Raw genomic sequence first — 115343 nt, 5'->3', positions numbered from 1 at the left:
CCTTGTCTCTTGTTGTCCGGTCCCGGTCGCGCCTATTCGGCTGCGACGCGCGGACTGTCCTTGGCCAGAATCGCTTCAAAGGCATCTTCGATGATGTCGAGCCCCTTATCGAACAGGTCCATGTCGATGGTCAGTGGGCACAGCACCTTGACCACTTCGTCATGCCCGCCCGAGGTTTCGATGATCAGGCCCTTCTCAAAGCACTTGGCGCAGATATCGCCTGCGGTGTCGCCGTCCTGGGTATCGATGCCCTGCATCATGCCGCGGCCGCGCAACGAAAAGCCGTAACGCTCGGCAATCGCGCCAAGCCGCGTTTCAAGATGCGCACTCTTTTTTGCGATCGATTTGGAAAAGCTGTCATCGGACCAGAACTTTTCCAGCGCGACGCGGGCGGTAACAAAGGCATGATTATTGCCCCTGAACGTGCCGTTATGCTCGGCCGGCTTCCAGATATCGTGTTCGGGTTTGATGAGTGTCAGCGCGAAGGGCAGTCCCATGCCGGAAAGCGACTTGGCCTGGGTGATGATGTCGGGATCAAGGCCGAACTCCTCAAATGAGAAGAACGTGCCCGTACGGCCACAGCCGGCCTGAATGTCATCGAGGATGAAGAGGGCGCCGTGCTTTTTCGCAATCTTTTCGATCTTTTTCAGCCATGCGCCTGAAGCTGCGTTCAGTCCGCCTTCGCCCTGAACGGGCTCGACAAGAATGGCTGCCGGAGCGTCGACGCCACCCGAAGGATCGTCAAGCATCTGCTCAAGCATGTCGGCAGTATCGACTTCCGGGCCAAAATAGCCCTCGAATGGCGCCCGGTGGACACCATTCAGTGGTGTGCCGCCGCCCTCACGTTTGCCGGCATTGCCGGTTGCGGCCAGCGCGCCAAGGGTCATGCCGTGAAAGCCGTTGGTAAAGGCGATTACATTGGTTCGCCCGGTCACTTTACGCGCCAGTTTCAGCGCCGCTTCTACAGCGTTGGCGCCGGTTGGGCCGGTGAACATGAGCTTGTAGTCCATGTTGCGCGGCCTCAAAATCAGGCGCTCATAGGCTAGAAGAAAGCCTTCCTTGGCCTCGGTGAACATATCCAGCCCGTGGGCAATGCCGTCACTGGTGACATAATCGATCAGCGCGGCTTGCATGTCCGGGTCGTTGTGGCCGTAATTGAGTGACGAGCAACCTGCGAGAAAGTCGATATACTCGCGTCCGTCGTGGCCATAGATCGTTGCACCCTTGGCTTTGCCAAAGAGCTTGGGGAAACTGCGTGAATAAGAGCGCACCTGGCTTTCAATGCGGTCGAAAATGCCAGTTTTGCCCTGTTTGATTTGCGTGGTTGTCGTGGTCATAAGCGTCGTCTCCTTTTAGGGACGGCTGAAATAAAAGGTTCGGTTCAGGGATTGATCGTGCCGATCAGGCAGCGGAGCGCACAGGCAGCGCTTCACGCTCGAATGGCCCGATGGTGACGAGAAACTCGGTGTCGTGCTTGCCCGCAAAATGAACTTCGCGCTTGAAATGCGGCTGGCGGGTCAGGTCGGTTTCAAGCGTTTCCGCAATCGAGCCGAACAGTGCCCAGCTTGGCTTGTTGTCGCTGGTAATGGTGCTCTGCACGCGCTCTACATGCGCACAGACCTTGCGCGCAAGAACGGCAGCGATCAAGCGCTTTGCCAGCCCGCGTCCACGCGCCTTGCGGCTCACACAGACCTGCCAGACAAAATAAGTATCGGGATGCTCGGGCGGGATATAACCAGAAACCCAGCCCACGACCTCACCATCAAGTTCAGCAAGCGCGCATGTCGCGGCAAAATGGCTGCATTGCAGCAAATTGCAATACATCGAATTGTCGTCTAGCGATTCCGTATCCTTGATCAGTTGCCAGACAGCGGCGCCATCTTCGCGCCTTGGGCTGCGAATCGCGATGGCTTGAGCCGCCTTGTTCTCTGTCGCAGCGGAAATAGCTTTGAGCTGCATTGCATACCTCCAGTCGGTTCGCCGTAATTAGTTAGCTTATACAAACTAAATGTCAACCAGCGGAAAAGTTGCAGGGCGCGGGAAAAATCAATTATCTTAGTCATTTCATGGCGTTTCGCGGCAGTAATATATTTTTGTGAATAAGATGGGTGTTGCGAAATGCCTTAATATTCTATTATTTTAATTTGTATTAGGGAACTAATTTCTGCGCATCGAAACGCTTCTGGCTTGGGTTCTTCACGCGCTGACGTTAAGATCGAGGTGATGATGTTGAGCCGGAACAAGGCCTTGGAAAACCGTACGAAATCCGCGCTGTCCGCAATGCGGAAAATCCTTCGCAAGACCGAACTGAATTCCAAAGCGCTTATGCGCGAAACGGGGCTGACGCCCTCGCAACTGGTTTTCATGCAGATGCTGGACGATGGCGACGAGCAGACGGCCGGCCATGTGGCCCAGCGTATGGGCATCACCCAGGCCACGACCACCGCCTTGATCCAGAAGCTGGAAAATCAGGGTATGATCGTCCGGCGCAAGGGCGAGTCAGACCGTCGCCAGGTCTGGTTGTCACTGACCCTGCGAGGCCGGCAGATTCTCGAAATCGCTCCCGATGGCGTTCATGCTAGGTTCCACGAGCAGTTCATGGAACTGGAAGAATGGGAGCAGTTGATGCTCATTGCTGCGCTCGAACGCGTCGCAACCATGCTGGGCGAGGATGATAAGGACGCGGCAGCTGTCTTTGATTCCCGCGCTGTTCTCGAGCCCAAGCCGGTGCCGGATGAATTTTAGCTACGCCACCTTATTGAGGCTTTCGGACCGGCCATAGGTCTGCCCGAACCGATTGGCGAGAAACGCATCGAGATCGATATCTTCCTGCTCGATAAACCCCTTTTGCGGCAATTGCTCATTGGCGAGCATATCGAGCACCGTTGAAATGCCGGCCGCAGTCGTGATCTGGATGGCGCTGCGCCGGGCATGGCCGACATAGCCAGCATAAATCTGCCGCGAGAACTGTTCGGTAACGGTCTTGCCATTCTTTTCGCCACTCACCTCTACAAGCACAACCACAACATCCTGTTCGGTCGGCAATATTGCATGCTTGAGGACGGCGAGCGCCAGATCGCGTCTTTTGCAAAGCTGAAGGTCGTTAAGCAGCAGCTTCATTATGGCGGCGTGGCCGGGATAGCGGATGGACTTGTAGTTGAGGTTCTTCACCTTGCCCAAAAGCTTGTGGCAGGTCGCGCCCAGTCCGCCCGACGTATTGAAAGCCTCATAAGCGATGCCATCGAGTGTGAATTGTTCGCAGTCTTCCAGGGGCGCTATCTCGGTCAATGCGCCATCCACAATGGCTTCACACGGCTCGCAATATTCATTGATCACCCCTTCAGGGGACCAGGTTAGTGCGTAATTGAGCACATTGTCGGGAAATTGGGGCAGGGCGCCGACGCGCATCTTCACCTCTTCGAGCCGGTCGAAGGTCCGTGCGACGCTGTTGGCAGCAATTGCGATAAAGCCCGGCGCAAGCCCGCATTGCGGAATGAAGGCAGTATCGGCCTTGCCCGCAATCGCCTTGACCATGCGCGTGCTCTTAACGTCTTCGGTAAGATCGAGATAATGCACTTTTGCGCTGGCAGCCGCTTCCGCAATCCGGGTGGTCAGGTGATAAGGGGCAGCACTCAGAACCGCAAATTTGCCAGCCAGAACCTTTTCCAGTTCCCCCGGCGCCGTCACATCTACCTTCGCCGTCGCTATTGATGTGCTGACATCGAGCATGGCGAGCTGGTCAGCGCTATGGTCCACCACTGTCACAGCATAGTCGCCCGAAAGCGTCAGCATGTCTGCCAGGGTCGCACCGATCCGGCCTGCTCCCACTATCACAACGTCGCGCATCGCCCTGTCCTCCCTGTGTGCCAAATCACATAGACAGGATGCCACCGAGTATCGTTGATTTGTATTCAACGTTCAGGCTAAAAAGGGAGAGAGTTTATGCAGTTTCGCGATAATTAACCGCAGAATGACGAAAATTAACGCCGATAAAATGATTTTGGCACTGCTGCGGGAGAATGCCCGCATGCCTGTGGCAGAGCTTGCCCGCAGGCTGGGTGTCTCGCGCTCCACCGCACAAAGCCGGATTGAGCGGCTGGAGCGGAGCGGCACCATCGCAGGATATGCGGTAAAGCTTTCAGGCGATTATCTCTCGTCGCAGATCCGTGCTCATCTCTCGGTTACCGTGTCGCCCAAGCTTTCGGGCCAGGTTGTCAAGGCGCTCGAAGCGATGATGGCCGTCCGAACGGTCCATTCGGTGTCAGGCAGCTTTGATATGATCGTTGTAGTCGAGGCACCTTCGGTTGCCGAACTGGATGCGGTCATCGACCAGATTGGTGCGCTCGAAGGGGTCGAGCGCACGATGAGTTCGATCATTCTTTCAACCCGGATCGATCGCTGAAGCGCCTATCGCCGCATTTCATAAAAGCGGAAGCGTTCGCCTTTGGGAGCAAAGACCATCAGATAATGGGCATCGCCGATCTTATAAAGAGCAGCGATCTCGTCATATGCGCGATCGGGATCTGTGCCTGGCTCCATATGCGCACTATAGAGCCGTGGCTCCTGATAAGCGTAATAAAGGGCTCCCGCAAATAGCATGACATCGCTGCCCGCTCGCGCCATAAATCCGCGATGGCGTTGGGAGCCGCTATTCTTGTCAAAGACCAACGCCTGCGCTTCCTGATAGATGCGCGCCGGGAAAAACTGGTAAGCATAGGCGCCCAACCCGTCCGCCTGCAGGCTGCGCACGCGCCAATCGCCAATCACTTCCCGATCTTCTGCAAAATCGATCCTTGGCATATCGATCAAGGTTTCGATCTCGGCAATAGCGTCGAGCGATGCGGGATCGTCCGTCTCCTCGGAAAGCTGATCGAGATGCTTTCGCAACCGCGCCTCCCAGCCCATCAGAGCAACCCGGTCCTCTGGATAAACCGCTTCAATCAGGATTTCATAATAGGGGCTGTGCGCGGACGCGGCCTCGTCCTGCGCGGGCAGGGGAGAGATAAGTAAAAGTCCTGCCAGAAGGGCCGATACAAGCCGCATTCCCGTTTCCTCCAACATCCCGCTGCATGTTGTCCCAATAAGGCCGGAGGCGCGATTTTGTTCCGTCTGCAACGCCCCGGAGCCAGCCAGCGGCTCCGGAGTGCTCCAGTGATCGTCAGGCAGCGTTGGCCGTCGCTACGCGCTTGCGGCCTGTGTCGCGGTCAAAACAATGCAGCGCAGCCTTGGGTATCGAGAAGGTGATCCTGTTGCCCGGTTCTCCTAGATGAATGCCGGGGGCGCGAACGATCAGTTCCTTGTTGAGCCCATCCGCGCGTCCATAGACAAGACTTTCAGAACCCACAAGTTCAATCGCGTCCAGTGTCCCCGGCAGGCTGATATGCTCCGGACCTGCATCGCCCAGAACAATATCCTCGGGCCGGATGCCGATGGTGCCGGTATTGGCCGGAACCATATCGGGCAGGCTGGCGCCCAGCGCCTGCAATTGCTCGATTTCTATCAGGTTCATGCCCGGAGAGCCCATAAAGGCGGCCACAAAAAGCGACTGCGGGTCAGAATAGATCTCAAGCGGTTTGCCCACCTGCTCGATAAGCCCGCCATTCATGACGACGAGCTTGTCGGCAAGCGTCATGGCCTCGAGCTGGTCGTGGGTTACATAAACCGAAGTCGTGCCAAGCGTTCTTTGCAGGCGTCGGATTTCGACCCGCATATGCGACCGCAGTTTGGCATCGAGATTGGAAAGCGGTTCATCGAAGAGAAACGCTTTAGGTTTGCGCACGATTGCCCGGCCCATGGCCACACGCTGGCGCTGCCCGCCTGAAAGCTGGCGCGGTTTGCGCTCAAGGAACGGCTCGATCTCGAGAATGCGTGCCGCCTCGTTCACCCGTTCGGCGATTTCGGCTTTTGGCGTGCCGCGGTTCTTGAGGCCGTATTCGAGATTGCCCCGCACGCTCATATGCGGATAAAGCGCATAGTTCTGAAACACCATCGCAATATCGCGATCAGCAGGTTCGAGCTTGTTAACGACCGTATCGCCGATTTCGATCGTGCCATCGGTAATGGTTTCAAGCCCGGCGATCATGCGCAGCAGAGTGGACTTGCCGCAGCCCGATGGTCCGACAAGGACGACGAGTTCGCCGTCCGCTATTGAAAGGTTGAGGTTTTTGATCGCCTCGACATTGCCGGGATAGACCTTGGTGACGCCGGTGAGTTCGATTCTGGCCATTGTTATTATTTCTCCGTTTCCACGAGGCCTTTGACGAAAAGGCGCTGCATGAAGATCACGACGAGGACGGGGGGCAGCATGGCCAGCATAACCGCGGCCATCACAAGGTTCCATTGCGGTTCCTGGTCGGCATAGGCCGCCAGCCGCTTGATCCCCATAACGATCGTATAATAGCGCGTGTCGGTGGTGATCAGCAGAGGCCAGAGATACTGGACCCAGCCATAGATGAACAGGATCACCGAAAGCGCTGCAATATTGGTACGCGAGAGCGGAAGCAGGATGTCCTTGAAGAACTTTATCGGTCCGGCACCATCCACTCGCGCGGCTTCCATCAACTCGTCCGGAACCGTCAGGAAGAACTGCCGAAACAGGAACGTTGCGGTCGCCGATGCAATCAGAGGTAATGTCAGCCCGACATAGGAATTGAGAAGTCCCAGATTGGCGACCACGGCGAATGTCGGAATGATTCTGACCTCGACCGGCAGCATCAGGGTCACAAAAATGATCCAGAAGCACAGCGTACGGAAGGGGAACTTGAAATAAACGATCGCATAGGCCGAAATGATCGAGATCGAAATCTTGCCAACCGTGATGATGATGGCCATCCAGGTCGAGTTGATCAGCATGAGCCACAGCGGCGGAGCGCCCGATGTCGAATGTCCCGCTGCCAGCATGCGGCTGTAATTTTCGACCATGTGCTCGCCGGGAAGCATCGGCGCCACGCCGCGCAGGAACGTGCCGGGGCCATGGGTTGACGCGATGAAGGCGATATAGACCGGAAAGATGACAATCGCGACGCCAAGTATCAGTACCGCGTGGGTCAGGAAGGTGAGTACGGGTCTGTTTTCAACCATTTGTCATGCCCCCTTTAATACTGCACGCGCCGCTCGACAAAGCGGAACTGGACGAAAACGAGGCCGATCACGATGAGCATGAGGATCACTGACTGCGCGGCAGACGACCCGATATTGAGGCCGAGAAAGCCGTCGGCATAAACCTTATAGACAAGGATGTTGGTGGCCTGGGCTGGCCCGCCTGACGTCGTACCGTCGACAATGCCGAATGTATCGAACATCGTGTAATTGATGTTGATGATCAAAAGAAAGAATGTCGTAGGCGATAGCAATGGAAACACGATTGTCCAGAACCGCTTGAAAGGTCCTGCACCATCGATCGCAGCAGCTTCATTGAGCGAAGCGGGAACCGACTGCATACCAGCGAGGAAAAACAGGAAATTGTAGGAAATCTGCTTCCAGGCGGCGGCGATGGTAATCAGGATCATGGCATCGAGGCCGGATACTCTGTGGTTCCAGGTGACCCCCAATTGACTGAGCACGTAAGTAATGATCCCAATCGAGGGGTTGAACATGAACCACCACAATATCCCTGCGACCACCGGGGCCACCGCATAGGGCCAGACCAATAGGGTCGTATAAAGCTTGCCCGAACGCATCAGCCTATTGACCGCTGCCGCCAGCAAAAGCGCTATAGCCATAGATAACAGCGTCACTGCAACGGCAAAAATCATCGTGCGGCCGAATGAATTGAGATAGGCGGGATCGGTAAACAGCCGCGTATAATTCTGGAACCAGATGAACGTCGTCCGAAACCCGAAAGGATCCTCACGCTCGAAGCTTGATTTTACCGCCTGACCTGCCGGCCATATGAAAAAGATGATGGTGATCGCCAATTGCGGCGCGAGCAATAAATAAGGCAGGGCCTTATTGGGAAAAATCGTGCGCTTGGTCTGCATGGCACCCCTGCTCCAGCATGATGGTTTTTCTTGTTGTTATTAGCCCGTTGGAATAGGCAGGGACCCACGCCGTTGATAGAGGCGCGGGTCCCAGGTTCAAAAAAGCTGACTTAGCTATTGGCAGCTTCAAACTCACGCAGCAACCGGTTACCGCGCTCAACCAGTGAATCGAGAGCTTGCTGACCGGTCTTGTCGCCCGAAAGCAGTGCTTCGAATTCTTCGTCGATCAGATCACGGACCTGAGTATAAGAACCAAAACGCAGGCCCTTTGAATTTTCGCTGGGCTCGACGCGGGTCATCTGCAGGATCGAGGTATCGGTGCCTGGATTTGCTTCGTAATATCCCTGCTCGATGCCCAACTCATAAGCGGCATTGGTAATCGGCAGATAGCCGGTGTCCTGATGCCAGGCTGCTTGAACATCGGGCTGGCTGAGATATTCAAAGAACGCTGCAACAGCCTCGTATTCTGCTTCCGGGCGTCCCTGGAGAACCCAAAGGGTCGCGCCACCGATGATCGAGTTCATCGGGGGGTCAATCACGTCGTCGTAGTAAGGTAGGGGGGCAAAGCCGACTTCAAAATCGGTATTGGCCACAACAGCGGCCAGGGCGGCCGACGAGTTCATGTAGATGGCGCATTCTTCCGAATAGAACATGGGAGGCGCGTCATTGCCGCCAACCGGGCCGCCATAGCGGAACAGACCTTCGTCATACCATGCCTTGAGGTTGTCCCAGTGACGGGCCACGACCTCGTTATTCATGGTGAATTCGGCTTCCAGCCCGCCAAATCCATTTTCCAGCGTGCCATAGGGGACATCGTGAATGGCCGAGAAGTTTTCGGTTTGAACCCAGGAGATCCACGCGGAAGTCAGTCCGCAATTCGCGGCGCCTGAATCGACGATCTGACGAATGGCGTCCTCAATTCCGGCCCATGTGGCCGGCGGGTTTTCCGGGTCGAGCCCGGCTGCTTCGAAAATGCCCTTGTTGTAATACATGATGGGCGTCGAGGAATTGAACGGCAGCGACAGGATGTTGCCCTGAGTGTCCGAATAATAACCCACGACTGCGGAAAGATAGTCGTCGGGATCAAAGGGCTTATCGTGGTCGGCCATGAGCTGATAGACCGGATAAACAGCGCCTTCGGCGGCCATCATGGTGCCGGTGCCGACTTCAAAAACCTGAACGATTGCAGGCTGCTCGTTGGCGCGGAAAGCGGCAATGGCGGCAGTCAGGGTTTCAGGATAGGTGCCGCGATAGACCGGAACGATGCGATAATCGTCCTGAGTCTGGTTAAAGGCTTCGGCGACAGCTTCGAGCTTCTCACCGAGTTCGCCACCCATCGCGTGCCACCACTGGGCTTCAGTCTGGGCGAAGGCAGAGCCTGCGCCTGCAAAAAGGGCCGCGGCAGCTACGCCAGAGGCCAGAATTGACTTATGCATGATCTTCTCCCGATCGTTGTTCACATCGACCCCCATGCGGGATCGGTCGGCATATGCCGAGCGCGATGCCTAGACTTTGGAGATTAAGGTCAGACGACATTTAGGTGACACTTGTGTGACACTGCAAAGGTGCGTGTCATCCTGCGCACACATAAACACACAAGTTGTTGCCCAACCTTGCTAAAAGCTCCTCCTGATCATATCGGCGTAAACGCCCGCGAGGCGCATTTTTGCGTTCCTCACGATTGTCATATTTGCAACGAAGGTCTTGTTTGGCAACCGAATTTACGATTTGCTTGGCTTACCTGTGAATAATTTTGACCTAACGGTCAAAACAGGCCAAGGCTTCCACATGCGCTGAATGAGCAAATTGGTCGACTGGCGTGACCTGCCCCATTGTGAAACCGCCCGAAATTAGAATCGCCGCATCACGGGCAAAACTTTGCGGATCGCATGACACCGATATAACGCGGCTGACTTTCGATTGCGCCAGCGCCTCGGCCTGCGCTTTTGCTCCGGCACGCGGCGGGTCGATCACCACGCAATCGAACCGGTCGAGTTCGTATTGGGTCAGCGGATCGCGAAACAGATCGCGGCGCTCGGCAGTGATTGCTTTTATGCCGGATGTGGTGCGTGTCGCGCTTTGCAGGGCAGTGATCGCATCCCTGTCGCTATCGGCGGCATAGACCTTGTGATGTTGCGCAAGGCGCAAGGCAAACGGTCCCATGCCGCAGAAAAGATCGGCGACAGCTTTTGCCTTGCCAACCGCTTCAAGCACAAGGGCCGCCAGAACCTCCTCGGCTTCCCATGTCGCCTGAAGGAAACTGCCAACCGGTAATGGCACTTGCGCCGGGCCCATCGGAACATACGGTGTGCGGAAGTTGAGCAGGACCTCGCCATTGATGGCCAGCCTTGCCAACCCGTATCGGTTCGCGATTTCCGCCAATCCGGTTTCCGATTGTACCCGCTTTGCCTTGACCGATACGTCCAGCCCCATCGGCGTATCGGTAAAACCAACATCGCAAGGTCCGGCACGTTTTGCCAATTGCCTAGCGATCTCGGGGGCATCTTTCAGGCCCGGCACCAGTATGGGACAATGATCGAGATCGGCAATCGCATGGGAGCGCAATTGCGTGAAACCCGCGGCCTTGCCTGTGGCATGAAGCGTTGCCCGGCGCCTTCCCTTGCCATGCGCGAGTAAGGTTTCGCCGACCTCGGCGTCAACGCCCGCGCGCGCCAGTGCGTGAACCAGCCGCTCGCGCTTGAAGGCCTTGTAGGCATTGGTGTCCATGTGCTGAAGCTGACATCCGCCGCATGTTCCGAAATGCGGGCAGAAAGGATCAATCCGGTCCGGGCTTGACTTTTCGATCGCAACCAGCGTTCCGCGCTGGCCTTCTATTGTTGCCGTAATGGTCTCGTTTGCAAGCGTGAAAGGCACATAGATCACTTGATCCTTGTGCCGGGCAATGCCTTCACCGCGCTGGCCAAGCGCGGTAATTTCCAGCCTTGCGGTCTCAACCATTCAGGCGCTGCTCGACGGCATCGCGATAGGGGATGGACGGTTGGGCGCCAGGTGCAAGACAAGCGAGGCCAGCGCCGGTTGAAGCGAGCGCCAGGGCCTGCTTGAGCGATTTACCTTCGCTCAAGGCAACAGCGAGATACCCAACAAAGGTATCACCGGCGCCGACAGTATCGACAGGCTTGATCTTGAGCGCAGGCACTGCAACGCTTTGTCCGTTTTCGATCGCAATGGCCCCGCGCCCGCCAAGGGTCGCAACGACCGTCAGGTCATATTCATCGGCCAGCCATTTCAGCCCGTCCTCTTCGGAAAGGCCGGCTTGACCGACCTGCGCCAACAGCCCGGCGAGCTCGGTTTCGTTGACGACAAGCACGTCGATGCTTTCCAAAAGTTCAGCAGGAAAAACCATGAAGGGAGCAAGGTTCAGTACCGTTTTCGTCCCGCGTTCGCGCGCCAGCTTGATTGCGGCTTCTATGCCGGGCAAGGGCACTTCGAGCTGCAACAGAAGATAGTCTTCAGGACCAAGCTCCGACTGCTCGAGGATTGTGCAATTGAGGCGCGCGTTGGCCCCTGGCAGGACCGTAATCATGTTCTCGCCGGTGTCGTCGACAATAATGAGCGCAGTTCCGGTATGCCGATCCATGCGCCGCACATAGGAAAGGTCGATCTCCTCTTCGCTCAATAGCGCCAGCGCCTGATTGCCGAAATGGTCATTGCCGACGCAACCGACCATGCGCACTTCGCCCCCTGCGCGGCTGGCAGCAAGCGCTTGATTGGCGCCCTTGCCACCGGGCGCAAATTCCAGAGTTGTTCCAAGCACGGTTTCACCGGGTCGCATCAGGGTCGGTGCGTGGCCGATAACATCGATATTGATGGATCCGTAAACAACGATCATGGAGTTCCCCCGAAAGCTTTTCGCCTCTTGTGCCAGAGACCGGGAGATCAATTCAAACAAATTATGCGCTTCAAAGGGCCGCGCGCAAGATCATGGCTATGCGCGTCTCATCGAAGCTGGGCATCAGGCCTTTGGTGCGGCTTTGCTCAATCGTTGCGCGCAGGGCCAACGCCTCGGCCGTCTGTAGCTCGATGCTCGCCTCCGCGCCCCAGCGATCTTCCAGCCCAAGGTCGAACCCAATGCTCCGTTTGTGGCTGGCAAACAATCGGCCTGACAATCGGGTTGATCGGGTAAGCGCATAGCTGGCACCGACTTCACCCGCAAAGGCCCATTCGGCAAATCCATCGCTCGGGTCGGAAAGGTCGGTGTCTGTTTCAAAGCCGGCGCGCATGCCAAATCGATCGGTGAGGTTCAATATCAATTCTGCGCGCGCGTAAGGCATTATATAGAGCGAGGCGCTCCCATTGCCCGCGAAAACAATGTCCCCGCCCGCCTCAAGCGAAAATCCGGCGCGCAGGTTGGACGTTGTTGCAAGTCCGGCCGAAAGCCGGACAAGGTTTGCGCCGCCGCGGCCGAAAGCCAGTTTGTCGGCATCGGGGATCGCGACATGCCGGTATAAGCCGCTGAACCGGGCTGCGAGTCCATCGGTCATAAGGCGCAGAACGCCTGCACTTGCGGCAAACTGATCGTGGTTGGCTTCAAGGCGGGTCGGTACAAGTGCGATGCCTTCAAATCGGGCTTCGCCATGACGGGTCTGCCGATAGGCAAACCCGGCCTCGATACCCCAACGGTCCCCCTCATGGGCGATGCTGGCCCCCAGTTCGCCTTGCCATTTGTCGCTTCTGATTGCGATCGATACATCGCCCAGATCGAGCTGCTCGCCACCCTCGCCATATGAAAGTCTCAGGAATCCGGCAATTTTCGTGGCATCGGCGATATATGTCTCCGCGTCCAGTGAGAGGCTGATTTCATCCTCGTCATGGGCAACGAGCCGTTCATAACGCATTTGCGAGAATCCGATCGAACCGCGCAAACCGTACTGATTGTCTCCAGTGGTGATGGTCAGCGTTTCACCGTGCTGCAAAATCCGGTCGGAATGCCCCCGCGCCGTCTGTTCGGCATTGGAGGTCCAGATTGTGCTGATTTCGCTGGAAAGCGACAGTTGCAGGCCATCGGCCTTCTTCTCGTCGGCGAGGGCAGGGGGCGCCAAAGCGAGCAGACCGCTGGCCGCTATCGCGACAATCCTTAGGCAAGTCACGTATGTTCCCTCTTAAAATCTCTTCACGGCCCGCCGCTTAACCTTCGTCAAAGAGCATGGTTGGCTGGGGTGAAGATTGCCGTGACGACGCAATTGGGAAAATTACGCAACAGCAGCATGGCTCAAACGCGGGCGCGGTTTGAAGATCTTGGCGCGGCCCTGCGCAGCTACAGGATCGTTGCCAGGATCAATCAGGCGGAAATTGCCGCAGCCTTGGGGGTCAGCCAGAGTCAGATCTCGCGCTGGGAGAGTGGCCGCGACCGGCCCAAACCCGGCAATCTCGAGGCAATCCGTTCGCTCGTATCGAGCGCCGGATCGCGCCAGCGGCAGGCTTTGATCCATCAGGTGAAGATCTCGCGCTCGGCGACAATCCTGTTCGATAGCGTGCTGCATCCTTTGGCGATCAGCCCGCTGCTGGCGCGCCGCAACAGCGATCTGGCCCGCTTCGGCTGGCTGTTCGTGCCCGATGCCAACCCGCAATTCCCGGCGCTGCTTGGGGCCTATCGCAAGGCCATTGCCCATGAGCGCAATCAGCTTATTGGGGCGCGGCTCGATATTCCCTTTTCCCATGAAGGGTTGCCTTTTCATTGCGCGATGGATGTGGCGCTCCATCAGGCGGGAAGCGAATTGCTGGCGCTGGCTGAGGTGGCGTTTGCTGCCGACCAAGACAATGAGAGCGAGTTTTCTGTTACACCGATTACGATGAGGCTTTTGCGACGGCAGCAAAAAGCATAGCCGCCCATATCGGGCGGCTATACCGTGGCCTCGTAATTCCGGTGCGCGAGCGCTTACCAGCCGCGCTTGCGAACGTTTTGATGCACGTTGCGCGTATGGTTGCCCGCGCCGACAACATGACCACGGCCATAGACAAAAGTGGAGCCGTAAGCCGTTGATGCATTTGAATTAAGTCCGATGCCGGACAGCACGTTCGCGCCGTTGAGAACGCCTCCATCGAGCACCGAGATATTGCCGGTCTGCAGGCTCAGGAGATTGTTGCCCAGCCCGAGCAGGCCGTTGCTGCTCGAACCGAGAAGCTGAGCATTGGCAGGAGCTGCAAAAGCAAGTGTTGCAGTAATGGCGATTGCGGAGATCAGTTTCATTTCAAAGTCCTTTCGCTGGTGGTTCTGCCTTTCGGCGAGGCAAGAAAAGGCCAGTGAAAAAACTTCATCAATACTTAACCATAATTATATGCGTTCCATGCGTGATTGCCGCGAAATGCGCCGGTTTTAACCAGAAACGTTTGCCTTAACAGCCCCCTCGAATACATAAACGGGTCGTTAATTTGCGGTTCAGGCGCTATCGTGCAGGTTCGGGGAAGTCAAATTTGACGTTTGGAAAAATGAGGACCGACCATGTTTATTCGTCTTGCGCCCCGACTTGCTCTGGCAACCGCTATTCTGGCCGCAGCCGGTGCCATAGCTTATGCAAATGGCAATTCGAGCCACGCCGAAAGCACCGCGGCCGATCTTGCCGGCACCAGCTGGATGCTCACCGAGCTTGAAGGGATGCCCGGTGCCGAGGGCGTCGACACGACGCTGACTTTTCACGAGGACGGTGGCCTGGGCGGCAATGGCGGCTGCAACAGCTATGGCGGCTCGGTCAGCTTCGAGGATGCCAACGGCATCGACATCTCGGAAGTCTTTTCCACCATGATGGCCTGTGAGGAGCCCAAGATGGGTCAGGAGCAGCACTATTTTCGTGCGCTGGAAGCGGCCACCAACTTCACCCTCGATGGCGACGTATTGACCCTGAGCGACGATGTGGACAATCCGCTTGTCGTCCTATCGCGCGACTAATTCAAGAGGCGTACTCAACGCGGCCAACCTGCCAAAGATGTACGGGCCGGGTCCATCAGCCAATGTACCCTGTCCGCACCAAGCCGCGCCAGTTTCAAGAGCATGGCCTTTCGCCGGCTCGCTGCCAGCATGTCGATCGCGGAAGGGCGTAGGATTTCTGCCCCATGCCCGTCTGCAACCATAAGCCCTTCATCGGCCGGGAAAATATCTGCATCGAGCTCAGGGGGCTTGCAGAAATAAAACCGGTCGCAGAAATCCTTGTATTGCGGCCATTTGGCATCGACACGATAGTCGGTGACGCTCGACTTGATCTCGACGATCCAGATCTCGCCCTTGGGCGCCAGCGCCAAAATATCGGCCCGACGCCCATTGGCGAGCGGCACCTCGGCAAAACACGCCATATCGTGGACTTCGCGTAAAAAGCGCATGACCCCGCGCTGCACCTTGAGCGCGGTATCCGATTGGCGCCCATCGGTCAGAAAGGGCATCAGCGGTTCGGTGGAATCAGAATTGGCCATGATGCGATTTTACCCCTGTTCGGCCTCCGGGTGAATGGCCCCGGGCCTCTGGCCCGAAAACAGCGGACCAGCTTCATCGAACAGGGTCACAAGTTTTTCGATCACGCGGCGGATCGGCGGGCTGTGACGTTCATCGTGATGGGCGACCAGCCATTGCTCGGTGCTCAGATCTGCGATGACCGGCCCCATCCGGCACAGACGCGCGTCCTCGTCTCCGATAAAGCATGGCAGAACCGAAAGCCCGGCGCCCTGCGCCACAAGTTCGCGCACCGCATGCACGCCATTGCCGCGTAACCGCATCTTATGGCCGAGCTGCGCCGCCATCCAGCGAGCCGACGGCGAGGTGGAGGTGTCTCCTGATAGCCCGACGATGGAACTGTCCGGGCTTTGCTCCAGTGTGCCGTATAGCGCGAAAGCGACGCTGCCGACCTTGCGCCCGGCCATATGCGGATCGGTGGGACGCGCATTGCGGATGCCGATATCGGCGGCCCTGTGGCCAATATCGATGCGGGCATTGGCCATGACAAATTCTATGGCCGGGTCGTCAGACGTCCAGACCGCATCGATATTGCGCACCAGAAAATCGGTGGTCCAATTGCCGGCGGAAAGCCGGACACTGCGCTGGGTCTGGGTGCCTTCACGCCAGCGTGCAACCACGAGCATGGCGCGCTCCACCTCTTCGGCATGGGCCAGAAGATCCTGCCCGGCCTCGGTCAGCACATAACCGGTCTGACGGCGCACAAAAAGCGGCACCCCGATCTGGCGTTCAAGCGCGGTGATCCGGCGCCCCAGCGTTGCCGGAGACAGACCGGTTTTCTCCTGCGCCGCGCTCAGCCCGCCGAGGCGGCTGACGGCAAGGAATAGCCGCAAATCGTCCCAATTCTCGTCCATTTTTCATTTTCGAAAAAGCTGTTGCGATCCTGTGCGTAGCATGGGCGCAGGCGTTTATGCAATTGTGGGATCATCCAAGGGCTAATGCCCTGGATCGCTTTTCAGATTTTGCGGCATAGCGATGCCTGGTCCGATCCCGCCTTGGCGGCGGCTTGCGCGCGCGTGCCAATCGGCAAGGAGATATGAACATGTTGAAATGGACATTGGGTCTGATCGGCGTCTGGTGGCGCTATTACCAGACCATAAGGGAGTTGGAGCATCTCGACCGGCATCTTAGAGCCGATCTTGGCATCGATGGGGAGACGATGCGGGCGCTGGCCTGGCGCGCTGCATGCAACGGCGCGCCACTTTCGATTTATGACTGGAAAACCGACCGATATGAAAGTGTGGGCGCGATGCCCGCGCGTATGTCTCCGGCCCATCGATTGAACAGAACCGATTGTGACACTGCAGACCCAACCTCGAAAACGCAATTAAAGCGCGCCGCGTAGGGGGGGGGCGGGGCGCGCGAAACGTCGCACGGGGTCCTCGGCTTTGCCTCGTCGGTGTCGGGCAATTGCGAAATCATCACGCGCTCAAGGTACCCAGCACGGACCTATCCGATTTCGCCCGCGGGCTTGATCCGCGGGTCTGTGCCCCAAGCAAACGCCGCAAAGAGAGATCCCCGGGTCAAGCCCGGGGACGATAGCCGAAAGGGTGGGGCAAGCACGCGCGCAAGAACCGATAACGGCGCGCATACCTTGCCCGGCGTCGCGTGCCGGAATGACAATGGAGTTGAGGCGGCTGCTATCGAAAGAACGACAGCGGGACTTAACTCGGCACCTTCATAAAGCCGAGTTTTTTATAGAAACGCACCGCATCGATATTGGCCGGTTTGACCTTGAGTTCGCACTGCTTGTGATAGCGGTTGCGGCAGGCTTCAAAAACGCGCAGCACAAGCGCTTCGCCAATGCCAATGCCGCGCCAATCCGGATGAACCACGATGTCTTTGAGGAACCCCGAATTCCAGCAATGGGCAAAGCCGACAAGCGCGCCATTGGCAGCCTGCGCGACAAAGAGCAGTTCAGCATCAAATTCGGGATCGCTCAGCAGCCGGTTCTGCCAGACCTCAAGAGATGGCACATCGCCTTGCAGTTTGGTGTAACCGATCGATAACAGCGTATGCAATTCTTCGAGCATGGACTGGGAAAACAGCACAGGCATTATGCCTTCGGGCCAAACCGGCTCGGGAAAAGGAACCGTCAGATCACGTCGTAACAGAATGGATTCATCCATAATGACGCGATGATAGCAGGATTTAATCACCCAGATAAGAGGTTAGCGTGGCCGTGCAGATTGGCCATTTACAAAAGCGCTTCTGCATTGTCTGCGCGGACGAACCCACCATGCTTTTCAAGAAAGGCAACGATTTCCGAAACGCCACTATTGCGCTTGAGATCTGTAAAGACATGCGGCTTGTTTGCCCGCATATGGGCGGCATCGCGATCCATGATTTCGAGATCCACTTCGACATACGGGGCCAGGTCCGCCTTGTTAATCACAAGCATGTCCGAGCGGGTGATGCCCGGTCCGCCCTTGCGGGGAATTTCCTCACCCTGACAGACCGAAATGACATAAAGCGTCAGATCGGCCAGATCGGGCGAAAAGGTTGCCGCCAGATTGTCACCGCCGCTTTCGATGAAGACGATATCGAGATCGGGGATGCGGGCATTAAGCTCGGCAATGGCGCGCAAATTGATCGAGGCATCCTCGCGGATTGCCGTATGGGGGCAGCCCCCGGTTTCAACGCCAAGGATGCGCTCTTCGGGCAGCGCCTGCAGCCGTGCCAGCATCATGGCATCTTCCTTGGTATAGATGTCATTGGTTATGACGCCGATCGAATACTGCGCGCGCATGGCCTTGCAGAGTTTTTCGGTCAGAGTGGTCTTTCCCGAGCCGACCGGCCCGCCAATGCCAACGCGCAAAGGTCCGTTTGTAGTCATGATCTGAATATCCTTACGCTCAAATCTTCATGGGTAAGACTGGCAATATCGGCACCATAGCCGATCGTGCCGATGTCATCGATACCGGCCTGATGCGCGTTTTGCGCCAGGACCGCAATTTGGGGTTCGAGCCGGGCCAGCAGCGCCAGCCCGTCGCTTTGGCCCAGAGGCACCAGCCGGATCGCCACCGAAATCTGCTGGTTGACAAAGGCATTGATATAGCCCGCGCAGGCGGAAAGCGGATCGATGCCATGAACACCTGCCAAGCCACCAAAGGCAATAGGCAGGGCGATGGAACGCGCGAGCGCTTCGGTGAGCCAGCCGGGCATGGCAACGGGCCAGGCACGCGCGGAAATCAGGAAGGATTGTGCCTGCTCGCGGGTTTCCTTGTCGCGCTCGCTAGAAACCTGAAGCGCCAGCACAAGTTCGGCAATGGTGGCAAAAGCCTTCGGATCGTCCTGCAAAACTGCGCGGGCAGAAAGCGACAGCGCAATGGCATCGGCCCTGATCGGCCCGGCATGCAAGAGCCCTTCGACCCAATGGGCAACATCCTCGATTGTTGTGATCGCGCCCTTGGCAATCGCGGTTTCAAAGCCCTGGCTATAGGCAAATCCGCCAATGGGAAAGGCTGGCGAGAGCCAGGATAAAAGCCGGATCTGGGCGGCCAGGTCAGCCATGGGAATGGGTGTGGTGATCCCCGTGATGATGGTGGTGCCCGTGGCCATGGTCATGGCTGTGCCCGCCATAGGCCCCGCGTACCGGCGAGAACGGTTCGACCACATCGACAACCGATGCGCCGAGCCCTTCGAGCATGTCCTTGATCACATGATCGCGCCCGATCAGGATGCGACCGGTCTCCATTTCGATCTGGCAGGGCAGATGGCGATTGCCGATATGCCAGATGAGCTGGGCAAGGTGCTGGCTGTCTTTGGCGGTGATTGCATAAAGCGGTTCCGCGCCCGCGATCACCTCGACGGTGCGGCCATCTTCGAGCACCAGAACGTCGCCGGTTTCAAAAGGGGTCGAGCTGGGTAGATCGACAAGGATTTCATTGCCGCCAGCGGTGGTCAAAAGTTTGCGGCGCAACACACGCTCGTCATGGGCGAGCACCACGCTGTCAAACGGGATGCCGCGATGATGGCCTTTATGGTCGTGGTCGATTGCGCGCATAAACTTCAACTGCTCCTAGGGAATGTCGGCTGCGGAAATGCAGTCGATGGGGTCGGCATCCTCGCCTGCCATCTCGTCGATGAGGAGCGCTTCGGCGCCGCTGGTGTGCCAGACATATTGGCCCGAAACGTATCGCACACCAGACCCCGAAACGGTGGCGACAAAGATCAGCGTATCGTCCTCGACCGGCAATACGGCCAGAAAGATCGGGTGGGCATTGATATATTGGACCGTGACGGGATCGTCGATGCCCTCGCATTGATAGGTCGCGATGTCGCGCTGGGCCGGTCCATCCAGCGTCAAGACCAGTTGCATGGATGTATCCACGGCTGCGGCCGGAAGGCTGGCGGCAAGGCCGAGCATGCCTGCAAGGGCAAGTGTGCGAACGATCATGGCGCGTCTCCTGAGCGTGTTGGGTCACAAACCGTAAACCGATTTGCCCTGACCGTGAACCGGTATCAGAACAGGAAATAGCGCTGCGCCATGGGCAGGATGTCGGCCGGCTCGCACGTCAAAAGCTCACCATCTGCGCGCACTTCATAGGTTTCCGGGTCGACCGAAACCTCCGGGGTCGCGCTATTGTGAACCATTGCCGATTTGCCGATGCCCCCGCGCGTGTTGTTGACCGCGAGCATACCTTTGTCGACACCGAGTCGGGCCTGCAGCCCATCGTCGAGCGCCACTTTGGAAACGAATGTGACCGACGTGTTGGCGACGGCCTTGCCAAAGCTGCCGAACATGGGGCGGTAGTGTTGGGGCTGGGGCGTTGGGATCGAAGCGTTGGGGTCGCCCATCGGGGCAGTGGCAATCATGCCGCCCAAAAGCACAAGTTCGGGCTTTACCCCGAAAAAGGCCGGGTTCCAGACAACCAGATCGGCGCGCTTGCCCACTTCAATCGAGCCGATATGGTCGGCAATCCCGTGCGCGATGGCCGGATTGATCGTATATTTGGCGACGTAACGCTTGGCGCGGAAATTGTCGTTTTCGCCGGTTTCTTCAGGCAGGCGCCCGCGCTGGCGCTTCATCTTGTCGGCGGTCTGCCAGGTGCGGATGATGACCTCGCCGACCCGGCCCATGGCCTGGCTGTCGCTCGCGATGATAGAGAACGCCCCCATATCGTGCAGAATATCTTCTGCGGCAATGGTTTCCTTGCGGATGCGGCTTTCGGCGAAGGCTACGTCTTCGGGGATCGAGGGGTCGAGGTGGTGGCAGACCATGAGCATGTCCAGATGCTCGGCCAGCGTGTTGGTCGTATAGGGGCGGGTGGGGTTGGTGGACGAGGGGATGACATTTTCCAGCCCGCAGACCTTGATGATGTCGGGCGCGTGCCCGCCGCCGGCGCCTTCGGTATGAAACGCATGGATCGTGCGGCCCTTGAAAGCGGCAATCGTGTCTTCGACAAACCCGCTCTCGTTGAGCGTGTCGGTATGGATCATCACCTGAACGTCGTAATCGTCGGCAACCGCAAGGCAATTGTCGATGGCAGCGGGGGTGGTGCCCCAGTCCTCGTGCAGTTTCAGCGCGGCGGCCCCGCCCTTGACCATTTCCACAAGCGCTTCGGGGCGCGAGGCATTGCCCTTGCCCGCAAGCGCGATGTTCATGGGGAAAGCATCGAAGGACTGGATCATACGCCCGATATGCCAGGCGCCGGGCGTGCAGGTGGTGGCAAGCGTGCCATGCGCCGGGCCGGTGCCCCCGCCCAGCATGGTGGTCAGCCCCGAGGTCAGCGCTTCCTCGATCTGCTGGGGGCAGATGAAATGAATATGGGAATCGAACCCGCCGGCCGTGACGATCTTGCCTTCGGCGGCGATGGCCTCGGTGCCCGGGCCAACGATGATATTGACCCCCGGCTGCGTATCAGGATTGCCGGCCTTGCCAATGGCAGTGATCCGGCCATCCTTTAACCCGATATCGGCCTTGTAGATCCCGGAATGATCAAGGACCAGCGCGTTGGTGATGACGGTATCGACGGCGCCTGCCGCGCGCGTGACCTGGGATTGCCCCATGCCGTCGCGGATCACTTTGCCGCCGCCGAATTTTACTTCCTCACCATAGATGGTGAAGTCTTTTTCGACCTCGATGAACAATTCGGTATCGGCCAGCCGCACCTTGTCGCCTGTCGTCGGCCCGTACATATCGGCATAAAGCGCGCGGGAAATCGTTGCTGGCATGGGTCAGCTCCTCACTGAACTTGAAATTGTCGTTGCTGGCAAAAGGCTTGCTCGCGCACGCGTATCAAACTGGGCGCAATCATGGCGCCCTGCCACAAAATGACCTTGAAACCTTCCGGGCCGGTGGTCGTTTTGCTTGCCACGGGGGATGGTAAAACACCTTCAACAATGGAGAAAATCCAATGAATAAGCTCTCTGCTCTTGCCCTTGGCGCAGCCCTTGCGCTTTCGGCTCCGCTGGCCATTTCGGCTCAGAACCTTGATGTCGACGTCGATGCCGGCGTTGGTGTCGAAGCTGGCGAAGACACCGGGATTGGCGTCGATGCGTCGGTTGACGCCACTGCCGATACCGGTGAGCACAGATATTCCGACCTGATGACAGCACTGCAGGGCTCGGCCAATGCCGATCTTGAAGCGATTGGCGCAGATGCCAATATCGAAATCGTGGTAATTTCCGATCTCGAAGCCACCGAAGAATTTGATACAACGGCTTTTGCCGATGTCCGTTCGGCTTTTGAAACCGAGATTTCGGCGCTTCAGACCAATGTCGGTGCCAATGGCGAAATCACGGCCGCTCTTGAAGCCGAAGGCTATGGCGCCGAAGACGTTGTTGCCATTTGGGTCGAAGGCGAAAATCACGTTACGGTTTTCGTTGACGCCTGATCCAGAGGTCTTTGAAACGGAAATGGAGCGGGTGGCATTAGCCGCCCGCTTTTTTTGTGCGCCAGCAATGTGTGTCCGGCCCATCATCGTCTGTTAAAGCGCGCCCATGATCTGGCCGCGAAACCCGAAGATCGTGCGATCGCCATCGATTGCAACCAGCGTCACATCGCGCTTCTGGCCCGGTTCGAACCGAACGGCGGTGCCAGCGGCAATATCGAGACGAAACCCGCGCGCTTTTTCGCGATCGAACTCCAGACCGGCATTGGTTTCATAAAAATGATAGTGACTGCCGACCTGAATGGGACGATCACCTGCATTGGCGACCGATAGCGTGACCGTTTCACGGCCCGCATTGAGTTCGATCTCGCCGCCTTTGGTAATGACTTCGCCGGGGATCATGGCGCACCTCCTATCCTGCAATTGCTATCCAGATGCCGCCCAGCGCGGTAACGACACCGGCGATGCGCGTGAAAATGACACCGCGCGCGCCGGCAAGCAGGCGCCCCGCGAGAAGGCCAAGCGCAACGCCGGCTGCATGCAACACGATTGTTGCCGCGACAAATCCGGCCGCATAACCCCACGCGCCAGCGTCCCCCATTTCTTCGCCATGGGCATGGCCGTGAAAGAACGCGAAAAACGCCACGACCCCGGCAACGCCAAGCACGGGCAAGGGCAGGGCCAGCGCGACCATGATGCCGATAAAGATGACCGAAGCGAGAATAACCGGCTCAACGAAGGGCATCGGCACGCCGATAATGGCGGCTCCAAAGCCAATCGCCATTGTGACAACGAATGCGGCCGGTACGATCCAGATGGCATTTTTCAGATTTTCCCCGGCACCGATGCTTGCCGCCCATAAACCCACGGCGACCATTGCAAGAATATGGTCGAGGCCAAAAAGCGGGTGGGTAAACCCGGCGGCAAACGAGCCGTGCTCGACCGGATCGAGATGGGCAAAGGCGGGTGCCGTGGCAGCGAGCACAACGGCGGTGGCGGCAAGAATGCGTTTTATCATGAGTTTATGTCCCCCTTAGCGAATTGGATTATGGACGGTCACAAGTTTGGTGCCGTCGGGAAAGGTTGCTTCGACCTGAATGTCGTGGATCATATCGGCTATGCCCTCCATCACCTGATCGCGGGTGATGACATGAGCACCCGCTTCCATGAGTTCGGGCACGGGCCGTCCGTCACGCGCGCCCTCGACAACGAAGTCGGTAATGAGCGCGATGGCTTCGGGGTGATTGAGCTTTACCCCCCGCTCAAGCCGCCGCCGGGCGACCATTGCGGCCATGGAAACCAGTAACTTGTCTTTCTCCCTTGGGGTCAGGTTCATCCTGCTTATCTTCCCTTCATAATGTCCAAAGTCGGGGCACGGCCTGTCCTGCTGCAAGCAGGGCAATGACCGGCATTAAAACCTTTCGCAAATCATAGCCCGATGCCGCCAGCGCCCGCACGATGAGCTTGTCGCCAATGGTGCTGACCCCACCATTGGGGCAGGCAGCGAGCAAGGCCTTGATCTGTTCGGCCTTGCGGTCGGCATCTTCCCCGATAAAACACAGCGTGCCGAAGGCCCGCGCATTGTCGAGCAGGGCGTGGTTGGTGCGCGAGATCAGGCAACCGGCCTCCAGCCGCGTCATTTCGGCGTGCAGCAATTGTCCCTCCCGGCGCACGCGCCATCGATCGGTGAGCGCTGAGGCAATCGCATCCTCGCCCATCGCTTCACGGCCAAGGATCACAGCCTCAAGTCCGAGAAACGTCGCATCCGCCGCCATTGAGACATCGAGTTTGCGGTCGAGCGCCGCGGCCTCGAAAAGGATGGTTTCCTGCGGCAGCCAGTCGAGCCGGGCGCCCGACCCGATCTCAAGTTCGGTGGTGACGCGCGCATGTCCGCCGATCGAGCGATAAACCCGCTCGCAAGCCTGGGTGGTGACGACCAGATGGGTGTCTGCCTGTGCCTCTGCCGCCCATGCAAGCCGGTCGCCGCCCGTCAGCCCGCCCGAGGAATTGATCAGCACCGCTTCGAGCCAATTGCCCTGGCTTTTGGGGATGCGGATCTTGGCGCAGCCCTGCTGATAAAGTGTGTCGAGCACGCTTTTGCCGTCGCGATGCTTGACCGCGACTTTTGCGGTCCCTTGCGCGCGTTGCAGGGGCTGGGCATTGGGGACGATGGACGGCGTATCGAGCATGAGGGGCGAACTCAAACCATCAAATGGCGTTTGACTTGCGGGTTGTCGAGGTCCGAGGCAGGGCCTGAATGCATGATCTCGCCCCGGTCCATGACATAGATATGATCGGACAATTCACGGCAGAAATCGAGATATTGTTCGACCAGCAGGATCGTCATGCCCAACTCGTCGCGCAAAAACTGTAGCGCACGGCCGATGTCCTTGATGATCGAGGGCTGGATACCCTCGGTCGGCTCGTCCAGAACCAGAACCTTGGGCCGGGTCACAAGCGCACGTCCGATGGCCAATTGCTGCTGCTGGCCGCCCGAAAGGTCGCCCCCGCGCCGCGAGAGCATGGTTTTGAGCACCGGGAAAAGCTCAAAGATCGTATCGGGTATCGTGCGATCCTTGACCTTGAGCGGCGCATAGCCGGTGTAAAGATTTTCGCGCACCGTGAGGAGCGGGAAGATTTCGCGGCCCTGCGGCACATAGCCAATGCCGAGCCTTGCCCGCGCATAGGGCGGGGATTTCCTGAGTTCGGCATCATCGAGCCGAATGGTGCCGCTCGAGATCGGGTGCGTTCCGGTCACTGCGCGGAGCAGGGAGGATTTCCCCACCCCGTTGCGGCCCAGAACCGAAGTGATGGCATTAGGCTTTGCCTCAATCGAAACCGAGCGCAGGGCCTGCGCCGCGCCATAATGGAGGTTGATGTTTTCAACGGTAAGTGTGGTCATCCTTACCTCCCCAGATAGCGTTCGATGACGAGCGGATCGGCGGAAACGTGCTCAAGCGAGCCCTGTGCCAGCACCGCGCCTTCCGCAAGGCACGTCACCCTGCAATCGAGATCGCGTACAAAGCTCATATCGTGCTCGACAACCACCACCGAGCGGCTTTTGGAAATCTCGTTGAGCAGTTTGGAGGTCTCGATGGTTTCAGCATCGGTCATGCCTGCCACCGGCTCATCGACAAGCATCAGCTTGGGGTCCTGGGCCAACAGCATGCCGATCTCGAGCCATTGCTTTTGCCCATGCGAAAGATTGGCGGCATATTCGCTGGCGCGATGGGTGAGGCGGACCGTCTCGAGGATTTCGCCGATGCGGGCGGTATCCTCGTCGTCGCGGTCGTAAAACCACGAGGCAAACACCCCGCGCGGTTTTTTCAGCGAAAGCTCTATATTGTCCCAGACCGTATGGCTTTCAAAAACCGTCGGCTTTTGAAACTTGCGCCCGATACCCATATTGGCGATCTCGGTCTCGTCCTTTTTGGTAAGGTCGACCGATCCTTCGAAATAGACCTCGCCGGTATCAGGGCGCGTCTTGCCGGTGATGATGTCCATCATCGTGGTCTTGCCTGCGCCATTGGGGCCGATGATTGCCTGCAATTCGCCACGCTTGACCACCAGCGACAGCGAATTGAGCGCCTTGAAGCCATCGAACGAGACGGTGACGCCATCGAGATAGAGCAGCGAATCCGCGCGTAACGTATCGACCATTTCCGCTTACTCCGCAGGTGAGGGTTTGGCGCCCGGGGGCGTTTCGGTTTCGTTATCCTGTCGTTGGCTTGGACGGGCAGGGGCGTCGGTAGAAGGACCCGGCATCGGGCCAGCGCCCTTTTGTGCTCGGGCGGATGCTCGCCGGGCACGAAGCGCGCTCCATGCGGACGTAAACACCCCGACAATGCCCTTGGGCATGAACAGCGTTACAAAAACGAACAGGCCGCCAAGCGCGAACAGCCAGAAATCGGGTAGGGCGGCGGTGAAATAGGACTTGCCCACATTGACAACAATGGCCCCGATGATCGGCCCGATCAGTGTGCCGCGTCCACCGACAGCGGCCCAGATAACAACCTCAATGGAATTGGCAGGGGCAAATTCGCCCGGATTGATGATCCCGACCTGCGGCACGTAAAGCGCGCCCGCAATCCCGGCCATGATGGCCGAAACGGTGAAGGCGAAGAGTTTGACGTTTTCCACGCGATAGCCGATGAACCGGGTGCGGCTTTCCGCATCGCGGACCGCGACCATCACCTTGCCCAGTTTCGATTTCACGATCATCGAGCAAACGAGGAAAGACGCGGCAAGTGCAATCGCCGTGGCCGAGAACAGCGCTGCGCGCGTGGTTTGCGCAGCAATGGGCGCGCCGAGAATGTCGCGGAAATCGGTCAGGCCATTATTGCCGCCAAAGCCCATATCGTTGCGGAAAAAGGCCAGCATCAGGGCATAGGTCATGGCCTGGGTGATGATCGAGAGATAAACGCCCGTCACCCGGCTTCTGAACGCAAACCAGCCGAAAACGAAGGCCAGAAGGCCGGGCACAAACATCACCATGATGGCGGCAAACCAGAACTGATCCATCCCCAGCCAATACCAGGGCAATTCGGGCCAGCCTAAAAACACCATGAAATCGGGCAGTTCTGGATGGCTATAGACACCGCGCGTGCCGATCTGGCGCATGAGGTAAACGCCCATCGCATAGCCGCCAAGGGCAAAGAACGCGCCATGACCCAGCGAGAGGATGCCGCAATAACCCCAGATCAGATCGAGCGCGAGCGCGAGCATGGCATAGGAAAGATATTTGCCCAGCAGCGAGACCATGTAATTGGGCACGCGCAGCGGGTGCCCGGTCGGCAGCAAGAGGTTCGAGAGCGGCACAAGGATCGCCATGGCGATCAGTATGGAAATGACCCAGATGGCCTTCTTATCCAATGCGCGGAGAATGGCTTGGGTAATCATTGCTCCACCGCCCGTCCCTTGAGCGCGAATAGCCCACGTGGGCGCCGCTGGATAAAGAGAATGATCAGCACCAGAATGATGATTTTGGCCAGCACGGCCCCGGCATAGGGCTCCAGGAACTTGTTGGCGATGCCAAGCGTCATGGCGCCCACCAGTGTGCCCCAGAGATTGCCGACCCCGCCAAAGACCACGACCATGAAACTGTCGATGATGTAGCCCTGGCCCAGATTGGGTGAAACATTGTCGATCTGGCTCAGCGCTACACCGGCCAGCCCGGCCACACCCGATCCCAGCCCGAAGGTCATGGCATCGACCCAGGGCGTTCGGATGCCCATCGAGGACGCCATGCGCCGGTTCTGCGTCACCGCCCGCATCTGGAGGCCCAGGGGCGTCTTGTTGAGCACCAGCAAGAGCAGGGCAAATACCACAAGCGAGAACACCACGATCCAGAGCCGGTTATAGGTAATCGCGATGCCCATGAAATCGAATGCGCCCGACATATAGGATGGATTGCCCACATCGCGGTTCGTGGCCCCGAAAATGGTGCGCACACCCTGCTGGATGATGAGCGAAAGCCCCCATGTGGCGAGCAGCGTTTCGAGCGGACGGCCATAAAGCCAGCGGATGATGCCGCGCTCGATTGCCACCCCGATCAGCCCGGTGATGAGGAAAGCCATGGGCACGGCAATGGCGAGTGAATAATCGAACAGGCCCGGATTTGTGGTGCGGATGATTTCCTGAACCACGAAGGTCACATAGGCCCCGATCATCACCATTTCGCCATGCGCCATGTTGATGACCCCCATCACGCCGAAGGTAATGGCCAGTCCGATCGCGGCGAGAAGGAGCACCGAGCCGAGCGAAATCCCGTACCAGACATTCTGGCCGACGCCCTGGATGGCAAGCGCTTGATTGATGCGCGCAATTCCCGCTTCGATATTGACGCGCTCGGCCTCAGACGCATTGGCGAGGTTGGCATTGAGAATGCCCAGTGCCTGCCGGTCGCCACGCGCGGCGATGACGGCAACGGCAGCGGCGAAATCTTCCTCCGATACGTCGGTGCGCAGGATCGCTGCGGCGCGGGCCTGCTCCATCACCCGGCGGACAGCGGCATTGTCTTCCTGGGCCAGGGCCTCGTCGAGCAATTCGATGTTGGCCGGATCAGCGGTTGAAAACATCTCCCGCGCTGCGCGCAGGCGGGTATTGTCGTCCTCGCTCAAAAGCGTCATGCCGCCGATGGCCGCGCGAATATCGCGGCGCAGGGCGTTGTTGATACGGATAACGCGCAAATCGTCCGGTTCGACATCCGTTGTCGTTTCGCCGGTGGCCGCGTCAATGATCGCGCCGCGTCCTTCCCGGATATAGATGCCGCCATCGACCGTTTCATAAAGGTTGCCGTCGCCCAGCGCCTGAAGGACTGGTAGCGCGCGCTCATCGCCCGATGCGGCCAGCGCTTCGACGGCTGCCGCCAGTGCGCGCAGATTGGCGCCTCCGAAATCGGAGATGAGGGGCGAAGTGTCCTGCGCACGCGCAAGGCTGGCAAAAGCCAACGCAACCAACAATAAAAGGCACGCAAGAACGGCCCGGAACGGACGAACACCACAAGTCATTTCAAGTCCCACCCTGTCTGCAAAGGCCAGCCCCTTGGCCCTTTGTCATGGCCGGGGCGGCAATGCCGTCCCAGCCATAGGTTGTCCCGGCCGATCAGAGATCGGAGCCGCCGCACGTCTCGGTGACGGTATTGTAGTTTCCGCAATTGATCGGATCGGTCCAATCGGCGATCAGGTCACGCGAACCGGGGAGGAAGTCGGACCAGGCGTCGCCCGCGACGAGATCGTCGGTTTCCCAGACCACGAAGAACTGGCCGTCATCCTGGATTTCACCGATCAGAACCGGTTTGGTGATGTGGTGATTGGGCAACATGACGGCCGTACCGCCGGTCAGGTTCGGCACTTCAATACCCACGATGGAGTCGATAACCGCGTCGGCATCGGTTGTGCCGGCCGCTTCAACGGCGGCAACCCACATGTTGAAGCCGATATAATGGGCCTCCATCGGGTCATTGGTAACGCGGTCGGTCGAGCCGATATAATCCTGCCACGCCGCGATGAACTCGGCATTTTCAGGGGTATCCACGCTCATGAAGTAGTTCCAGGCCGCGAGGTGGCCGACAAGCGGGGTGGTATCAAAGCCCGAAAGCTCTTCTTCGCCCACCGAGAAGGCAACGACCGGAATATCGGCTGCATCCACGCCCTGATTGGCAAGTTCGCGATAGAAGGGCACGTTGGCGTCACCATTGATGGTGGAGACAACGGCGGTCTTTTTGCCTTCCGAACCGAAGGCGACGATATCGGAAACGATCGTTTGCCAGTCCGAATGGCCGAACGGGGTATAGTTGATCATGATGTCTTCATCGGCGACACCGGCATCCTTGAGATATTGCTCGAGGATGAGATTGGTGGTCTGGGGATAGACGTAATCGGTGCCGGCAAGCACCCAGCGCTCGACCCCTTCTTCATTCATCAGGTAGTCAACGGCGGGAATGGCCTGCTGGTTGGGCGCCGCGCCGGTATAAAAGACGTTGCGCTGACTTTCTTCGCCTTCGTACTGAACCGGGTAGAACAGCAGCGAGTTGAGTTCTTCAAAGACCGGCAATACCGACTTGCGGCAAACCGACGTCCAGCAGCCAAAGACAACATCGACTTCATCGACCTCGATCAGGCGTCGGGCCAGTTCGGCGGCCAGCGGCCAGTCGGAGGCAATATCGACGATCACTGGTTCGAGCGGGCGGCCCAGAACCCCACCGGCTTCATTCTGTTGCTCGATGAGCATTTCCATAACGTCTTTAAGGGTGGTTTCCGAAATCGCCATCGTGCCCGAAAGCGAATGCAGGATACCGACCTTGATTGGCTCGCCTTCCTGGGCGGCAACCGGCGCGGCGAGCAGCGATGCTCCCAAAACCCCTGCCAACGCCAAGCCCTTGTATTTGGTCCAGTCTGTCATTTTGTCCTCCGACAGTTGCTGTTTGCACCGCCAACAGGAGTCGCAAGAACTATGCCAGAGCCCGAACAGGCCCGGAACGATTGGCGTTAAGATTTTGTAAAGGCTTGCAATCTGCCGCAGCGACAGGAGTGGTCTCAATCCGGTGTCATGCGTGGATCGATGTTCAGCAGACGTTGCGTCTGGCTAAAGGCGGTATGAATGGCTATTTTTTAGGCGCACGAAAGGATGGTGGCGTGTTGTTGTGCATAATTATCAGGCATGCCCCTCATGACACGCCCATAAGGCTGGGATAAACTCGCTGCCGTCGGATGTCCTCCGGCAGAGGTTGTTTGCACCACAATCTCGAGCCCCGTGCGCCAGAGATGGCGCCCGGGGTTTTTTGTTGCGCGAAATGCTAGTCGCTTTTCGGGCGCTGTCGGAGTCGGGAATGAAACGGGAGATCGGTAAACGACATGGCGTAGCAGCGCATGTCTCTATGATTGCTGTCAGCAATCGACGGCGCGTTCCCGCACCAAAAAAGGTCTAGCGCGCTTTGGCTGTGCGCTTGGCGCGCACGGCGGGCTTTTTGGGCTTCAGGCTGTCCTGATATTCTTTTTCGAGCCGTTGGGCCTTAAGTCGCGCGGTCTTGGCGCGCGTTGCCTCAAGAGCCTGCTCTTCCTGTCGAAGGGCTTCCTGCTGACGCGCTTCCATCAGCGAAAATTTCTTCTGCGGCGTAAGCTTTGGGCCAATCATGGCAGACCTCCAAATAAAAAGGCCGCCCGGAGGCGGCCTTTGGCAGATTAGGCTTCTTGGATATTTGTCGCCGAAGCGCGGCCATCGCGGCCGGTTTCCAGATCGTAGCTGACAGCCTGGCCTTCAACCAGTGTCGAAAGGCCGGCGCGCTCTACAGCGCTGATATGGACGAATGCGTCCTGGCCGCCCTGGTCAGGCTGAATGAAGCCGAAGCCTTTAGTGGAATTGAAAAATTTTACTTTGCCGGAGATCATCGATGGATCCTTTCATTGGCAGTGACCTGCCAGCGACATGCAAGCAAGCCGATCCGGCCCTGAGGCCGCATCTAAACGTCTTGCAATTGAGGTATCCAAGTGACCGGCGTGCCGGGATCAGGTAGCTAAAGAGCGTCAAACGTATTCGTGCAAAGTAACAGGTCACTGTGTGTAAAGCAAGGCGTCCGTGCTGCAGCGCTGCCCAGCGTGCGTGGCTCTTGTCATCTGGGTCCCGCTGCACTATATGCACTGTGTTCCTGTTTGAGAGCCGCCGCACTGTCGGCGTACCGTCACACAGACGGATGTATAAACTCTCCAGAACGCAATTTTCCAATTTCAATCGCCAGCGGGATGTTTTGCCCCATGCGGCCAGCCGCTTTGCGATTTTACCCGGCAGCCACCATACGGTCGGCGCCAGAAAGACTTTCAATGAATACGATCAATTATAACGCCCAGGCGGCACTCTATCTCGGCAGTGACCTGAACGCCGCTTTTGCCCAAGGGGCACGACGCTTTTCATCGGCCGCCAAGGCCATCCGCTTTGCTCTTGAAGAGGCAGCGCCGGTCAGCCTTCGCGGTGCACGCATGATTGTTGATGGCCGTACCTATGACGCGCGCGATCTGCACGATCTTTACGACAAGGACGGATACCCCTTGCTGCGCAAGCAGGATCGGCAGGCAATTTTACAAGCTGAATAGGCGGCGCACACCATTTTCTGCCCGGCATAACGCGACAAAGGCTGGCCGGAACACTTGAACCGGCCAGCCGATTTGTGACTGTTATTATGCAGGGTCTTCGATTGCCGGTTCGGCATCGAGCGGCGCGCTGCTCTCCTCGGGATCGATAACAATGCCCGGCTCAACGACCTCCTGATTTTCTACGACCGGCAATTCCTCGGGTTCCAGAGCCGAGAGCATGCGGGCGCAAAGTATTGCGGTGTCGCGAGTGACTGCATCCTGATCGGGCATGATCGCCCAGGTGCCTTCCTCAAGATACGTGCGCTGCTGGTTGTCGCGCAGGGCCTTGAGTTCGTTGAGGTTGGCACGCGCGTTCTCATCGGCCATGAAATTCTGCACGCAAATCGCCGAGGCGAGATCTGTCCGACTTTGCAACGCAGCCGCATTGGCCGATGCCAGAGCGGAGCCACCGCTGACCCAACCGCCCCACGAGAAACCGACAATGGCGACAACAACGCCACCAATAGCCGCGCCATAGGCGGCGGGTTTTATCCAAACAGGAATATTCATGAAAATCCGATCAGTTCGGGAATAATGCAGCCAACGCTACAAGAGCGCCATTCTAGCATGGTTTGAACCAATGCCCTAATGCACAGTCGGACCCTGTTCGCGCTTATGTGCGCATTGACGTTCTCACGCGCCGCGTACACCGTCAAACCCAGTTGATTCGCTGATCCAAGGGGCATCACAGTGACCGCATTGGCCGAATTTGCCATGCTGAGCCAGGGCTGGCGCCGGGCATTGCTCATGATCCTGGCCGGGGCGATTGCCGCGCTTGCAATGCCGCCGCTGTTTTTCCTGCCCGCGCTGTTTGTCGGTGTGTCCGTTCTCGTTTGGGCGCTCGATGGCGCCGAACGCGAAAAGGGCGTTTTCCGGCGGTTGATCGGCCCGGCCTTCTGGATCGGTTTCAATTTCGGGCTCGGCTATTTCGCGGTCTCAATCCATTGGGTCGGCGCGGCGTTTTTCGTCGATGGCGGCTGGCTGTTGGCGGCCATGCCGGTTGCGGTGCTGGGGCTGGCCGCGATTCTTTCATTGTTCTGGGCCTTCGGGGTCAGTCTGGCCCATTTCCTATGGTCGGACTCATGGCTGCGGATTTTTGCGCTGGCAGGCTTTCTGGCGCTGGCCGAATTTGCCCGCGGACACCTTTTTACCGGCTTTCCCTTCAATCTTTTCGGCTATGCGTTGACTGCCAATCCCGAGATGATGCAGGCAGCCAGCCTTGTTGGCATTTACGGGCTGAGTTTTGCCGCTATTGTTGTTGCAGCAACGCCAGCGCTTGTCTGGCCCGCTGCCGAGCGCGCTCTGGTCTCAAGGCTGCTGCCGCTCTTTGTGGCGGTGGGGCTGATTACGCTGCAATTGGCCTGGGGCCATTACCGGCTTGGCGACATTACGGTCGAGGAAAATCCGGACATGCGTGTGCGCATGGTCCAGCCAGTCGTTGCACAGGATATCAAGTGGCAGACCTTTGCGCGCGAGGAGATCGTCAACCGGCTGATCGACCTTTCGACAATGCACACCAATCCCGAGGATGAGGGGCTGGACGATGTGACGCATCTGATCTGGCCCGAAGCCGCGCTGCCGTTCTTTTTGTCCGACGAGCCACAATACATCGCGCAGATCGCCCGCGCGCTGCCCGATCATATAACGCTTCTGACCGGCGCGCCGCGTGAGGCCTACGGCTCCGACGGGTCGATTGTGCCCGGTCAGCGTCCGTTCAACTCGATCCTTGCCTTCAATTCCGATGGCGAAGTGATCTCAAGCTATGACAAGACCCATCTCGTCCCGTTCGGGGAATATCTGCCGTTTCAGGATTTTTTCGAGCGTTTTGGGCTGTCCCAGTTCGTACACGGCTCGGAGGGCTGGGCCCCCGGTGATGCGCGGCGGCTGATGAACCTGCCGGGAACCCCAGCCTTTCTGCCGCTGATCTGCTATGAAATCCTCTATTCTGGCCGATTGGGTGCCCCCGTTGCCGATGCCCAGTTCATTCTGGTGCTCACCAACGATGCCTGGTTCGACTATTCCATCGGTCCGGCTCAACACTTCCATCACGCACGGCTGCGCGCGGTGGAAGAGGGATTGTCTATGATCAGGGTGGCCAATTCGGGCATTTCGGCAATCGTCGATCCGCTCGGGCGTGTCACTGTGCAACTACGCGAGCGCGAAATCGGCGCCGTCAAGGGCAGCCCGTCCCTGCCCATCGGAGGGACGCTGTTCACTCAATACCGGCATATGCCCTTCTTTGCGCTTATCGTTCTGGGGCTGGTTTTGGGGCTGTTGGGCGTGGCGCTGCAAAAGCGGCGGCAGGCAAAACATTTGTAAGCATACTCTGCACTCACATAAAGATAACTTTATATCCCTATTGCATTTGAGCTGCCGACCTGTCACAAGCAGGGCTGAAAGTGCATGGGGTTGGCCTATGCACGCGCACTACCGCGTGCGCCCTCGCCGCTTTTATCATGAGGTTTAACGTGGCCAGTTCTTCTTATCTGTTTACCTCGGAATCTGTTTCCGAGGGCCATCCCGACAAAATCTGCGATCAGGTATCGGACGCCATCGTCGATGCGTTTTTCGCCATTGATCCCTATTCACGCGTTGCGCTTGAAACGCTCGCAACCACCAACCGGCTGGTGCTGGCGGGTGAAGTGCGCGGCCCGGCAGAGATCGATACTGCCAAAATGGAAGAGATCGCGCGCGGCGTGGTCAAGCGCATCGGCTATGAGCAGGAGGGCTTTCACTGGAAAACCCTCGAGTTGTGCTGCCATGTGCATGAGCAATCGGCCCATATTGCACAAGGCGTCGATGCCAATGGCAACAAGGATGAAGGGGCGGGCGATCAGGGCATCATGTTCGGCTATGCCGTCAATGAAACGCCCGAGTTGATGCCGGCGCCAATCCAGTATGCGCACAAAATTCTGAAAAACATGGCCGAGGCCCGCCATTCTGGCGCAGTCAAGGTCTTTGGCCCCGATGCCAAAAGCCAGGTCACGCTTCGGTATGAGAACGGCAGGCCGGTCGGCGCGACCTCGGTTGTGGTTTCGACCCAGCATGTCGAGGACATTTCCCAGGACGAGGTGCGCGAACTGGTGCGCCCCTTTGTCGAGGACGTGCTGCCAAAGGGGTGGATGCCGCCCGAAGACGAATTTTACGTCAATCCGACAGGCGCATTTGTCATCGGTGGCCCCGATGGCGATGCGGGCCTGACCGGCCGCAAGATCATCGTGGATACCTATGGCGGTGCCGCGCCGCATGGCGGCGGTGCCTTTTCAGGCAAGGACCCCACCAAGGTTGACCGCTCGGCAGCCTATGCCGCACGCTATCTGGCCAAGAACGTTGTGGCCGCCGGTCTGGCGGAAAAATGCGTTATTCAGTTGTCCTACGCGATTGGTGTTTCCAAGCCGCTTTCGATCTTTGTCGATACGTTCGGTACCGGCACGGTCGATGAGGATAAGCTCGGCATCGTATTGCAAAAAGTCATGGACTTGTCCCCGCGCGGCATTCGCGAGCATCTCAAACTCAATCAGCCGATTTATGAGCGCACGGCAGCCTATGGCCATTTCGGGCGCGAACCCGATGCGGCTGGCGGCTTTTCCTGGGAGCTCACCGATCTTGCCCATGACATCAAGGCGGAACTGACCTAGCAGCCAGGTCCCGGCACTTGCATTGTGTTTGGTAATGACGATAAAGCGCGGCATCACCTGCTGCGCTTTATGTTTTTCAAAGAGATTGCCTGCCAACCATGACCCGAAAATCCATCCCGCAAGATCCGCGTGGACCGCGCGCCTTTTTCGGACGCCGGGCAGGCAAGACGTTGCACAAGGGCCAGCAGGCCTTGTTCGATACGCTTTTGCCCGAACTCGAAGTCGATATTTCCGAGCCGGTCGATCCCAAGGTGCTGTTCGCTGAAGCAAAGCGCATCCATCTTGAAATCGGCTATGGCGGGGGCGAGCATCTGGCGCGCATTGCAGGCGAAAATCCGCAAGATGGCTTTATCGGCTGTGAGGTCTTTACCGGCGGTATCGGCAAACTGCTCGAAGCGATTGAAGAGCAGGGGCTCAACAATATCCGGCTTTTCCCCGATGACGTCATCAAGCTCCTGGCGGTGATGCCCGATGCGTCGATCGATTGCCTTTACGTGCTTTATCCCGACCCTTGGCCCAAGCTGCGTCACCACAAGCGGCGCCTGGTCCAGTTCGCCATGCTTGAGCAATTTGCCCGCGTGCTCAAGCCCGGTGGCATTTTCCGCTTTGCCACCGACATTGAAGACTACGCCAACTGGACACTGGCCCATATCCTGCGCACGCCGCACTTTACATGGCCGCTCTGCGCCCCGGGCGCCTGGCACGCCCCCTATCCAGGCTGGCAGGCTACCCGCTATGAGCAAAAGGCCCGCCGCCAGGGCCGTATGAAGAGCTTTTATTTCGAGTTCTTGCGTTCGGTCCAAACCCGCGCTATATGAGGCGCAACAATCTCGGATCAAATGAGAGAGTGGGTGCCAACCGGCCCCGCTCTTTTTTATTACCTTTCTATCGGATGGCCCATGAGCGGAAACGCAAAGCGCTACATTCGCGAAACGCCGCTGGAGGCCCGGATCGCCGCTATCGTCGAGCCGGTTGCCGAGAGTCTCGGCTATGATCTCGTGCGCATTCGCATCACCCAGGACAATGGCTGCACCCTGCAGATCATGTGCGAGGACGAGAACGGGCAGTTCACGATCTCCGATTGTGAAACCCTGCATCGCGATCTCAATCCCGTGCTCGATCTTGAAGACCCGATCGACCGGGAATATCATCTGGAAATCTCTTCGCCCGGCGTCGACCGCCCCTTGGTGCGCTCGCGTGACTTTGCTGCCTGGGCGGGGCACGAAGCCAAGGTCGAATTGGCCGATCTGATCGATGGCCGCAAGCGGTTCCGCGGTGAGATCGTCGGGGCCGACGATGAGACATTCTCGATCCGGCTACCCGATGCCCCCAAGGGCGAAGACCCGGTGCATGTATTGCCACTCTCCGCCTTGGCCGATGCCAAGCTGGTAATGACCGACAAATTGCTCGATGCCGCCCGCAAGGCGCAGGAAGCCAACCCTGATTTCGACGATCAGGACACCGAGATCGAAACGATTTACGACGAAGCGGACGCCGGGGATGGCGCCGATTCGCAGAGCAACTAGGGAGTTCCCAATATGGCCGTCTCAGCCAACAGGTTAGAGCTTTTGCAGATTGCAGATGCCGTCGCGCGCGAAAAGTCGATCGACCGGATGATCGTGATCGAAGCAATGGAAGAAGCCATTCAGCGCGCCGCGAAGGCCCGTTACGGTGCGGAAACCGAAGTCAAGGCCGAGATCAATCCCAAATCGGGCGAGCTGCGTTTGTGGCGCCTGCTTGAGGTCGTCGAAACGGTTGAGGAATATGGCCGCCAGATCGGGCTCGAAGACGCCAAGGCGAAAAACGAGGCCGCCAAGCTCGGCGACTATGTGACCGAACCCCTCCCGCCCATCGAATTTGGCCGCATCGCCGCCCAGTCGGCAAAGCAGGTGATCGTCCAGAAGGTGCGCGACGCTGAACGCGACCGCATGTATGAAGAATATGTCGACCGCATGGGCGAGATCGTCAACGGCTCGGTCAAGCGCGTCGAATATGGCAATGTGATCGTCGATCTGGGGCGCGGCGAGGCCATCATCCGCCGTGATGAATTGATCCCGCGTGAGCAGTTCCGCTATGGCGACCGCGTGCGCGCCTATATCTATGACGTGCGCCGCGAACAGCGCGGGCCGCAGATTTTCCTCTCGCGCACCCATCCTCAGTTCATGGCCAAGCTGTTCCAGCAGGAAGTGCCCGAAATCTACGATGGCATCATCACCATCCGCTCGATTGCCCGTGATCCGGGTTCGCGCGCCAAGATCGCCGTAACCTCGACCGATTCCTCGATCGATCCCGTCGGCGCCTGCGTCGGTATGCGCGGCAGCCGCGTTCAGGCCGTTGTCGGTGAACTCCAGGGCGAAAAGATCGACATTATTCCCTGGACCAATAACATCGCCGATCTCGTGGTTTCGGCTCTTCAGCCGGCAGACGTTGCCAAGGTCGTGCTCGACGAGCAGGCCGAGCGCGTTGAAGTTGTCGTACCCGACGAGCAGCTTTCGCTCGCCATCGGCCGCCGTGGTCAGAACGTGCGTCTTGCTAGCCAGCTTATCGGCTGGGATATCGACATTCTGACCGAGCAGGAAGAATCCGAGCGTCGCCAGAAGGAATTCACTGAGCGCACCGATCTGTTCATGCAGGCTCTTGACGTTGACGAGATGGTTGCCCAGCTATTGGCGTCCGAAGGCTTCTCCTCAATTGAGGAACTGGCCTATGTGGATTTGGGCGAAATCGCTTCGATTGGCGGGTTTGACGAAGAAACCGCTGCCGAAATCCAGAATCGTGCCACCGAATATCTCGATGCGCTCGAACGTGAATTGGACGAAGAGCGTCAGGCGCTCGGCGTTGAAGACGCGCTCTATGACATTGGCGGGCTGAATGCCGCGATGCTGGTTGCGCTTGGCAAGGACAACGTCAAGACGCTTGAGGATTTCGCCGGCTGTGTCGCCGACGACCTGATCGGCTGGTCCGAGCGCAAGGACGGCGAAACCAAGCGGTTCGACGGCGCGCTTTCGGCCTTCCCGATCTCGCGTCAGGAAGCGGAAGACATGATTATGGCGGCCCGGCTCAAGATGGGCTGGATAACCGAGGATGATCTTCCCGCGGCTGAAATTGTCGACGAGGCAGAGCACGATCTCGAACCCGAGGCAGAAACGGCTCAGTAAGGGACGGCCTCAATTGGGACGCGGAAAGGCGATAGACAGAACCTGCGCGCTCACGCGGGAAGAAAAACCCGCGTCAGAGCTTATAAGGTTCGCGCTGTCACCGGACGGCGTTCTGGCGCCCGATGTGGACGGAAAAGCCCCCGGTCGCGGCGTCTGGATCAGCCTGTCTTTTGCCGCCGTCGAGGAAGCTGCGCGCAAGAAAGTGTTTGCGCGTAGCCTTAAGACGCAAATCAAGGTGCCCGATGATCTTGCGTTCTTGACCAAGACGCGGTTAGAACAGCGCCTTACGGGTACGCTCGGGCTTGCGCGCAAGGCCGGAGCCCTGATAACGGGCGCGGCCAAGGTTTCTGCGTTGGTGGAAAATGGTGGGGCTGCGGCGCTGATAACCGCAAGCGACGCTGCCCCCGATAGCCGAAGAAAAATGCTTCAGGCTGTGCGCCGGTCCGGCAAAGAGGCGGAACTGGCGCATATAGAATCTCTCTCGTCGGACCAATTGGGTTTGGCATTGGGGCTCGAAAATGTGATACATGCTGCGCTCGTGCCGGGAGCAGCAGCGAATTCGGTGATCGAAAGGGCCCAGAGACTGGCGCTTTTCATCGCCACAGAGAGAAAAGAAGACGACACCATATGACAGACAAGGACAAGAACAGCGACAATTCTGGCTCCGGGAAAAAGACCCTGAGCCTTAAGGGCGCGCCCAATGTTGGCGCTCGGCCCGGCGTGTCGCGTTCATCACGCACTGTCGTTGTTGAAAAGCGTACGCGCCGGGTTGGCGCTCCGGGCGCACCCGGTGCTGGCGCGCCCTCAGGGGCGCCAGGCGGTGGCGGACGCCCGCAAGGCGGCAATCGCCCCGGTGGACGGCCCCAGGGCGGCGCGCCGCGTTCGGGCGGTGCCCCCTCAACATCGCTGACGCAGAACGAGGCTCAGGCCCGCGAACGCGCCTTGCGCGAAGCGGCCGCCCGCGCCGAGGAAGATCGCATCAAGGCCGAAGAAGAAGCCCGCCGCCATGCTGAAATCGACGCCCGCCGCAAGGCCGAGCGCGAGGAAGCGGAGCGTCAGGTCGCGCTTGAGGCTGAGCGCAAGGCGCAGGAAGCTGAAGCGGAAAAACAAAAGGACGAACTTGACGAAATCGTGCCCGTAAAGGCCGGTCAGGCGCGTCCCAAGCCCGCTCATAAGCCATCGCCCAAGGCAGCTATGCAGCCCGATATGCCCCCGCCGCCACCTCCGGGTGAGGGCGAGGACGATCGCGTGCGCCGCCGCGCGGCCCCGGCGCCCAAGGCTCTTGTGGACAAGGACGAGCTTGAGCGCGCCAAGCGCAATGCTGCGCCCAAGCCAAGCGCAACACCGGCGCGCCGCGATAGCAATTCGCGCGGTCGTCTGAACGTCAATTCTGCGCTCGACGAGAATGATCGCCGCCCGTCACTGGCAGCAATGCGGCGCCGGCAGAACAAGAAGATGGGCAAGACCGCAAAGGTCGCCCAGCCCAAGCTCAGCCGCGAAGTCACGATCCCTGAAGCCATTACTGTTGGTGAGTTGGCCAACCGCATGGCCGAGCGCGCCGTTGACGTTATCAAGCTTTTGATGGCCCAGGGCCAGATGCTCAAGATCAACGACGTCATCGATGCCGATAGCGCTGAACTGATTGCGACCGAGTTGGGCCATACGGTCAAGCGGGTTGCTGAAAGCGATGTGGAAGAAGGCCTGTTCGACGATGTGGCAAAGGACGATGCTGCAGACTCTGTTTCGCGCCCGCCGGTCGTGACCATCATGGGGCACGTCGACCACGGCAAGACCTCGCTGCTCGACGCGATCCGTGAAGCCAATGTGGTTTCCACCGAAGCCGGTGGCATCACCCAGCATATCGGTGCCTATCAGGTCGAAAAGAACGGCCAGAAGATCACCTTCCTCGATACGCCGGGCCACGAAGCCTTTACCGCGATGCGTGCCCGTGGCGCGCAGGCGACCGACATCGCCATTCTGGTTGTCGCCGCCGACGACGCGGTGATGCCTCAGACCATCGAATCCATCAAGCACGCCAAGGCGGCCGGGGTTCCGATGATCGTGGCGATCAACAAGATCGACAAGCCGGGCGCCGATCCTCAGAAGGTGCGGACCGACCTGCTCCAGCATGAAGTCTTTGTTGAATCGATGGGCGGTGAAGTGCTCGACGTGGAAGTCTCCGCGCTCAAAAAGACCAATCTCGACGGTCTGCTTGAAGCGGTTCTGCTCCAGTCCGAAGTGCTTGAGCTTAAGGCGCCCGAAAAGGGTTCGGCCCAGGGCCTCGTCATTGAATCCAAGCTCGACAAGGGCCGTGGTGCGGTTGCGACTGTTCTGGTTCAGCGCGGCACGCTCAATGTCGGTGACATCGTTGTCGCCGGTAACGAATGGGCCAAGGTCCGCGCGCTGATCGACGATAAGGGCGTGCAGGTCAAATCCGCCGGTCCTTCGACACCTGTTGAAGTGCTTGGCTTTTCGGGCGTGCCCGATGCGGGCGATCGCTTTGCCGTCGTTGAAAGCGAGGCGCGCGCGCGTGAAATTACCGAATACCGCCAGCGCGTCATTCGCGAAAAGACCGCCGGTGGAGGTGCAACCAGCCTCGAGCAGATGATGAACCAGCTCAAGGCCTCCGGCATCGCAAAGTTCCCGCTGGTTATCAAGGGCGACGTGCAGGGATCGGTCGAAGCGATCGTTACCGCGCTCAATAAGCTCTCGACCGACGAAGTTTCGGCTCAGATCCTGTATTCAGGCGTTGGCGGGATCACCGAGTCGGATGTGACGCTGGCAACTGCGTCCAAGGCGGTCATCATCGGGTTTAATGTGCGCGCCAACAAGCAGGCGGCCGAATTGGCCCAGCGCGAAGGCATCGAAGTCCGCTATTACAACATCATCTACGACCTGATCGACGACGTTAAGGGCGTGATGAGCGGCATGCTGGCGCCGGAAGTGCGCGAAACCTTCATCGGCAATGCCGAGATCCTGGAAGTGTTCAACATCTCCAAGGTCGGCAAGGTTGCAGGTTGCCGCGTGACCGAGGGCATGGTGGAGCGCGGTGCTGGCGTTCGCCTGATCCGCGACAACGTGGTTATTCACGAAGGCAGGCTCTCGACGCTCAAGCGCTTCAAGGACGAGGTCAAGGAAGTGCCCATGGGGCAGGAATGCGGCATGGCGTTCGAGAAATACGAAGACATGCGCGCAGGCGATGTCATCGAATGCTATCGCGTGGAAAAGATCGAGCGCACGCTTTAAGCGTAATCGCATCGGCAAGAAGTCAAAGGGCGCCTGCGAGGCGCCCTTTTTGCGTTCTTTTGAACGGTTCAGGTTCTCGGATTTTTTTGTGCAGTGAGCCGCATGAAGGAGAGCCGTTTGGGCAACTTCGGCAGATGACGAAGCTGAACTATGCACATTTCATGGATTAGAGCTGTGCCACTCCGGCATGTGCGGTATCAAGCAAGGCAACAAGCGTTGAATGTTCCTGTGTAGCGGAAAAGCGCTCGCCCTTTTCGGTGACAAGGGTTGGCACCCCTCTGATACCCAGCTTTGCCGCTCGACCGATATCGGCACGAACAGAATCGCTGAATTCATCGGTCGCCAACAGGCTCTTTACCTCCTCACGATTCAGCCCTGCTTCGCCAGCAATTGCAATCAGCACCTCATGGTCGGCAATGTTCAGGCCTTCGACGTGATAAGCGCGAAACACAAGTTCGTTCAGCGGTTCCGACAATGCTTGGCTCTTTGCAAGATGGCTCACCCTGTGCGCATCGAAGGTGTTGACCGGGAGCGCCCGTTCGAGATCGATGTGCAGACCTTCGTCCCGCCCTGCTGAGACGATTCGCTCAAGCCTGGCTTCAGCTTCGCCCGGTTCGGGGTACCAGCCGCGCATGGCCTGAGCTGCAGTCTGTGTGGGTAGGGTGCTGGCATCTGGATCGAGCTGATAGCTGCGCCACACGATAGCAACGCGGCGTACTGAGGGGAGAGCAGCGTGCGCTTTTTCCAGCTTGCGATGGCCTATATAGCACCACGGGCAAAGGAAATCGGAATAGATCTCGACGCTCATTGCGCGGCGTCCGATGGCAGAACCTCGACAACCGGCCGGAACGTGTTGCGCGACCCTTGGGTGGAAAGTTTCGCGAAGGCTTCCTCCAAAGCCGCAATACGGCCTTTGCCGTCAGATTCGCGCTCAAATGCGTGGAAGGCATCCTCACTCTGCCATTCCACAATGGCACGTACGATCGTTCCGTCAGTGCTGGCAAGAAAGCGCGCCGAAACGAATCCGCGATATGGTGCGACCCAATCCCTTTGAATCTGGGCGAAGGCCTGTGCAATGCCCGACTGGGCCTCAGCGGACGCGGCTGTGTAGTCGATGATTGAGTAAAACGGGGTGGCTGATGGCACGCGGAATCCTTTCTCTCAGTCAGATAAAGACTTGAGTGTGCGTTCGGTTATGGGCTTACTATATGAAAGCCCACATTGTGGACAAGAACGCACTTTGAAGTAGGGACCTGACCTTATGAGCACAAAGCGAAAGGCCGATGATCGTGGCCCGTTGAAGGCCGATTGCCTGTGGCGCGATGTTTTCAACCATGTGACCAGCCGTTGGGGCTTTTTGATACTCATAGCGCTTGCCGATGGCCCAATGCGATTTTATGTGCTGCGCAACAGAGTCGAGGGGATAAGCGAGAAAATGCTTTCGCAGACCCTGAAATCACTGATGCGCCACGGGCTGATTAGCAGGCATGTGCAAGATTCGATCCCGCCGCAGGTTACCTACGCGCTGACGGATATGGGGCATGAGATTGCCGAGCGGCTCGACAGTGTATCCAATTGGATCGGCGACCATGTTGCGGAGATTGCACGGATGCAAACACAGTTCGATCAAGGACCGAACTGAACGTATTTGATTGTGCCGTAACGATCACCCGTCTCGCAAAGCGCCAGATTACGCCCCGCTTACATCAGCCGCAGCACCGTTTGCTTGAGCTTTTCAAGGTCCTGATCGCGGCTCAGCCGGTGATCGCCGTCGGGGATCAGGGTGAAGGTCACGGGGTCGGAAATCAGGTGGCTCACGAGTTTGAGCGCGTGGGCGGGCGGCACGTCGGTATCCTGTCCGCCCTGCAGAATCGATACCGGGCAATGGGTGCGGATCGGGCTGCCGAACAGCAGATGATTGTCGCCATCCTCGATCAGCGCGCGGGTGAGGATATAGGGCTCGTCCGAATAATCGGAGGGCTGTTCGACCCGACCCTTTTCCCAAAGATCGGCAAGTTCAGAGTCGGTGAAGGTGTCGCGCATCAGATCGCGCGTCATGTCGGTGGCCGGGGCAATCAAAACGAGGGCGCGTACGCGGTCTATGCCTTGCGCGCGCAGGGCGCGATTGACGAGCAGCGCCAGCCAGCCGCCCATCGACGAGCCGATAACGATCTGCTCGCCTTCTGTCCGGGCAAAGACCGCGAGCGCTTCTTCGAGCCAGCGCGAAATCGTGCCCTCAAGAAATACCCCGCCTGAAAGCCCGTGGCCCGAATAGTCGAACCGGGTGACGCCCAGCCCTTGCTCGGCCCCGAAACTGTCGAGAGCCTGTGCCTTGGAGCCGGCCATGTCCGATTTAAAGCCGCCAAGCCAGAAAAGGCCGGGCGCCTTGCCCTTGCGCGCGATCATTGCGATCTCGCGGGCCTGATCTCCAGAGCCAATCGTAATAGCTTTGGTCGGTTCGGTCATGGGCTATCCTTGTGTTTGCTGTTCGCGGTCTAGCGCGATGGGGCGGTCAGGACAAGAGTTGAGGGGAACAGTAGGCCGATTGCATCGTTTGCCTGTTGACTTTAGACCCGATTACCAAGATTTTAAGGCGCGTCTGCGACCCAGACGTTCCGGAAATGTTTGCAAAGGAATAAAACCCATTCGTCGCCCGATGAGACCCGTGCAGCCCCAGAAAGATGGGCCGCGCTCGAACAATGAAATTACCGTACCTGAAGTCCAGCTAATCGACGCTGAAGGCAACAATGTAGGCGCCGTGCGCACCAGTGAAGCCATCGCAATGGCCATGGATGCCGGGATGGACCTTGTGGAGATTGCTCCGAACTCGAACCCGCCGGTGTGCAAGATCCTGGATCTGGGCAAATATAAATATGCCGCTCAGAAAAAGGCTGCCGAAGCACGCAAGAAGCAGAAGGTAATCGAGGTCAAGGAGATCAAGCTCAGGCCCAATATCGATAGCCACGACTATGAAGTCAAAATGCGCTCGGTGGAAAAATTCCTCGGCGAAGGTGACAAGGTAAAGGTCACCATGCGCTTTCGCGGCCGCGAAATGGCACACCAGAATATCGGTCTCGAGCTTTTGCTCAAGGTCAGGGACCAGTTCGAGGAAGTCGCCAAGGTGGAATCCAATCCGCGGGCCGAAGGCCGCCAGATGGTCATGGTCCTCGCGCCGCGCTGATCGTGTGCTGAGCCCATCGGCAGGAAATGTTAGAAGGTGGTCCGTTTGGGCCACCTTTTGCTTTTGTGGAACTGCGTACGCTTGCCAAGTGCTCAAACTTTAATCGTTTACACAAAATGATGTAGCCAAAGGCAATAATTGACGATCATTCGCGGTCGAATTGAGGATTCGTTAAGCGAAGCCGGGTTTTATGAAGCCTTGTATCGGTTCCAGGGGGACGGAGCAGGATCATGATCTCGCGTTTGAGTGTCGCGCAGCGGATATATGCCGGATTTGGCGCAATGCTGGCCCTTCTGGCTGCCATTGTTGCCTTTGCCTATCTCGGGGTGAGCGGTTTGGGGGCAACATTTGGCGATTACCGCCAGGCCGCCCGCCAGACGGTCGCCATCGCCAATTTTGCAGATGACCTTGCTGCGGCCCGGATGGCCGATCTCGATTACCGGCTGGAAACCTCAAGTGAAAAGGCCCAAGCGCTGGCTGCCCGCATAGCCGCCCTCCAGGCCAACGATACCGAAATCTCGGCGCTCTTTGCCGACGACCCGGAGGCTCAGGCGGCGCTGGTCGAATTTGCCCAATCGGCACAGGCCTATCAGGACGCCTTCGATACCATGAGCGCGTATCAGGACAGGATCGATGCGATCACGGCGGAGCTTGCCCAGGTTGGCAGCACCCTGCGCACCGATGCAAATGGCGCGCTGCAGGCCGTCAGCGGCAATTTCAACGCCACCGGCTCGGCGGGCTTTGCCGTGCAGGGCACGATCTTGACCCAGTTCGATGTCGAGCGCTTCCTTTTGACCAACGATCCGGCATGGCTCGAGAGCGCGGACGCCCACGCCGCCAATGCCGCAACGCGGCTGACCCAGCTTCATGACGCCGTGATTTCCAACAGCCAGAAGGCGACCGCCAATCGTATGATCGGCAATCTCGAAACCTATATGGCGTTGGCCCGTGATGCGGAGGCGGCAATCGTTGCGCGCAACGCTGTGATGACGGGCGAACTCGACGTGCTTGGCCCCCAGATGCAGCAGGCCTTTGGGGCCATGCTGGACAATGTGAGGGCCCGTCAGGATGCGCTGGGCCCTGTTGGGGTGGCAACGGCAGAGCGCACGCTTGCAGGCGTTTTGGGCGCGGGCATTCTGGCTCTTGCTATCGGGGCGCTGATGGCGGTGCTGATCGGGCGCGGCCTCTCGCGGGCCATCAGCACGATTGCAGGGCGGATGCGGGCGCTGGCCAATGGCGATCTCGATGTCGCTCTGGACGAAAAGCAGCGTCACGAAATCGGCCAAATGGTGGAAGCGCTGATGGTTTTCCGCGACAATGGCAAGGCCATGCAGGCCATGGACGCCGAAAAACAGGCGGCCCAGGCGCGTGAGGCGGCCGAGCAGTCTGCGCGCATGGCCCTGCAGGCCGATGTGCGTCGCGCCGTATCGGCCGCGATTGCGGGCGACTTCTCGGTCCGCATCGACACCGGCTACGACGATCCCGATCTCGCGGGGCTTGCCGGAAACCTCAACGCGCTTATGGAAAATGTCGACCGTGGCATTGGGGAAACAGCGTCCGTGCTTTCGGCCATGGCTTCACTCGATTTGCGGGCGCGCATTGGCGGCGACTATCAAGGCGCGTTTGCCCGGCTCAAAGCCGATACCAACGCTATGGCCGATGCCTTTGGCGCGATTGTCGAACGGCTGCAGGCGACCTCGGGCAGCCTGAAACTGGCCACCGGAGAAATCCTGTCGGGCGCCAACGATCTGTCCGGGCGCACGACTCGACAGGCGGCAACGATTGAAGAAACGTCGGCCGCTATGGAGCAATTGGCAGCCACAGTCTCCGACAATGCTCACAAGGCGGACGATGCCTTTGGCAAAACCCGCGCCGCCGCCGAACTGGCGGAAACGGGCGGTGTGGTGATGGGGGAAACAACCGAGGCGATGATGAGAATCACGACCTCCTCGGCCAAAGTGTCCGACATCATCAAGATGATCGATGACATCGCCTTCCAGACCAATCTTTTAGCGCTCAACGCTTCGGTGGAAGCGGCACGCGCTGGCGAAGCAGGCAAGGGCTTTGCGGTGGTCGCCATCGAGGTGCGGCGTCTGGCACAATCGGCCGCGCAAGCGTCTTCTGAGGTCAAGGTGCTGATCGAGCAATCGGCCAGTGAAGTCGATGGCGGCACACGCCTTGTGGCCCAGGCCGCCGAAACCCTGCGCGGAATCCGCGAGGCAGTGATCGAAAACGCTGCGCTGATGCAGGATATTTCCAAAGCCAGCCGTGAGCAGGCCGACGCTATCGCCGATGTGGGCGGTTCGGTGCGGGTGCTTGATGAAATGACCCAGCACAACGCCGCGCTTGTCGAGGAAATCAACGCATCCATCGCCCAGTCCGAAGCGCAGGCCGGTGAGCTTGACGCCATCGTTGCCGGCTTCACTATCGCCGGCAATGCCGCAGCAGATATGGACGCATGGGTCGAGGATCCCGATAATCCCTTGCGCGCCGTCTCCTGATCGGCCAATAAAGAACTTAGGGAAAAGGCGCGCGACCCTTGTGCGCCTTTTGCGATTGGCAGGTCCGATTTGCCCTTGCCAATCGGGTGCTACCCCCCTATAAACCCCACTTTCTGCGGGCCGCCCGGCCAAAAGGCATGCCGTGGCGGTCTTGGAATGCAAAAGGAACGCGGTTCTCTTCAAAACCGTGCTCCGTACAATAAGGAAAAAGCAAAATGCCAAAGATGAAGACCAAGTCGGGCGCCAAGAAGCGCTTCAAGGTAACGGCCACCGGTAAGGTGCTCGCAGGCCCAGCAGGCAAGCGTCACCGTCTGATCAGCCACAACGCAAAGTACATCCGCTCCAATCGCGGCACTTCGGTCCTTTCGGATCAGGATGCCAAGATTGTCAAGAAGTACATGCCCTACGACCGCTGATAAGGAAGAGCCGATATGTCACGCGTTAAGAGAGGCGTTACCGCCCACGCCCGCCACAAGAAAGTTATCAAGGCTGCCAAAGGTTACTATGGCCGCCGTTCGACCACCTATCGCGCCGCCGTTCAGGCTGTCGAGAAGGCCGGTCAATATGCCTATCGCGACCGCAAGGTAAAGAAGCGCAATTTCCGCGCGCTCTGGATCCAGCGCATCAATGCAGCCGCTCGCGATCACGGCCTTACATATGGTCGATTTATCGAAGGCCTCAGCAAGGCTGAGGTCGCTGTGGACCGCAAGGTTCTTGCCGATCTGGCTGTTCGCGAGCCAGCAGCTTTTGCTGCGCTCGTTGAAAAGGCCAAGGGCGCACTCGCCTATCTCGGCGAGCTCGAAGCAACGACCCACGGACGCATCAGCGCCTGATTTTTCAGCGCTTACGCTCCGTATAAGCCTTTCTGAGGCCAGAATTAAAGCCTTGCGCTGCCCATTAGGGGTGGCGCAGGGCTTTTTCGTTTGTTACCGCTTCGCCTGAAATTTTCCCAATCCTTTGCTTCCGGAACAATATCCAAGATGTCCGCCAGCCTTACAGAACTCTCGGCCACGCTCTCCCAGGAAATCGCCGCGGCCTCCGATGACGCTGCGCTCGAACAGGTCCGCGTCTCCGCGCTCGGCAAAAAAGGGTCGATTTCCGCTCTGCTTGCCGGGCTCGGCAAGATGAGCCCTGAAGAGCGCAAGGAACAGGGTCCCGCCATCAACGGACTTAAAAACGACATAGCGGCCAAGATCGAAGCCCGCCGCTCCGAACTCAGAGCCGTGGCGCTCGAAAAGCGCCTTGCCAGCGAAAAGCTCGACGTTACACTTCCTTTGCGTCCCGCGCCCACGGCAACCGGACGCATTCATCCGGTGTCCCAGGTGATCGACGAGATCACCGCGATCTTTTCCGATATGGGCTTTGCCATTGCCGAAGGTCCCGACATCGAGACCGATTATTACAATTTCACCGCGCTCAACTTCCCCGAAGGCCATCCGGCGCGTGAAATGCACGATACGTTCTTTTTCAACGCCGATGAAAAGGGCGAGCGCAAGCTGTTGCGCACCCATACCTCGCCGGTCCAGATCCGCACGATGGAAAATCAGGAGCCGCCCATTCGCGTCGTAATGCCGGGCCGCACCTATCGCAACGACAGTGACCAGACCCATACCCCGATGTTCCATCAGGTCGAAGGGTTGGTGATCGACAAACAGAGCCATATCGGGCAGCTCCGTTGGGTGCTGGAAGAGTTTTTGAAGGCATTTTTCGAGGTGGAAAGCGTTACCCTGCGCTTCCGCCCATCGTTCTTTCCCTTCACCGAGCCCTCGATGGAAGTCGATGTGCAATGCGACCGCTCCGGCAATGAAGTGAAAATCGGGCAAGGCAGCGACTGGCTGGAAATCCTCGGCTGCGGCATGGTGCATCCCAATGTTATCCGGGCCGGTGGGCTTGATCCCGATATTTATCAGGGCTTTGCCTGGGGCATGGGGATCGACCGCATTGCCATGCTCAAATATGGCATGCCGGACCTGCGCGCCTTCTTTGATGCCGACCAGCGCTGGATCGAGCACTACGGCTTCCGGCCGCTCGATCTGCCGACGCTGTTTGGCGGGCTTTCAAGCTGATTTCAAACCGGTATTCATGCGCGCTGAAATCGGCGCGAGACAACGCGATCAAGAAGTAGCAAAGCAATGAAATTCACGATTGAATGGCTCAAGGAGCATCTTGAGACCGACGCAACAAATGCCGAGATCATCGATACGCTCACCATGATTGGTCTTGAGGTTGAGGAGGTCATCGATCAGGGTGCGCGGCTGAAAGACTTTGTGGTTGCCCATGTGGTCAGCGCCGAACAGCATCCCAATGCGGACAAGCTGCGCGTGTGCAAGGTGGATGCGGGAACGGGCGAGTTGATCGATGTTGTGTGCGGCGCACCCAATGCGCGCACCGGCATGAAGGCGGTGTTCGCGCCGGTCGGCACTTACATTCCCGGCTCCGGCTTTACGCTCGGCAAGGGCAATATCCGGGGCCAGGCGTCAAACGGCATGCTGTGCTCGGGTCGCGAGCTGGAAATTTCCGACGACCATAACGGCATTATCGAATTGCCCGAAGATGCGCCGGTCGGCATATCCTATCCCGACTATGCGGGCATGAACGATGTGGTGATCGATGTTGCGATCACGCCCAATCGCGGCGATTGCGCGGGCGTGCGCGGCATTGCCCGTGATCTGGCCGCCACCGGGATCGGAAATTTCAAGGATCCTGTGATAAAGCCAGTTCCTTCCGATGCTGGTCCGAGCCCTATTCCGCCGCTTCCCCATCGCTTTTCCGAAGGCGAGCCCAAAGCGATCCGCAAATTCGCAGGGCGCTTGATCAAGGGGGTGAAAAACGGTCCTTCGCCGCAATGGCTGCAAGACAGGTTGCGCGCGGTCGGCTTGCGCCCGATCAACAGGCTGGCCGACATCACCAATCTGATTTCGATGGGATGGGGGCGACCGCTGCACGCCTATGATGCGGACAAGCTGGTTGGCGAGATACATCTGCGCAACGCCAGGTCCGGCGAGCGGCTCGAAGGGCTGGATGACAAGACGCACAGCCTCGACGAAACTATGTGCGTGATCGCCGACGACAGCGGCCCACTTTGCCTTGGGGGCATTCTGGGCGGCGAACCGTCATCGTGTACCGATGAGACGGTCAACATCTTCATGGAATGCGCGTCATGGGACCCCGAGCTGATTGCCCAGACCGGGCGCAAGACAGGGATCGTTTCGGATGCGCGCTATCGGCTTGAGCGCAGCGTCGATCCCCAGCTTACCGAGCCGGGCCTTGAACTGGCAACCAAATGGGTCATCGATCTGTGTGGCGGACAGGCATGCGAACCGGTCATCTCGGGCGAAGATGTCATTCCCGAACCCGTCATCGATTTCCCCTTGCATGAAGTCACCCGGCTTACGGGCCTCAAGCTCGGCCTGCCGGAAATCAAGACAGTTCTGTCCCGGCTTGGCTTCTGGGTGTCCGGTTCGGGCGATTTCGTCAAGGTGGCTGTGCCCTCGTGGCGGCCCGACGTAACGATCAAGGCCGATCTTGTCGAAGAAGTCATGCGCATTGTGGGCGTCAACCGCGTGCCGGTCGAGCCGCTGCCGCGCCTTTCGGGCGTGGCGCCAAAAATGCTGACCCCGATCCAGAACCGGCGCCGGCTGACCCGGCGTACGCTGGCAACGCGCGGCATGAATGAGGCCGTGACCTGGTCGTTCATCTCATCGGAACTGGCGGAAAAATTCGGCGGCGGGCAGGCAGAACTCAAGCTCGCCAATGCCATCGCTTCAGACATGACCGACATGCGGCCCTCGCTTTTGCCGGGGCTGCTGGCGGCGGCAACGCGCAACCAGAATCGTGGGCTATCCGATGTGGCGCTGTTTGAAGTCGGGCAGGTTTTCGTTTCCGATGCCCCCGATGGCCAGCGCAACCACGCGACCGGTATCCGTACCGGTACGGCAGGCATCGGTGGCGCCGGGCGGCATTGGCAGGGCAAGGGCGAAAAGGTCGGTGTTTATGACGCCAAGGCCGATCTCGGCGCCGCACTCGATGCGTTTGGGGTCGATATCGATAAGGTGCAGGTGGTTGCCGAACCGGCGGACTGGAGCCATCCAGGCCGCGGCGGCCGCGTGCAGCTTGGCCCCAAGGTCATCCTCGGCTGGTTCGGTGAACTCCATCCGGCCTTAGTCGTCGATTTCGATCTCGACGGTCCGGTTGCGGCCTTCGTGATCGATCTCGATGCGATCCCCGAGCCGCGCAGGAAAGCAACCCGCGCCAAGCCTGCGCTCGATATTTCCTCGCTGATGGCGGTACATCGCGATTTCGCCTTCGTGATGGACAAGAATGTGGAAGCGGCCAACCTTCTCAAGGCCGCACGCGCTGCCGACAAGGCGCTTGTTGCCGATGTGACGGTCTTTGACGTTTTTGAAGGCGCTCATGTGGGCGAAGGCAAGAAGTCGGTGGCAATTGAAGTGACTCTGCAGCCGCGCGACAAGACCCTGACCGATGAGGACATCGAGGCGGTGTCGTCAAAGATCGTCGCGGCGGTGGAAAAGGCAACCGGGGGCACGCTGCGCGGCTGATCGAACCGACAATCGGAAATGCAAAAGGCGGGAAATACTCCCGCCTTTTTTGTTGCTTTTGTTACCGCAGCCAGCCCGACGGGCGGGGAGCCAGGTCCATCAAACCGCCCTTGGTCGCCTCATCGATTGCCGTGAGTTCCTCGTCGGAAAAGGCAAGGTTTTTAAGGGTTCCCAGATTGTCCTTGAGCTGATCGAGCGTACGCACCCCGATCAGTGCCGAGGTCATTTCCTTGCGTCGCAAGGCCCAGGCAAGCGCCAGTTGCACCATCGATTGCCCGCGATTTTCTGCAATGGGGCCGAGCTTTTGCACTGCATCGAGCACATTGGGTTCGATATGGCTCTGGCGGAGCGAGCCCTTGGGATTGTCCGCGCGCGTGCCTTCCTTTTTACCCTGATTGTATTTGCCCGAGAGCACGCCCTGCGCGAGCGGGGAGAAGGCGATGATGCCAACGCCCAACTCGCCACAGGCGTCGATGGTTTTGTCGTCTTCAATCCAGCGATTGAGCATCGAATAGGAGGGTTGATGGATGGTCAGGGGCACGCCCATGTCTTTGAGGATGGCATGCGCGCGCCGCGTCTCCGCTTCAGGATAGCTCGAAATGCCCACATAAAGCGCCTTGCCCGAATGAACCGCATGGGCCAGCGCGCCCATCGTTTCTTCCAGCGGCGTTTCAGGGTCAAAGCGGTGCGAATAAAAGATATCGACGTAATCGAGCCCCATGCGCTTGAGCGATTGATCGAGGCTCGCCAGCACATACTTGCGCGAACCGAATTCGCCATAGGGTCCAGGCCACATGAGGTAGCCGGCCTTGGTAGAAACGATCATCTCGTCGCGATAGGGATGAAAATCGCGGGCCAGAACCTGCCCGAACAATTCCTCCGATGAGCCCGGCGGCGGGCCGTAATTATTGGCAAGATCGAAATGGGTGATGCCCTGATCGAACGCGTAGCCTAAAATCTCAAAGGCCGAGGGATAATCGCGGTTGCCGCCGAAATTCTGCCACAGCCCCAAGGAGATGGCTGGCAGTTTCAGCCCCGAACGGCCCGAGCGGCGATATTCCATAGCGTCATAGCGCGCCGGGTCAGCACGATAGGTCATGTCTCGATTCCTCCTGATATAGAGGCTGCGCAAGACGGACGGCAGCCTTTGCATAAGTGGTATGGAAGTTCTACCAGAGTGCATCCCTTGGCCGCAAGCGGCTCGCTTGCCCCGATGGGCGTGAAAATGGTAAAGCGGCTGCCTGTCGAGAATTTGCGGCCCGAAAGCAAACCATGTCCCAGCTTGACCCCAGCCATCCGATCAAGGTCGTCGCACTCTATAAGTTCGTCGATCAGCCAGATTTCGAGAGCCTGAAAGAGCCGATCGCCAGCTTCTGTTGCGAACGGGGCATTCGCGGCACGCTTCTGCTCGCGCCCGAAGGAATCAATGGCACGGTGGCCGGCACGCCAGAGGCCATCGATCAGCTTATTGGATGGCTGGAAGACGGCAATCTTTTCGGCGGTCGTTTCCGGGACGGCGAAGTCAAGTATTCCTCGGCCCCGCATATGCCGTTCCATCGGATGAAGGTGCGGCTCAAGGCTGAAATCGTGACGCTGCGTGCGCCCGAGGCGAACCCCGGCAAGCAGGTCGGCGCCTATGTCGACCCCGAGGATTGGAACGCCCTGATTGCCCAAGACGATATTGTCGTCATCGATACGCGCAACGATTACGAAGTGGCGCTAGGCACCTTTGAAAACGCTGTCGATCCGAAGACGCAAACCTTTACCGAGTTCAAGGATTACGTGGCGGCAAATCTGGACCCGCAAAAGCACAAAAAGGTCGCCATGTTCTGTACCGGCGGCATCCGCTGTGAAAAAGCATCTTCCTATATGCTCTCGCAGGGCTTTGAGGAGGTGTTTCACCTGAAAGGCGGCATTCTCAACTACCTTGAGAAAGTGCCCGAGGAGCAAAGCAGTTGGGATGGGGAATGCTTTGTTTTCGACGAGCGCGTCGCGGTGGGCCATGGGCTCAGGATCGGTTCGGCAACCCTCTGCCGGGCCTGTCGCCAACCGCTAACGCCCGCTGATCGCGAGCGTAGTGAATTTATCGAAGGCGTCCAATGCCACCATTGCGCATCCGAGCGCGATACGGCCAAGCGCGAAGCCGCCGCCGAGCGCCAGCGCCAGATCGAACTGGCCAAGGCGCGCGGGGAAATCCATATCGGCCAGGAGGCATCCGAGATTGCCCGTCAGCGCCGGGAGGCCAACAAGGCACGTCGTGAGGCCGATCGGAAACGCAACGCCAAGACGGAAACTTTGTCATGACGGTCAAACGTATTGTCGCAAACATCGCTGGTGATCCAGATGCTGCACATGCCTTTTATGGCGAGCTTCTCGGGCTCGACATAAAAATGGATATGGGCTGGATCAGAACTTATGGGTCCAGTGAGGGTATGACCGTTCAGATGAGCGTCATGACCCAGGGCGGCTCGGATAGCCCGGTGCCCGATCTTTCCATCGAAGTCGACGATGTCGATGCAGTGCTCGAAAAGGCCAGGGCCATGTCGATACCGATCACCTATGGCCCTACCGATGAGCCTTGGGGCGTGCGGCGATTTTTCGTCCGCGATCCCTTTGGCAAGCTCGTCAACATCCTGTCCCACACAGACGGCTAAGCGTTTCAGAAAAAGTGGATGCTACTTTTTCGGTTTGAGGTCGTTCGTCGCGGCGGCACTTTCGAGTGCCAGCCAGACCACCGACACGACGTTCACCACAATCGGCCTGCGCGCCGAACACAACCTGACGCTCGGCGCCATGCCTGCCACGCTGTCGGGGACCATCGGCTGGCGGCATGGGATCGGCGATACCGCGCCGACAGCCACCCATGGCTTTTCGGCTGGTGATGCCTTCACCGTGACGGGCAGTCAGGTTGCGCGCGAGACGCTGGTGCTTGAGGCCGGGTTCGATCTCGAGCTTTCCGAAACCGCTGTCTTTGGTCTCTCCTATCACGGCCAGATCGCAGCCGATGCCCAGGACCACGGCTTCAAGGCCAATCTCGCTATCCGGTTTTGAGCTTATCCGGGGCACCGCACCGACAGCGCCGAAGGGCTTTCAGATGATCGTGCTGAGGTTGCCCTCGAACTTTTATCCAGCGGCATTTGGAGCCGGTGCGAATATGAGCCCCTGCTTCACCTGCAATTTCATATGAAATCAATACGTTAACCAATTCTCGCAAAGTACCGAACGTCTGCGCCGGTTCGCAACCCTATTGGTTCGAGCCCTTGGTGATGGCTGGATGGCGTTCAACCTCAAAGTCAATTTGCCGCAAGTCATTAAAGTTGAGTTTTTTAGTCATAATAATAGTTTCACAGGTCCTCACACGATTCTTTTGACCTTTAGGACCATCATCGATGACCAGAATATTCTACTGCACCTATGCCGCATTGGCACTTAGTGTCTTGCCCCCGTCAGTTGCCTATGGGCAAGCCGTGATATCCGAGCTTGCGCTTGGCCGGCATAACGATGCGGTTTTCGGAAACATCGGTGCGTTCATCCCATTTATCGACGTCGACGGGACGGTCGCCTATGGTCAGTTTCGCGGCGGCATCCTTCCCTCAAGCACCACCTATGGCACGATTGGGTTTGGTGTTCGGCATCAAGTAAGTGATTCCTGGGTTTTGGGCGGCCATGCACATCTGGGCGTGACGGGCTCAGGGAATGGGCATAGATATCAGCAGGCCATTTTGGGTGTTGAAGCATTCAATGGCATGCTTGAGTTCCGCAGCAACGCTTATCTTCCGATTGGGCAATCTCGCCATCGTGCTGATGAATATAGTGCATTGACGGTAGAAACCGGACAGATCGGCATCAGGCAGGGGTATGAGCAAGCCATGACGGCTTTTGATGTTGGGGCGGGTGTAACCTTGCCGTTAAATCGGAGCGAGGACATGAGCTTGAAACTTTTTGCAGGTGCGTACGCTCAATTCGCCGAGGATATCCAGCCTGTTTATGGCGTAAGTGGTGGCGCCGAACTCCGAGTTTCCGATCTCAACGATCATCTGCCGGGAGCAGAGCTCACACTGGGAACCGACTTTACCCACGACCGCTACAACGGCACCAATACTTCCATCTATGGCCGGATTAGCATGAGTTTTGGCGTTGATGCCTCAGCGACGGATCCGCTGTATTCCAGGGTCGAATATAATCCCGTTGTTCGCGTGCAAGCAGGCGCTTATGGCCACGTTCAAAGGGCTTTAACCTCAGACGGGCGTGTCGCTGGGGTATTGGAAACCATCGACGAGACAACCGGGGATATTGCTGCGATCAATGAAGTTCTGCATTTGTCTGGCCAGAACGCCATTCTATTGGCATCGGGTGAACTGATTGTTGATAACGCTATTGAGCTGGCTAATGGCCAGATCTGGCTCGGCGGTGGAGGAAGACTAGAACTGCGTGCCGAAGAAACCGGAACGATACTGGAGCTTGTCAATTCTCGGTCTGTTACCAATGTCGTGGCGTCCAATGCGGCAAATGACGTATTCCGCATGGCGGACTATGCCCAAATCATTGCCACCTACATTGAAGGTGGGGATACTGCAATTTCTGCGCATGGTGTTTCCGGCATCTCGGTTGATGATGTTGTTATTTCCGGCGCAGCGGGACACGGGATCCACCTGGAAGAGGTGACGGGAGCAAGTATTGCGAATGTCTCGGTATCGGACTTGGTACAATGCGCAAGTGGTTGTGGATTTGCTTATTCCAATCCCGATAAGGCATTTCACGCAGGGCTCTATACCCGAGGCGTAACAGATCTTGTGGTCGATGGCTTCTCGGTCGACAATAGCACCTATGGCGTCTTTGTTGCGGCCAAGTTGTCCGAACACTCTGCCGCCATGCAGTCAAGGGCCGAGCGGATAGAATTACGCAACATTGATATTCAGAATACCCGCGAAGAAGCACTCTTGTTGTCCATGGCCGACAACGTCGCAATTTCCGATCTCCGGATTGACAATACCGGGATGGCGCTAACCAAGGACTCGGTCGTGTTTCTCAACACGACCAATGCCAGTTTGACCCGTGCTGACATCGCCGGTGGCATCAACGGCGTAATGATTGCCAACGCTCCGATTTCCGCTGCACCGCGGACTGGCAACATAAGTGTCGCCGACGTTTCTATACGCGATACGACGCTCGGTGGCCTTTTCTTGAATCCTGCAGATAATCTCACCTTCCGGAATGTCACAATGGAAAGAACCGGAACAGCTCCCTGGAGCCGTGGAATATTCATGTTGGGCGGTTCAAACGGTACTCTTTTGACCGACATTGAGTTCGACAATGTAAGTGTGTCGGAAACCGGTGGGTATGGTCTCCAGGCCATGGGCGATATCGCGAACGTGAATGGTGCTCTCAGCGTTTCGGGAGCGGCGGCCGATTGCACCTACAATGTCGGCCCCTGGATGGGTAGCTTCTCTCAGGATCCTGGCCATACGTTCTCGGTCAACGGCAATGTGATCGAGCCCGCTCCATCAGGTTCCTTGTGTTGAAAAACAACTGGCTAGGACTGGCTTTGGGTGCTCCCTGCGAGCACCCAAAGGCACAGATTTGATCGCGTAAAATGGGAAGTCTTAGTCGATCAGGTGGGGTTATCCGGCATCTGTCCGGCCAGCAGCTTCTTGAGTTTCGCGTTCTTGTCCCCCAGAATCTTCAACCTCCGAGCATCAGAAACGTCCAAGCCGCCATACTTCACCTTGTATTAATAAGGGCCGGCACTGCTGAAGCGATGCTTGCGACGGACCTCCGCAGTCAGCATCCCCGCCTTCTGCTCCTCAGTAAACTGTTGCGCTCCATATCTGGCTCGTTTCGATGGGCCAGAGCCTATTTCAAACTGGATTAGGTCTTAGGGCAACGTCAGCGGACAGCGATTTTGCCCGCCTATAGGATTGGCAGGATTTCTGGATCGTCAACTCCTGCTAGGTTTGGTGATGGCTGGAGGGGAAATTCCTCTCCAGCCTTTCAGTTGGCGAGAGAGATATGGTCCAAGATAAACCGATCGTGGCAGCGCTTTCCGCGGCTCGCTCCAAAAAGCTGCCAACCGCTCACGGTTTCCAATTGCCTTGGCTTGCTGGTGCGCGCAATCCTCAACTTTCGGCTTTTATGCTTGATCGGCGTTGCCCGTGCGAGCGCTTTTGAAGTGCCGGGAAAGCTGCAACCCGGCAAATATCACAATGACGCCGAGATAGGTTGTCCAGCCGGGGATTTCGTCAAAGACAAAAAATCCGGTCGCCGTAGCCAGAACGATCGAAAGATAGCCGAGCGGCGCCAACATGTTGGCGGGGGTGGATTGATAGGCACGCAAGAAACAGTATTGCCCTAGTTGCGCCAGTAGCCCGATGCCGAAAAGCAGTGGCCAGTCACCAATCTGGACCGGTTGCCAGGCAAGGACGGCTGGCAACAGGGTCAACAGGGACAGTCCGACAGTGTAGAACACCATCATCACGGTTGTATTTTCGTCCTTGAGGGCTCGGGTCTGAATGGCCGCCATCGAGCCAAAAATCACCGAACCAAATGCTGCTGCCAGCCCCCAGGTCCAGGGTATATCGCCCGGCGAGACAATGATCAGCACGCCGGCAAAGCCGATTCCTGCGCCGATCCAGCGCATGACGCTGACTTTCTCGGACAAAAACAATACGGCAAGGATCATCACCACCAGCGGCCGCAAAAAGCCAATGGCATTGACCAGCGCCAAGGGCAACGCAGCAAGTGCAGCGAAATTGCATGTTAATGCAAGCGAATTGCAGAAAACACGGAAGCTGTGCCGCCCGGCGCGCCGTGTCGAGAGTACTTCGGCGCGGTAACGCCAGATCATCGGTGTTATGGCTGCTAGTCCGATCAACGAGCGTATGAAGACCAGTTGGATCGCCGGATAGTCGGCGCCAGCGAGCTTCACCAGCGCTGTCATCGCCGTTATGAACACCATATCGGCCAATAACCAGGCGATGCCAGCGCGATTTGCAGTCTCCGGCGCAATGCTCAAGGGACTATCCCGGCTGCACCAGATTGGCCATCAGGCGGAACGCACCCGGCACCAGCCGGTCTAGCTGGTGATGCAATACAAGGCTGGTATGGGTATGTCGTCCTTTCCCGATCGGGGCAGAGAGCAGGGAGCCGGTCAACGGGGCTTCGCCCGTATCGCTCATCGACAGTAAGGGCACATAGGCTTCGTCCCAGTCCGAGGCAAAATAGAGCCCGCGCTCTTTGTCCCAGCCCGAGAAATCCGCCGCGCTGATCGGATTCGGTCCGGCAAGCAGCTTGTGGTTGGGCAGCAGAATATCGACGGGCGCTTTGGGGTCGGTCACGCGCCAGCGTAGCGATGGGGATCCGACAACAATCCGGCGCGGCGGCGTGGCGTCGGGGTCCCACCCATCGTCTGGCCGGTGATAGAGCGTGATCAGGTGTCCGCCCTTTTCCACCCAGTCGCGCAGCTTTTCCCGAGCCGCGAACAGGTCGGGCCGCAGTCCGAACGTGAAGATCCCGACAACGAGTGTGGTATAGGCCGAGAGGTCCGCCGCCAGGCCGTCGCCATCGAGCTCGGTGACGTCCAGCCCCATGCGCGCGAGCCACAGCCCGACCCGGTCCGCGCCGCCCCCGACATAGCCGATCCGCGCGCCTTCCGGCAGCGTGAGGTCCAACGCCAGCACATCCAGCGCTTCGGGCTGGAAATAGCGCGCCCGCCCAATATGGGGATAGGCGATCTCGCTTTGCCTGTAGGCCTGTTCGCCATCGACGGTCAGGTGCAGCCGGTGCGGCCCTTTGGCAAGCCCATCGGGCACCGTCACCGCAAACCCGTTGCTCCCTCGTGCGGCCACTATCCCTCCCGTTGCCTCCAGCGTCGCGCCGGGCGCGGCATTGCCGCGCAGGGTCACACCATGCGTTTTACTCGCCTCACCGACCCGCACGATCAGTACCTCGGGATCCAGGGTCAACGCGTGGCGCGGCACGATCTGCACCGCTTCCTCAAGGTCGATGTGCACACAGGCCTTGCGCCCGCCGACAACCGTTTCAAGCCGCACAGTCACAAGCCCGTTGCCCCCGATAGAGGCAAAGGCGGGCGGATAGGCGTTGGCCGGTTCCGCATCGGCGGCAACCGCCAGTGGGAAACGCGTTAGCGTTCCCTCCCGTGTCGCCGGGCCCGCCGTGATCCGCTGCGTCAGCACGGGTGTGAGCGTGACGGGCGCTACATGCCGGCCAGCATCGACACGCACAATAAGCTGCGTCTCCGCCCCCGGCGCCAGCGCGTTCTGGTGCGCCCAGGCGTTCACGCGCAGTCCGGCTGCCAGCACCAGCGCTGCATCGATCTCGCTGCGCTTGCGCACCAGCCGGTGCGCATGTGCTTTCGGCGCCCCAATGAGCGCGGTGTCTATCTCCGCACCCGCCGCCACAAGTGCATCCGCGATCGTTCCGGTATCGGGGAAGGCGGCAATCGCCTTATCGATATGCCCTTGCGCAGCGACCAGTGCCCGTGCGGCTTCGCCCGCGAACGCTTCGGCCAATGCGCCAAGACTGGCGGGCAGCCCGTCGCGAATATCGGTCTCAGCGCCATTGCCACCGGCTTTCAGATGCAGCGGCCAGAGCGTCTGCGCATCGGCGCGCCAATGGCCCATACCCTGCGAGGCGTGATAGGCGCGCGACCATTCTCCGATTTCATCGTAATGCGCTCCGGTCGCAGCATCGATGCCAGGAGCCAAAAAGGTAACGGTGGTGGGCGGGGGTGGGATTTCGTCGTCATATGTGCCGCCACCGCCGGGCCATGCCGGAAGGTAGAACTTACCTGCGTTCCAGGGCATCAATCCTTCATCCCGGTGTTCGCGGAATGCTTCGGGATCGGCGGCGAGAGCCAGCGCGGTTTCGGCGGCCTCGGTCATCGCGCGGTGGTGCCCGTGCTGGCCAGGCACGTCGAGAAAGGTCGGGATAACGATGTCGGGTTTGAATTGGCGATAGGCGCGCACGAGGCGCTCTACCGTGCGCTCATGCCCCCAGCGTGTAAGCGTGTCTTTGCCGTTCTTGGAGAAGCCGAAATCGTGGACCGGGTCGTCGGGACCATGCCCCAGCCACGCAATATCGGCATCCAGAACCCGTGCGGCCTCTTCCATCTCCCGCGTGCGCACTACGCCCAGCGCGCCTGTGCGTTCGGGACCGAGGCTGTTCTGTCCGCCTTCTCCGCGCGTTGAGCACGCAATAACGGTTCGCATGCCCATCCCGAAGCGCATCGCCGCTAGCATACCGCTTTGCTCATCGTCCGGATGCGCGCCAGTATGCATTACGGTGATGACTGAGCCCAAGCGGCTTAGCGCCCTGTGCAATTGAACGAGATGAGGGCGGGATTGGCTGCGCTGGAGGCGCTCTTTATCGGTGAGCATGGCACGAGAACTTCGTCAGGTTGTGAGTTGCAATCGCATGGGGGGCGTTGCGGTGCTCAGATGTGGGGAAACGGCATCGAGAAGCGGCAGCGCTGCTGCGCCCAGCGCTGCGGTCAGTTGCCCTGTTTGCCCGATCAATACGCGTGGATGGGTGCGGCTATGCCGGGTTGCGATTGAAACGGGCAAGGGCTCGAGCGCTGCGATAACCGCTTCGAGCACGCAGTCAGGTAGCCCGCCGCCGAAAATCACGGTTTCAGGGTCGAAGATGTTTTCGAGCATGGATACGGTTGGCGCCAGATAATCGGCGGCCTCGGCAATCCAGTCGAGCAGTAGTGGCTCACGGGCTCGATACAAAGCCTCTATGGTCTCCACGCTGTTGATCGAATGCCCGGCGGCGGCCACCCTGGCCCTGAGCGCGACCACTGAAACGAAATTTTCAAGTGCGCCGTTCGGCCCGTAAATGGCCGGGCGGTTGCGCGGGGTTATGCCAATATGGCCGATCTCGCCTGCATTCCCAAAAGCGCCCCGCAAAGGTCGACCGTCCTGGACAACACCAAGTCCCAATCCGGCACCGAAATAAATGTAACAAAAATTGCTGATCTGCCGACCCGCGCCATACAGCCGTTCGCCGACTGCAGCGGCGGTTGCGTCGTTGTCGAGACTCACGACATGCCCCGTTGCCTCTTCGATCAAAGGCACCGGATCAACTCCGTGCCAACCGGGCAGGGTTGCCGGGCCGACCGAACTCATGGCCTCGACCTCGAATGGTCCGGGCATCACCACGCCAATGCCCAGAATACGGCGACCGCCGCCCTTCGCTGAGAGTGCCGCGACCTCTTGCGCAACGCGTCCGGGAATCGCGGCGGGGCTGGTATCGACAAGTGGGCTGTAAGCCTGAGCCTTGATGCGCCCCGAGAGATCGAGCAGAACGCTTACCATATGATCGGCCGCAATCTCGATACCGACCGTCATGGGGCCATCGGGGTTAATGGCGAACTGGATAGGGGGTTGGCCGCGACCCGAACGCAGCCTGCCCTTCTCGATAAGCAGACCTTCTTCGAGTAATTCATCCACGATATTGGCTACCGCTTGCGCGGTAAGCTGCGCATAGCGTGCGATCTCGGTGCGACCAAGTTCTCCGCGCAAGCGAATAACTTCGAGAACCACTCGACGGTTGTGCGCTCGGTTGCGGCCGGGATTGGTGCCAATGGCAAGCCTTTTGGCGTGTCCGCCCGGTCTCTTGCTTTTGTTCATGGCCCCTCCCTAAAGCTGGTTCGGAAAACTTGGAACCAGTATTCGTATACGGCACCCTCCGGGTGCGAATTTGCAAGCGGCTCGACGTTCCATTGGACTCTATCCGTCAACAAGTGACTCGGATGCCAGTTGCAATCGGTTCGTGGCACCGTTCCATCGACACATTCGTGCGGACCGCCTGAAGGAGAGGCTAGGGCGAGAAAATGAATAACTCAAGTAAATTATTTTATTGACAATCACCCGATCGTCGCTTCACCTTGAACCAGGAACTGTGGGAACCCGCGTTCTGACAAGGAGGCGACCCTATGCAGCGGGAGGGAATTACAAAACCGCTTGCAGGGGCATCAAGGAGGTTTAAATGCGCAATCGTTTCACCATCGCCGGGCTTGCTACCGGTTTGTCCATGATGGCGCTGGGCTCGGCCCAGGCGGTCGAGATTGAATATTGGCAATATGTGTTCGACAGCCGCGTGCAGGCCATGGACCAGCTCATCGCCAATTTCGAGGCAGCCAATCCCGACATTACCGTCAAGCACGTCACCTTCCCCTATGCGGATTACCAGACCCGCGTGACCGCGGCCAAGCTGGCCGGGCAAGGACCTGATGTCGTTCAGCTTTTCTATGGCTGGCTCGACAATTTCGTCGCCGGCGAACTGATCCAGCCGCTCAACCCGGAAGTCTTCCCCCACGAGGAGATCGAAAGCGAGTTCTTCCCCATCGTCAGCGCAATGAAGCGCGGCGACGACTATTATGGCCTGCCGACGGCAGTGCGGTCGCTGGCTCTGTTCTACAACAAGAAGATCTTCGAGGAAGCCGGACTCGACCCAGAGAACCCGCCAGCCACACTCGACGAGCTGCTTGCAGCAGCCGAAGCGACAGTCCAGCGTGATGGCGGCGGCAACATCACCTCGGTGGGCATTGCCATGGGCATGGCCGCACAGGATCACCATTGGTGGCGCGAGGGGCTTATCCGCCAGTTCGGCGGGCAACCCTATTCCGATGATGGCCGCGCCGTCACCTATAATGACGAGGCCGGCATTGCCGCCACAACCTGGCAGGCCGATCTCTACCGTACCCATGGCGTGACCCAGATCGGCTTCATGGACGAGCCGCAGGCTGCCTTCCGGGCCGGTCTTGCCGCCATGTCTATCGACGGCACCTTCCGCCTCGGCGCTTTCAATGCCATCGAATCCTTTGAATGGGGCGTGACCGAGCTTCCCGCCAATGCCGATGGCTATCGTTCCAACTATGCGAGCTACTTTGCCAATGCCATCGGCTCGAGCGCCTCGGGCGAAGAGCTCGAAGCCGCCGAGAAGTTCCTGGCCTACATTTCCTCGCCCGAAGCCATGGCGATCTGGCTCGATGTGGTGGGCGAGTTGCCTGCCCGTCAGTCCGCTGCGCTCACCGATGAAAATCTTGCGCACCCGGTCTATGGGCCCTTCCTCAAGGGCCTCGAATATGCCCACACCACCGTGTTCGTGGATGAGGCTGCCCAGCGTCAGGTTGCGCTCGATCTCGAAGCCCGGATCTCGATCCAGGGACAGGACCCCGCCGCCTCGCTTGCCGAGGCTGCGGCTGCGGAGCAGGCCATTCTCGACGCCTTCTTTAGCCGCTAAAGTCCAGACCGCCGCCGCCCAAGCGGGCGGCGGCGGTATTGATGCCGCGGGGCGCGGCGAGGGGAAAGGGAAGTGACAATGTCCTCTGGAACAGGGGTCGGCCCGGTTGAAAAAACCGGGGTCTGGGACCGCTTTACGATTGGTCAGAAGCGTGTGATATGGGCATGGGCTTTCCTTGCCGTGCCGATTGTCTTTTATGTCGGTATCCGCTTCTATCCGACTTTCCAGGCCTTCTGGCTGTCGTTCACCAACTGGGACCTGTTGCGCCCGGCCCGCTTCATCGGGCTGGCCAACTACCAGAAAATGTTTGCCGATCCGGTGTTCTGGAAGGTGTTCCAGAACACGTTCAGCTATCTCATCATCGGCACGCCGGTCAGCCTCGTCGTCTCCTTTGTGATCGCCTATTACCTCGACCGCGTCCGCTTCATGCACGGGTTCATCCGCGCGCTCTATTTCCTGCCATTCCTGACCACTGCCGCCGCGATGGCCTGGGTGTGGCGCTGGTTCTACCAGCCGGTGCCCATCGGCATCATCAACGGCTTCCTCGCCAATGTCGGGCTGCCCTCCCAGCCGTTCCTGCGCTCCATGGATCAGGCGCTGCCCGCCATCATGGTGACGGCCATCTGGGCCGGACTGGGTTTCCAGATCATCATCTTCATGGCCGGACTGCGCGCCATACCGCAGACCTTCTACGAGGCCGCTCGTATCGACGGGCTGGGGGAATGGGCGATTCTGCGCAAGATCACGCTGCCCCTGCTCAAGCCCACCACCGTCTTTCTTGTCGTTTTTTCCTCGATCGGCTTCCTGCGCATTTTCGATCAGGTCTACAACATGACGACCAACGATCCCGGCGGGCCGCTCAATTCCACAAAGCCGCTGGTTCTGATGATTTATCAGACCGCCTTCTCCTCCTATGACATGGGCTATGCCGCCGCGCAGACCGTGGTGCTGTTCACCATCCTTCTGGTGGTCTCGCTGCTGCAACTCTGGGTGCTGAGGAAACGCTGATGACAACCCTGACCGCACCCCGTTCCAGCGTCGAGCTCGCCGCAAACCGCAAGTCGATCCATCCCGGCCGCGTCATGGTCTGGACGCTCCTGTTCATCGGCGGCGTCATCATGGTGACGCCCCTGCTGTTCATGTTCTCGACCTCGCTGAAATCGGCTGGACAGGTCTATGACCTGCGGTTGATCCCAGCCGCGCCGACGCTCGACAATTATGTCAAGGTCCTCTCGGACGGGCGCTTCATGCGCTGGTTCTTCAACTCGACCTTTGTCGCCCTCTGCGTCACGCTTTCGAATGTGTTCTTTGACAGCCTCGTGGGCTACACGCTGGCCAAGTTCGATTTCCGCGGCCGCTATCTGGTCTTCATCGCCATTCTGTCCACCCTGATGATCCCCACCGAAATGCTGGTCATCCCGTGGTATCTGATGAGCGCGCAGTTCGGCTGGATCGACACGTACTGGGGCATCATGTTCCCCGGCATGATGACCGCCTTCGGCACCTTCCTCATGAAGCAGTTCTTCGAATCCGTTCCCGACGATTTCCTCGAAGCCGCGCGGGTTGACGGGCTCAACGAGTTCACCATCTGGTGGCGCATCGCCATGCCCATGGTCGTCCCGGCCATCTCGGCTCTGGCCATCTTCACCTTCCTTGGCAACTGGACGGCCTTCTTCTGGCCGCTGATCGTCACCAACAGCCGCGAGCTCTATACGCTCCCTGTCGGTCTCTCGAGTTTTGCCGTCGAGCAGTCGATCCAGTGGGAAATGATCATGACCGGCGCGGCGCTGGCCACCATTCCGACCCTGCTGGTCTTCCTCGTCCTGCAACGCTTTATCGTGCGCGGCGTCATGCTGGCCGGGCTCAAGGGATAATGTCATGACCGATCCCCGATTGTCCGATACCAGCATCTTCCCCGATCCCGTCTATAAGGACACGGTGCTGCGTCCGCTTTTTGAAGGTGCCAAGGCCCATCATATCGAAGGCTTTAGGGCCATAGACCGGGCCCATCTGGTGATGCTGGCTGAGACCGGCATTCTCGATGCCGCCCAGTCGAGCGCCATTGCCAATGCCCTGGTTGCCATCGACGCGGAAGTCGATGTCCCGTCCCTGACCTATACCGGCGAGGTTGAGGATTTCTTCTTTTTGATCGAGCGCGAGCTGCGCCAACGCATTGGCCCGGACCTTGCCGGACGCCTGCACACCGCCCGGTCGCGTAACGACATCGACCACACCCTGTTCAAATTGGGTTTGAAGGAGCGCATCGATACGCTGATTGCCAGGGCCCTCGCCCTGCACACCGCGCTCATCGACGCCGCCGAGCGCGAAAAGGACACGCTGATCGTCGCTTATACCCACGGCCAACCCGCGCAACCTTCAGTCTTTGGCCATTATCTGTCAGCCATCATCGAGGTGCTGGCCCGCGACATTGACCGGCTGTTCGCGGCCCGCGAGACCGTGGATCTCTGTCCTATGGGGGCGGCGGCCATCACCACATCGGGCTTCCCCATCGACAGGGCCCGCGTCGCCGACTTGTTGGGCTTTTCCGCCCCCTTGCAGAATTCCTATAGCTGCATTGCGGCAGTCGATTACATCACCGCCACCTATGGCGCCATCGAACTGATGTTCCTGCATCTGGGCCGGCCCATTCAGGACTTCCAGTTCTGGACAGCCTTCGAGGTCGGGCAGCTCTATGTGCCCGATGCGCTGGTGCAGATCTCCTCGATCATGCCGCAAAAGCGCAATCCGGTGCCCATCGAACACATGCGGCATCTGGCCAGCCAGACCATGACCCGCGCCCGTTCGATGCTCGATGTCATGCACAACACGCCCTTTACCGACATGAACGACAGCGAGGGCGAAACTCAGTCCATGGGCTATGAGACCTTCGAGACCGCCCATCGCGTGCTCGATCTCTTTGCTGCCCTGATCGCGCAGGTGCGGATCGACCCGGCACGGGTGGCCAATACCATCCGCCGCTCCTGCATCACCATCACCGAACTGGCCGATAGCCTCGTGCGCTATGAGGGCCTGTCCTTCCGCGAAGGCCACGAGATCGCCGCGACGGTCGCACAAGCTGTGGTCGCCATGGACGGCGACCTGCCGGTCGATGGCTATCAACCTTTCACGGAGGCCTTCACGGGTCTAACCCAGCGCCCGACGACGATTGACGCGGCCCGCTTTGCCACGCTGGTCTCGCCGGAACATTTCGTCGCCGTGCGCACCCGCTATGGCGGTCCCGCACCTGAGCCTTTGGGGGCCGCCATGGCGGGCTATCGCGACAGAGCCGCGGACTTTGCCGCCCGCGCGGCAAGTCACGCCGCCCGCCGCGCCGATGCGGCGCACCAACTTCAATCCCGTTTCAACGCATTGGTAGGGGGGGCCTGATGGCCAGCATTGAACTCGAAGGCCTCGTCAAGCGCTATGGCCTCACCACCGCCGTCCACGGCATCGACCTCACCATAAAGGATGGGGAGTTTGTGGTCTTTGTCGGTCCCTCAGGCTGCGGCAAGTCCACGACCCTGCGCATGATCGCTGGGCTTGAGGACATTTCCGGCGGTGTCCTGCGCATCGGCGATGACGTGGTCAACCAGCGCGAGCCCAAGCAGCGCAATATCGCCATGGTGTTCCAGAACTACGCCATCTATCCGCATATGACGGTGGGCCAGAATATCGGCTTTGGGCTTTACACCTCAAAGCTGTCCAAGGCCGAAAAGCGGACCCGCATTCTAGAGGCTGCCGAGGTGCTCGGGCTTGAGGATCTGCTCGAACGCCGCCCCGCCGCGCTCTCGGGCGGTCAGCGCCAGCGTGTCGCCATTGGCCGCGCCATGGTGCGCGATCCGGTCGCCTTCCTTTTTGACGAGCCGCTCTCCAATCTCGACGCGCAATTGCGTTCAGCCATGCGCATCGAGATCAAGCGCCTGCACCAGCGGCTGGGCACCACCATTGTCTATGTCACCCATGACCAGATCGAAGCGATGACCATGGCCGACAGGATCGTCGTCATGCGCGACGGGCGCATCCTGCAGGTCGGCTCCCCAACCGAGCTTTACGAAAATCCGGTCGACATCTTCACTGCCCGCTTTATCGGTAGCCCTTCGATGAACCTGATCGACGCCAGTGCCACAGGCGAAAGGATCAGCATTGCGGGCGGGACCATACCCGGAAGTGCCAAGGACCTGTCCGGCGCCATCAAGGTCGGCGTGCGCCCGCACGATCTGACCATCGGTGAGGCGGAAAAGGGTGGATTTTCGGTGAGCGGCGCGGTTTCTGCCGTCGAACCGCTTGGTTCGGAAACCCTCGTCCATTTGGATATAGAAGGGGCGCCGGTTATTGCGACCGCGCCGGGCCGCGTCGTGCCGCAGGTTGGGTCGACTGTCACCGCCCATGCCGAACCGGGCGCGCTCTATATCTTCGATGCGATTAGCGAAAAGGCACTGGGCCGCTTATGAGAGCAAAGACCAAAGGAGCGGTGCTCAGCCTTGGCCGCATCTATTGCGACCTTGTGTTTACCGGCCTTGCCAGCATGCCCCGTCTCGGGCGCGAGGTCTTTGCAGAAGGCCTCACGCCGACGCTGGGTGGTGGCGCCTTCATCACGGCGGCCCATTGCGGTGCGCTGGGGCGCAAGGCGGCGCTTGTCGCGCGCTTTGGCACCGATCCGCTCTCTCTCACGCTCGAAGACAGGCTCACCCAGCCTGGTCTCGATCTGGCCTTCCTTGAGCGCAACCCGCAGGCCGGGCCGCAGGTCACGGTGGTCATGGCCCATGGCGAAGAGAGGGCCTTCCTCTCCCGCCGCGCCGGTCACGCGCTGCCCGCAACGCTCGGAGCGGCGCTCGACTGGTCCGAGGCGTGTCACCTCCATATCGCCGAATATGCCACGCTGAACGAGCATCCCGGCCTCATCGCCGAGGCCAAGGGCAGGGGGATCACCGTCTCGCTCGACCCCAGCTGGGACGAGACCCTGATCAGGGATCCGCGCTTTTTCGAGCGCACTGCCGGGGTGGACATCTTCTTGCCCAACCTTGAGGAGGCAGCTGCCCTGACCGGCAGCGAGGCGCCCGAGGCATGCCTGTCCACGCTTGCGGCGCATTTTCCTCTGGTTGCGCTCAAGCTCGGCCCGCAAGGCGCCATGCTCGCCCATCAGGGTCGCGTGTTCATCCAGCCCGCTCTCGCTATCGCGGTGGTCGACACCACCGGTGCCGGCGATGCCTTCAACGCAGGCTTCATCGACGCCTGGCTCGATGGCTCGACCCCGGAAACCGCGCTCTCGGCCGCCATTGCCTGCGGCTCGCACTCCGTGCAGCATGCAGGTGGGATCTATCCGACATCAGCTCTCGCCAGTTAGTCCGATACATATCGCGCCAGGTTTTAGAGCCTGTCCAGCAAAAGCATGTCCTTGGGCTTGATCCGAGGGTGGAAACGGTTTTCCAGTTCGGACACGCGAGAAAGCAAGGACTTGGAGCCAGGGATTTGATTCAATCAAATCCCTGGCTCCAATGACGATTTAGGCATCTCCTAATTGGAGTATCTTTGATTCAGAACCTGCTTTTGGAGGCCGGTATGGACGGGGAAGTTCTCCGGGAAGATCAGTGGGAGCGGCTGAAGCCGTTCGCTCCGGGTGTACGCGTAGGTAAGGGCGATGCCAGAAATACAGGCCTTGAACTTGCTTGTGTTGTCAGGGCGACGCCTTGACCAGAATAGTGCTGTCGCCGAGCACAAGACGGATAGCCTCCTCGACTCGCCCTTCGATTGCCACCACGTCCTGCCAATTTGCGTCTGGAGTGACTTTGACGACACTTTCAGCAAAATACAGCAATCCGGAATGGCGGATGCGCAAAACCTCAACATCGCTAACGCCTGCTACCGAGCGTACCGCTTCCAGCGTCCGGAAGGACAATTGAGGATCGACCCGGTCTGTAAGGACATCGGTTGCACGACGGCCTACCTTGTATGCCGAGAAGGCAATAAAGGCAGAGACAAGGATAGCTGCATAGGTATCGGCCTGCGCAAACCCCATCCAGACGAGCACCAGTCCGCCCAGGACCACAAGCGACGCGATGGAATCGACAAGGAAGTGGATCGAATTGGCTCCCAGCGCAACACTGCCGGTTTCGTTGGCAGTCCTGTGCAAGATGGTATAGCGCCCGAAGTCGCTGATGATTGCGAATAGCAACCAAGCAATGAACCAGCCTTCCACGTGTGGCGTGACGCTTCCAGCAAGCAGGCGATTAAGACCGAGAAAGAGGAAGCCAAAGGCAATGACAACGAGGATGACGCATTCGATAATCGCAGTCATCGCTTCGATTTTATGTCGGCCATAGGTATAAGCCGGATCGGTAGCCTTTTCGGCTTCGTTGATCGAAAGATAAGTGAAGCCGCCCAAGAACACGTCAAGCAAGCCCTGCGTGGCATCGGCAATCAAGGCAATCGATCCAGAAAGTAGGCCGATAACCATTTTGATGCTGGAAATCAAGGCACTGGCTAGTATCGAAAACAAGGCGACACCTCGCTTCCGGTCGCCCCGGGAAACGCTGTCAGTCGGGGCGAACAGGCCGAGAAAAAGCGATGAAATGACTTGGTTCATTTTTCCTGCCGTTATCTGCGCGCGCAACTATTGCTAAGCGCGGTTAACGGAGCCTGACCGATAGCATGAGCCGCGAGCGCTTAGTGCAGATGTCCTTAACATCCACTTTCGCAGTTCGATAAAGGGCTACAGGAACATTCTGAAAGCGAGCGATCATGGTTTGGTCGCCAGTCTGCCCGAGATGGGCTACGCGAGGCTAAGCATGTCCTCATGGAAAGAGCGTTTTCGACCGGCCATTTGAAACGGTGACGACTGCCCCGAACCTGATATGAGGGTGGAAACGGTTATGCGGCTCGGATATGCGACAGCCTTCGACTCTAGTATCCCTTGGGCGGCGCCGGGTCATCGTTCAAAAGCAGCGCCATATTGACCTGATCGAGCCAGCGACCATGTTTGAAACCGGCCTGCGGCAAATGTCCGGCATGGATGAAGCCGAAGCGCTGATGAAAGGCAATCGAGCCGGTATTGGCGGCATCGATAACGGCCACCATAAGGTGAAAGCCCTTGGCTTTGGCGTCATCGATCATGGCCTGCATCAGCGCCCGGCCAACGCCCTTGCCCTGCGCTTCGTCGCGCAGATAGATCGAGTGTTCGACGGTCTTGCGATAGCCTGCGCGTGAGCGATAGCTGCCATAGCTTGCGTGCCCGAGAACTGCATCGCCTTCCACGGCGACGAACACGCCATAGCCGTTCGCCTCGCGATCCTTGAGCCAGGCCCGGCGGTCTTGGAGCGTTTCCTCGGCTTCGGTCCAGATGGCATCGAGCCGGCGAATGGCATCGTTATGGATATCGAGTATTTGTGGCAGATCGGCTTCTGTTGCCGGACGTACGAGCATTTCGGTATTTGCCTTTCACATTGCATTTCTCAATGCTAAACTGGATTTATCAATAAATATCAATATCTAAAACAAAGAATCCTTATGGATATAGATCAGCTTCGCACTTTTGATCGCATAGCGCGCGATCTGAGTTTCACCCACGCTGCTGCCCGGCTCGATGTCACCCAGGCGACGGTCTCCATGCGCATGCGCGTTCTGGAGGATCATCTCGGCGTGCAATTGTTCGTCCGTGGGCGCAAAGTCGCACTAACCGATCAGGGAATGACCTTCCTGCCCTATGCGCGACGGATTCTCAATACGGTCAATGAAGGACGCGAAGCCCTGCGGAGGGTGGAGCGTGGCCGGGTCACGCTGGCCTGTCTGCGCTCGATGGTGACACCGATGCTGACCGATCCGCTCTTGCGCTTTCAGGCGCGACACGGGGAAGTGGACGTGATCGTCAAGGAAGGGCACCACAATAACGTGACCACGATGCTGCATGATCGGACGGCTGAACTCGGCATCGTGGCCTGGCCCAATCTCGATCCGCTCGTGCCCGATCTGTATCCGTTTCTTGTCATGCGCGAACCGGTGCCCCTGGTCCTGGCGCCACATCTTGCGAAAAAACTGCCAGCTAAACCGATGCTGGCCGACGTGCTCGAACTCGTGCCGCGGGTGATTTCGCTGTGCTGGTGGCAGGTCGATCCTGAAGGGGCGACATCGCTGGTGCGGCGTGCAAGAACCAGCGTTGAAATTCCAACCGGCCCTGCGCGTCGCCTCGCGGTTGCCGGCGACGGGCTGGGCTTTTTCGTGCGCTCCGCCATTGCTGCGGAACTGAAAGATGGCTCTCTTGTGGAAATCAAGCCTGTCGATTTCAACCCGCTTTATCGCGATGTTGCTCTTGTGGCGCTCAACAAGAATGTGCTCGAGCGCGAGATGATCCGTGATTTCGCGCATGAAATTGCCGCTGAATGTGCCCGGCTTGGCACGATTGTCGAAAACCGCCTTGGCTGATGGTCAACGGCCTAGCCTCGCCCGGACCTCTTTTAGATAGCCTCGGGACACGGGAATTCTGCTCCCGTCCTTAAGAACGAGAAACGGCTTGCCGTTGTCGCGAACAAGGCTGTCTATGGCGTCAAAGGCTACCCAATGGCCGCGATGGACCTGCATGCCTGCATCCAGTTGCGTTTCGTTTATGGCGTCGGCCATGCGTATCAGAACCAGCGCGTGGCCTTTTGGGGTATGAACGTCCACATAATGATCGGCGGTCGCCATGCGGATCAGGGGCGCGCGTATGGCCTGCGGCAGCCGATCCCGAATCGTAGGAATCGGTTGTATTGCTTGCGCCTTGTCCGGTTGCGCGTTCATCAACGGGGCCAGAAGGCCCTCGATGAGGTAAAAAACGACAAGGCAAATGGCAAGGCAATAGAGCCAAAGCACCAGTACGGACCAACCCCTGAAAAGCATTGGTGGATCAAAAAAGACCTGGTTCCAACCCAGCACGACAAGTGCCACGGGTATGGAAGCTCCGAGGCTTCCCACCGGCAGGCGCAGCAAAAGAGGCGCATTTTCAGGCAGAAAGCTGCGCTCAAAAACAGCATTGCCTGCGATTGCCGCGGCAAAGCTCGAATATGCGATGAGCAACCAGTAAACGATCCGCAGCCCATGGTTGAGCAACTCATAGGTATGAAAGGGACCGGTCAGGCCAAGGATAAGGCCGACCATGCCAGTCGCAGCAAGAGCACGCGGATCCGAATAGACCGCGCGCAATTCGCGTATCGTCAATTGCCAGTCCAGTTGTTTCACGAAGGCATTGGTCCCGTTGCCGTATTCTTGTTTGCCTTGATACCCCAGTTACTCCCAATCGTCACTTGGCTGCACTGAATTGGAACAAGGTTTGTCTAAATGATAATCGAGCCGATCGCGCTGGCGTCGCCCGCCATCCGAATACATACATTGGCTGCTTTGCTGGCGCTTGTTCTCGGTACAATTGTCCTGTTTATGCCCAAAGGCACGCACGTCCATAAACTGCTTGGGCGCGTGTGGCTGGCAACCATGGCGGTTACGGCATTGTCCTCGCTTCTGATCACCGAGGCCCGCATGTTCGGTCCGTTCAGTTGGATCCATGGCCTGTCCGTCTTCACCTTGATCATGCTTGTCTATGGCCTTGTTCAGGCGCGCAGGGGCAATATCGTGGCGCATCGCTCGACAATGATTTCGCTTTACGCCTTCGCACTTGTCTTGACTGGAGCGTTCACGCTTTTGCCAGGGCGGCGCATGAACGCGGTGCTTTTCGCCGATGGTGGAAAAAGCGCAGCGCTTTTTGCGCTGGGGGTTGGCGTCGTGCTTCTGCTAGCGTTTTGGGCCCGCTATCATCACCGCTCGTCCCGCCGGTTGATCCGGTCGCGCTGACCAGAATTCGAGCAGTTGCGTGCGGAAGATGTCGGGCTGATCGAGATTGACGCAATGACCGGCGTTCCTGATTTCCACGACCGTGAGATTTGGCATGTGCGTTAGCCGCTTGAGGGCAGGATCGAGCGCAAGATTGACGGCGCGGTCCTTGTCCCCACGCAGAATCTGGACCGGCTCTCTGAATGTGAGCAGGTTGGGCAAAAGGTCATAGCGCGCAACCGATAGCGCGATGGCCTTGCCCACTTCGGGATCGAAAGCCTTGACCAGCCGTTCGATCATTGGCCGCGCCTTTTTGTTCGGTGTGGTGGCAACAGCAGCCACCTTGCCCGCAAGTTCCGCACCCGCCAGTTTGTAGCCCAGCGGAATCAAGTGCCCGGATTTGCCTGGCAGTCGCAGGATTGGAGAGGTGCCGAACAGAGTCAGGGTTGCAAAGCGGTGCGGATGATCCTTGATCAGATACAGCGCAAGAATCCCGCCCAGGGAATTGCCCGCATAATGGACCTTGCGCACGCCGGTCGCATCGAAAATGTCGAGAAGATCGCGACCCATCCGGGCAATCGAATAGCTCTTCGCGTTTTCGGGCGCCGCCTTGCCCGAGCGGCCGTGCCCGCGCAGGTCCGGCACGATGACCCGGTAGCCCGCCTGGGCGAAATAGCGCGCATCGGAATCGAACTGGTCCGCGCCCGCCGCAAGCCCATGACACAGAACGACAGCCTCGCCGTCCTCATTGCCATAATCGAGCCAAGTCAGGTCTACCCCATCGCTTGCAGCTATGTGCCGCTCAAACCGTGCCGTATGCGCGTCCATTCACGTCCTCAATGGGGCTGCGTATGTGCCATTTCATTAATAAGCCAATCGCGGAATTTTTTCACCCGTGCAGGCAATTGATGACCCTTCGCGGTTACGAACCAATAGCCATGCGCCGACGTAACCTCGGGCGCAAAGGGTTTTACCAGATGCCCATGCTTGAGCGCATGTTCGGCCATGATTCCGACCGCCAGCAAAACGCCCTGCCCGGAAATCGCGGCATCAAAGGCAAGCGCGGGATCGTTGAAGGTGGGTCCCGAACAGGAAAGCCCGCCGGCGCCGGCGGCATCGAGCCAATCGCTCCAGGACAACATGGTCGAAATATCCCTTATGACCGGTACATTGGCCAGATCGGCAGGCGATTTGAGCGTCTCGGCCAGAGTAGGCGCGCACACCGGAAAATAGGAGCGGTCCCCTATGGCGAGCGCGTCGGCGCCCTGCCATTGACCAGAACCGAACCGGATGCCGCAATCGATATCGGGGCGGGAAAGATCGAAAAGCGCGCCGCTGGTGATCATACGCAATTCGATGCCGGGGTGAAGGCGCGCAAAATCGTTGAGCCGCCAGACGAGCCAACGGGAGGCAAAGACATTGCCGACGGTGACATTTAGCACATGCCCCTCATCGCGCATCAGTTGCGAAGACACCGCCTCGAGCGTTTCAAAACCCTGGCTCAGTTGCGCCAGAACGCTACGCAATTGCGCGGTCGGCACCAGCCCCTTGTTCGTGCGGTCAAACAGCGCCTGACCGCAGCGCTCTTCTGCGCGCCTTATGTGCTGACTGATGGCGCCAACGCTAACTCCAAGCCGCTCGGCAGCGGGCGCAAGAGCCCCCAGTCGCGCAACCGCTTCGATCGCGCGCAAGGCATTGAGGGGAATTTCCGGGCCCGATGACATTATAGTTTTTCTAAAGCGTTTCGCAGAACTTGTCCAATGACTATGCGGACACGATCACACTAGGATTAATGACGATTTGGGACAAAGGAGAAGCGAGATGCTCAAGTTGCTCTATCGTCTGTTGTTTGAGAAAATATATATAAACCCAAGCCAATCCGAATGTGAATTGCCCTGTTATCTCAGCCTGCGGGAAATTGCCGACATTCCGCCCTATCACCCGAGGGACCGGGACAGGTGCGATCGCTGATCGAAGCGCATTTGCCTATGGGGAACAATTGCGCTTTAAACTGGTTGGCAGGTATCGTGTCCATTGTGCCAAGGAGCCGTTCGTGCCTGCCATAAAGCTGCCCTATCGACTGGAACCCGGCGAGGCACCAGGCTCCCGTTTTCTCGCCATTGCCAGATCGCTCAACGATCGGATCGTGGAGGACATCGAGGGGGCTGAGGGCGACGAACTCGAAAGCGCCTATGGTGCCCGCAAGAAACTCAAGCGCATGCGGGCCGTCTTTCGCCTCATGCGCCATGTGGATCCCGATGCCTATGACGCGGAAAACCAGCGGTGCCGCGATGCGGGCAGGGCGCTCGGCCCGTTTCGGGATCGCGATGTGGAGGGGCGGGCGCTCGATGAACTGGTGGCCCATTTCGCCCCGGCGCTTGATGAGGGCCTGTTTGACCATCTGCGCGAAAGGCTGGCGGCAAGGCGGGCGAGTGAGGCGCTGGCCGATAGCGGGATCAGGGCGGCGCTTAATTTCGCCCGCGCCCACGCGCACCTGACCCGCGCAACGCTCAGCGCGCTGAACTGGCAAAAGATCGACGCCAAGCCCATCGTCAAGTCAGTTGTCGGTGACTACAAAAAGGCGCGAAAACTGCAGGCAAAGGTCGCGGCCCATCGCATCCATGAGGATGCGCACCAGATGCGTAAATATATCAAATACCACTGGCTGCATGTGCGGCTGTTGCGCCCAGTCTGGCCCGGCGATTATCGCCATTATCAGGCGCAATTGCGCTCTATCGTCGACGATCTGGGCGCCTTGCAGGATATCGAAGTGCTTGCCGGCGCGCTCGCGCCTATCAATCTTTCGCAAAGCGAAACCCGGCTGCTCCATGCGTTGATCGAGGCGCGGAGCAAAGCCCTTCTCGATTCGGCTATTCAAGGCACGGCGATTGCGCTTGATGCAAAGCCCAAACAGCTTGGCTTTGCACTTGAAGACGCGCTTTCGGGCTTCATTGCCGCTGTCAATGAGCAAGAGCAGGGTGCGATTGCCTCTTAAAACAATGTCACAGTGCGTTTTCCCTTTATAAACCATCTTCCACAACGCCCGGTTTTGCTGCTATCAGCAGCCCCATGAAGACACCGCAAAAAACACCTCTCAGCCATATCCGCAATTTTTCGATCGTTGCGCATATCGATCACGGCAAATCGACCCTGGCCGACCGTCTCATCCAGATGACGGGCGGCCTGGATACCCGTGAGATGAAGGAACAGGTGCTCGATTCCATGGATATCGAGCGTGAGCGCGGCATAACGATCAAGGCCCAGACCGTTCGGCTCGAATATACGCATACAAATGGCGAGCATTACGTGCTGAACCTTATCGACACGCCGGGACACGTGGACTTTGCCTATGAGGTGAACCGCTCGCTGGCGGCGTGTGAAGGCTCGCTTCTGGTTGTGGATGCAGCGCAGGGCGTGGAAGCCCAGACCCTTGCCAATGTCTATCACGCGATCGAGGTGAACCACGAGATCGTTCCGGTCCTCAACAAGATCGACCTGCCCGCCGCCGAACCCGAACGGGTCAAGGCCCAGATCGAGGAAGTGATCGGCATCGATGCGTCCGAAGCGGTGGAAATCTCGGCCAAGTCGGGCCTTGGCATCGAAAAGGTGCTCAAAGCGATTGTCGAACGCTTGCCCGCTCCCAAGGGCGATGAGACAGCCCCGCTCAAGGCTTTGCTGGTTGATTCCTGGTACGATCTTTATCTCGGCGTTGTGGTTCTGATCCGCGTTATCGACGGCCGGATCAAGAAGGGCCAGAAAATCCGTATGATGCAGGCGGGCGCCTCCTATGAACTCGACCGCGTGGGTGTGTTCACGCCCAAGCTGGTTGAAGTGGGCGAACTCGGGCCGGGCGAGATCGGGTTTTTCACGGCCTCGATCAAGGAAGTGGCCGATACCAATGTCGGCGACACCATCACCGACGACCGCAAGCCGACCGCAAAGGCGCTCGAAGGCTTCCGTCCTGCCCAGCCCGTTGTGTTCTGCGGGCTGTTTCCTGTCGATGCGTCCGATTTTGAAGACCTGCGCGCGGCCATGGGCAAGCTGCGTCTCAACGATGCGAGCTTTTCCTTTGAGATGGAAACCTCCGCTGCGCTGGGCTTTGGCTTCCGCTGCGGATTTCTGGGGCTGTTACATCTTGAAATCATTCAGGAGCGTTTGAGCCGCGAATTCAATCTCGACCTCATAACGACCGCCCCTTCGGTGGTCTATGACGTTGTGATGACCAGCGGCGACGTGGTCCAGCTTCACAATCCCGCTGACCTGCCCGATCCGGTCAAGATCGAGGAAATCCGCGAGCCCTGGATCAAGGCCACCATCCTCACGCCTGACGAATATCTCGGCTCGATCCTTAAACTCTGTCAGGATCGGCGCGGCATCCAGACCAACCTTTCCTATGTGGGCCAGCGCGCCATGGTCGAATACGACCTGCCGCTCAACGAAGTGGTTTTCGATTTTTACGACCGTCTCAAGTCGATCTCGAAGGGCTATGCGAGCTTTGACTACCAGCTTTCCGATTATCGCACCGGCGATCTGGTCAAGATGAGCATTCTGGTCAATGCCGAACCTGTCGATGCGCTCTCGATGCTTGTGCACCGCTCGGCTGCCGAAAGCCGAGGCCGGATGATGTGCGAAAAGCTCAAAGAGCTTATTCCGCCTCATCTGTTCACCATCCCGATCCAGGCCGCCATTGGCGGGCGCATCATCGCGCGCGAAACCGTGCGCGCCATGCGCAAGGACGTGACCGCCAAATGTTATGGCGGTGACGCGACCCGCAAACGGAAACTGCTGGAAAAGCAGAAGGAAGGGAAAAAGAAGATGCGCCAGTTCGGCAAGGTCGAAATTCCCCAGGAAGCCTTTATCAAGGCCCTCAAGATGGGCGACAACTGAGGACGTCTTGGTGGTCGACTAAAAATGTCGGATACTTCGGACGCCATCCGTCCTGTGGTCGACCCGCGTTGACGGGCAGACATTTTGGAGAACGGATTGATGAAATACCTCACAATGGTCACGACCACCAACGCTGCCGATATTGGCGCTCCGCCTGCCGAACTGATGATGGCGATTGGCGAACTGTCTCAGGAGGCCGGGTCCAAACTCATCGATAATGGCGGCATGGCCAAGATGGGATTGGGCGCGATCAAGAATGGCAAGCTCAAGATCGATGGCCCCTTCACTGAAACCAAGGAAGTGGTCGCCGGTTTTGCCATCTACGAACTCGATAGTGGAGCCGAAGCCGTCGAGTGGGTCCGCAAGTTTCTCGAACTGCATGAGGCCCTCTGGCCTCAATGGGAGGGCGAAGTGGAACTGCTGGAGATCATGTCGATGGGTTAACGGAGCGGGCGCCGGGGCTACCGGCGCCCTTCCTGCTCATTCCTCCGAAAAGCTGCCAGTCTGAACTTCCCCTGCATAGGCATAGCGGTTCATGGTTACGCCTGAAGCCGATGTCGTGGAATGCAGCAAGTTGAGCGCGCGTGGCGCTGCTCCCCCTTCAAACAGTCGCTTGCCCTTGCCCAGAACCACCGGGAAGGTGAGCGTATAAAGCTCATCGACAATATCGGATGCCAGAAGCGTCTGGATGAAATTGGCCGAGCCTTGCGTCATCAGGTGCCGGCCATCCTCCTGCTTGAGTTTGCGGATCGCATCGATCACATCGCTGCCATCCAGTATTTGAGTGTGGCGCCAATCCGAAGCGTAACCGGCCTGCCGGGTTGCGACATATTTGTTGATGGAGCCGAACAAGTCGGCAATGTCGCTCTTGCCCTCAAGCTTGGGCCAGTAGTTGGCAAAGATTTCAAATGTCCGGCGGCCCAGAAGCAGGTCGAAGGGGTTCGTGAACATCTCGCCCATGGCTGCGCCGACCGTGTCGTCAAACAAGGGCGCCGTCCAGCCGCCAAAGGCAAAGCCGCCATCCCGGTCTTCATCCGGCCCGCCGGGCGCCTGCATAATGCCATCCACGCTCAAAAAAGCTGCAACAGTCAGTTTTCTCATGGTTCCATTCCTCAATTGCGGGGCGGTTTGCCCGTTTTATGGTTCGAGGACGTAGGCGCAAATCCAATACCGACATTCTCGATGATTTTTTCTTTGCGCCTCGCGTCAAGCCTGCCATCTGGTGGAAAACCGGAATCCTTGCCATCGCTATTTATCCCTGTTTGGACCATGCTCTTGCCAAGCGCGTCTCGTGAGTAAACGATATGCGTGAGGAGTGTTGTTTATGACTGCCATTGCCTTTGCCCAGCCCGATGCCGCTATTCTGGCGCGGCGCGATGCCATTGTCGCCGGGCTTGCTGCGCTCGTTCCATCCGATGTGCTCATTACCAATCCCGATGAATGCCGCGCTTATGAAACCGACGCCTTCACCGCCTATCGGCGTATGCCAATGGCCGTGCTCCTGCCGCGTTCGACCCAAGAGGTCGCAGCGATCATGGCGTTCTGCCAAGAGCAGGGCGTCAATGTCGTTGCGCGCGGGGCCGGGACATCGCTTGCAGGCGGTGCGATCCCGCAGGAGGATGCGGTGGTGATCGGCGTTTCCCGGCTCAACCGTGTGCTGGAATTCGACAGGCCCAACCGCACACTGAAGGTTGAGGCAGGCATAACCAATCTGGCCGTTTCCGCCGCCGTTGCACCGGACGGGTTCTTTTATGCGCCCGACCCATCCTCCCAGCTTGCCTGCACCATCGCCGGCAATATCGCGATGAATTCGGGCGGCGCCCATTGCCTCAAATACGGGGTGACGACCAATAACGTACTCGGCGCAACCGTTGTTCTGGCCGATGGCTCGATTGTCGAACTTGGCGGCGATGCCATGGATATGCCGGGCCTCGATCTTTTGGGCCTGATCGTAGGCTCGGAAGGTCAGTTAGGCATTGTAACCGAGGCGATATTGCGTGTGCTGCCATTGGCGGAAGGGGCAAGGCCGGTGCTGTTCGGCTTCGATACCAGCGAGGATGCTGGCGCTTGCGTTGCCGCGATCATCGGGGCGGGGATTGTTCCGGTGGCCATGGAATTTATGGACAAGCCCGCTATCGAGATTTGCGAGGCCTTCGCCAAGGCGGGCTATCCGCTCGATGTCGGCGCCATGCTGATCATCGAGGTCGAGGGCTCGGACGATGAGATCGACTTCACCTTGCAAAAAATTGTCGAGATCGCCAATGGCCACGGGGTCAAGGTCATCAAGCAATCGCGTTCGGCGACCGAAACCGCCCAGATATGGAAGGGCCGGAAGTCAGCGTTCGGAGCGACGGGCCGGATTGCCGATTATCTGTGCATGGATGGAACCATCCCCACAAGCCAATTGCCCTATGTTCTCAAACGCATGAGCGAGATTGTTGCCGGGTACGGCTTGCGCGTTGCCAATGTTTTCCATGCTGGCGACGGCAATCTGCACCCCCTGATCCTGTTTAATGCCAACGACCCTGAAGAACTGGCAAAGGCGGAAATGGCGGGTGCCGATATTTTGACGCTTTGCGTTGAAGTGGGCGGATGCCTGACCGGCGAACACGGTGTCGGCATCGAAAAGCGCGATTTGATGCCAAAGCAGTTCACCCGCGAGGAACTGGACCAGCAGATGCGCGTGCGCGCGGTGTTCGACCCGCAATGGCGGCTCAATCCCTCCAAGGTCTTTCCTCTCGAAAATCGCTGGATGCCGCAATGACCGATTTCATTCCGCTTTCCGCGCCTGAGCTTGCCCAATATGTGCGCCAGGCTTCAGCAACCGGGGAAACGCTCGGTGTTATCGGCGGCGGTACACGCGGCCTTGCGCCCAAGGATGTAAGCCAGATCGTTTCGACAAGTGGTCTGTCCGGCATCACCTTCTACGAGCCGTCCGAAATGGTGATCGGCGCGCGGGCGGGTACGCCCCTGACCGATGTGGAACAGGCGCTTGCGGATAAGGGGCAGATGCTTGCCTTTGAACCCATGGATCACCGCCCGCTGATGGCAACGCGCGGTCAACCGACCATCGGCGCGGTGGCAGCCTGCAACATTTCCGGGCCGCGCCGGGTTTCGGCCGGAGCCGCACGCGACCATCTGATCGGCATCGAGATGGTCAATGGGCGCGGTGAAATCATCCGCTCGGGCGGTCGGGTAATGAAAAACGTCACCGGGCTCGATCTCGTCAAGCTCAATGCCGGGGCGCAAGGTTCGCTCGGTATTCTGACCGAAGTGATTTTCAAACTGATGCCGATCCGCGAGCAATCGCTGACGCTGTGTTGGCACGGGCTGGATGAGGCCGACGCTATCGCGCTCATGGGCGAAGCTATGGGCACGCCCTTCGAGATCGATGCGGCGGCCCATATTCCCGATTATGGCGAGGAGCAGGGCGCGCGCACCCTGTTGCGGCTCGAAGGCTTTGCCCCATCTTGCACCTATCGCTTCAAGCAATTGGCCCGGCTTTTTTCTCATCATGGTCAGCCCGAAAAGATCGAAGGGGAAAAGGCAAGGGCGCTCTGGCGCATGGTGGCCAATGCCGAGCCTTTCACTTCACCCGATTTCGCCCATGTCCTGCGTGTGCACATCGCTGTCTCCAAGGCGCCACGCCTTCTCGAATATGCAAGCGGGTGGGGCGTACGTACCCTTATAGATTGGAGCGGCGGACTGATCTGGCTGGGGCTGGAGCCGGACACCGATATTGCCCAATGGCGCCAGCAAATCGCCGCACTTGGGGGTCATGCAAGGCTGGTGCGCTCCAGTCAGGTGCCGGGGCCCGCGTTTGCGTCGCCGGATGAAAAGATTGCGGGGCTCATGAGCGGTATCAAACACGCGTTCGATCCGGCCGGCATTTTCAATCCGGGTATTTTATAAAGGCCAGGGCAGGATTTCATGCAGACCCAATTTGCTCCCGAACGGCTTGCCGATAGCCAGATGGCGGAATCTGAAAAGATCCTGCGCTCCTGCGTGCATTGCGGCTTTTGCACAGCGACCTGCCCGACCTATCTGCTCGAAGGCGATGAACTCGATTCCCCGCGCGGTCGCATCTATCTCATCAAGGACATGCTGGAAAACGACAAGCCCGCCAGCGCCGATGTGGTCAAGCATGTGGATCGGTGCCTGTCGTGCCTGTCCTGCATGACCACATGCCCCTCGGGCGTCCATTACATGCACCTTGTCGACCATGCCCGCGCCCATATCGAAAAGACCTATCGCCGCCCGCTGGCCGACAGGTTCATACGCGCCGTACTCGCGGCAATCCTGCCTTACCCCAACCGGTTCCGCGCGGCTCTGGCCCTTGGCAGGCTCGGTCAGCCGCTCGCACCAGTGCTGGCTAAATTGCCCGGCGGCGAGCGGCTGAAATCCATGCTGGCGCTGGTGCCGCAAAAACTGCCGCGAGCCCCCAAGCCAACGCAGCAAAATCTTGCCGCTGCGAAAAAGGGCCGCGTGGCGTTGCTCGCGGGCTGTGCCCAGCAGGTGCTCGATCCCGAAATCAATGCGGCGACAACCCGGCTGCTCAACCGGCTGGGCATCGAAATTGCCGATACAAAGGACACCGGCTGTTGCGGCGCGCTGGTCCACCATATGGGCAAGGAGCATCAGGGCCATGTCGCGGCAAAGCGCGCTATCGACGCCTGGTGGCCGGAAATCGAAGCAGGAAAGCTTGATGCCATCATCATCACGGCGTCGGGCTGCGGTACGACCATCAAGGACTACGGCTTCATGCTGCGCGACGATCCCGATTACGCGCACAAGGCCAAAGCAGTTTCCGAACTGGCGCTGGACATCACCCAATATCTGGCAACGCTCGATCTGCCCAAGGGCGAGCCGCGCGAAGAGGTCATCGCTTATCATTCTGCCTGCTCGATGCAGCACGGACAGCAGATCAGGGATGAACCCAAAAACCTGCTCAAGACAGCCGGTTTCACAGTCAAGGATGTGCCCGAAGGCCATATCTGCTGTGGGTCTGCGGGGACATACAATATCCTCCAGCCCGGCTTTGCCACGCGCCTGCGCGATCGCAAGGTCAAAAATATCGAGCGCGTCGCGCCCGATCTGATCGCCACTGGCAATATCGGCTGCATGACCCAGATCGGAACCGGAACCGATATTCCGATAATCCATACGATACAAGTGCTCGATTGGGCCTATGGCGGCCCCAAACCGGCTGCACTCGGGTAAAAATCGCGTGTCCGGGTGGCATGTGAATCCTTGCACTGGATTCTATCAGAAGTTCTGATACATATAACCGTCAAAGAACCAATAATGAGGGAGCCGGCTTGGGGGCCGGTATTATATGGCACGTAACTTTCTGGTGGTTGACCCTGAAGACAGCATGGAAGTGCTCAAGGGGCTGGCCTCGCCTGTCCGTATCCGCATTCTGAAACTGCTGCATGTACGCGGTTCGCTCAATGTGAACGACATCGCTTCCATTCTCGAGCTGCCGCAATCGACCGTATCGTCCAATGTGCAGATATTGGAGGAAGCCGGTCTGGTCCGCTCCGAGACCCAGAAAGCGCGCAAGGGCAACCAGAAAATCTGCCACTCCACTTTCGATGAAGTGCTGGTGGCCTTCAAGGAAGATCTTGCCAAGGTCAAAGGCGGTCATATCGAGGTGTCGATGCCGATCGGGCTTTATACAAGTTGCGAAGTGTCCGCGCCCTGTGGGCTTTGCACACCCGATGGCGTGGTCGGCCTGCTCGATGTGCCCGACACGTTTCTCGATCCTGACCGTATGCGCGCCGGGCTGATCTGGTTTACCCGCGGGCATGTGGAATATCAGTTTCCCAACAATGCCAAGCTGTCCAACAGTACGATTGAAGCCATCGAGTTCGCGATGGAACTGTCCTCGGAAGTGCCGGGCACCAGCGCCGATTGGCCGTCAGACATCTCCATCTGGATCAATGGCAAGGAGATCGGCACCTGGACCTCTCCGGGCGATTACGGCGACAAGCGCGGCGTTTATACGCCCGATTGGTGGAAGCTCAAGGGCTCCCAATATGGCAAGCTCAAAAGTTTCAAGGTCGACAAGCGCGGCAGCTTTGTCGATGGATTGCAGATCTCCCCGGTCACTCTTGCCGATCTCGATATCGCCGCCCACCATTCGATCCGTATGCGCGTCGGCATTCGCGAGGACGCGGCCCATCCCGGTGGCATCAATATCTTTGGGCGCGGCTTCGGCAATTACGATCAGGATATCGTCATGCGCATATATCAGGGCAAGTGATCCGGCCCTAACAGGCTCCGCCAAAAAGAAAATGCGCTTTTGATCTCATAGCGCGTTGACAAGCGCTGCTATGTTCACCAATAATCCCGATATAAATCCGAAAATTGGAATTACTTGGGAGGGTGCCATGAAGGCGACAATCACCGCGCATAAAGATTACACGGTTTCCAAAATCGACGATCGCCTCTATGGCGCATTCCTCGAGCATCTTGGGCGCGCGATTTACACTGGCATCTATGAGCCCGACCATCCGACGGCCGACGAAAACGGCATGCGCAAGGATGTGATCGATCTGGTCAAGGAACTCAATGTTCCGGTTGTGCGCTATCCCGGCGGCAATTTCGTTTCCGCCTATAATTGGGAAGATGGCATCGGTCCCAAGGAAGAGCGTCCGGTGCGCCTCGATCTTGCCTGGCACACCTCCGACAGCAATCAGGTTGGCATCCACGAATTTGCGGATTGGTGCGAAAGTGTGGGTACGGAAATGATGCTGGCGGTCAATCTGGGCTCACGCGGCCTCGATGCTGCCCGCAACTTCGTGGAATATGTCAATCATCCGGGCGGCTCCTACTGGAGCGACCTGCGGATTGCGAATGGCAAGAAGGAACCTTGGGACGTAAAGCTCTGGTGCCTTGGCAACGAAATGGACGGCCCCTGGCAGATCGGCCACAAGGATGCCGAGGAATACGGGAAGCTTGCGGCCGAGACGGCAAAGGCCATAAGGGCATTCGACAAGTCGCTTGAGCTTGTGGTTTGCGGCTCGTCCCATTCCAACATGCCCACCTATCCCCAGTGGGAAGCCACCGTGCTCGAGCACACCTATGATGTGGTCGACTATATTTCGTTGCACATGTACTTCGCCAACCCGGAGAAAAACGCGTCCAATTACCTGGCGCTCAACCAGAAGCTCGACGATTACATCGTTGCGGTTCAGGGGGTTATAAACTTTGTCAAGGCAAAGAAGCGTTCCAAAAAGGATGTCTATATTTCCTTCGACGAATGGAACGTGTGGTATCACTCGCGCCAGCAGGACCGCAAAATCCTTGAGGGTCAGCAGGGCTGGCCCCACGCTCCGGCGCTTCTGGAAGACATCTATAATTTCGAGGATGTGCTTCAGGTCGGCCTGATTCTCAATACCTTCATCCGGCGGTCCGATGTGGTCAAGATCGGTTGTATCGCCCAGCTTGTGAACGTGATTGCCCCGATCATGACGGAAAAGGGCGGCGACGCCTGGCGCCAGACCATCTATTACCCCTATTACTTCGCATCGGTGTTCGGCCGCGGCACCGCGCTCGATCTCAGGGTTGATTGCCCGGCCTATGATTCCGAGCAATATCAGAATGTCGGGTATGCTGACGTTTCTGCCGTCCATAACGAGGAGGATGGCACCGTAACCCTATTTGCCGTCAACCGTCATAGCAGCGAAACAATCGAGATTTCAACGCTGCTGCAAGGGTTTGGCGATCTGAAGGTTATCGATCATCAGATTATGACTCACGAAGATCTCAATGCGGTCAATACCGTGGGCAACAAGGACAATGTCGCGCCGCGCAAGGGCGAGGGAGCAGGCGTTTCAGGCGGCATCCTCACAGCGTCGTTGCCACCCTATTCTTATCAGATGATCCGTCTCGGGTGATGTGAGGCCGGCTGAAAGCATAGTTTCCGGGCTCTTTTGAGCGCCCTTGTTTGCGAATTTGAGATGGCGCGGCTGGCTTGGGCGCGCCATTTTTCTTCATATCATGATATGTGATTTATATCACAAAAAGCGTTGACAATCTCGCTCCCCGCGATACCATGCCCAGTGTAGGAGAACGCGGCGCGGAGGGGTGCCGTTTTATTCCCAAGGGAGGAAGATATGAACAAGTGGAAGACGCTTCTGGCGTCGGTCGCGGTCGTTGCCATGATGGGCAGTGCGGCGATTGCTCAGGATGCTCCGGCAGAATTGCCACCAATTACCGAATTTCCCCGCGAACAGACTCTGATTGTTCACAACCCCGAGCCGCCGGCCATTAATCCCGATTGGTTCAACCTCTGGGTTGCTGGTGCCGGTGGCGGGATGTCCAATGGGTTGCATCAGCTCATGATGGACACGCTTTGGTATATCGATCCCGACGCAGGGCTCGATGGTGCGCTTTATAATTCACTGGCTGCCGAGCCTTGGGAATACAACGAAGACTTCACCCAGATGACCGTGCGGCTGCGCGAAGGCATCTATTGGTCGGATGGCGTGGAATTTACTGCCGAGGACGTGGTTTATACGGTTGAGGCTCAGGCCGCCAATCCGGCCTTTAACTGGGGCGCTACGTTTGCGCAACAGGTTGAAAGCGTTGAAGCGGTCGACGATTACACCGTCGTTTTCAATCTCGCTCGGCCCAACTCGCGTTTCCATGCTGTGTTCTCGGTGCGCTGGAATGGCGCTTGGATCATGCCAAAGCACGTTTTTGAGCAATTCGACGATCCCATGGAGAGCGACTTCAATCCACCGGTGGGCCTTGGCCCCTATACGCTCCATAGCTATGATCCCAACGGCGCCTGGTACATCTGGGAAAAGCGCGAGGATTGGGAGCGGACCACGGTTGCCGCATATGGCGAACCCGGCCCACAATATATCATCTACCGCTCCATTCCCGCCATCGACAGCCGGTTGATCGAGATGGTCAACGGCAATCTGGACATGATCCACGATCTGACGCCGGAAGCCATGTTCAGTCTTGTTGAGCAGGATGAAACGGCGCGCGGTTGGTTCCCCGGCTTCCCTCACGCTCACCCCGATCCCACGCTTCCGATGGTGATTTTCAACCATCAGAACGAATTGTTCCAGGATCGTCGTGTCCGTTGGGCATTGGCGCTGATGCTCGATGCGCGTCAGATCTCGATGGCTTCCTATCGTGGCGCGGCAACGCTTTCCGCGATTGCCGTTCCGCCCACCGGTACCCATCCGGACGATTATCACGGGCCGTTGCAAGAGTGGTTGGAAGGCTTTGAGCTCGATACCGGTTCCCAGACCATCACGCCTTACGACCCGACCATCGGCCTGCAGGTTGCAGACATGGTTCGGCCCCAGTTCGGCGATGCGGTGCCCACTGACGAGGATGCGATCCGTCGTGCCTTTGGTTTTGGCTGGTGGGGGCAAAATCTCGAGGCAGCCGCAGAACTGCTGGAAGATGCCGGTTTCACCCGGCAGGGCAATGACTGGTACACGCCCGATGGGGACCGTTTCGGCTTTACCATCACCACGTTTGAAAGTGGCGTCATGAACCGCTTCGGTACCATGGCGGCCCAGCAGTGGAGCCAGGCCGGCGTCCAGGTCACAGCGGAAACCACGCCCCAGATGTTTGCGCAGGATCTTCCGCTCGCAACATATGATGCGGCAACGGCGTGGCAGATCGAAACATGGGGCGGCGATCCCGATCTCTCGTTCTTCCTTGAAAGCTGGCAATCAAGCTATGTGGCTGCGGAAGGTGAACGTCAGCCTCAGCGCAACTGGGCGCGCTGGCAGCATGAAGAACTCGACCGTATCATCGAGGAGGTCCGGGTGACAGAATTCGGCACCCAGGAAAACCTTGAACTGGGCTATGACTTCGTTCGCCTTATGGTCGAGGAAATGCCCGTCATCCCGATGATGTCGTTCAACGTCTTTGCCGCCTATTCGGAACGCTATTGGACTGGCTTCCCGACAGCCGAGGAAAACCCATACGCCAATATCGTCACCAACTGGGCCAACTCGCGCTACATCTTCACCCAGCTCGAGCCTGCTCAATAGGCTTCTCCCTCGAGCTAAACCCGGTGTCCGGCTTTGGCCGGACACCCCTCACGGACCGGGGAAGGCATTGCGGTTTACATGAAGGACTATCTGGTTTTCGTCTTGAAGCGGCTCATGCAACTGGCAGCCGTAGTGTTTGCCGGAATATCGGCAGCGTTTTTCATTACGCATCTTTCGCCCATTTCTCCGGTGGAGACCATTATCGGGCGCGTTGCGGGTCAGTCGAGTTTCAGCCCTGAGGCCATTCAGGCCCTGCGTGAAACGCTCACCGCGCTGTTCGGCACCGATTTGCCGCTCCATGAAAAATATCTCAATTTCTGGTTGCGTTTCGTCGTTGGCGATCTCGGCCCATCGTTGATCGCGTTTCCCACGCCTGCCATGCGTCTTGTCATGCTCGCATTGCCTTGGACGGTGGGTCTGCTGGTCACGGCAATCGTGATGTCCTGGATCATCGGCAATATGCTGGGTGGACTTGCCGGTTACTATCAGAATAACCGTTTTCTCAAGGCCTTCGGCGTTGTGGCCATGGGGGTGCAGCCCATCCCCTATTACATTGTCGCCTTTTTGCTGGTCATCATATTCGGCTATTTCTGGCCGGTGCTGCCGATTTCCGGTGGCTTTTCCATGAATGTCCGTCCCGGCTTTACGGCCGAATTCATCTTCTCGGTGCTCCATCACGCCATCCTGCCGGCCACCTCGCTGGTGATCGTGGGCATGGGCGTATCGTTTCTGGGTATGCGGGCGCTTGTGTCCAATATCGTGACCGAGGACTATGTCACCTATGCCGAATTGGCCGGGGTCAAGACCGAGCGTGTTGTCTTCTTCTACGTCATCCGCAATGCGATGGTGCCGCAATTGACCGGCCTTGCCATGGCGCTGGGCGGCATTTTCTCAGGCACGATCATCACCGAACAGGTCTTTGGCTATCCGGGCCTGGGGTCGCTTTTGGTCCGGGCGGTCAATGGCGGTGACACCACTGTCGTTCTGGCGGTTTCGTCCATGGCGGTCATCGCCGTGGCAACCGCGATTTTCATTATCGATCTGCTTCACCCGCTGCTCGATCCCCGCGTAAAGGTGAAATGACCGATGCTTGCAATCGTAAAGGACCTCATCCGCTACAATATCGAGTTCGCCATCGGCTGCGTGCTCGTGGGTGTCATCGTCGTCTTTGCGCTGGCGAGCTTTTTCTCGCCCGTCGATCCGACATTGATCTATGTTGCCATCCCCGACCAGCCGCCCTCCGGTCAATATTGGTTCGGAACGAACTCGCGCGGACAGGACATGTTCTGGCAACTCAGTTTTGCCTTCCGCAACACGCTGACCTTCGGGCTGATGGTGGCTGTGTTGAGCCGGATCATTTCGATAAGCGTAGGGCTTTTGGCCGGCTATCTTGGCGGCTGGGTCGACAGGGTTCTGATGTTCTTCAACGATATCTTCGTTGCCCTGCCAATCTTTCCGATCCTGATCCTGTTTTATTTCGTTATGCGCAGCGATCTGGATATGTACCGGCTGGCTTTTGTCATGGCGTGCTTCGGCTGGCCGTTCGACGCGCGCCTGATCCGCTCGGTTGCGCTGGGCCTCCGTCATCGCGAATTCACCCGCCATGCGGTCTTTTCGGGCATGAGCGCGCGCCGCATCATGTTTGAGGAACATCTGCCCTATGTGATGCCCATCGTTTTTGCGACTGCCATCGCCAACATGATCTGGTCGATCGGCATGGAAGTCACCCTGGCCGTACTCGGCTTCACCAATGTCAATATCCCGACCGTTGGTACAACCCTTTACTGGGCCAACAACCATTCGGCCATGGTGGTAGGCGTCTGGTGGTGGATTCTGATCCCTGTGTTGCTGATCGTCATGCTCTTTATCGGTCTGTTTCTGCTCACCGTGGCCATGAACGAATATATCGATCCGCGCTCGCGCCTGCGCCGGATGGGAGGAGCGTAACCGATGGCACAATCCAACGACATCCTCACCGTCAAAGGCCTCAAGGCCTATTACCAAATGGCTTATTTCGGCATCGAGCGCGAAGTGCGCGCCGTCGATGACGTGACGCTTTCGATCCGCAAGAACGAGGTCTATGGCATTGCCGGGGAAAGCTCCTCGGGCAAGACCTCGCTGATTAAAGTGCTCGCTGCCGCCATCCGCCCACCGCTCAAGGTGGTTGACGGTTCGCTGACCTATCGGTTCGGTGACATCGAGATCGATCCCTACAAGGCCAAGAAGGAAGATGTGGACGCCATCCGCTGGAAGCATCTCTCCTATATCATGCAAGGCTCAATGAGCGTGCTCAATCCGGTGCGCCGCATCAAGCGGAGCTTCGAGGACTTTGCGTTCAGGCCCATGGGCGTTCCCAAAAAGGAATTTTGGGAACGGACAGAAGCCCATCTCAGGCGCCTCAATCTTTCCCCCGACATCCTGAGAGCCTATCCGCACGAATTGTCCGGCGGCATGCGCCAGCGCGTCACCATTGCTCTGGCAACGGTCTGCCAGCCTGAATTCATCATTGCGGACGAACCCACGACCGCGCTCGATGTGGTGGTGCAAAAGGATGTGCTGGCCATGATCCGCGACGTGCAGCAGCAAATGGGTTCGTCTGTCGTCTTCGTCACCCACGACATGAGCGTACACGCCAATATGGCCGACCGGATCGGTATCGTTTATGCGGGTCGGCTGGTCGAGGAAGGACCGACACGCACCCTTTTTACCGCGCCCAAACATCCCTATACCTCTCATCTGGTGGGCAGCCTGCCGCGCATCGGGGATACTTCGCCCAAGGCGGCGCTGGAGGGCCGTCCGCCCAATCTGGCCGATCCGCCTGCCGGGTGCCGGTTCCATCCCCGTTGTCCGCTGGCGATCGACAAATGCAAGACCGATGTGCCCCCGCTTGTGGCTGTCGGCGAAAGCCACCGAAGTGCCTGCTGGCGCTCAGATGACGTCAAGCCGCTTGCGACGTTCGGCCAGCCTGCGGAGGCCCTGTCATGACCACGCTGCTCGATGTCCGTAACGTCTCGAAACGCTTTGCCATGGGTGGCATTCTCTCGCGCCAATATACCGATGCCGTGATCGATGTCAGCTTTGCGCTTGAAAGCGAAAAGCCGGAGATCTTCACCATTATCGGGGAATCGGGGTCCGGCAAGACAACCCTTGCCCGCATGATCCTGGGGTTGGAAGAACCCAGCGACGGCGACATCACTTTTGAAGGTACGGGCGCAGCGGACCGCAAGAACCGCAAAGTACGGCTGCAATTCATGCGGCGCGTGCAGCCGGTGTTCCAGAACCCGTTCGAGGCCTTCAATCCCTTAAAGCAGGTGGATCGCTATCTCGATGCGACGGCACGCACGCTTTTGGGCCTGAAAGGCAAGGCAGAAATCGAAAAGAGCATGGACGATGCCCTGCAAAAGGTCGGACTGAGCTATCGCGAGATAAAGGGCCGTTATGCCCATGAGCTTTCCGGCGGCCAGCTCCAGCGTGTGGCCATCGCCCGCGCGCTGATTCCAAATCCGGCCCTTTTGATAGCCGACGAGCCGGTTTCGATGGTCGACGCTTCGCTGCGCATGTCCATCGTCAATCTCTTGAAGGACTTGCGCGACAATTTCGGAGTTTCGGTGATCTATATCACCCACGATCTTGCGACGGCCTATTATATCTCGGACAGGCTGATCATCATGCAAAAGGGCTATGTCGTGGAAATGGGCCCGGCCCGCACCGTGCTCGACGCGCCTCAGCATCCCTATTCACAATTGCTCAAGGCGTCCGTGTTGTCGGTGGACGACGCAGGGCAGGGCAATCTCAAGCCTGCCGATCGTGCCATGGCCGAAGCGGCCTGGGCCAAATCGGGCGAGGGCAAGCTGACCCCGCGTGACGATGGCCGAATGGTCCGCGTCGGCTGACAAGCCTTTATCGGACTATAAAAAACGCCGCAATTTGCGGCGTTTTTTTTGGATTCAGAGAACGTTCCCATCTTTATCAAACAGATGGCACAGCGCCGGGTCGACATGGATGGCGATAGTGCTCTTGTCGGCCACGCTGCGCTGGCCCTCGAGCGCAACGGTCAGGCCCTGCCCATCGGCGGTGCTGGCATACAGCATTGTCTGGCCGCCCAGATTTTCGACAAGATCGATGGTGACATCACCGAACGCGATCCGGTTGTCTGCCGGGGCAATCGTGATATGCTCGGGCCGCACGCCAAGCTCGATCTCCTGACCGGCGCTCGCACCTTTGGCCGCGCGGTTAAGAGTAAGCGTCTGATTGCCGATCTTGAGCGTTGTTGTCCCTTCGGCAATGGCGTCGATTCTGGCATTGAGGAAGTTCATTTTCGGGCTGCCGATAAACCCGGCAACGAACTTGTTGGCCGGATGATTGTAAAGGTCGAGCGGCGAGCCGACCTGCTCGATATGGCCCAGCCGCAAAACCACGATCTTGTCGGCCATGGTCATGGCTTCCACCTGATCGTGGGTCACATAAATCATCGTATTGCCCAGGTCCCGATGCAGCTTGGCGATCTCCACCCGCATCTGCACGCGCAATTCGGCATCGAGGTTTGAAAGCGGCTCGTCGAAGAGAAAAATGCGCGGCTCGCGCACGATGGCCCGGCCAATGGCGACGCGCTGGCGCTGGCCGCCGGAAAGCTGCTTGGGCTTGCGCTTGAGGAGCGGCTCGATCTGCAAAATCTCGGCGGCGCGCTGAACCCGCGGTTCAACCTCCGACTTCTTCATGCCGGCGGTTTCAAGCCCGAAAGCCAGATTTTGATAGACATTCATATGCGGGTAAAGGGCGTAGGACTGGAATACCATGGCAATGCCGCGCTTGGCAGCCGCCACTTCGTTCATCACTTCGCCATCGATTTTAAGGTTGCCGCCCGTGATCGGCTCCAACCCTGCGATCATGCGCAGCAGCGTGGATTTCCCGCAGCCGGACGGTCCGACAAACACCGTGAACTCACCGGGGTCGATTTCAAGATCGATCCCGTGGATGACTTCAACGGCACCATAGCGTTTATGGACTTTTTCGAGCGTGATCGAAGTGGACATCGCGGTAATTTACTCCTCAACCCGCTTGCGCGCGGTAGTGTTCGGGAATCCAGCTTTCATAGGTTGGATGATCGGGGCCAAGCGGGAAATTGACATCGGTGGCCGTGCGCGCCGAATGATAAAATGCTGCCACCAGTTCCAGCCCGGCGCGCGCATCGGTGGTCGAGACCGGCAAAGGGCCACCCGTTTCCAGCGCATCGTAAAGCGCTCGGATCTGTCCGGCAAAGCGCGGCGGGACCGGCTGCCAATCGGCAAGCAAGGCGTCGATCTTCTTGCCCGTTTCGGGATTGCGCGGCACGATCCGCCAGGGATCGTTACCCAGCGAATAGGGGGCGTGGCTGCTCTCGAAGGTCACATTCTCAAACGCCATATGGATGCGCGAGATTTCTTCGGCAGCGCCCAGCGTCGCCGTAAACGAGGCAAGCGCGCCGCTTTCGAGCAGCACCGAGGCGCTCACGCAGTCTTCAACCTCAATAGCGTTGACCCGCGTGGCCACACGGCCAAACAGCGATTTGGGCGGACCCATGAGATAGCAGATCATGTCATGGATATGGATCGCGTGGGCCATCAGCACGCCGCCAAGTTCTGTATGCCATTTGCCCCGCCAGGGCACCGCGTAATAATCCGGCCCGCGGTTCCAGAAGGTCTCGGCGGTGCCCGCAAAGGGCTTGCCCGCAAGTCCCGCCTCGATGATCTTTTTGGCTTTCTGTACCCCATCGCCATAGCGATATTGAAAGATCGGCATCAAGCGGCCCTTGGACGTCTTTTCCGCCGCCATGACCTCATCGATTTCTTTGAGAGAGCCGACCAGCGGCTTTTCGCAAACCACGTGCTTGTCTGCTTTCAGCGCCGCCATGATCTGGCTGTAATGCACGCCCGGCGGGGTGCAGATATCGATAATGTCGAGGTCAGCCATCGCGAGAAGATCGTTGAAGTCGGTCGTCTTGCGTTCGATCCCGAATTCGGTCGCGAACTCATCGAGCCGTTCGGTATTGAGATCGCAGACCGCGATCACCTTGAACCGGTCGGTGCTGTTGAGATAGCCCTCGGTGACATGGGATCGGCCGATCCCGCAGCCCACGATTGCGACATTATATATCCGGCTCATCTTCAGATGTCCTTGTAATAGGCTTTATCGGCCAGTGCCTGCGCCTTGAGCGCGATTTCCATGGCCTTGAAACAGCGGGCCTGCGGCATGGCCGTTTCGGTGCGATTTTCGATATCGGCGAGCAATTGGCGGCCAAAGGGCAAATCGTCCTTGCTGCAATCGAAATGCTGCACGCCGTCCTTGTTGACAAGGAAAAGGTGATCGGTGCCCTCTCGCCCGGCAATATCGATATTCTTGCGGATTTCGATATAGCCTTCGGTGCCAAGGATCGTCAGGCGTCCGTCGCCCCAGGTCGGCAGTGTCTCGGGTGTGTACCAGTCCACCCGTATATAGCCGGTTGCTTTGCCCGTGCGCAGATATATATCGCCGAAATCCTCAAGGCCGGGCGTCTCGCCGTTGGCGTGATTGGCAATGCTTGCCGCCGCAATCTCGGCGTCCAGGCTATCGGTGAAAAACAGGAACTGCTCGACCTGGTGGGAGGCAATATCGGTCAGGATACCGCCATAGCGGTTCTTGACGAAAAACCAGTCGGGCCTGCTGGGCTTGTTGATCCTGTGCGGCCCGAACCCGGCCGTATTGACCACCTTGCCGATGGCGCCTGCATGCACCAATTGGCCCGCCTTGACCGTGGCGCGGTTCTCGAAATGCTCGGAATAAAGCACCGAAAAGATGCGGCCCGTTTTCGCCTGTACGGCCCGAACCTTTTCAAGCTGCTCAAGGCTGGTCATGCCGGGTTTGTCGATCAGAACGTCCTTGCCATGTTCCATCGCCGCAATTGCGATGGCCGCGCGATCGCCGGGAATGGCGGCGCTGGCCACCAGCCCGATAGTGGCGTCTTCATAGATTGCCCTGGGGTCGGCGATCCGCTCGGCCTGCGGGTATTTTTCCGCAAAGGCCTTGGCCAGATCGTCTTCGGGCGCGTGAAAGCTGACAAGCTCGCTTCCGGCCCGGATGAGGGCATCGACCTGCCCGTAGATGTGGCCGTGATTGATGCCGACCGCCGAGAAACGCAATTGCGACATGGCTCTTTTTATACTCCAGATTACCGTTTCATGCCTGTCGTCGCGATGCCTTGAATGAGCAGCCGCTGGAAGAACAGGAAGAAGAAGAAGATCGGGACCAGCGACAGGATCGACATGGCAAACAGCCCTGCCCAATCCGATTGGCCGCCCTGGCTGTCAACGAACGAGCGCAGGCCGAGCTGGACGGTAAAGGTCCGCATATCGTTGAGATAGATCAGCGGCCCGAAGAAATCGTCCCAGGTCCAAAGGAAGGTGAAGATCGCCGCGGTTGCCAGTACCGGCATGGAAAGCGGCAGCATGATTTTCCAGTAGATGCGCCATGGACTGCACCCGTCCATCATCGCCGCTTCGTCCAGCTCCTTGGGGATGCCGCGGAAAAACTGCACCATCAAAAAGATGAAGAACGCATCAGCGGCGAGGAATTTGGGCACCACGAGCGGCAGGATGGTGTTGACCCAGCCAAGGTTCAAAAACAGCACATATTGTGGAATGAGCGTCACGTGATAGGGCAGCATCAGCGTGCCCAGCATGATCGCGAACCAGAAATTACGCCCCCTGAACTGGAGCCGGGCAAAGGCAAAGGCCGCCAGCGAGCAGGCCATGACATTGCCGATCACCGAGAGCAGGGCAATGACAAGCGAATTCCAGAAAAAGACGCCGAAACTTACGCGCAGCCCGAACCAGCCGCGCGGATAGGCGTCAACTGAAACTTCCGAGGGGATCAGCGAGGTGGAATTGAAGATTTCCTGGCTGGGGCGGAACGAGGCCGAGAGCATCCACAACAGCGGATAGAGCATCAGGATCGAGGCGCCGATCAACAGGGCATGGATGAGTGCAGAAGCCCAGGGCTTGCGCTTATCGTCGAGCCCGACAACCTCGGTGCCTCTGTCATCGTCGAGGACGGCTTTTGCAGCGGTATCAGTCATCGTAATGCACCCAGTAACGAGCGGAGAGGAACGAGAAGGCGGTAAACAGCGCAATGATTACCAAAAGGATCCAGGCCAGCGCCGACGCATAGCCCATGCGGAAAAAGCCGAACGCCTCCTGATAGAGATAAAGCGTATAGAACAGGGTCGAATTGATCGGCCCGCCCGTGCCGCCGGAAATGATGAAGGCCGGGGTAAAGGCCTTGAAGGCATCGATGGTCTGAACCACCGCGTTGAAAAACACCACCGGTGTGAGAAGCGGCAGGGTGATCTTCCAGAACTGGCGCCATTTCGATGCGCCATCGAGCGAGGCGGCTTCATACATGTCCTGCGGGATTTGCCGCAGCCCGGCAAGGAAAATGATCATGGGCGAACCGAACTGCCAGACCGCCAGGATCACCAGCGTATAGAGCGAGGTGCCGGGGTTTGAAATCCAGCTTGGCCCATCGATTCCGAAATTGGCCAGGAACGAATTGACCAACCCGTTGGAGGCAAAAAGCTGGCGCCACAGGACGGCGATCGCAACCGAGGTTCCCAGCAGTGACGGAAGGTAGAAAATGGCGCGATACCAAGGCAGTCCGCGCATCCCGCGATTGAGCGCAACCGCAACCAGCAGCGCAAAAGCCAGCTTGAGCGGCACCGAAAGCAGAACGTAGGTGAATGTAACCCGCATCGAGGCGGCAAATTTGGCGTCTGCCGTGGCGATGCGTACATAATTGGCCGCACCGATCCAGCGCGGATCGGTCAGGAGATCGAAATTTGTAAATGAGAGATAGAGCGAGACAAGCGCCGGGCCTGCCGTAAGCCCGAAAAACCCGATGAACCAGGGCAGAAGGAACATATAGCCTGCCCCGTTATTGCGCCAGAAGCGCTTGAGCGGACCAGCGCTTTTCGGCGCGGTTGTGGCTTTTGCTGTGCCGGGAGAGGCTAGTGTCGACATGGGCCTTTGGCTCGCTTGCAAGATGTCAATTTAAACCCCTCGCGACGCATGGACGCGTTTCGGCAACGCCGGCGCAAGGGCTGCAAAAAGATGTCGCGTCTGTAAGGTACGGCAGCCCCCTCTTGGGCGGCTGCCGAACCTGTACTTGCGATCAGGCGTCGCGCGCCAGTATCGATTCCGCCTCGGCCACGAAGGCCTCCGCGCCCGATTGCGGCGTGTGCTGCCCGAAGGCAACTTCCTGGCTAACTCGCACGAGCGTGACGTCGATTTCACCGGCACCGAGCGGCGGCGGGGGCGGCAATGCGCCGGCCAGATCGCCAAGCTCGCTGATGAATTCAACTGCGGCACGTCCGTTGTCGTCAAGCTGGGGTGCAAGTGCCTCGCGAACCGCTGCCGATTCCGGCACGCCGCGTTCCACATCGAGGATCGATGCAGCATCGGGATTGCTGACGAAGAAGTTGATATAGGCTGCAGCCAGTTCGGGGTTCTGGCTCTGGGCCGAAACCGAGAAGAACATAGAGGGCTTGCGATAGTGACCGCCGCCAACCCCGGCCGCGATGCGGGGATAGGCATGCATCGTGATCGGATCTTCATTCAGTGACTGGTAGCCAACAAGCTGGTTAGAGTGCGCGGAGGAAACCGCAGCGTGTCCGAGTGAGACCATGCCGGTTTCAATCTGGCGCTGGTCGAGGGCCTGAATTTCGGCCGGGACACAGGCTCCCGATTCCCGCATTTCAGCCCAGAGAGAGAACCATTCTTCGGCATCGGAAGCATCGAAGGCAAGCTCACCGTCTTCGGTATAAAGTGCTTTTCCACGCTGACGGACGAAGTTTTCAAAGAAGGGTTCAACGCCGGAACTATCCGAAAGTCCGTGGAAATTCGAGCGTCCCGAATTGGCGGTGATCTCCTCGCCGATCCGGCGCAGATCGTCAAATGTCAGATCGTTTGTCGGCAGGTCGATGCCCAATTCTTCAAACGCGGCGGCATTGACCATCATGGCTGATGAGTTGGCGCCAAGCGAAATGCCGTAGATCGAACCGTCGACCGCGCCGCCCTGAACCGTTGCCTCGTCAAAATCGGAAACATCGAGCGTATCGGGTATGAAATCGTCTAGCGCTGCGAGCGCGCCGCGACGGGCATATTCAAAGATATAGCGGTAATCCATCTGGATGATGTCGGGCGCGTTGCGTCCGGCAACCTGGGTAGCGAGCCGCGGCCAGTAATCGTCCCAGCCAATCGATTCCCCGTCGATCACGATGTCGGGATTATGTTCCATGAACAGGTCGGTAACGGCAAAGGTGCGGTCAGCGCGCGGCTGTGAACCCCACCACATGAGGCGCAAGCGTTGTTCCTGCGCGAAAGCGCGGCCTGGCCCCATGGCGAAGGCCGAAGCCCCAAGTGCTGCAGCGCTTCCAGCAAGCAATTTGCGTCGGTTCAGTCTGAAAGTCATGTATTTTCCTCCCAAAAAATACCGGCCGTTTGCACATTACGTGCGCGATGTCGTAAAGGTCTGGTCGGCGGACCGGTAAATAACCAGTTGGTTACTACATTGTCCGAGACATAAGATGCTGTCAAGTGGTGTTCAGCATTTGTCAGACAAGTAGCGTTATCGCGCGCCGGTGCATTGAGGATGAGCAGGTTCGGGAGACTGGAATTTGGGCACTAAGCGGGTAGGGCAGGCGCAAGTGACGATTGAAAACGAAACGGCAGGGCAGGCTAGGCGCACACGCCGAGCTACGCCAGCCTTGCGCGATCCCTTGCGCACTCAGGCCGCCATTCTCGATGCCGCTACCGTCGAATTTGCCGAAAAGGGGATCGGCGGCGCTCGTGTCGATGCCATTGCCGAACGCGCAGGCACCAACAAGCGCATGCTTTATCACTATTTCGGCGACAAGGAGGGGCTCTATGTTGCGGTGCTCGAACAGGCTTATCGGGCCATTCGAACGGCGGAAAAAGATCTCGATATTGCCCACAAGTCGCCTGTCGAGGCGTTGAGTGAACTGTCCCGTTTCACCTGGCGCTATTTCCTGGATCATCCCGAATTTATCAGTCTGCTCAATACCGAAAATCTGCACCGCGCGTCCCATCTCAAAGGCTCGCGCCCCATTCTCGAAATGCACTCAAATTTCGTGACGGAGCTGAAATCGGTGCTCGAAGAAGGTGCGCGGCAGGGTATTTTCCGCGCAGGGATCGATCCGATCAACGTCTATATTTCTATCGCGGCATTGGGATATTTCTATCTCTCGAACCGCCACACGCTCTCGGCGATTTTCGACCGCGATCTTGAGGACAAGGCGCGGCTGGAGCAGTGGGAAAGCCATATCGTTGCGACAATTCTCGCTTCAGTAAAAGCCTGACCTGAAATCTCTCCGGCGACTTGGATTGGTCACAATGGGCTCTTGACGGCCATTGCGACCTTTAGTAAGTAACTGGATAGTTACAAAAACACACAGGTGGGAGGACGGGTCGTGGCCCAGAAGCGTCTTGGAATAATCATGCACGGAATCACCGGGCGGATGGGGTATAACCAGCATCTGGTCCGATCCATTCTGGCGATCCGCGATCAGGGCGGCATCGCGCTTGCAAATGGCGACACGCTTGTTGTCGATCCGATTCTGGTTGGTCGCAATCTCGACCGGGTTAAGGCTGTCGCGGAAAAGCATGGCGTTTCCCGCTATTCGGACGATCTCGATGCCGCACTCGCCAATAAGGAAGACGAGATTTTCTTCGATGCTGGCGCGACCAAAATCCGCGCCGGATTGCTTGAAAAGGCTCTGGCTGCCGGTAAGCATATCTACTGCGAAAAGCCGACTTCGGACGATCTTTCGGTCGCCATCGACATTGCCAAGAAAGCACGCGCCTCGGGCCTCAAGCATGGCGTTGTGCAGGACAAGCTGTTCCTGCCCGGTCTGATGAAACTGAAAATGCTGCGCGATTCGGGTTTTTTCGGTCAGATTTTGTCGGTGCGCGGCGAGTTCGGCTATTGGGTTTTTGAAGGCGATTGGCAGCAGGCCCAGCGTCCCTCTTGGAACTACCGCAAAAACGACGGTGGCGGCATTATCATCGATATGTTGTGCCATTGGCGTTATGTGCTCGACCACACCTTTGCGCCGGTCAAATCGGTTTCCTGCCTTGGCGCAACCCATATCCCGTCCCGCGTTGACGAGCAGGGCAAGACCTACAAGGCCGATGCCGACGATGCGGCCTATGCCACTTTTGAGCTTGAAGGCGGCATCATCGCGCAGGTCAATTCAAGCTGGGCGGTGCGCGTGCGCCGCGACGATCTTGTAACGTTCCAGGTCGATGGCACGCATGGATCGGCGGTTGCCGGTCTGCACAAATGCTGGACCCAGCATCGCGTCAATACACCCAAGCCGGTCTGGAACCCCGATCAGCCCCAGACCATGGATTTCTTTGACGATTGGGAAGAAGTGCCGGACAACTGGCCTGCCGACAATGGTTTCAAGGTTCAGTGGGAACAGTTCCTGCGCCATGTCGCCGAAGACGCGCCTTGGGAATTCGGGCTTGAAGCGGGTGCGCGCGGCGTACAGCTTGCCGAACTGGGATTGAAGAGCTGGCAAGAACGCCGCTGGCTCGACGTGCCGGCGCTGGAGTTTTAAGCGATGGCTGAACTTCTTCTTCCCAATCCCGATCGGTCGGTCACTCCCTACAAGGTGAAAAACGCGCCCTTGCCCATGCAAAAGCGCGATGCCTCCAATTTCAATCGCATAGCCTATGCGGCGGCCCATGTGGTCGCCGATCCTTTGGCTGAAAACGATCCGTGGGTTGATCCGGCCATCGATTGGGACAAGACGCTGGCTTTCCGTCATCACCTTTGGGACCTTGGCTTTGGCGTTGCCGAATCCATGGATACCGCGCAGCGCGGCATGGGGCTAGGTTGGCCCGAGGCGCTGGAACTGATCCAGCGTTCGCTCGCCGAAGCCAAAACCCGCTCGGGCGCATTGATTGCCTGCGGGGCAGGGACCGACCATCTGGCGCCCGGACCCGACGTCACTATCGATCAGATCATCGCAGCTTATGAAAGTCAGATCGAAGCGATCGAAGCCCATGACGGCCAGATCATCCTGATGGCCTCCCGTGCGCTTGCCGCAGCGGCCAAAAGTCCCGACGATTACAAGAACGTCTATGCCCGCATCCTCAGTCAGGTTAAGCAGCCCGTCATCATCCATTGGCTGGGCGAAATGTTCGATCCCGCGCTTGAAGGCTATTGGGGCGAGACCGACCACATGGCGGCAATGGATGTTGCGCTCGATGTGATCGCGGCCCATGCCGACAAGGTCGATGGCATCAAGATTTCCCTTCTGTCCAAGGAAAAGGAAATCGCCATGCGGCGGCGTTTGCCAGATTCCGTGCGTATGTATACCGGCGACGATTTCAACTATGCCGAACTGATCGCCGGTGACGATAGCGGGTATTCGGACGCGCTTTTGGGCATTTTCGATGCCATCGCGCCCGTCGCTTCCACGGCGCTCGATGCGCTCGGACGCGGTGCCGATAACGAGTTCTTCGATCTGCTCGAACCGACCGTTCCGCTGTCGCGTCACATCTTCAAGGCGCCCACCCGGTTCTATAAGACCGGCGTTGTGTTCCTTGCCTATCTCAATGGGTTGCAGGACCATTTCACCATGATCGGCGGCCAGCAATCCACCCGCTCGGCCCAGCATCTGGCGGAACTGTTCCGACTGGCCGACGATGCACGTGCGCTGATCGATCCCGACCTTGCTGCAAAGCGCATGGCCCAGACCATGGCGCTGCATGGCATCGGCTAAACCCATGTCGGTGGCACCAAGGCTGCGTATCGTTGCGGCGCGCGGGTATGAGCGCGCCGTCGCCTTTCGCTTTCCCTTCCGGTTTGGGGTGGCGGAAGTCTCACGCACCGCGCAGGCTTTCATTTCGGTCGAGATCGAAACGATAGAAGGTCATCACGCGACCGGCTGGGCCGCGGAAATGATGATGCCCAAATGGTTCGACAAGAACCCCGATCTCACCCCGGACGATACGATCGACCAGTTGCGCCGCTCGCTCCATATCGCCATGGAGCTTGCAGCCAATGCCGAACCCGATACGCCTTTCGGGCTTTCAGCCAGCATCGAGCCCGAACAGCACCGCCGCTGTGCGGCAGAAAATATCGGTGGGCTGGCTGCATCCTTTGGGCTTGCCCTTGTGGATCGCGCCGTAATCGACGCACTTGGCAAGTTGATGGACCGGCCTGCCTCGGCGCTGGTGCAATCCAATGCGCTGGGGATCGATGCGCGCACCGCGCCCGATCTCTCCGGCTTCGATCTCGATGGCTTTTTCGCCTCGCTAACCGTAGCGCCCACCATCGCCGTTCGGCATACGGTCGGGCTGGGCGATGCGCTTTGCGCCAATTCGGTCGCCAACCGGCTCAATGATGGCCTGCCCGAAAGCCTTGAAGAGGTGATCGCCGCCTACGGCCATACATGGTTCAAGCTCAAGCTGGCGGGCGACCCAGAGGCCGATTGCGCCCGTATGCTCGCCATTGCCGCCGTGCTCGATCGCATGGTGCCTGATTATAAGCTCACCCTCGATGGCAACGAGCAATATGCCAACGAATTGCATGTGCTGGAATTGCTCGAACTCCTGAAAGCCGAACCCCGGCTCAAGCGGTTCATGTCGCGCGTGATCTTTATCGAACAACCAATCGCTCGCGCGCAGGCCCTGTCTGCACCCGTCAACCAGCTCGCCCGTGCGCTGCCGGTGGAAATCGATGAGTCCGACGCCGATATATCGGCTTTCGCCACGGCAAAGCGGCTTGGCTATACGGGAATTTCATCGAAATCGTGCAAGGGCTTTTACCGCGCATTGCTCAATGCCGCCCGCGTCGCCAAATGGAACGCCGAAACGGACGGCGCGCCCTTTTTCATGTCCGCCGAAGATCTCACCACCCAGGCCGGGCTGGGCATCCAGCAGGATCTGATCCTCGCCAGCCTGATCGGCGCCACCCATATCGAGCGCAACGGCCACCATTTCGTCGATGGCATGGCCGGAGCGCCCGATAGCGAGCAATCGGCCTATCTCACAGCCCATGGCGATCTTTACGAGGAGCGGCTCGGTCGCGCCCGGCTCAAAATCGAAAAGGGTTTCGTTTCGCTGGGCACCATAGCAGATGCCAAGGGGCTGGGCGCATCTGTCCTGCCCGATACCGGCGCCATGACGCCACTACAATGACAAATACAATCGGGGAGGAAAAAACAATGAGCAAAGGCCAGCTCTCGATCAATCTGGCAACCACGCGCGGGTCCTGGGGCTTTGCCGAAGCGGTGGACGGTTGCCTGCGCCATGACATCACCGCCATTGCGCCCTGGCGCGATCAGGTCGAGGCCATCGGGCTCAAGGAAGCCGCCCGCATCGTTGAAACCAACAAGCTCCGCGTCACCGGGCTGTGCCGGGGCGGTATGTTCCCCGCCGCCGATGAAGCGGGTCGCCAGACCAATATCGATGACAACAAGCGCGCCATCGATGAAGCGGTCGCGCTCAATGCCGATTGCCTCGTGCTGGTGGTGGGCGGGTTGCCGGGATCATCCAAGGACATCGTGGATGCTCGCAAACAGGTGACAGACGGCATCGCCGCCATCCTGCCCTATGCGCGCGAAAACAACATGAAGCTCGCCATCGAACCATTGCACCCGATGTATGCAGCCGACCGGGTCTGCGTGAATACGCTTTCGCATGCCCTCGATATTTGCGTGGAACTGGGGCAGGGTGTGGGCGTTGCCATCGACGTCTATCATGTCTGGTGGGACCCTCAACTTGCCGAACAAATCGCCCGCGCGGGACAGATGGGTGCCATTTATGCACACCATATCTGCGATTGGCTCGTGCCGACAAAAGACCTGCTGCTCGATCGTGGCATGATGGGCGACGGCGTCATCGACCTTCCCGGCATTCGGGCGATGATCGAAGCGGCCGGTTTCCATGGCCCGCAAGAGGTTGAAATCTTCTCCCAGGACAATTGGTGGAAAAAACCTGGCGATGAGGTCTTGCAAACTTGTATGACACGTTTCAAAACTGTCTGTTAGGAACGTAACGCTTCCAGCCTCACACTCCTGGAGAATTTCAAATGAGCGAAGACCGCCTCACTTATGCCCTTGTGGGCACCGGCAACCGTGGCACGACGATGTGGGGCAGTGAATTGCTCGCGGGCTGGGCCGATGCGGTGGACCTCATTGCCATTTGCGATACCAACACGATGCGGGCCGAGCGCGCCCGCACCATGATAAAGTCCAACGCGCCGATCTATGACGACTTTGGCGCGCTTTTAACCGAGCACAAGCCCGACACCGTGATCGTCTGCACCCGCGACGACAATCATGACGACATTATCGTTGCTGCGCTCGAAGCGGGCTGTAACGTCATTTCCGAAAAGCCCATGACCACAACGGTCGAAAAGCTGGCCCGCATCCTCGATGCCGAGCAGCGCACCGGTAAAAGGGTGGATGTCTCGTTCAATTACCGGTTTGCGCCCACGGCCCACAAGATCAAGTCGCTGATCGATGCAGGGGAAATCGGCACGGTTACATCGGTCGATTTTCACTGGTATCTCGATACCAGCCACGGCGCCGATTACTTCCGGCGCTGGCACGCCTTCACTGAACATTCCGGCTCGCTTTTCGTCCACAAGGCGACCCACCATTTCGATCTCTTGAACTGGTATCTGGGTGCCGATCCGGTGGAAGTGAAAGCCTTTGGCGAGCAGCGCGTCTATGGCCCGGCTGGCCCGTTCCGTTCGGCCCGCTGCAAGGGTTGCCCGCATTCGGACAAGTGCGACTTCTATCTTGACCTCGCGGCAGACGACTTTCTCGACACGCTTTATGAGGACCCTTCCGAGGTCGATGGCTATGTGCGCGATGGTTGCGTCTTCCGGCCGGAAATCGATATTCCCGACACCATGAGCGCCACCATCAAATACAATTCGGGCGCTTTGGTTTCCTATTCGCTCAACACCTATATGCCGATTGAGGGCCACCATCTTGCGTTCAACGGCACCAAGGGCCGCATCGAAATCCGCCAGTATGAAAAGCAGCCCTGGGATACGCCGGACCATGACGAAATCTTGCTGGTCAAAAGTTTTGGCGGCGGGGTCCAGCGGATCGAAGTGCCCCATGCGCCCGGCGGGCATTTCGGCGGCGACAACATCATGCGCGATACGCTTTTCAAGGGCCGTGAAGATCCACTGGCCCAGCGGGCCGGCTCCCGCGCTGGCGCCATGAGCGTTTTGACCGGCATTGCTGCGCTCAAAAGCGCCCGCGAGGGCAAGTCGATCAGAATTGCCGATATAGCGCCGAAGAATTTGCGGTAGGTTACACTTAAGTGCGCTCACTTGTCGGGCACATGCCAATCGAGAGCCCCTTGCTCCCCCGCTCCCCTTGAGGGAGAGGGTGGCGCGAATGCGCCGGGTGAGGGGTCAAATGTAAACCTGCAAAGAAACCCCTGATCCGTCTTGGACCTGACGGTCCAATCCACCTTCTCCCTCAAGGGGAGAAGGGTAGCGCCGTACCACACACGCCCCTATAACCGCCCTGCCTCAATAATCCGCTGCAGGAACTTTTCGGTCCGCTCATTCTGGGGCGCCGCGAACATGGTCTTGGGATCGCCCCGTTCGAGAATGCGCCCGCCTTCGAGAAAGCACACGCTGTCGGCCACATCGCGGGCAAAACCCATTTCGTGGGTCACGATCACCATGGTCATGCCCTCGTCCTTGAGCTGACGGATGATGCGCAGCACTTCCCCGATCAACTCGGGATCGAGCGCTGCCGTCACCTCATCGAGCAAAAGCACCTCGGGGCGCGTCGCAAGCGAGCGCATGATCGCCACCCGCTGTTGCTGGCCGCCCGAAAGCTGTTCGGGATAGCTCAGCGCATGTTCGGCCATGCCGAACAGCCCAAGCAATTCGCGCGCGCGAGCCTCGGCAGCCTCACGGGCGATTTTATGTACCTTTCGCGGCGCCAGGGTGATATTGTCGAGCACGCTCATATGCGGGAAAAGGTTATAGGACTGGAAGACGATTCCGATCCTTTTCTGCAATCCGGTATGGCCAAATTGTGCGTCCTCAACGGATATGCCGTCGAGCCGGATTTCTCCGTGGTCGAAATCCACCAGCCGGTTGATGCAGCGCAGAAGCGTCGATTTGCCCGATCCCGAGGCTCCGATCAGGCACACGACTTCGTGCGGCGCCACATCGAGGCTTACTTCGTCGAGCACCAGCGTTTGCCCGTAATATTTGGTTACGCCATCGATTGCGATACGGGGAATACTCATCCGGCCCTCTGCAGCCGCCTCTCACGGTCTTTTCGCGTCACATAATCGGCCAGTCGCGCCATAGGAATGGTTGCCAGCAGGAACAGGCCCGCCGCCACAACGAGCGAGGAATAATTGAAAGTCTGTGCGGTATAGATTTGCGCCTCGCGCACCGCGTCACGCACCCCGATCACCGAAAGCAGCGCCACGTCTTTTTGCAGTGCGACGACAATGTTCATCAGCGCCGGCAGCACATTGCGCAACGCCTGTGGCAGAACCGCGTAAATCATGGTCTGCCATTCCGAAAGACCCAGCGATTTGGCCGCTGCCCATTGGCCCTCATGCACTGCATCGATACCCGACCGATAGATTTCGGCAACATAGGCCGAATAGGACAGGACCATCGCGACCGAGCCCCAGAACAACCCGCTATTGGGCAGGCCGGGCAGGTTGAGCGCGGGAATGCCAAAGCCGAACAAGAGCACCAGCAGCAGCACCGGAATCCCGCGGAAAATGTCGATATAGACAACCACCATCAGCCGGAACGGCGTGAACCATGGCGAACGCAGGGAGCGCACAACGGCCAGCACCAGCGCCCACAGCCCGATGCAGAGCAGCGCGGTCAGCCATATCCGCATGGACACCCAAAACCCCTGCAACACGCGGGGGAAGGCGGCAATCATCGCATCGAGGTTGAAAAACTGAAGCTGGACGCGGGGCCATTGCGCCGACGATGTGATCCAAAGCGCCAGCCCGCCAAAGACAATAACGATGCTGACAAGGCTGATGATTGCCGGGCGAACCGCCGCGCGCCATTCGTTGCGCGGTCTTGGGGGCAGGGGACGGCGCGCCGCCGCCCCATCGGGTGGAGTGCCCTCGGGGGCGGCAGGCATAGCACTCATTCAGTAATAACCGGCAGATCCGGGTCCGCAATCAGGTACTCGGCCACAAGATCTTCAACGACACCGCGTTCGATCACGGCCGACAGGGCTTCGTCGACCCACTCGACCAGAGGGTTGCCGAATTCAAACAACAATCCATGCCCAAGATCGTTTTCATCGGCGGGCAGGAGTGCTGAAATCTGCGCATCAGGAACCTGAACCGCCGTTACATAGAGTGCAGTGGGCACCGAAACCACGGTCGCATCGATCTGACCGGCCTGCAAAGCCTGGAATACACCGACCTGATCGTCATAAACGGCGGCGTCGTCCACATCGAGAATATTTTCGAGGTAATCGAGATCGGTGGTGCCAATGGTTACGCCCCAATTGGCCTCCCGCAATTCGGCAAAGCTCGTGGCGTTTTCAACGACCGAGCCGGGCAGGGAGACAACTGCTTTTGCAGGTTGGTAATAAACCTGGCTGAAGGTTACGACTTCGGACCGGGCCTCGGTCACGGAAATCTGCTGGATGGCAAAGTCGTAGGGCTTGGCACCCGGCGCAATGGCCTGATCGAAGGTCTGGCCAACCCAGACGACATCCTCTGGTGCAAAGCCCATTTCTGCGGCCAGTGCATAGACAAGGCCGTTTTCAAACCCTTCCCCGCTTGCCGGATCGTTGTTGAGCATCCAGGGCGGATAAACCGGATCGCCCGTGCCGACCGTCAGCTTGCCAGGTGTATGCAGCCGCGGATCGTCAACGGTGCCTTCCTGTGCAAATGCCACGCCAGCACCAGCGCCTGCGACCATTGCAAATGCCAGCGCACCTGCAACACCGCGCGCAAAATCGGATTTTACATGCATCCCTCAAACCCTTCCAACGCCCTTTGTGATTCAGCTGCCTTCCGGGCGGAAGGCACGGGCGCCAAGATAGACCTTGGCCGGAAACTCCCGCAAGAGGATTCCGGCCCTCAAGGCCTAAACTTTGACTCTATTGTCATATGGTCGGGCGTTACGCCGAGAGCTTTGCGTTGTGCTGGCTTTGCGACAGGATGCGCACGCCCTGGGCTGGGTCGCGCTGGATTGCATATTGGGTATAGGGTCCGCCCGCGCCATTGTCGGCACGCGGCTCATCGGCGAGCAGGCGCCGCCGGTCGGGGCCGAAATAGTCGCCAGCGCTGAAGTAATCCAGCTTGCGCGAAATCTGCTGGCTGAGGCGGGCAGCGAAATAGGACAATTCGCACGGGAAAATCAAGATATCGTCCACGCCCATTTTAAGGAAGTGCTTGAGCGAAGTCGTACTCGACTCCTTGGAGAAAACGATAATAGGCATGAAGCGCACATCGCGCTCTGCATGATTGCGAATCGCGGTCACGGTCTGCGCCAGAACCGAGTCTTCGAGTTCGTAATGGCAAAACAGAAACTGCACTGGCGTCTTGCGCGCCCGCCGCGCAATATCGTCAACCCCAAGATATGGATAATTCTCGCCAAACCCGGCCTTTTCAGCCACGGCCCTGCTGCGGGCAATCCAGTTCTGGTCCGAAGCCATGTGAATGCCTGCACATGCGTTCAACATCGTTAAATCCCCCTCGCGTGACCGGCGTGGAGCATCCCATGTTGCCCGGCAGGTCGGCATATAGTGCCAATTTTAACCGTCAATAGGTTACGAAATTGCTGCTTTCAGGCGGCGGCAACCCCCACAAGACGCAGCGCGACACTTGCCCCCGGCACCCATTCGCGCCAATGTGCGCCAAAACCAAATCAGGTGCTTTTGCCACCAAAGAGCATAGCAGGAAATCGCCCCATGCACCTCGTCCTTGTCGATGGCTCATCCTTCATCTTCCGCGCCTATCACGCGCTGCCGCCTTTGACGCGCAAATCCGACGGGTTGCCGGTCGGTGCGGTGGCCGGGTTCTGCAACATGCTGTTCAAACTCACCGAAGACATGAAGGGCGACAATGAGCCAACCCATTTCGCGGTGATCTTCGATTATTCGGGCAAGAGCTTCCGCAACGATCTTTACGATCAGTATAAGGCCCATCGCCCCGAAACGCCTGAAGATCTCGTGCCCCAGTTTCCTTTAACGCGCGATGCGACCCGCGCCTTCTGCCTGCCCTCGATCGAGCAGGAAGGCTATGAGGCCGACGACATCATCGCCACCTATGCCTGCCAGATGCGCGACCGGGGCGGCAAGGTCACGATCGTTTCCTCCGACAAGGATCTGATGCAACTGATCGATGACGATCACGTCCAGATGCTCGATACCATCTCCCGCCCTGGCCAGCCGCCCATGCGCTGGATGGGCCCCGAAGAGGTGTTCAAGAAATTCGGCGTCACCCCGGATAAGGTGGTGGACGTTCAGGCCCTGTGCGGCGATGCGGTCGACAATGTGCCCGGCATTCCCGGCATCGGGATCAAGACCGCCGCGCTGCTCATCAACGAATATGGCGATCTTGAAACCCTGCTCGCGCACGCTTCTGAAATCAAGCAGAACAAGCGCCGCGAAACCATCATCGAAAATGCGGAAATGGCCCGCATTTCGCGCCGGCTGGTCGAACTCGATTGCAACACGCCGGTCGAAGTGCCGCTGGACGATCTGGTGCGCCAGCCGATTGAAGCCAAAACGCTGATCCCGTTCTTGAAAGCGATGGAATTTACCACCATCACCCGCCGCGTTGCGACGCTGCTCGACATCAACCCCGATGATTTCGAGCCCGACCCCAGCCTTGCCGCGCAAAAGGGCGTTGCCGCTGCCCCCGGCAATGACGCTGCGGCCCATGTGACCGGGTCTGACATCGGGCAAGGCCCGCAAGCCCATGCCGAAGCGGTCCTGGCCAAAATCGCCGCTCTGCCGGTTGAGCACGAAAGTTACGAAATCATCCGTGATGGTGAAACGCTCAAACGCTGGGCGCAAAAGATCCTCGACAAGGGCCATGTCGCCGTCGATACCGAAACCACCGGGCTCGACAATCAGGCCGCCGATCTTGTGGGCATCTGCCTGTCCACCGAGCCGGGTGAGGGTGCCTATCTGCCTTTGGGCCATATCACCGGCGAAGGCGATATGTTCGGCGCAGGCCGGGCCGAAGGCCAGATGGATATGGCCGCGGCGCTCGACATCCTCAAACCCGTTTTCGAGGACCCTGCGATCCTGAAAATCGGCCAGAACCTCAAATACGACATGGGTATCCTGGCGCGTTATGGCATCACGCTTTCGCCCATCGATGACACAATGCTTATGAGCTATGCGCTCGATGGCGCGCGCAACAACGGCATGGATGCGCTGGCCGAACGCTATCTGGGCCACACGCCTATCAAGTTCGCTGACATTGCCGGCACCGGAAAAGCGCAGAAGACCTTCGATCAGCTCGAAATCGACGCCGCAGCCAAATACGCTGCTGAAGATGCCGACATCACCCTGCGGCTCTGGCATGTGTTAAAGCCCCGGCTCGCCGCCTATCGCGCCACCACCGTTTACGAAACCCTCGAACGCCCCTTGGCGCCCGTTCTGGCCCGTATGGAAGCGCGCGGGGTTTCGGTTGACCGGCAGATCCTCTCGCGCCTTTCGGGCGATTTCGCCCAACGCGCCGCCGCGTTGGAAGAACAAGCCCATGAACTGGCAGGCGAAAAATTCAATCTCGGTTCACCCAAGCAGCTTGGCGATATCCTGTTTGGCAAGATGGGGCTTGAAGGCGGCAAGAAAACCAAGACCGGGGCCTGGGCCACCGGCGCCTCGGTGCTCGACGATCTGGCCGCGCAGGGGCACGAACTGGCAAAGGTCCTGCTCGAATGGCGCGGGGTCACAAAGCTCAAATCCACCTATACCGATGCGCTGCCCGGCTATATCAACCAGCGCACCGGCCGCGTGCATACGAGCTATCATCAGGCGGCAGTGGCGACCGGGCGCCTGTCTTCATCCGACCCCAATTTGCAGAATATCCCCATCCGCACCGAGGATGGCCGCAAGGTCAGAACCGCCTTTATCGCCGAGGATGGCAATCTGTTGATCGCGGCGGATTATTCCCAGATCGAGTTGCGGGTGCTCGCCCATATCGCCGACATCCAGGCGCTCAAGGATGCGTTCGAGGAAGGCCTGGACATTCACGCCATGACAGCGTCTGAGATGTTCGGCGTACCCATCGAGGGCATGGACCCCATGACACGCCGCCGCGCCAAGGCGATCAATTTTGGCATCATCTATGGCATTTCCGCTTTCGGGCTGGCTAACCAGCTTGGCATTCCGCGCTCCGAGGCAGGGGAATACATAAAAACCTATTTTGAGCGCTTTCCGGGCATCAAGGATTATATGGAAGAGCAAAAGCGCCTGGTGAAAGCGCAAGGGTACGTCTCGACGATTTTTGGGCGTAAAATTCCGTTTGAAAACGCCAATACCAAGAACCCGTCCGAGCGGGCCTTTGTCGAACGCGCCTCGATCAACGCACCCATTCAGGGGTCTGCCGCCGACATCATCCGCCGCGCCATGATCCGCATGGAAAAAGTGCTGACGGGTGAAAACGTGCCTGCCGATATGCTGCTGCAGGTCCATGACGAACTGATCTTCGAGGCACCCGAGGACAAGGCCGAGAGCGCCATCCCCATCATCCGCAAGGTCATGGAAGCTGCCGCCGAACCGGCGGTTAAACTATCGGTCCCGATCCATGTGGATGCGAGAGCAGCCAAGCACTGGGGCGACGCGCATTAGGGGTGGGGATCGTTCCTGGCGGGCAAATCACTTTTGGCAGGAGACACTAGCAGTCTTGGAGAGGTGCCGTTTTCCTCTTTTGCGAGAGCGTTTAGCTCAGCTAGGCCTACTTCGATAACGTTGCGCTCCAACTCGATGTAGAATGGTCGGTAGATGGTAAATATCGGTCTTACCTTGCCATCAATATATCTGACAAACCGACTGGCTCCGTCCTTGCGCTTTGCCCGCTCGAAAAAGGGTCGATACCGCCTTGGAGTCACTCCAAAGAAGTGCTCAAATTTCACGCTAGGATACTTGCGATACTTGCCACGGTCAGAACCATCGATTTCAACTGAGTCTATATGCAGAAGTGGCACCAGGCTCTTGGGATAGGGCTCAAGATAAACCACCTTTCCAACGCCTGAAGCAACTATGTGCTTTGCGCACATGTGGCACGGAAATGTGGTCGTGTAGAGAACTGTATTTTTCACCGAAGAGCCAGTCCGAGCGGCATCCATTAGGGCCGACATCTCGGCATGTACAATCCGGCCATACTCCAGAGCATCAAGTAGCCGTGCTTCCTTGACCTCTTTACGCCTTACAAAGGTATCAAATTCTTCGCTCACGTCGAAAGTGCTAGCAACAATCTCAAAAAATTGCCTTGCAACAGTGTTTTTCAATTCGTCGTTGGTGTCTCCTTCCCATGTATACTCCCGAGCGTCGATGCCAGGCTCATCACACCAATATGTGCCGCCTCCCGCTTTAGGAACCTCATTTGATCCCAGGGACAGTATCTCGCCTGCACGTGTGAATATCGCAGCACCTACTTGTCGTGACAAATCTAACGTTCTCAAGGCCGCCGTTTTTGCCGTGTTCATGCCATACTCCTGCTTGGTGGGAGAAATGTCATTGGCTCCAAACACTATCTCAACTAACCGTGCGACTTGGTCTTTGGCGGACGCCGAGGTTACTTCGGTATTTACAATGAAGTCCGCACCATGAAATGTTTTTGCAACCCGTTGCCCGTGATCAGACGATGCTTCGTTTTCGTCCTTAGCTATTAGCTCGAGAGCCATGCTCTCCGGCGTTTGGCCATCTCGCGTTGCTAGCTGCTTTTCCACTTGCTGGGCGATATATTTTGCCCTTGTTTCTCGGCGGGCATAAACAGAAACTTGCAGGAACAAGTCACCATATACTCGCCGGAGGAGATCCACTTCTTCGGGCCGTTTCAATTGATCGATGATAAAGACACGCTTCGCGTAAATGTCACTTGGTTCCTTGAGTCGTGCTTCCTTTATGTGTCGGCGGCGCGCACGAACGATGGAAAAAACTGAAGAGGCCGCGAGAATTTCGTCTTTTTTAAAGAGACGTCGCACCTCATTCCCAAAGCGAATATAGCTTTCTACTCGGCTATGATAATTCGAGTTATCTAAATGGGTTTCACTTTTTAGGTGGCTATTCAAAAAAGGAAATGCTTCGGTAACCTTTATGATCGCGGCCTGGTATCCTTTGGCCTCGAAACTTGCCACCAATGCGTTTTTTGTGGGCTGAAGGTCGACACCTACTGGCGCTACAAGTCCGACAAAAATCTCGGGAAAGTCGATGATTTTTAGCAATGGATTCTCCCCCAGAATCTTAACCTAACCTTAACCGGATGATATCATCGTAGAATCAATGGAGGGCATAGCATGACTGAAATTAACCACTATGTGGAGCAGCTCCTACGAGATAGCGAAGAGCAATACCAAACTTGGTTGAATGCAACTGCCGCTGAAGAACTCTCGCGCTACGAGCCTACCGGAAGCAATGATGGTATAGCTGACCCCCATCGGAAAGAGCCCGATGCTAATGATCAGCGCGAAAGCTATTGATTGCTTCGGGGTGTAGCGTAGCATTAAATGGCAGGTGACCTTGGTGATCTGGCTATAGTGGTCACAATAGGTTAGTCACACTTGTGCATAGCGATGCGCGGCATTGGCTCCGTTTTCGGTTCTTGCACCGACATCTCTCCGCCCCAACTCCATTCCCGTATTCATTGGCGGAATTTAGAAAGCAAATGCTGCAAAAGTTGCCGTGCGGCACAAACGTGTCAAGCTGAACCCAACCAATTCATGCCGGGTGACGGCTATGAATTTGTTACGGGGCCGAGCGTCACGCACGACGTACGCAAAATCAGAAAAAACTTATCCCCGCTCCTTGGGATACGCTTAGTCTTGCTCATACGGCCGCACCGAGGACGAGGATGCATACGAGCTTCCGGTGAGGGCGGGATTGGAGAAGGGAGGAGCTTGGGTTTGAGCCTGGAACCCATTGGCCTCCGGGCACT

General features: G+C 58.4%; 110 protein-coding genes and 1 pseudogene. 55 read left to right on the top strand and 56 right to left on the bottom strand.

Annotated elements, in window-relative coordinates:
- Window positions 1–32: 32 nt before the first annotated feature.
- A complete protein-coding gene (gene ectB, locus EO133_RS13290) occupies window positions 33–1337 on the bottom strand; it encodes a diaminobutyrate--2-oxoglutarate transaminase (RefSeq protein WP_127073142.1) in 1305 nt (434 codons plus the stop codon).
- A gap of 64 nt (window positions 1338–1401) precedes the next feature.
- Window positions 1402–1959, bottom strand: a complete 558-nt coding sequence (gene ectA, locus EO133_RS13285; protein ID WP_127073141.1) for a diaminobutyrate acetyltransferase — start codon at window positions 1957–1959, stop codon at window positions 1402–1404.
- Window positions 1960–2247: 288 nt separating this feature from the next.
- On the opposite strand from ectA, the gene EO133_RS13280 reads away from it, so the two are divergent.
- On the top strand, window positions 2248–2745 hold the full coding sequence (locus EO133_RS13280; RefSeq protein ID WP_164735009.1) for a MarR family winged helix-turn-helix transcriptional regulator: 498 nt from the start codon (window positions 2248–2250) through the stop codon (window positions 2743–2745).
- On the opposite strand, the gene EO133_RS13275 is transcribed toward EO133_RS13280, so the two are convergent.
- Complete coding sequence (locus EO133_RS13275; RefSeq protein ID WP_127073139.1) at window positions 2746–3846, bottom strand: saccharopine dehydrogenase family protein; 1101 nt, start codon at window positions 3844–3846, stop codon at window positions 2746–2748.
- Between the two features lie 124 nt (window positions 3847–3970).
- Between EO133_RS13275 and EO133_RS13270 the strand changes: the two genes are divergently transcribed.
- Window positions 3971–4402 carry an Lrp/AsnC family transcriptional regulator gene (locus EO133_RS13270; RefSeq protein WP_127073138.1) on the top strand — a complete coding sequence of 144 codons (432 nt, stop codon included), beginning with the start codon at window positions 3971–3973 and terminating at the stop codon, window positions 4400–4402.
- A gap of 5 nt (window positions 4403–4407) precedes the next feature.
- On the opposite strand, the gene EO133_RS13265 is transcribed toward EO133_RS13270, so the two are convergent.
- The 8 genes from EO133_RS13265 to EO133_RS13230 form a co-directional block, all read right to left on the bottom strand.
- Window positions 4408–5043 (bottom strand): DUF4893 domain-containing protein, encoded by a 636-nt coding sequence (locus EO133_RS13265; protein WP_164735008.1) that lies wholly within the window; start codon window positions 5041–5043, stop codon window positions 4408–4410.
- 115 nt (window positions 5044–5158) lie between these two features.
- Window positions 5159–6226, bottom strand: a complete 1068-nt coding sequence (locus EO133_RS13260) for a sn-glycerol-3-phosphate import ATP-binding protein UgpC (RefSeq protein ID WP_127073136.1) — start codon at window positions 6224–6226, stop codon at window positions 5159–5161.
- A 5-nt stretch (window positions 6227–6231) separates the two neighbouring features.
- Complete coding sequence (gene ugpE / locus EO133_RS13255; protein WP_127073135.1) at window positions 6232–7080, bottom strand: sn-glycerol-3-phosphate ABC transporter permease UgpE; 849 nt, start codon at window positions 7078–7080, stop codon at window positions 6232–6234.
- Window positions 7081–7094: 14 nt separating this feature from the next.
- Window positions 7095–7979 carry a sn-glycerol-3-phosphate ABC transporter permease UgpA gene (gene ugpA, locus EO133_RS13250; protein ID WP_127073134.1) on the bottom strand — a complete coding sequence of 295 codons (885 nt, stop codon included), beginning with the start codon at window positions 7977–7979 and terminating at the stop codon, window positions 7095–7097.
- Between the two features lie 110 nt (window positions 7980–8089).
- A complete protein-coding gene (gene ugpB, locus EO133_RS13245) occupies window positions 8090–9415 on the bottom strand; it encodes a sn-glycerol-3-phosphate ABC transporter substrate-binding protein UgpB (RefSeq protein ID WP_127073133.1) in 1326 nt (441 codons plus the stop codon).
- A gap of 322 nt (window positions 9416–9737) precedes the next feature.
- A complete protein-coding gene (locus tag EO133_RS13240) occupies window positions 9738–10937 on the bottom strand; it encodes a class I SAM-dependent RNA methyltransferase (RefSeq protein ID WP_127073132.1) in 1200 nt (399 codons plus the stop codon).
- Complete coding sequence (locus EO133_RS13235; protein WP_127073131.1) at window positions 10930–11829, bottom strand: ribokinase; 900 nt, start codon at window positions 11827–11829, stop codon at window positions 10930–10932. Before EO133_RS13235 ends, EO133_RS13240 begins: the two co-directional genes overlap by 8 nt.
- Before the next feature lie 70 nt (window positions 11830–11899).
- Window positions 11900–13087 (bottom strand): hypothetical protein, encoded by a 1188-nt coding sequence (locus tag EO133_RS13230; protein WP_127073130.1) that lies wholly within the window; start codon window positions 13085–13087, stop codon window positions 11900–11902.
- Window positions 13088–13204: 117 nt separating this feature from the next.
- On the opposite strand from EO133_RS13230, the gene EO133_RS13225 reads away from it, so the two are divergent.
- Complete coding sequence (locus tag EO133_RS13225) at window positions 13205–13822, top strand: helix-turn-helix domain-containing protein (RefSeq protein ID WP_127073129.1); 618 nt, start codon at window positions 13205–13207, stop codon at window positions 13820–13822.
- A 53-nt stretch (window positions 13823–13875) separates the two neighbouring features.
- On the opposite strand, the gene EO133_RS13220 is transcribed toward EO133_RS13225, so the two are convergent.
- A complete protein-coding gene (locus tag EO133_RS13220; RefSeq protein WP_127073128.1) occupies window positions 13876–14187 on the bottom strand; it encodes a hypothetical protein in 312 nt (103 codons plus the stop codon).
- Between the two features lie 252 nt (window positions 14188–14439).
- On the opposite strand from EO133_RS13220, the gene EO133_RS13215 reads away from it, so the two are divergent.
- Window positions 14440–14883 (top strand): META domain-containing protein, encoded by a 444-nt coding sequence (locus EO133_RS13215; RefSeq protein WP_127073127.1) that lies wholly within the window; start codon window positions 14440–14442, stop codon window positions 14881–14883.
- 14 nt (window positions 14884–14897) lie between these two features.
- Here the strand turns inward: EO133_RS13215 and EO133_RS13210 are convergent, their stop codons facing one another.
- Together EO133_RS13210 and EO133_RS13205 are read right to left on the bottom strand one after the other, a co-directional pair.
- A complete protein-coding gene (locus EO133_RS13210; RefSeq protein ID WP_127073126.1) occupies window positions 14898–15401 on the bottom strand; it encodes an MmcB family DNA repair protein in 504 nt (167 codons plus the stop codon).
- Window positions 15402–15410: 9 nt separating this feature from the next.
- Window positions 15411–16292 (bottom strand): LysR family transcriptional regulator, encoded by an 882-nt coding sequence (locus tag EO133_RS13205; RefSeq protein ID WP_127073125.1) that lies wholly within the window; start codon window positions 16290–16292, stop codon window positions 15411–15413.
- Between the two features lie 188 nt (window positions 16293–16480).
- On the opposite strand from EO133_RS13205, the gene EO133_RS20420 reads away from it, so the two are divergent.
- Entirely contained in the window at window positions 16481–16783 is a 303-nt protein-coding gene (locus EO133_RS20420; RefSeq protein ID WP_127073124.1) for a YjiS-like domain-containing protein, read from the top strand.
- Window positions 16784–17102: 319 nt separating this feature from the next.
- Here the strand turns inward: EO133_RS20420 and EO133_RS13195 are convergent, their stop codons facing one another.
- The 6 genes from EO133_RS13195 to ureC form a co-directional block, all read right to left on the bottom strand.
- Window positions 17103–17567, bottom strand: coding sequence for a GNAT family N-acetyltransferase (locus EO133_RS13195; RefSeq protein ID WP_127073123.1), 465 nt, complete (start codon window positions 17565–17567; stop codon window positions 17103–17105).
- A gap of 68 nt (window positions 17568–17635) precedes the next feature.
- Window positions 17636–18277, bottom strand: coding sequence for an urease accessory protein UreG (gene ureG, locus EO133_RS13190; protein ID WP_127073122.1), 642 nt, complete (start codon window positions 18275–18277; stop codon window positions 17636–17638).
- A complete protein-coding gene (locus EO133_RS13185; protein WP_164735006.1) occupies window positions 18271–19005 on the bottom strand; it encodes an urease accessory protein UreF in 735 nt (244 codons plus the stop codon). Before EO133_RS13185 ends, ureG begins: the two co-directional genes overlap by 7 nt.
- Window positions 18944–19444, bottom strand: coding sequence for an urease accessory protein UreE (locus tag EO133_RS13180; protein WP_127073120.1), 501 nt, complete (start codon window positions 19442–19444; stop codon window positions 18944–18946). The genes EO133_RS13185 and EO133_RS13180 overlap by 62 nt, the downstream gene beginning before the upstream one ends.
- A 15-nt stretch (window positions 19445–19459) precedes the next feature.
- A complete protein-coding gene (locus EO133_RS13175; RefSeq protein WP_127073119.1) occupies window positions 19460–19837 on the bottom strand; it encodes an MliC family protein in 378 nt (125 codons plus the stop codon).
- Between the two features lie 65 nt (window positions 19838–19902).
- The gene (gene ureC / locus EO133_RS13170) at window positions 19903–21615 is read right to left on the bottom strand and encodes an urease subunit alpha (RefSeq protein WP_127073118.1); all 1713 of its coding nucleotides are present in this window, start codon (window positions 21613–21615) and stop codon (window positions 19903–19905) included.
- Window positions 21616–21797: 182 nt separating this feature from the next.
- Here ureC and EO133_RS13165 point away from each other — a divergent pair, with 182 nt between their 5' ends.
- The gene (locus EO133_RS13165) at window positions 21798–22277 is read left to right on the top strand and encodes a hypothetical protein (RefSeq protein ID WP_127073117.1); all 480 of its coding nucleotides are present in this window, start codon (window positions 21798–21800) and stop codon (window positions 22275–22277) included.
- A gap of 93 nt (window positions 22278–22370) precedes the next feature.
- Here EO133_RS13165 and EO133_RS13160 read toward each other — a convergent pair whose 3' ends face one another.
- From EO133_RS13160 to EO133_RS13110, 11 genes are all read right to left on the bottom strand, one after another.
- The gene (locus tag EO133_RS13160; protein WP_127073116.1) at window positions 22371–22676 is read right to left on the bottom strand and encodes an urease subunit beta; all 306 of its coding nucleotides are present in this window, start codon (window positions 22674–22676) and stop codon (window positions 22371–22373) included.
- A 10-nt stretch (window positions 22677–22686) separates the two neighbouring features.
- Complete coding sequence (locus tag EO133_RS13155) at window positions 22687–23292, bottom strand: HupE/UreJ family protein (protein WP_127073115.1); 606 nt, start codon at window positions 23290–23292, stop codon at window positions 22687–22689.
- Between the two features lie 15 nt (window positions 23293–23307).
- Window positions 23308–23610 carry an urease subunit gamma gene (locus EO133_RS13150; protein ID WP_127073114.1) on the bottom strand — a complete coding sequence of 101 codons (303 nt, stop codon included), beginning with the start codon at window positions 23608–23610 and terminating at the stop codon, window positions 23308–23310.
- Between the two features lie 16 nt (window positions 23611–23626).
- Complete coding sequence (locus EO133_RS13145) at window positions 23627–24463, bottom strand: urease accessory protein UreD (RefSeq protein WP_127073113.1); 837 nt, start codon at window positions 24461–24463, stop codon at window positions 23627–23629.
- Between the two features lie 11 nt (window positions 24464–24474).
- Window positions 24475–25176: an urea ABC transporter ATP-binding subunit UrtE gene (gene urtE / locus EO133_RS13140; protein ID WP_127073112.1), complete on the bottom strand. Its 702-nt coding sequence runs from the start codon at window positions 25174–25176 to the stop codon at window positions 24475–24477.
- A gap of 2 nt (window positions 25177–25178) precedes the next feature.
- Complete coding sequence (urtD, locus tag EO133_RS13135) at window positions 25179–25934, bottom strand: urea ABC transporter ATP-binding protein UrtD (protein WP_127073111.1); 756 nt, start codon at window positions 25932–25934, stop codon at window positions 25179–25181.
- Between the two features lie 6 nt (window positions 25935–25940).
- Entirely contained in the window at window positions 25941–27173 is a 1233-nt protein-coding gene (gene urtC, locus EO133_RS13130; protein ID WP_127073110.1) for an urea ABC transporter permease subunit UrtC, read from the bottom strand.
- Window positions 27170–28783 carry an urea ABC transporter permease subunit UrtB gene (urtB, locus tag EO133_RS13125; RefSeq protein WP_127073109.1) on the bottom strand — a complete coding sequence of 538 codons (1614 nt, stop codon included), beginning with the start codon at window positions 28781–28783 and terminating at the stop codon, window positions 27170–27172. The genes urtC and urtB overlap by 4 nt, the downstream gene beginning before the upstream one ends.
- A 94-nt stretch (window positions 28784–28877) precedes the next feature.
- Complete coding sequence (gene urtA / locus EO133_RS13120) at window positions 28878–30176, bottom strand: urea ABC transporter substrate-binding protein (protein ID WP_127073108.1); 1299 nt, start codon at window positions 30174–30176, stop codon at window positions 28878–28880.
- Window positions 30177–30698: 522 nt separating this feature from the next.
- Complete coding sequence (locus EO133_RS13115) at window positions 30699–30908, bottom strand: hypothetical protein (protein WP_127073107.1); 210 nt, start codon at window positions 30906–30908, stop codon at window positions 30699–30701.
- A 47-nt stretch (window positions 30909–30955) separates the two neighbouring features.
- Window positions 30956–31162 carry a cold-shock protein gene (locus EO133_RS13110; RefSeq protein ID WP_127073106.1) on the bottom strand — a complete coding sequence of 69 codons (207 nt, stop codon included), beginning with the start codon at window positions 31160–31162 and terminating at the stop codon, window positions 30956–30958.
- Between the two features lie 429 nt (window positions 31163–31591).
- Between EO133_RS13110 and EO133_RS13105 the strand changes: the two genes are divergently transcribed.
- Window positions 31592–31861 carry a hypothetical protein gene (locus tag EO133_RS13105; RefSeq protein WP_127073105.1) on the top strand — a complete coding sequence of 90 codons (270 nt, stop codon included), beginning with the start codon at window positions 31592–31594 and terminating at the stop codon, window positions 31859–31861.
- A gap of 84 nt (window positions 31862–31945) precedes the next feature.
- On the opposite strand, the gene EO133_RS13100 is transcribed toward EO133_RS13105, so the two are convergent.
- Entirely contained in the window at window positions 31946–32410 is a 465-nt protein-coding gene (locus tag EO133_RS13100; RefSeq protein ID WP_127073104.1) for a hypothetical protein, read from the bottom strand.
- 180 nt (window positions 32411–32590) lie between these two features.
- Here EO133_RS13100 and lnt point away from each other — a divergent pair, with 180 nt between their 5' ends.
- From lnt to infB, 7 genes are all read left to right on the top strand, one after another.
- A complete protein-coding gene (gene lnt, locus EO133_RS13095) occupies window positions 32591–34219 on the top strand; it encodes an apolipoprotein N-acyltransferase (protein ID WP_127073103.1) in 1629 nt (542 codons plus the stop codon).
- Between the two features lie 149 nt (window positions 34220–34368).
- Entirely contained in the window at window positions 34369–35538 is a 1170-nt protein-coding gene (gene metK / locus EO133_RS13090) for a methionine adenosyltransferase (RefSeq protein WP_127073102.1), read from the top strand.
- Between the two features lie 98 nt (window positions 35539–35636).
- A complete protein-coding gene (trmB, locus tag EO133_RS13085) occupies window positions 35637–36356 on the top strand; it encodes a tRNA (guanosine(46)-N7)-methyltransferase TrmB (RefSeq protein WP_127073101.1) in 720 nt (239 codons plus the stop codon).
- Between the two features lie 81 nt (window positions 36357–36437).
- Window positions 36438–37064, top strand: a complete 627-nt coding sequence (gene rimP, locus EO133_RS13080) for a ribosome maturation factor RimP (protein ID WP_127073100.1) — start codon at window positions 36438–36440, stop codon at window positions 37062–37064.
- A 12-nt stretch (window positions 37065–37076) separates the two neighbouring features.
- Window positions 37077–38696 carry a transcription termination factor NusA gene (nusA, locus tag EO133_RS13075; RefSeq protein ID WP_127073099.1) on the top strand — a complete coding sequence of 540 codons (1620 nt, stop codon included), beginning with the start codon at window positions 37077–37079 and terminating at the stop codon, window positions 38694–38696.
- 13 nt (window positions 38697–38709) lie between these two features.
- The gene (locus tag EO133_RS13070; RefSeq protein ID WP_164735005.1) at window positions 38710–39327 is read left to right on the top strand and encodes an RNA-binding protein; all 618 of its coding nucleotides are present in this window, start codon (window positions 38710–38712) and stop codon (window positions 39325–39327) included.
- Window positions 39324–41942: a translation initiation factor IF-2 gene (gene infB, locus EO133_RS13065; protein WP_127073097.1), complete on the top strand. Its 2619-nt coding sequence runs from the start codon at window positions 39324–39326 to the stop codon at window positions 41940–41942. Before EO133_RS13070 ends, infB begins: the two co-directional genes overlap by 4 nt.
- A gap of 166 nt (window positions 41943–42108) precedes the next feature.
- Here infB and EO133_RS13060 read toward each other — a convergent pair whose 3' ends face one another.
- Both EO133_RS13060 and EO133_RS13055 read right to left on the bottom strand, forming a co-directional pair.
- Window positions 42109–42750 (bottom strand): DsbA family oxidoreductase, encoded by a 642-nt coding sequence (locus EO133_RS13060; protein WP_127073096.1) that lies wholly within the window; start codon window positions 42748–42750, stop codon window positions 42109–42111.
- Window positions 42747–43088, bottom strand: a complete 342-nt coding sequence (locus tag EO133_RS13055) for an antibiotic biosynthesis monooxygenase (RefSeq protein WP_127073095.1) — start codon at window positions 43086–43088, stop codon at window positions 42747–42749. The genes EO133_RS13060 and EO133_RS13055 overlap by 4 nt, the downstream gene beginning before the upstream one ends.
- A gap of 115 nt (window positions 43089–43203) precedes the next feature.
- On the opposite strand from EO133_RS13055, the gene EO133_RS13050 reads away from it, so the two are divergent.
- Window positions 43204–43584, top strand: a complete 381-nt coding sequence (locus EO133_RS13050) for a winged helix-turn-helix transcriptional regulator (protein WP_127073094.1) — start codon at window positions 43204–43206, stop codon at window positions 43582–43584.
- Window positions 43585–43643: 59 nt separating this feature from the next.
- Here the strand turns inward: EO133_RS13050 and EO133_RS13045 are convergent, their stop codons facing one another.
- A complete protein-coding gene (locus tag EO133_RS13045; RefSeq protein WP_127073093.1) occupies window positions 43644–44408 on the bottom strand; it encodes an alpha/beta hydrolase in 765 nt (254 codons plus the stop codon).
- A 178-nt stretch (window positions 44409–44586) separates the two neighbouring features.
- On the opposite strand from EO133_RS13045, the gene infC reads away from it, so the two are divergent.
- The 6 genes from infC (at window position 44587) to pheT (ending at window position 52183) form a co-directional block, all read left to right on the top strand.
- On the top strand, window positions 44587–45123 hold the full coding sequence (gene infC, locus EO133_RS13040) for a translation initiation factor IF-3 (RefSeq protein WP_188681855.1): 537 nt from the start codon (window positions 44587–44589) through the stop codon (window positions 45121–45123).
- Window positions 45124–45353: 230 nt separating this feature from the next.
- Window positions 45354–47624: a methyl-accepting chemotaxis protein gene (locus EO133_RS13035; protein ID WP_127073091.1), complete on the top strand. Its 2271-nt coding sequence runs from the start codon at window positions 45354–45356 to the stop codon at window positions 47622–47624.
- 215 nt (window positions 47625–47839) lie between these two features.
- On the top strand, window positions 47840–48040 hold the full coding sequence (rpmI, locus tag EO133_RS13030) for a 50S ribosomal protein L35 (protein WP_127073090.1): 201 nt from the start codon (window positions 47840–47842) through the stop codon (window positions 48038–48040).
- Window positions 48041–48055: 15 nt separating this feature from the next.
- The gene (gene rplT / locus EO133_RS13025; RefSeq protein ID WP_127073089.1) at window positions 48056–48457 is read left to right on the top strand and encodes a 50S ribosomal protein L20; all 402 of its coding nucleotides are present in this window, start codon (window positions 48056–48058) and stop codon (window positions 48455–48457) included.
- Between the two features lie 147 nt (window positions 48458–48604).
- A complete protein-coding gene (gene pheS / locus EO133_RS13020; RefSeq protein WP_127073088.1) occupies window positions 48605–49690 on the top strand; it encodes a phenylalanine--tRNA ligase subunit alpha in 1086 nt (361 codons plus the stop codon).
- A gap of 66 nt (window positions 49691–49756) precedes the next feature.
- The gene (gene pheT / locus EO133_RS13015) at window positions 49757–52183 is read left to right on the top strand and encodes a phenylalanine--tRNA ligase subunit beta (protein WP_127073087.1); all 2427 of its coding nucleotides are present in this window, start codon (window positions 49757–49759) and stop codon (window positions 52181–52183) included.
- Between the two features lie 61 nt (window positions 52184–52244).
- Here the strand turns inward: pheT and EO133_RS13010 are convergent, their stop codons facing one another.
- Window positions 52245–53282: an aldo/keto reductase gene (locus EO133_RS13010; protein ID WP_127073086.1), complete on the bottom strand. Its 1038-nt coding sequence runs from the start codon at window positions 53280–53282 to the stop codon at window positions 52245–52247.
- 173 nt (window positions 53283–53455) lie between these two features.
- On the opposite strand from EO133_RS13010, the gene trhO reads away from it, so the two are divergent.
- From trhO to EO133_RS12990, 4 genes are all read left to right on the top strand, one after another.
- Window positions 53456–54487 (top strand): oxygen-dependent tRNA uridine(34) hydroxylase TrhO, encoded by a 1032-nt coding sequence (gene trhO, locus EO133_RS13005; RefSeq protein WP_127073085.1) that lies wholly within the window; start codon window positions 53456–53458, stop codon window positions 54485–54487.
- The gene (locus tag EO133_RS13000) at window positions 54484–54837 is read left to right on the top strand and encodes a VOC family protein (RefSeq protein ID WP_127073084.1); all 354 of its coding nucleotides are present in this window, start codon (window positions 54484–54486) and stop codon (window positions 54835–54837) included. Before trhO ends, EO133_RS13000 begins: the two co-directional genes overlap by 4 nt.
- A gap of 34 nt (window positions 54838–54871) precedes the next feature.
- Complete coding sequence (locus EO133_RS12995; protein ID WP_244640615.1) at window positions 54872–55234, top strand: autotransporter domain-containing protein; 363 nt, start codon at window positions 54872–54874, stop codon at window positions 55232–55234.
- Window positions 55235–55572: 338 nt separating this feature from the next.
- Window positions 55573–57705, top strand: coding sequence for an inverse autotransporter beta domain-containing protein (locus EO133_RS12990; RefSeq protein ID WP_127073082.1), 2133 nt, complete (start codon window positions 55573–55575; stop codon window positions 57703–57705).
- A 608-nt stretch (window positions 57706–58313) separates the two neighbouring features.
- Here EO133_RS12990 and EO133_RS12985 read toward each other — a convergent pair.
- From EO133_RS12985 to EO133_RS12975, 3 genes are read right to left on the bottom strand one after another with little or no spacing between them, the layout of a single operon-like run.
- The gene (locus EO133_RS12985) at window positions 58314–59195 is read right to left on the bottom strand and encodes a DMT family transporter (protein ID WP_244640616.1); all 882 of its coding nucleotides are present in this window, start codon (window positions 59193–59195) and stop codon (window positions 58314–58316) included.
- 4 nt (window positions 59196–59199) lie between these two features.
- Complete coding sequence (locus tag EO133_RS12980) at window positions 59200–61578, bottom strand: PIG-L family deacetylase (protein ID WP_127073081.1); 2379 nt, start codon at window positions 61576–61578, stop codon at window positions 59200–59202.
- Between the two features lie 15 nt (window positions 61579–61593).
- Window positions 61594–62832, bottom strand: a complete 1239-nt coding sequence (locus tag EO133_RS12975) for an ROK family protein (RefSeq protein ID WP_127073080.1) — start codon at window positions 62830–62832, stop codon at window positions 61594–61596.
- A 358-nt stretch (window positions 62833–63190) separates the two neighbouring features.
- Here EO133_RS12975 and EO133_RS12970 point away from each other — a divergent pair, with 358 nt between their 5' ends.
- The 7 genes and pseudogenes from EO133_RS12970 to EO133_RS20835 all read left to right on the top strand — a co-directional run.
- Entirely contained in the window at window positions 63191–64447 is a 1257-nt protein-coding gene (locus EO133_RS12970; protein WP_127073079.1) for a sugar ABC transporter substrate-binding protein, read from the top strand.
- A 78-nt stretch (window positions 64448–64525) separates the two neighbouring features.
- On the top strand, window positions 64526–65455 hold the full coding sequence (locus EO133_RS12965; RefSeq protein ID WP_127073078.1) for a carbohydrate ABC transporter permease: 930 nt from the start codon (window positions 64526–64528) through the stop codon (window positions 65453–65455).
- Window positions 65455–66321 carry a carbohydrate ABC transporter permease gene (locus EO133_RS12960; RefSeq protein WP_371870907.1) on the top strand — a complete coding sequence of 289 codons (867 nt, stop codon included), beginning with the start codon at window positions 65455–65457 and terminating at the stop codon, window positions 66319–66321. The genes EO133_RS12965 and EO133_RS12960 overlap by 1 nt, the downstream gene beginning before the upstream one ends.
- A 4-nt stretch (window positions 66322–66325) precedes the next feature.
- On the top strand, window positions 66326–67834 hold the full coding sequence (gene argH, locus EO133_RS12955; protein ID WP_127073077.1) for an argininosuccinate lyase: 1509 nt from the start codon (window positions 66326–66328) through the stop codon (window positions 67832–67834).
- Window positions 67834–68898: an ABC transporter ATP-binding protein gene (locus tag EO133_RS12950; protein WP_127073076.1), complete on the top strand. Its 1065-nt coding sequence runs from the start codon at window positions 67834–67836 to the stop codon at window positions 68896–68898. The genes argH and EO133_RS12950 overlap by 1 nt, the downstream gene beginning before the upstream one ends.
- The gene (locus tag EO133_RS12945; RefSeq protein WP_127073075.1) at window positions 68895–69791 is read left to right on the top strand and encodes a carbohydrate kinase family protein; all 897 of its coding nucleotides are present in this window, start codon (window positions 68895–68897) and stop codon (window positions 69789–69791) included. Before EO133_RS12950 ends, EO133_RS12945 begins: the two co-directional genes overlap by 4 nt.
- A gap of 215 nt (window positions 69792–70006) precedes the next feature.
- Window positions 70007–70102: pseudogene (locus tag EO133_RS20835) on the top strand (IS5 family transposase); the annotation flags it as partial.
- 19 nt (window positions 70103–70121) lie between these two features.
- On the opposite strand, the gene EO133_RS12940 reads toward EO133_RS20835, so the two are convergent.
- Both EO133_RS12940 and EO133_RS12935 read right to left on the bottom strand, forming a co-directional pair.
- Window positions 70122–71030: a cation diffusion facilitator family transporter gene (locus tag EO133_RS12940; RefSeq protein WP_127073074.1), complete on the bottom strand. Its 909-nt coding sequence runs from the start codon at window positions 71028–71030 to the stop codon at window positions 70122–70124.
- Between the two features lie 317 nt (window positions 71031–71347).
- Window positions 71348–71866, bottom strand: coding sequence for a GNAT family N-acetyltransferase (locus tag EO133_RS12935; RefSeq protein ID WP_127073073.1), 519 nt, complete (start codon window positions 71864–71866; stop codon window positions 71348–71350).
- A gap of 84 nt (window positions 71867–71950) precedes the next feature.
- Here EO133_RS12935 and EO133_RS12930 point away from each other — a divergent pair, with 84 nt between their 5' ends.
- Window positions 71951–72862 (top strand): LysR family transcriptional regulator, encoded by a 912-nt coding sequence (locus EO133_RS12930; RefSeq protein WP_127073072.1) that lies wholly within the window; start codon window positions 71951–71953, stop codon window positions 72860–72862.
- A gap of 3 nt (window positions 72863–72865) precedes the next feature.
- Here the strand turns inward: EO133_RS12930 and EO133_RS12925 are convergent, their stop codons facing one another.
- Entirely contained in the window at window positions 72866–73654 is a 789-nt protein-coding gene (locus EO133_RS12925; protein WP_127073071.1) for a LytTR family DNA-binding domain-containing protein, read from the bottom strand.
- A 99-nt stretch (window positions 73655–73753) separates the two neighbouring features.
- Between EO133_RS12925 and EO133_RS12920 the strand changes: the two genes are divergently transcribed.
- The gene (locus EO133_RS12920; RefSeq protein ID WP_244640618.1) at window positions 73754–74260 is read left to right on the top strand and encodes a DUF2306 domain-containing protein; all 507 of its coding nucleotides are present in this window, start codon (window positions 73754–73756) and stop codon (window positions 74258–74260) included.
- On the opposite strand, the gene EO133_RS12915 is transcribed toward EO133_RS12920, so the two are convergent.
- Complete coding sequence (locus EO133_RS12915; RefSeq protein WP_127073070.1) at window positions 74201–75067, bottom strand: alpha/beta fold hydrolase; 867 nt, start codon at window positions 75065–75067, stop codon at window positions 74201–74203. The two genes, EO133_RS12920 and EO133_RS12915, sit on opposite strands and share 60 nt — an antisense overlap.
- Window positions 75068–75075: 8 nt before the next feature.
- Window positions 75076–75963, bottom strand: a complete 888-nt coding sequence (locus tag EO133_RS12910) for a LysR substrate-binding domain-containing protein (RefSeq protein ID WP_127073069.1) — start codon at window positions 75961–75963, stop codon at window positions 75076–75078.
- Between the two features lie 329 nt (window positions 75964–76292).
- Here EO133_RS12910 and EO133_RS12905 point away from each other — a divergent pair, with 329 nt between their 5' ends.
- From EO133_RS12905 to EO133_RS12895, 3 genes are all read left to right on the top strand, one after another.
- Window positions 76293–77234: a CHAD domain-containing protein gene (locus EO133_RS12905; protein WP_164735004.1), complete on the top strand. Its 942-nt coding sequence runs from the start codon at window positions 76293–76295 to the stop codon at window positions 77232–77234.
- Window positions 77235–77308: 74 nt separating this feature from the next.
- Window positions 77309–79126, top strand: coding sequence for a translation elongation factor 4 (lepA, locus tag EO133_RS12900; protein WP_127073067.1), 1818 nt, complete (start codon window positions 77309–77311; stop codon window positions 79124–79126).
- 99 nt (window positions 79127–79225) lie between these two features.
- Window positions 79226–79570: a YciI family protein gene (locus tag EO133_RS12895; RefSeq protein WP_127073066.1), complete on the top strand. Its 345-nt coding sequence runs from the start codon at window positions 79226–79228 to the stop codon at window positions 79568–79570.
- Between the two features lie 36 nt (window positions 79571–79606).
- Here the strand turns inward: EO133_RS12895 and EO133_RS12890 are convergent, their stop codons facing one another.
- Window positions 79607–80227 carry a dihydrofolate reductase family protein gene (locus EO133_RS12890; RefSeq protein ID WP_127073065.1) on the bottom strand — a complete coding sequence of 207 codons (621 nt, stop codon included), beginning with the start codon at window positions 80225–80227 and terminating at the stop codon, window positions 79607–79609.
- Between the two features lie 223 nt (window positions 80228–80450).
- Here EO133_RS12890 and EO133_RS12885 point away from each other — a divergent pair, with 223 nt between their 5' ends.
- From EO133_RS12885 to EO133_RS12840, 10 genes are all read left to right on the top strand, one after another.
- Window positions 80451–81890: an FAD-binding oxidoreductase gene (locus tag EO133_RS12885; RefSeq protein WP_127073064.1), complete on the top strand. Its 1440-nt coding sequence runs from the start codon at window positions 80451–80453 to the stop codon at window positions 81888–81890.
- On the top strand, window positions 81887–83038 hold the full coding sequence (locus EO133_RS12880; protein ID WP_127073063.1) for an FAD-binding protein: 1152 nt from the start codon (window positions 81887–81889) through the stop codon (window positions 83036–83038). The genes EO133_RS12885 and EO133_RS12880 overlap by 4 nt, the downstream gene beginning before the upstream one ends.
- Before the next feature lie 18 nt (window positions 83039–83056).
- Entirely contained in the window at window positions 83057–84346 is a 1290-nt protein-coding gene (gene glcF / locus EO133_RS12875; protein WP_127073062.1) for a glycolate oxidase subunit GlcF, read from the top strand.
- A 115-nt stretch (window positions 84347–84461) separates the two neighbouring features.
- Window positions 84462–85391, top strand: coding sequence for an ArsR/SmtB family transcription factor (locus EO133_RS12870; RefSeq protein WP_127073061.1), 930 nt, complete (start codon window positions 84462–84464; stop codon window positions 85389–85391).
- A gap of 127 nt (window positions 85392–85518) precedes the next feature.
- On the top strand, window positions 85519–87027 hold the full coding sequence (gene arfA / locus EO133_RS12865; RefSeq protein ID WP_127073060.1) for an arabinosylfuranosidase ArfA: 1509 nt from the start codon (window positions 85519–85521) through the stop codon (window positions 87025–87027).
- A 219-nt stretch (window positions 87028–87246) separates the two neighbouring features.
- Entirely contained in the window at window positions 87247–89154 is a 1908-nt protein-coding gene (locus EO133_RS12860) for an ABC transporter substrate-binding protein (RefSeq protein WP_127073059.1), read from the top strand.
- Between the two features lie 78 nt (window positions 89155–89232).
- Window positions 89233–90237: an ABC transporter permease gene (locus tag EO133_RS12855; protein WP_127073204.1), complete on the top strand. Its 1005-nt coding sequence runs from the start codon at window positions 89233–89235 to the stop codon at window positions 90235–90237.
- A gap of 3 nt (window positions 90238–90240) precedes the next feature.
- Window positions 90241–91101, top strand: coding sequence for an ABC transporter permease (locus EO133_RS12850; RefSeq protein ID WP_127073058.1), 861 nt, complete (start codon window positions 90241–90243; stop codon window positions 91099–91101).
- A gap of 3 nt (window positions 91102–91104) precedes the next feature.
- The gene (locus EO133_RS12845) at window positions 91105–92139 is read left to right on the top strand and encodes an ABC transporter ATP-binding protein (protein WP_127073057.1); all 1035 of its coding nucleotides are present in this window, start codon (window positions 91105–91107) and stop codon (window positions 92137–92139) included.
- Entirely contained in the window at window positions 92136–93047 is a 912-nt protein-coding gene (locus tag EO133_RS12840) for an ABC transporter ATP-binding protein (RefSeq protein ID WP_127073056.1), read from the top strand. Before EO133_RS12845 ends, EO133_RS12840 begins: the two co-directional genes overlap by 4 nt.
- A gap of 54 nt (window positions 93048–93101) precedes the next feature.
- Here EO133_RS12840 and EO133_RS12835 read toward each other — a convergent pair whose 3' ends face one another.
- The 6 genes from EO133_RS12835 to EO133_RS12810 form a co-directional block, all read right to left on the bottom strand.
- Entirely contained in the window at window positions 93102–94187 is a 1086-nt protein-coding gene (locus EO133_RS12835) for an ABC transporter ATP-binding protein (protein WP_127073055.1), read from the bottom strand.
- Window positions 94188–94203: 16 nt separating this feature from the next.
- Window positions 94204–95295, bottom strand: coding sequence for a Gfo/Idh/MocA family protein (locus EO133_RS12830; RefSeq protein WP_127073054.1), 1092 nt, complete (start codon window positions 95293–95295; stop codon window positions 94204–94206).
- Window positions 95296–95297: 2 nt separating this feature from the next.
- Window positions 95298–96317, bottom strand: coding sequence for a Gfo/Idh/MocA family protein (locus EO133_RS12825; RefSeq protein ID WP_127073053.1), 1020 nt, complete (start codon window positions 96315–96317; stop codon window positions 95298–95300).
- 20 nt (window positions 96318–96337) lie between these two features.
- Window positions 96338–97114 (bottom strand): carbohydrate ABC transporter permease, encoded by a 777-nt coding sequence (locus EO133_RS12820; RefSeq protein WP_244640637.1) that lies wholly within the window; start codon window positions 97112–97114, stop codon window positions 96338–96340.
- A gap of 121 nt (window positions 97115–97235) precedes the next feature.
- Entirely contained in the window at window positions 97236–98084 is an 849-nt protein-coding gene (locus tag EO133_RS12815) for a carbohydrate ABC transporter permease (protein ID WP_244640639.1), read from the bottom strand.
- 250 nt (window positions 98085–98334) lie between these two features.
- Window positions 98335–99633: an ABC transporter substrate-binding protein gene (locus EO133_RS12810; protein ID WP_127073050.1), complete on the bottom strand. Its 1299-nt coding sequence runs from the start codon at window positions 99631–99633 to the stop codon at window positions 98335–98337.
- A gap of 205 nt (window positions 99634–99838) precedes the next feature.
- Here EO133_RS12810 and EO133_RS12805 point away from each other — a divergent pair, with 205 nt between their 5' ends.
- From EO133_RS12805 to EO133_RS12780, 6 genes are all read left to right on the top strand, one after another.
- Window positions 99839–100540, top strand: coding sequence for a TetR/AcrR family transcriptional regulator (locus tag EO133_RS12805; RefSeq protein WP_371870908.1), 702 nt, complete (start codon window positions 99839–99841; stop codon window positions 100538–100540).
- A 138-nt stretch (window positions 100541–100678) separates the two neighbouring features.
- Window positions 100679–101803, top strand: a complete 1125-nt coding sequence (locus EO133_RS12800) for a Gfo/Idh/MocA family protein (protein WP_127073049.1) — start codon at window positions 100679–100681, stop codon at window positions 101801–101803.
- A gap of 3 nt (window positions 101804–101806) precedes the next feature.
- Window positions 101807–102973 (top strand): dihydrodipicolinate synthase family protein, encoded by a 1167-nt coding sequence (locus EO133_RS12795; protein WP_127073048.1) that lies wholly within the window; start codon window positions 101807–101809, stop codon window positions 102971–102973.
- A 4-nt stretch (window positions 102974–102977) separates the two neighbouring features.
- Window positions 102978–104393, top strand: coding sequence for an enolase C-terminal domain-like protein (locus EO133_RS12790; RefSeq protein ID WP_127073202.1), 1416 nt, complete (start codon window positions 102978–102980; stop codon window positions 104391–104393).
- 26 nt (window positions 104394–104419) lie between these two features.
- Window positions 104420–105244 (top strand): sugar phosphate isomerase/epimerase family protein, encoded by an 825-nt coding sequence (locus tag EO133_RS12785; protein ID WP_127073047.1) that lies wholly within the window; start codon window positions 104420–104422, stop codon window positions 105242–105244.
- A gap of 41 nt (window positions 105245–105285) precedes the next feature.
- Window positions 105286–106524 carry a Gfo/Idh/MocA family protein gene (locus EO133_RS12780; RefSeq protein WP_127073046.1) on the top strand — a complete coding sequence of 413 codons (1239 nt, stop codon included), beginning with the start codon at window positions 105286–105288 and terminating at the stop codon, window positions 106522–106524.
- A 209-nt stretch (window positions 106525–106733) separates the two neighbouring features.
- Here the strand turns inward: EO133_RS12780 and EO133_RS12775 are convergent, their stop codons facing one another.
- The 4 genes from EO133_RS12775 to EO133_RS12760 all read right to left on the bottom strand — a co-directional run bounded on the left by EO133_RS12775 (window position 106734) and on the right by EO133_RS12760 (window position 109915).
- Window positions 106734–107483 (bottom strand): amino acid ABC transporter ATP-binding protein, encoded by a 750-nt coding sequence (locus tag EO133_RS12775; RefSeq protein ID WP_127073045.1) that lies wholly within the window; start codon window positions 107481–107483, stop codon window positions 106734–106736.
- On the bottom strand, window positions 107480–108364 hold the full coding sequence (locus tag EO133_RS12770; RefSeq protein WP_127073044.1) for an amino acid ABC transporter permease: 885 nt from the start codon (window positions 108362–108364) through the stop codon (window positions 107480–107482). Before EO133_RS12770 ends, EO133_RS12775 begins: the two co-directional genes overlap by 4 nt.
- Entirely contained in the window at window positions 108361–109203 is an 843-nt protein-coding gene (locus EO133_RS12765; RefSeq protein ID WP_127073043.1) for a substrate-binding periplasmic protein, read from the bottom strand. The genes EO133_RS12770 and EO133_RS12765 overlap by 4 nt, the downstream gene beginning before the upstream one ends.
- Before the next feature lie 148 nt (window positions 109204–109351).
- A complete protein-coding gene (locus EO133_RS12760; RefSeq protein WP_127073042.1) occupies window positions 109352–109915 on the bottom strand; it encodes a hypothetical protein in 564 nt (187 codons plus the stop codon).
- Window positions 109916–110143: 228 nt separating this feature from the next.
- On the opposite strand from EO133_RS12760, the gene polA reads away from it, so the two are divergent.
- A complete protein-coding gene (gene polA, locus EO133_RS12755) occupies window positions 110144–113038 on the top strand; it encodes a DNA polymerase I (RefSeq protein ID WP_127073041.1) in 2895 nt (964 codons plus the stop codon).
- Here polA and EO133_RS12750 read toward each other — a convergent pair.
- A complete protein-coding gene (locus EO133_RS12750; RefSeq protein WP_127073040.1) occupies window positions 113035–114633 on the bottom strand; it encodes an anti-phage dCTP deaminase in 1599 nt (532 codons plus the stop codon). The two genes, polA and EO133_RS12750, sit on opposite strands and share 4 nt — an antisense overlap.
- A 72-nt stretch (window positions 114634–114705) precedes the next feature.
- On the opposite strand from EO133_RS12750, the gene EO133_RS12745 reads away from it, so the two are divergent.
- A complete protein-coding gene (locus EO133_RS12745) occupies window positions 114706–114888 on the top strand; it encodes a hypothetical protein (protein WP_127073039.1) in 183 nt (60 codons plus the stop codon).
- Window positions 114889–115343 lie beyond the last annotated feature (455 nt).

The organism is Pelagibacterium lentulum (assembly GCF_003992625.1).
Classification (GTDB): Bacteria; Pseudomonadota; Alphaproteobacteria; order Rhizobiales; family Devosiaceae; genus Pelagibacterium; species Pelagibacterium lentulum.
The sequence above is the reverse complement of the archived record's forward strand: the minus strand, read 5'-3'. Positions and strand labels throughout refer to the sequence as shown.

Excerpts from the sequence above, each read along its gene's own strand:
- ectB (WP_127073142.1), bottom strand. The coding sequence starts at position 1,337 with ATGACCACGACAACCACGCAAATCAAACAGGGCAAAACTGGCATTTTC.
- ectA (WP_127073141.1), bottom strand. The coding sequence starts at position 1,959 with ATGCAGCTCAAAGCTATTTCCGCTGCGACAGAGAACAAGGCGGCTCAA.
- EO133_RS13275 (WP_127073139.1), bottom strand. The coding sequence starts at position 3,846 with ATGCGCGACGTTGTGATAGTGGGAGCAGGCCGGATCGGTGCGACCCTG.
- EO133_RS13270 (WP_127073138.1), top strand. The coding sequence starts at position 3,971 with ATGACGAAAATTAACGCCGATAAAATGATTTTGGCACTGCTGCGGGAG.
- EO133_RS13265 (WP_164735008.1), bottom strand. The coding sequence starts at position 5,043 with ATGCGGCTTGTATCGGCCCTTCTGGCAGGACTTTTACTTATCTCTCCC.
- EO133_RS13260 (WP_127073136.1), bottom strand. The coding sequence starts at position 6,226 with ATGGCCAGAATCGAACTCACCGGCGTCACCAAGGTCTATCCCGGCAAT.
- ugpE (WP_127073135.1), bottom strand. The coding sequence starts at position 7,080 with ATGGTTGAAAACAGACCCGTACTCACCTTCCTGACCCACGCGGTACTG.
- ugpA (WP_127073134.1), bottom strand. The coding sequence starts at position 7,979 with ATGCAGACCAAGCGCACGATTTTTCCCAATAAGGCCCTGCCTTATTTA.
- ugpB (WP_127073133.1), bottom strand. The coding sequence starts at position 9,415 with ATGCATAAGTCAATTCTGGCCTCTGGCGTAGCTGCCGCGGCCCTTTTT.
- EO133_RS13240 (WP_127073132.1), bottom strand. The coding sequence starts at position 10,937 with ATGGTTGAGACCGCAAGGCTGGAAATTACCGCGCTTGGCCAGCGCGGT.
- EO133_RS13235 (WP_127073131.1), bottom strand. The coding sequence starts at position 11,829 with ATGATCGTTGTTTACGGATCCATCAATATCGATGTTATCGGCCACGCA.
- EO133_RS13225 (WP_127073129.1), top strand. The coding sequence starts at position 13,205 with ATGGCTCAAACGCGGGCGCGGTTTGAAGATCTTGGCGCGGCCCTGCGC.
- EO133_RS13220 (WP_127073128.1), bottom strand. The coding sequence starts at position 14,187 with ATGAAACTGATCTCCGCAATCGCCATTACTGCAACACTTGCTTTTGCA.
- EO133_RS13215 (WP_127073127.1), top strand. The coding sequence starts at position 14,440 with ATGTTTATTCGTCTTGCGCCCCGACTTGCTCTGGCAACCGCTATTCTG.
- EO133_RS13210 (WP_127073126.1), bottom strand. The coding sequence starts at position 15,401 with ATGGCCAATTCTGATTCCACCGAACCGCTGATGCCCTTTCTGACCGAT.
- EO133_RS13205 (WP_127073125.1), bottom strand. The coding sequence starts at position 16,292 with ATGGACGAGAATTGGGACGATTTGCGGCTATTCCTTGCCGTCAGCCGC.
- EO133_RS20420 (WP_127073124.1), top strand. The coding sequence starts at position 16,481 with ATGTTGAAATGGACATTGGGTCTGATCGGCGTCTGGTGGCGCTATTAC.
- EO133_RS13195 (WP_127073123.1), bottom strand. The coding sequence starts at position 17,567 with ATGGATGAATCCATTCTGTTACGACGTGATCTGACGGTTCCTTTTCCC.
- EO133_RS13185 (WP_164735006.1), bottom strand. The coding sequence starts at position 19,005 with ATGACCATGGCCACGGGCACCACCATCATCACGGGGATCACCACACCC.
- EO133_RS13180 (WP_127073120.1), bottom strand. The coding sequence starts at position 19,444 with ATGCGCGCAATCGACCACGACCATAAAGGCCATCATCGCGGCATCCCG.
- EO133_RS13175 (WP_127073119.1), bottom strand. The coding sequence starts at position 19,837 with ATGATCGTTCGCACACTTGCCCTTGCAGGCATGCTCGGCCTTGCCGCC.
- ureC (WP_127073118.1), bottom strand. The coding sequence starts at position 21,615 with ATGCCAGCAACGATTTCCCGCGCGCTTTATGCCGATATGTACGGGCCG.
- EO133_RS13165 (WP_127073117.1), top strand. The coding sequence starts at position 21,798 with ATGAATAAGCTCTCTGCTCTTGCCCTTGGCGCAGCCCTTGCGCTTTCG.
- EO133_RS13160 (WP_127073116.1), bottom strand. The coding sequence starts at position 22,676 with ATGATCCCCGGCGAAGTCATTACCAAAGGCGGCGAGATCGAACTCAAT.
- EO133_RS13155 (WP_127073115.1), bottom strand. The coding sequence starts at position 23,292 with ATGATAAAACGCATTCTTGCCGCCACCGCCGTTGTGCTCGCTGCCACG.
- EO133_RS13150 (WP_127073114.1), bottom strand. The coding sequence starts at position 23,610 with ATGAACCTGACCCCAAGGGAGAAAGACAAGTTACTGGTTTCCATGGCC.
- EO133_RS13145 (WP_127073113.1), bottom strand. The coding sequence starts at position 24,463 with ATGCTCGATACGCCGTCCATCGTCCCCAATGCCCAGCCCCTGCAACGC.
- urtE (WP_127073112.1), bottom strand. The coding sequence starts at position 25,176 with ATGACCACACTTACCGTTGAAAACATCAACCTCCATTATGGCGCGGCG.
- urtD (WP_127073111.1), bottom strand. The coding sequence starts at position 25,934 with ATGGTCGATACGTTACGCGCGGATTCGCTGCTCTATCTCGATGGCGTC.
- urtC (WP_127073110.1), bottom strand. The coding sequence starts at position 27,173 with ATGATTACCCAAGCCATTCTCCGCGCATTGGATAAGAAGGCCATCTGG.
- urtB (WP_127073109.1), bottom strand. The coding sequence starts at position 28,783 with ATGACTTGTGGTGTTCGTCCGTTCCGGGCCGTTCTTGCGTGCCTTTTA.
- urtA (WP_127073108.1), bottom strand. The coding sequence starts at position 30,176 with ATGACAGACTGGACCAAATACAAGGGCTTGGCGTTGGCAGGGGTTTTG.
- EO133_RS13115 (WP_127073107.1), bottom strand. The coding sequence starts at position 30,908 with ATGATTGGCCCAAAGCTTACGCCGCAGAAGAAATTTTCGCTGATGGAA.
- EO133_RS13110 (WP_127073106.1), bottom strand. The coding sequence starts at position 31,162 with ATGATCTCCGGCAAAGTAAAATTTTTCAATTCCACTAAAGGCTTCGGC.
- EO133_RS13105 (WP_127073105.1), top strand. The coding sequence starts at position 31,592 with ATGAATACGATCAATTATAACGCCCAGGCGGCACTCTATCTCGGCAGT.
- EO133_RS13100 (WP_127073104.1), bottom strand. The coding sequence starts at position 32,410 with ATGAATATTCCTGTTTGGATAAAACCCGCCGCCTATGGCGCGGCTATT.
- trmB (WP_127073101.1), top strand. The coding sequence starts at position 35,637 with ATGACCCGAAAATCCATCCCGCAAGATCCGCGTGGACCGCGCGCCTTT.
- rimP (WP_127073100.1), top strand. The coding sequence starts at position 36,438 with ATGAGCGGAAACGCAAAGCGCTACATTCGCGAAACGCCGCTGGAGGCC.
- nusA (WP_127073099.1), top strand. The coding sequence starts at position 37,077 with ATGGCCGTCTCAGCCAACAGGTTAGAGCTTTTGCAGATTGCAGATGCC.
- infB (WP_127073097.1), top strand. The coding sequence starts at position 39,324 with ATGACAGACAAGGACAAGAACAGCGACAATTCTGGCTCCGGGAAAAAG.
- EO133_RS13060 (WP_127073096.1), bottom strand. The coding sequence starts at position 42,750 with ATGAGCGTCGAGATCTATTCCGATTTCCTTTGCCCGTGGTGCTATATA.
- EO133_RS13050 (WP_127073094.1), top strand. The coding sequence starts at position 43,204 with ATGAGCACAAAGCGAAAGGCCGATGATCGTGGCCCGTTGAAGGCCGAT.
- EO133_RS13045 (WP_127073093.1), bottom strand. The coding sequence starts at position 44,408 with ATGACCGAACCGACCAAAGCTATTACGATTGGCTCTGGAGATCAGGCC.
- EO133_RS13035 (WP_127073091.1), top strand. The coding sequence starts at position 45,354 with ATGATCTCGCGTTTGAGTGTCGCGCAGCGGATATATGCCGGATTTGGC.
- rpmI (WP_127073090.1), top strand. The coding sequence starts at position 47,840 with ATGCCAAAGATGAAGACCAAGTCGGGCGCCAAGAAGCGCTTCAAGGTA.
- rplT (WP_127073089.1), top strand. The coding sequence starts at position 48,056 with ATGTCACGCGTTAAGAGAGGCGTTACCGCCCACGCCCGCCACAAGAAA.
- pheS (WP_127073088.1), top strand. The coding sequence starts at position 48,605 with ATGTCCGCCAGCCTTACAGAACTCTCGGCCACGCTCTCCCAGGAAATC.
- pheT (WP_127073087.1), top strand. The coding sequence starts at position 49,757 with ATGAAATTCACGATTGAATGGCTCAAGGAGCATCTTGAGACCGACGCA.
- EO133_RS13010 (WP_127073086.1), bottom strand. The coding sequence starts at position 53,282 with ATGACCTATCGTGCTGACCCGGCGCGCTATGACGCTATGGAATATCGC.
- trhO (WP_127073085.1), top strand. The coding sequence starts at position 53,456 with ATGTCCCAGCTTGACCCCAGCCATCCGATCAAGGTCGTCGCACTCTAT.
- EO133_RS13000 (WP_127073084.1), top strand. The coding sequence starts at position 54,484 with ATGACGGTCAAACGTATTGTCGCAAACATCGCTGGTGATCCAGATGCT.
- EO133_RS12990 (WP_127073082.1), top strand. The coding sequence starts at position 55,573 with ATGACCAGAATATTCTACTGCACCTATGCCGCATTGGCACTTAGTGTC.
- EO133_RS12980 (WP_127073081.1), bottom strand. The coding sequence starts at position 61,578 with ATGCTCACCGATAAAGAGCGCCTCCAGCGCAGCCAATCCCGCCCTCAT.
- EO133_RS12975 (WP_127073080.1), bottom strand. The coding sequence starts at position 62,832 with ATGAACAAAAGCAAGAGACCGGGCGGACACGCCAAAAGGCTTGCCATT.
- EO133_RS12970 (WP_127073079.1), top strand. The coding sequence starts at position 63,191 with ATGCGCAATCGTTTCACCATCGCCGGGCTTGCTACCGGTTTGTCCATG.
- EO133_RS12965 (WP_127073078.1), top strand. The coding sequence starts at position 64,526 with ATGTCCTCTGGAACAGGGGTCGGCCCGGTTGAAAAAACCGGGGTCTGG.
- EO133_RS12960 (WP_371870907.1), top strand. The coding sequence starts at position 65,455 with ATGACAACCCTGACCGCACCCCGTTCCAGCGTCGAGCTCGCCGCAAAC.
- argH (WP_127073077.1), top strand. The coding sequence starts at position 66,326 with ATGACCGATCCCCGATTGTCCGATACCAGCATCTTCCCCGATCCCGTC.
- EO133_RS12950 (WP_127073076.1), top strand. The coding sequence starts at position 67,834 with ATGGCCAGCATTGAACTCGAAGGCCTCGTCAAGCGCTATGGCCTCACC.
- EO133_RS12945 (WP_127073075.1), top strand. The coding sequence starts at position 68,895 with ATGAGAGCAAAGACCAAAGGAGCGGTGCTCAGCCTTGGCCGCATCTAT.
- EO133_RS12940 (WP_127073074.1), bottom strand. The coding sequence starts at position 71,030 with ATGAACCAAGTCATTTCATCGCTTTTTCTCGGCCTGTTCGCCCCGACT.
- EO133_RS12935 (WP_127073073.1), bottom strand. The coding sequence starts at position 71,866 with ATGCTCGTACGTCCGGCAACAGAAGCCGATCTGCCACAAATACTCGAT.
- EO133_RS12930 (WP_127073072.1), top strand. The coding sequence starts at position 71,951 with ATGGATATAGATCAGCTTCGCACTTTTGATCGCATAGCGCGCGATCTG.
- EO133_RS12920 (WP_244640618.1), top strand. The coding sequence starts at position 73,754 with ATGATAATCGAGCCGATCGCGCTGGCGTCGCCCGCCATCCGAATACAT.
- EO133_RS12915 (WP_127073070.1), bottom strand. The coding sequence starts at position 75,067 with ATGGACGCGCATACGGCACGGTTTGAGCGGCACATAGCTGCAAGCGAT.
- EO133_RS12910 (WP_127073069.1), bottom strand. The coding sequence starts at position 75,963 with ATGTCATCGGGCCCGGAAATTCCCCTCAATGCCTTGCGCGCGATCGAA.
- lepA (WP_127073067.1), top strand. The coding sequence starts at position 77,309 with ATGAAGACACCGCAAAAAACACCTCTCAGCCATATCCGCAATTTTTCG.
- EO133_RS12895 (WP_127073066.1), top strand. The coding sequence starts at position 79,226 with ATGAAATACCTCACAATGGTCACGACCACCAACGCTGCCGATATTGGC.
- EO133_RS12890 (WP_127073065.1), bottom strand. The coding sequence starts at position 80,227 with ATGAGAAAACTGACTGTTGCAGCTTTTTTGAGCGTGGATGGCATTATG.
- EO133_RS12885 (WP_127073064.1), top strand. The coding sequence starts at position 80,451 with ATGACTGCCATTGCCTTTGCCCAGCCCGATGCCGCTATTCTGGCGCGG.
- EO133_RS12880 (WP_127073063.1), top strand. The coding sequence starts at position 81,887 with ATGACCGATTTCATTCCGCTTTCCGCGCCTGAGCTTGCCCAATATGTG.
- glcF (WP_127073062.1), top strand. The coding sequence starts at position 83,057 with ATGCAGACCCAATTTGCTCCCGAACGGCTTGCCGATAGCCAGATGGCG.
- EO133_RS12870 (WP_127073061.1), top strand. The coding sequence starts at position 84,462 with ATGGCACGTAACTTTCTGGTGGTTGACCCTGAAGACAGCATGGAAGTG.
- arfA (WP_127073060.1), top strand. The coding sequence starts at position 85,519 with ATGAAGGCGACAATCACCGCGCATAAAGATTACACGGTTTCCAAAATC.
- EO133_RS12860 (WP_127073059.1), top strand. The coding sequence starts at position 87,247 with ATGAACAAGTGGAAGACGCTTCTGGCGTCGGTCGCGGTCGTTGCCATG.
- EO133_RS12855 (WP_127073204.1), top strand. The coding sequence starts at position 89,233 with ATGAAGGACTATCTGGTTTTCGTCTTGAAGCGGCTCATGCAACTGGCA.
- EO133_RS12850 (WP_127073058.1), top strand. The coding sequence starts at position 90,241 with ATGCTTGCAATCGTAAAGGACCTCATCCGCTACAATATCGAGTTCGCC.
- EO133_RS12845 (WP_127073057.1), top strand. The coding sequence starts at position 91,105 with ATGGCACAATCCAACGACATCCTCACCGTCAAAGGCCTCAAGGCCTAT.
- EO133_RS12840 (WP_127073056.1), top strand. The coding sequence starts at position 92,136 with ATGACCACGCTGCTCGATGTCCGTAACGTCTCGAAACGCTTTGCCATG.
- EO133_RS12835 (WP_127073055.1), bottom strand. The coding sequence starts at position 94,187 with ATGTCCACTTCGATCACGCTCGAAAAAGTCCATAAACGCTATGGTGCC.
- EO133_RS12830 (WP_127073054.1), bottom strand. The coding sequence starts at position 95,295 with ATGAGCCGGATATATAATGTCGCAATCGTGGGCTGCGGGATCGGCCGA.
- EO133_RS12825 (WP_127073053.1), bottom strand. The coding sequence starts at position 96,317 with ATGTCGCAATTGCGTTTCTCGGCGGTCGGCATCAATCACGGCCACATC.
- EO133_RS12820 (WP_244640637.1), bottom strand. The coding sequence starts at position 97,114 with ATGCTCTATCCGCTGTTGTGGATGCTCTCGGCCTCGTTCCGCCCCAGC.
- EO133_RS12815 (WP_244640639.1), bottom strand. The coding sequence starts at position 98,084 with ATGTTCCTTCTGCCCTGGTTCATCGGGTTTTTCGGGCTTACGGCAGGC.
- EO133_RS12810 (WP_127073050.1), bottom strand. The coding sequence starts at position 99,633 with ATGACTTTCAGACTGAACCGACGCAAATTGCTTGCTGGAAGCGCTGCA.
- EO133_RS12800 (WP_127073049.1), top strand. The coding sequence starts at position 100,679 with ATGCACGGAATCACCGGGCGGATGGGGTATAACCAGCATCTGGTCCGA.
- EO133_RS12795 (WP_127073048.1), top strand. The coding sequence starts at position 101,807 with ATGGCTGAACTTCTTCTTCCCAATCCCGATCGGTCGGTCACTCCCTAC.
- EO133_RS12790 (WP_127073202.1), top strand. The coding sequence starts at position 102,978 with ATGTCGGTGGCACCAAGGCTGCGTATCGTTGCGGCGCGCGGGTATGAG.
- EO133_RS12785 (WP_127073047.1), top strand. The coding sequence starts at position 104,420 with ATGAGCAAAGGCCAGCTCTCGATCAATCTGGCAACCACGCGCGGGTCC.
- EO133_RS12780 (WP_127073046.1), top strand. The coding sequence starts at position 105,286 with ATGAGCGAAGACCGCCTCACTTATGCCCTTGTGGGCACCGGCAACCGT.
- EO133_RS12775 (WP_127073045.1), bottom strand. The coding sequence starts at position 107,483 with ATGAGTATTCCCCGTATCGCAATCGATGGCGTAACCAAATATTACGGG.
- EO133_RS12770 (WP_127073044.1), bottom strand. The coding sequence starts at position 108,364 with ATGAGTGCTATGCCTGCCGCCCCCGAGGGCACTCCACCCGATGGGGCG.
- EO133_RS12765 (WP_127073043.1), bottom strand. The coding sequence starts at position 109,203 with ATGCATGTAAAATCCGATTTTGCGCGCGGTGTTGCAGGTGCGCTGGCA.
- EO133_RS12760 (WP_127073042.1), bottom strand. The coding sequence starts at position 109,915 with ATGTTGAACGCATGTGCAGGCATTCACATGGCTTCGGACCAGAACTGG.
- polA (WP_127073041.1), top strand. The coding sequence starts at position 110,144 with ATGCACCTCGTCCTTGTCGATGGCTCATCCTTCATCTTCCGCGCCTAT.
- EO133_RS12745 (WP_127073039.1), top strand. The coding sequence starts at position 114,706 with ATGACTGAAATTAACCACTATGTGGAGCAGCTCCTACGAGATAGCGAA.